We start from the raw sequence: 115,343 nt of genomic DNA, 5'->3' as shown, positions 1-115,343 counted from the left end.
GCAGTGGCCTTAGAGCTTTTTTTAACAAAAGGATACCAAGAAACAAGTTTGAGTGATATTATTAAATTATCTGGAGGATCTTATTCTAATATTTATGATGGTTTTAAAAGTAAAGAAGGGCTATTCTTTGAAATTTTAGATGACATATGTAAAAAACACTTTCATCTTATTTATTCCAAAACACAAGAAATTGAAAATGGCACTTTAAAAGAAATTTTAACTTCTTTTGGTTTAGCTTTTATAGAAATTTTCAATCAACCAGAAGCTGTAGCTTTTGGTAAAATTATCTATTCTCAAGTTTATGACAAAGATAGACACCTTGCCAATTGGATAGAAAATAATCAACAAAATTTTTCCTATAACATACTTATGGGTTTTTTCAAGCAACAAAATAATTCTTATATGAAAAAAAATGCAGAAAAACTTGCTGTTCTTTTTTGCACTATGTTAAAAGAACCTTATCATCATCTTAATGTTTTAATTAACGCTCCTTTGAAAAATAAAAAAGAACAAAAAGAACATGTTGAATTTGTTGTAAATGTTTTTCTAAATGGAATCAATAGCTCCAAAGCTTAAAAAATAATTTTATTAACCAAAATTAAGATATAATTAGCCAAAAATTTTTGTAATAAAAATTACAATTTTTAATTTAATTTTTCAAGGCAAAACCATGAAATTATTTCAAAAAAATACTATTTTAGCTTTAGGTGTTGTGCTTTTACTCACTGCTTGCAGCAAAGAAGAAGCACCAAAAATACAAATGCCGCCTCAACCTGTAACAACCATGAGTGCTAAATCTGAAGATTTACCACTTAGTTTTACTTACCCTGCTAAACTTGTCAGTGATTATGATGTCATTATAAAGCCTCAAGTTAGTGGCGTAATAGAAAATAAACTTTTTAAAGCTGGAGATAAAGTAAAAAAAGGACAAACATTATTTATTATAGAACAAGACAAATTTAAAGCTAGTGTTGATTCGGCTTACGGACAAGCTTTGATGGCTAAGGCAACTTTCGAAAATGCAAGCAAGGATTTTAATCGTTCTAAAGCTCTTTTTAGTAAAAGTGCAATCTCTCAAAAGGAATACGACTCTTCTCTTGCTACATTTAACAATTCAAAAGCTAGTCTAGCAAGTGCTAGAGCACAGCTTGCAAATGCAAGAATTGATCTAGATCATACCGAAATAAAAGCTCCTTTTGATGGTACTATAGGAGATGCTTTAGTTAATATAGGAGATTATGTAAGTGCTTCAACAACTGAACTAGTTAGAGTTACAAATTTAAATCCTATTTACGCAGATTTCTTTATTTCAGATACAGATAAACTAAATTTAGTCCGCAATACTCAAAATGGAAAATGGGATTTAGACAGCATTCATGCAAATTTAAATCTTAATGGAGAAACCGTTCAAGGCAAACTTTATTTTATTGATTCTGTTATAGATGCTAATAGTGGAACAGTAAAAGCCAAAGCTATATTTGACAACAACAACTCAACACTTTTACCAGGTGCTTTTGCAACAATTACTTCAGAAGGTTTTATACAAAAAAATGGCTTTAAAGTGCCTCAAATAGCTGTTAAACAAAATCAAAATGATGTTTATGTTCTTCTTGTTAAAAATGGAAAAGTAGAAAAATCTTCTGTACATATAAGCTACCAAAACAATGAATATGCCATTATTGACAAAGGATTACAAAATGGCGATAAAATCATTTTAGATAACTTTAAAAAAATTCAAGTTGGTAGCGAAGTTAAAGAAATTGGAGCACAATAATGTTTTCTAAATTTTTTATCGAAAGACCTGTTTTTGCTTCAGTTGTTGCAATTATCATTTCTTTAGCTGGAGCTATAGGTCTTACAAATTTACCTATAGAACAATATCCTTCTTTAACCCCTCCTACAGTTAAAGTAAGTGCAACTTACACAGGAGCTGATGCACAAACCATTGCTTCAACAGTTGCAAGTCCTATCGAAGATGCAATCAATGGCGCAGATAATATGATTTACATGGATTCAACTTCAAGTTCTTCAGGAACTATGAGTTTGACTGTTTATTTTGATATCGGTACAGATCCTGATCAAGCCACCATAGATGTTAATAATAGAATTTCAGCCGCAACTGCAAAAATGCCAGATGCAGTTAAAAAACTTGGAGTAACAGTTAGAAAAACTTCCTCAACAACACTTGCTGCAATTTCTATGTATTCAAGTGATGGCTCAATGAGTGCAGTAGATGTATATAACTATATCACTTTAAATGTTTTAGATGAGTTAAAAAGGGTTCCAGGAGTTGGAGATGCAAACGCTATAGGAAATCGTAATTATTCTTTAAGAATTTGGCTCAAGCCTGATTTATTAAATAAATTTGGAATCACAGCTACTGATGTAATTTCTGCGGTTAATGACCAAAATGCCCAATACGCAACTGGTAAAATTGGCGAAGAACCTGTAACCCAAAAATCCCCTTATGTTTATTCAATCACTATGCAAGGAAGACTACAAAATCCTAGTGAATTTGAAAACATTATTTTAAGAACAAATAATGATGGATCATTTTTAAGACTTAAAGATGTAGCTGATGTGGAAATAGGATCACAACAATACAGCTCACAAGGACGATTAAATGGCAATGATGCAGTTCCAATTATGATCAATCTTCAATCAGGGGCAAACGCATTGCATACAGCAGAACTTGTTCAAGCTAAAATGCAAGAACTTTCAAAAAATTTTCCAAAAGGTTTAACATATAAAATTCCTTACGATACAACAAAATTTGTAATAGAATCAATCAAAGAAGTTGTTAAAACTTTTGTTGAAGCTCTAATTTTAGTTATCATTGTTATGTATATGTTCTTAAAGAATTTCCGTGCAACACTTATTCCTATGATAGCTGTACCTGTTTCATTGTTAGGAACTTTTGCTGGACTTTATGTTTTAGGTTTTAGTATTAACTTGCTTACGCTTTTTGCTTTAATTTTAGCCATAGGGATCGTTGTAGATGATGCGATTATAGTTGTAGAAAATATTGATAGGATTTTACATGAAAATGAGCAAATAAGCGTAAAAGATGCTGCTATCCAAGCGATGCAAGAAGTTAGCTCTCCGGTTATTTCAATTGTTCTTGTGCTTTGTGCTGTTTTTGTACCAGTTTCTTTTATATCAGGTTTTGTTGGAGAAATTCAAAGACAATTTGCTCTTACCTTAGCTATATCTGTAACCATATCAGGTTTTGTTGCTCTTACCTTAACACCTTCTTTATGTGCACTCTTTTTGCGACGTAATGAAGGAGAGCCATTTAAATTTGTAAAGAAATTTAATGATTTTTTTGATTGGAGTACCTCTGTATTTAGCGCAGGAGTAGCATATATTCTAAAAAGAACCATTCGTTTTGTTTTAATTTTTTGTATTATGCTTGGGGCAATTTTTTATCTCTATAAAGCTGTACCAAGCTCTTTAGTTCCTGAAGAAGATCAAGGTTTGATGATTGGCATTATCAACCTTCCTTCGGCTTCAGCACTCCATAGAACAATCTCAGAAGTTGATCACATAAGCCAAGAAGTTTTAAAAACTAATGGAGTTAAAGATGCAATGGCTATGATAGGATTTGATCTTTTTACAAGTTCACTCAAAGAAAATGCCGCTGCAATGTTTATAGGCTTGAAAGATTGGAAAGATAGAAATGTGAGTGCTGATGAAATCGCCATGGAGCTTAATAAAAAATTTGCTTTTGATCGCAATGCTTCAAGTATATTTATAGGCCTACCTCCTATACCTGGATTAAGTATCACAGGCGGTTTTGAAATGTATGTTCAAAACAAAAGCGGAAAAAGCTATGATGAAATACAAAAAGATGTAAATAAACTTGTTGCTGTGGCCAACCAAAGAAAAGAGCTATCAAGAGTAAGAACAACCCTTGATACAACTTTCCCTCAATACAAGCTTATAATTGATAGAGATAAATTAAAACACTACAATCTTAACATGCAAGATGTTTTTAACACGATGAATGCAACTATAGGCACTTATTATGTTAATGATTTTTCTATGCTAGGTAAAAACTTCCAAGTAAATATCCGCGCAAAAGGTGATTTTAGAAATACACAAGATGCATTAAAAAATATTTTTGTAAGATCAAATGATGGAAAAATGATACCACTTGATTCTTTCTTAACTTTACAAAGAAGTTCAGGGCCTGATGATGTAAAACGATTCAACCTTTTCCCAGCGGCACAAGTTCAAGGTCAACCCGCACCAGGTTATACTTCAGGTCAAGCTATAGAAGCGATTGCTCAAGTAGCAAAAGAAACTTTAGGGGATGATTATTCCATAGCTTGGAGTGGATCAGCTTATCAAGAAGTTTCTAGTAAAGGAACAGCAAGTTATGCTTTTGCTTTAGGTATGATATTTGTCTTTTTAATTCTAGCTGCCCAATATGAAAGATGGCTTATACCTTTAGCAGTTGTAACAGCTGTACCTTTTGCGGTATTTGGATCATTTTTATTGGTATATTTAAGGGGATTTAGCAATGACATATATTTTCAAACAGGACTTTTGCTCTTGATTGGACTTTCAGCTAAAAATGCTATCTTAATCGTAGAATTTGCAATGGAAGAGCGCTTTAAAAAAGGCAAAGGAGTTTTTGAAGCAGCTGTTGCAGCAGCAAAACTTCGTTTTCGTCCTATCATAATGACTTCTTTGGCATTTACTTTTGGGGTCTTGCCAATGATTTTCGCAACAGGAGCAGGAAGTGCTTCAAGACACTCTTTAGGAACAGGGCTTATTGGTGGAATGATCGCAGCATCAACTTTAGCGATATTCTTTGTGCCTTTATTTTTCTATCTTTTAGAAAATTTTAATGAATGGCTAGATAAAAAAAGAGGTAAGGTTCATGAATAAAATAATTTCAATTAGTGCTATAGCAAGTTTTACTCTTTTGATTTCAGCTTGCTCTTTAAGTCCAAATTTAAATATTCCCGAAGCAAACTATAGCATTGATAATAAGCTTGGAGCCTTATCCTGGGAAAAAGAAAACAATAGCTCTATCACAAAAAATTGGTGGAAAGACTTTGATGATGAAAATTTAAATAAAGTGGTTGATTTAGCACTTAAAAATAATAATGATTTAAAACTTACCTTCATACACATGGAACAAGCTGCTGCTCAATTAGGTATAGATTTTAGCAGTTTGTTGCCAAAATTTGATGGTAGCGCAAGCGGTAGTCGTGCAAAAACAGCTATAAATGCTCCAAGCAATCGAACTGGGGAAGTAAGTTACGGTAATGATTTTAAAATGGGGCTTAATTTAAGCTATGAAATCGATCTTTGGGGAAAATATCGCGATACATATCGTGCCTCAAAATCAAGCTTTAAAGCAAGTGAGTATGATTATGAAGCTGCAAGACTTTCTGTTATTTCAAATACGGTTCAAACTTATTTTAATCTTGTAAATGCTTATGAAAATGAAAATGCTCTTAAAGAAGCCTATGAATCTGCAAAAGAAATTTATAGGATTAATGATGAAAAATTTCAAGTTGGCGCTGTAGGCGAATATGAACTTGCTCAAGCAAGAGCCAACTTAGAAAGTATGGCTTTGCAATATAATGAAGCAAAATTAAATAAAGAAAATTACCTTAAAGCTTTAAAAATTTTGACTTCAAATGATTTAAATGACATACTTTACAAAAATCAAAGCTATCAAGTTTTTAATCTTAAAGAATTTGACATTCCAACTGGAATTTCAAGCACCATCTTGCTTCAACGTCCAGATATTGGCTCTTCTTTAGAAAAATTAACTCAGCAAAACTATCTTGTTGGAGTAGCTCGCACGGCTTTCTTACCTAGCCTTTCTTTAACAGGATTATTGGGATTTGAAAGTGGGGATTTAGATACCTTGGTTAAAGGAGGTTCTAAGACTTGGAATATAGGTGGAAACTTTACTCTGCCTATTTTTCATTGGGGTGAAATTTACCAAAATGTAAATTTAGCCAAGCTTAATAAAGATGAAGCTTTTGTAAATTATCAAAATACTTTGATTACTGCTTTTGGAGAAATTCGCTATGCTTTAGTAGCTAGAAAAACTATACGCTTACAATACGATAATGCACAAGCAAGCGAACAATCTTACAAAAGAATCTATGAAATTGCTAAAGAACGCTATGATATAGGAGAAATGTCTTTGCAAGATTATTTAGAAGCACGTCAAAATTGGCTTAATGCTGCCGTTGCTTTTAATAATACTAAATATTCTTATGCCAATTCCATAGTAGATGTAATCAAAGCATTTGGTGGAGGATTTGAGCAAAGTGAAGATACGAGTAAAAATATAAAAGAAGAATCAAAAAATTTAGATATGTCTTTTAGAGAATAGTTTGTTCTATTCTCTAAATAAATTAAAAATCTTTGTCTAAATCTGCATCTGTAATTTCATAAGCCTTGTAAATAGCAGGCAATAATTTTCTTATAGCATAATCAAAATGATAAAATTGCTTATATACCTCTTCTGGATTTAAATTTTTAGCATTCTTAAAATCAAATACTTCAGTATTATTGATTTTGGCAATATTTTCATCAAAATAAGAGTAAAACTCTGCTCTTTGTTTAAACAAAGCATTTAAATTTTGAACAATTTTGGCTTTATCCATTTTATATCCTTTTTAAATAATTTAAAAACTTAATCCCATTTTTTATTTAAGAAATAAAAAATTTACTCCTATTTTAGCTAAAAATTGATAAAGTTATATCTTAAATATTTTAATATATAGGCCACTTATGAATTTATTTCAAAATTTAGCTTTAAAATACTCTCATACTATGATGGAAAAATCCCTCCAAAAAGGTTTCAATGTCGAACTTTTAAAACAACCCGAAGAAAAAATTCCAAAACAAGACAAAAGCTATATGCTTTATGCCCATGTACCTTTTTGCCATACTTTTTGTCCTTATTGTAGCTTTCATAAATATTATTATGATGAAAATTTAGCCAAAGTATATTTTCAAAATCTTAGAGAAGAAATTAAAATCATGAAAAATAAAGGTTTTGATTTTACCTCCATGTATGTGGGTGGTGGTACAACACTGATTGATGAAGAGGAATTATTAAAAACCTTAGAACTTTGTAAAAAGTTATTTAATATAAAAGAAATTTCATGCGAAAGCGATCCAAATCATATTGATCCAAATAAGCTTTCTATGTTTAAAGGTATAATTGATCGTTTAAGTTGCGGGATTCAAAGTTTTGATGATAAAACTTTGAAAAAAGTGGCAAGATATAATAAATTTGGTTCATCTAAAGAACTTCAAGAAAAAATTTCAAAAGCTTTAGGAATTTTACCTATTTTTAGTATAGATCTTATTTTCAATCTTCCAGGACAAAGCAAAAAACAACTTTTAAATGACTTAGAAATTGCTAAGAATTTAGCCCCGCAACAAATCACAACCTATCCTTTAATGAAATCAAATCTTACCAAAGATAATATCGCTAAAAGTCTAGGAGTGAGCATTAAAGATAATGAATTTACTTATTATCAAATCATACGCGAATTTTTTAAAGACTATACCCAAAACAATGGTTGGAGTTTTTCTTTAGAAAAAAACAAGCTTAATGACGAATATGTCAGTTCTCATCATGAATACCTAGGAGTGGGCAGCGGGGCTTTTAGCTTTTTAGATGGGGAGCTTTTAATCAATGCATTTAATCTAAATGATTATGCTAAATTTATACAAGAAAAACAAAATGCTAATATAGCCAAAGCTTGTTTTGATAAAAAAGAAATTATCAAATATGTCTTTTTAACTGAAATTTTTTCAGGGAAAATACAAATTGATAAATTTAATAAAACTCTAAATTGCAATCTCGAAAAAGAACTTTTCATAGAACTTTTAGGGCTTAAAACAAGTGGTGCCATCATAAAAGATCAAAATGCTTTAATCGCAACTGAATTTGGTCAATATCTTTTTGTAGTTTTAATGAAAGATTTTTACACAGGAATGGATCTTGTGCGTGCAGTATTTAGAGATGATAAGCGTCTTAAAAATAAAGATTATATCGATATCATGAAAGAAAATATTGATCCGCTTAACTCCGCTAGTATGGAATTTAAAGCGGAGGCAAACTAAAAGGGACGAACAACCATCATTAAAGCGATAATAATAAACATTATAGTTGGAAATTCATTATAAATTCTAAAATATTTTCCACTTTTAGTAGAAGTATCATTTGCTAAAGCTTTTAAACAATAATAATTATGTATATGGAAAATAATCAAAAGTGTAACACAGGTAAGTTTAACATGCATAAAACCCGCACCTACCATTAAAACTTCCTTATGAGCATGCAACATTAAACTTCCTGTGATTAAAGTCGCAATCATTGCAGGAGTTTGTATATAAAAATAAAGCTTTCTTTCTTGAATTTTTACAATCTCGACAAAACCTTTATTGTCTTTATGTTCAGCATGATACACAAAAAGACGAGGTAAATAAAAAAGACCCGCCATCCAAGAAACAAATGCCAAATAATGCACCCATTTAATCCAAAAATAATAATCATTAATCCATTCTGTCATCTTTTTTCCTTTTTTTAAATATTTCTTGTATTAAAATCAAAGCCACACTTATATTTATCATGACATCTGCAACATTAAAAATAGCAAAATTAAACCATTTATGCCAAAAAAACATATCCACTACACCTCCATGTATAAAACGATCTAATAAATTTGAAACGCCAGCACCAAGCATCATTCCAAAAGCTATGCTATGAGTTTTTAAAAGTGTTTTTTGCCAAAAAAGATAAATAAAAAGCACGACAATTAAAGCAAGATGTAAATATTTTAAATTATGTTCTAAAAAACTCAACATTGAAAAAGCTACGCCTGTATTTAGAGCATAAGTTAAATCTAAGTATTCACTCTGCCATCTAAGTCCTGCTAAAGTTAAGGATTTTACCCATTGATCAAGGGCAAAAACCAAAACAAAGGCGCCCCAAAAATAAAAAATAAATTTAAAAGTTTTAGCCATTTAAAGCTTTCTTAAAAAACTCCACAACATTTTTCATTTCTTTTTCTAAGAGCTTAATATCTTTGGCTTCTAGTAAAAGTCTTATCAAATTTTCTGTTCCAGAATAGCGAAATAAGGTATTGATATTTTTATTTTCTAAATCTTTTTTTAATTCTTTTAAACCTTTAATTTTATCTAAATCTTTTTTTTCTGCAATTTTAAGATTGGTTAAAAGCTGAGGATAAGGTTTGACTTGACCCAAAATAGAGCTTGCAGATTTTTTCTTAGAAAGCATTAAAGCACTAAATTGCAAAGCAGCTATCAAACCATCTCCAGTTTTTGCATAATCACTAAAAATAATATGCCCACTTTGCTCTCCACCAAAATTTCCACCATTGGCTTTTAATTTTTCAAGCACATATTTATCGCCCACATTACAAGTATCAAGTTCTATACCATGTTTATTTAAAAATTCTTTTAAAGCACCATTACTCATTATAGTGGCTACAACACTTGATTGTAATTTACCTTGTTCTTTAAGATAAAGTGCTAAAACCCCTAATAAACTATCTCCATTAGCCACTTCACCTTTTTCATCTACAACCACCAAACGATCTGCATCACCATCAAAAGCAAAGCCCACATCTGCACGCAAACGCTTTACCTCAGCAGCTAAATTTGCAGGATGTAAAGCTCCACAATTTTCATTGATATTAAGTCCATTAGGTTTATCGCTCATTACTATAACTTCAGCACCTAATTCCTTAAAAACAGTAGGTGCTACCTTATAAGCTGCCCCATGAGCCACATCTAAAACCACACGCAAAGACTTTAAAGTAAGATCTTTTGGAAAAGAATTTTTAATAGAAACAATATACCTTCCTATAACATCATCAATTCTTTTCGCTTGACCAATTTTCTCCATATCTACCTTAGAGGCTTGTATAAGCTTATCATCAAAATAAATTTCTTCTATTTTTTTCTCTATATCTTCACTGAGTTTGTTTCCATGAGCATCAAAAAATTTAATACCATTATCATAATAAGGATTGTGAGAAGCTGAAATCATAATCCCTGCATCACAACGCATATCTTCAGTTAAGAATGCAATCGCAGGAGTTGGCATAGGACCAATTTGTATAACATTATATCCTATAGAAGTAAGCCCTGAAACAATAGCATTTTCTATCATATAGCCGCTTCTTCTTGTATCTTTTCCTACTAAGATATTATTAGTAATACTTTTATCTTTAAAATAAATACCCGCAGCCATTGCTAAACGCATAGCCAAAAAACTATCTAAAAATTCACCCGCTTTTCCACGAACTCCATCAGTTCCAAAAAGTTTCATTGCAAACCTTTCTAGCAAAATTTAAAGACAATTATAACAAAGCTAAGATAAAGAAATTTAAACAAGCTCTAAAATTAGAGCTTGTTTGGAACCTTATAGTTCAGGTTTAGGAGTTTTTTCAGTAGAAATAGGAAGTTGTGGATAAACAATTGCTGGTTTTGTTCCTGTTAAAGATTTTAAGAAAGTTTCAATACTTTTTGCTTCTTTATCAGAAATTTTAATGCCAAGTTGCACACTACCCATTTCCTTAATAGCATCTTTTAAATTCCAAATCGCACCATTATGAAAATATGGAGCAGTTTCAGCAACATTTCTTAAAGTTGGAGTTTTTACCATGCCATTTGCATCACCTTTAAAATCACCTAAATTTGCAAATTTATATTTACCAGCAACTTCAAACGCTTGCATATTGCCACCTAAATTCACACCATTATGACAAGCTACACAACCTTTATCTATAAAAAGCTTTAAGCCTTTTTGTTCTTCTTTTGTTAAAGCTTTTTCATCGCCTTCTAAAAATTTATCAAAACGAGATGGAGTGATCAAAGTTCTTTCAAAATTTGCAATTGCATCAGCAATATTGTCAAAATTTACACCGCTTTTACCATAGATTTTTTTAAACTCACTCACATATTCAGGCAAAGATGAAATTTTTTCTACTGCAAGTTTAGCAGGAGTTGCCATTTCAGGATCAGCTTGGATTGGACCTTTAGCTTGATCGGCTAATGTTCCTGCACGACCATCCCAAAATTGAGTATTATTTAAAACTGCATTATAAACTGTTGGTGAATTTAAATGATGAGGATTTGCTGTCCATTTATGACCTATTGCAGTACTGATTCCATCTGTTCCACCAAGTCCTACATTATGACAGGTATTACAAGAAATGATACCACTTTTTGAAAGACGTGGTTCAAAATAGAGCTTTTTGCCAAGCTCTGCTTTTTCAAGAGTAAATTCACTAGCCTTTACTCCATTTTGTTTTAAAATTTCATCAACGCCTTTTTGATCTTTTGGTAAGGCAACAAGACCTGAATTTTTAGCTTCATCTATAAGACTTGCAGCATTTAAGCTTGAAAAAGCAACTAAGGATGCGATTAGCAATGATTTTACTTTCATTTATAAACTCCTATTAAAGATAAATTAAAATAAAATAATAATCATTTAGAGCTTAAATAAAAATAAATATTATTAAAAAATATTTACAATTAATTAATACTATTTTTATCTTAAAAATTATTTTTTGTTTATTTATTTTCATAAGATATAATTTTTAGTTATAAATCTTAAAATTTTAAGATGATTTGAAAAGGATATTATGGAAAATTTAATAATTTACGCTTTTATATATCTTTTAGGTTCAATCCCTTTTGGGCTAATCCTAGCTAAATTTTTTGCTAAAACTGATATCAAAAAAGAAGGTTCAAAAAGTATAGGAGCAACCAATGTTTTAAGAGTAGTAAAAGAAAAAAATCCCAAACTAGCAAAAAAACTTGCCATTGCTACAATAATTTTAGATTTTGCAAAAGCAGCTATTCCTTTACTAATCTTGAAATTTCTTCATTATGATCAAGCTTTGCTTTGGAGCGTCGCAGTTTTGGCTATTTTTGGACACTGTTTTTCAATTTACTTGTTATTTGAAGGAGGGAAAGGCATAGCAACAGGAGCAGGCGCTATGATAGTTTTACTTCCATTGGAAGTGCTTACAGCATTTATTGTGTGGGTAGTTATTGGAAAAATTTTTAAAATATCTTCGCTAGCTTCTTTAGCAGCGTTACTTGCTTTTGTTATAAGTTCTTTTATATTTAATTATGACTTAGAAATTCATACACATGCACCCGTTTTCATTATCGCTTTTATTATAGTATATAAACATCTACCTAATATTAAAAGATTGATTTTTAAAGAAGAATGCAAAGTCATATAAAAATAAAATTTCACTTTAAGTGTATCATTGGTATATTAGATTTCGAAAGAAGAAAAAAACAAAAAATTATTATCAAGCTTAAAGCTAAAGCAAATGAATTTTTAAATTATGCAGAGGTAATTACCAAAATTAAAACATGGTATAAAAAAGAAGAATTTTACACCCTTGAAGAGTCTTTAGACTTTGTAAGCTTAAATTTAAAAAAAGATTTTCCTAATTTAACCAATCTTAACATAAAAATTTTCAAACCCCATATAATAAAAAATGCTACAGTTGGGGTTAAATTGAAAAAAAAATATTAATTTTTTTTTAAAGATATCTAAACATTTACTTAAGCTATGATATAATTCTTTAAATTTTTCTTAATAAGGATAGAACAAATGAGAATTTTAGTTATAGAAGATGAGATTAGCCTAAATAAAACAATTATAGACAATCTTAATGAATTTGGTTATCAAACTGATTCTTCTGAAAATTTTAAAGATGGAGAATACTTTATCGGCATTAGACATTATGATTTAGTTTTAGCAAACTGGACTTTACCTGATGGAGATGGAGCGGAACTTGTTAACACTATTAAGCATAAATCTCCAAGAACTTCGGTTATGATTATGTCTTCAAAAACAGACAAAGAAACAGAAATCAAAGCTTTGAAAGCTGGAGCTGATGATTTTGTTAAAAAACCTTTAGATTTTGATATTCTACTCGCAAGAATTGAAGCAAGACTAAGACTTGGCGGAACCAATGTTATTAAAATTGAAGACTTGGTTATTGATCCAGATGAGGAAAAAATTACTTATAAAGGTCAAGATATAGAACTTAAAGGAAAACCTTTTGAAGTTTTAACGCACTTAGCAAGACATTCGGATCAAATTGTATCCAAAGAACAACTTTTAGATGCCATCTGGGAAGAACCTGAGCTAGTAACTCCAAATGTTATCGAAGTAGCTATCAATCAAATTCGTCAAAAAATGGATAAACCATTAAATATATCTACCATAGAAACAGTTCGTCGTAGAGGATACCGTTTCTGCTTCCCTAAAAAATCTTAACAATTTTGCACCTTCGGTGCAAAAAATTTATCTTTATTTCTATTTTTATATTTTATTTAAGTTTGGTTATTGTATAAACTAAAATTATTTTTTAAATTTTTGAAAGGTTATGATGTCTCTTTTAATTACAAAAGACTGCGTATGTTGTGATGCTTGCAGAGAAGAATGTCCTGATGAAGCTATTTATGAAAATAGTCCAATTTATGTAATAGACCCTGATCTTTGTTCAGAGTGCGTTAATGATTTTTCAGAGCCTGCCTGTATTGTTGCTTGCCCATATGAATGTATCATTCCTGATCCTGATAATGTAGAAACTATAGAAGAATTAAAACTCAAACATAGAGATAGAGAATTTTAATGGCAAAAAAAACAGCCGTTGTTGATCTTGGCTCAAACTCCATTAGAATGGTGATTTTTGAAAAAACTTCTAGATATGGTTTTTATACAACTTGCGAATACAAACGCAAAGTAAGACTTGGAGAAAATGCTTATAATAATGGCAAAATTCTCCAAGAAGAAGCCATGCAAAGAGCCGAAGATGCCTTAGCTTTTTTCAAACAATGCGCTTTAAAGCATAAGTGCAAAAAAATATTTATAGTAGGCACATCAGCCTTAAGAGATGCCCCAAATTCAAAAAATTTCATTAAAAGAATCAAAGATAATCTGTCTTTAAATATACGCTGTATAGATGGAAAAAGCGAAAGTTACTTAGGTGGTCTTGCAGCTCTAAATTTATTAAGTCCTTTTAAAGATGGAACCACTTTAGACATAGGTGGTGGTTCTAGTGAATTGTGTTTAATAAAAAATAATAGAATTATTTCTTGCATATCTCTTGATATTGGCACTGTTAGGCTAAAAGAATTGTTCTATGATACTGGAAAAATGGATTCTTTAGAAGAATTTATAAAACCAATTTTAGAACAAATTCCTAAAGAATTTTGCAATCAAAACCTTATTGCAATAGGTGGAAGCTTAAGAGCAATATCTAATTCCATCATGCAAAAAAATTCCTATCCACTGAAAAATTTACATGATTTTCGCTATATGCTAGATGAAGAAAAAGGGCATATTTTAAAAATTTTTAATTCAAACTTAGACTCTTTAATCAATTTTGGCATAAAAAAGGATCGTTTTGATACCATTAAAGAGGGTATATTTATTTTTTTAAAGATTGCGGAAAAAATAAAAGCCAAACAAGTTATCACGAGTGGGGTTGGAATCAGAGAAGGAGTTTATTTGCAAGATTTACTTCGTCCTAAAATCACTTTTCCACCAAATTTTAATCCTAGTTTAAAATGTTTACAAGATAAATTTTTACAATCAAAACAAAAAAATAAAACTCCACATTTTGCTCTGCAAATTTTTACAACCCTTAAAAATCTTCATAAACTTAACGATAACTATAAGCATACTTTACTAAATGCTGCTAAATTATGCCATATTGGAGAATATTTAAATTTCTATTTTGCTAATGAACACTCTGCTCATTTTGTACTAGGTGGATTAAATTATGGATTTTCACATAAAGAAAAAGCTTTAATTGCTAGCATTATTAAGCTTAATGGAAAAAAAGTTAACCCTTATAATCTTGAACCCTATAAACAACTTTTACCCAATATTCATACCATTTCATGGCTTAATTTTATTTTGTGCCTAGCTAAAACTTTAAGCACAAATGAAGATAAGATTGATTTTGCTTTTGCAAACAATACTCTTTATATATATCAAGAAAACAAAATTCTTAATTTACCCAAAGATGAGCTCAAAAAAATTGCAAAACCAGCTACCATAGCATTAGCAATCAATCAAAAAATTTAAGATTTTTTACCTTTTTGACGCTGCTCTATAAGATTTTGAATTCTTTTTTTATTCTCTTCAAAAAAAGAATCAAAATTTTTCTCTGTTTTTTCTGTATGTTTTATTATTTGTTCCTCTGGAATTTCAACACTTTCTAAAAGCACATTGGAATTACCTATTATCATTGTATAACGTTTATTAGCGTGATCAAAAATAACAAGTTGATTATTTTTATCTAAAAATCTTTGGAAAATCATAGTAAAATCTCTAGAAACATTGTTATTTTTATAAACCATAGTCTTTTTAAACCACCAAAGCACTATTAACAAAATAACTAAAACTAGCATTACTAAGATATAATTTGTATAATCATACCCTTCTAAACTTGTACTTTTTGGTTTAGGCATTAATTCTTGAGAATTATTCACAGTAGTTGTAGGTACAGATTCGATATTTGCTTTTCCTTGCTCTATAGCTCGTATCCTTACTCCAAATTTATCATTGATAGAGCTAAGTTCTAAATTAATATTTTGTTTGTTTTGTAGCATAATATAGGTATTATTATTTTTAGAACTAATACTAATTTTATCTACAAGTTGAGAGTTAAGTTCTTTTAATTCATCTTTAGAATACGTTAAATCACTAAAAGTTAAAAGAGTTAAATTTTTTTCTTTTTTTTGAGAAATCTTGCCATTATAGGCATTATCAAAAGAAAGCATTAAATCTACTCGATCATTTCTATCGTAGATATTAAAACTAATCAGCTCAACACTATATAAAGGTAAAATTAAAAAAAATAATACTAGCAATCTCATTTAAATTTCTTTTTTAAAGTATTGAAGCACAGTCTTAGAATCCAAAATTTCATTAATTCTTATAGCGAGATTTTTTTCATAAACCATAACCTCGCCTTTGCCAAAAATTCTTTTATTGATATAAAGCTCAACGCTTTCTCCAGCAGGCTTTTCAAGATCAATAACCGAACCTACTTCAAGTTTTAAAAGCTCCGCTACACTCATATTTGTAGTTCCAAGCTCGCTTACAAAATCTACTGTAATATCTAAGATATCTTCATAAGATTGTAAAAGCCCATGATGAATGTTAAACTCTATATCATCGCTCATTATTTGCAATATCCTATTCTAAAATAACAATTTTCAAATTTATAAGTTAAAGCTTCATCTAGAACTATTTCAGAAAAATCAACTTTTCCTAAATATTCCGGAATTCCGAGTTTATACTCGTCATCACCCTTGGCATCATTTAACAAATTTTTAGCATAACCTATAATCTGATTGGCACATTCTTTAGTTAAATCGCACCAGTCATCTTCTTTAAATTTTTCATCATTAATTAAAATTTCTGCAATTTTTTTTAAAAATTCTTTTGGAAAAAATAAATAAAAATTACATTCTCCTTCGCTTTTGCCCATGATAGGAATACTCGCTCCATAAAGTTCACCGCTTATATCTTGAGCTGCTTCAATGCGAAGTCTTAAGATATGCTCGCAAAAATGAGTGATGGAATACTCAAGAATCTTTAACATAACTACCACCTTTATAAAAAACTTAATTTAAAATTATAGTAAATATAAAATAAAAATATGTTTTAAAATTTTATTTTTTGAAAATTTCTTCAATATCTTTCATTATTATATCCAAATTTCCTTGTTTAAAACACTTTACTATGCTAGTTCCCACAATCACTCCGTCAGCAACTTTTCTCATTCTTTTTACATCTTGATTATTTTGAATGCCAAAGCCTACAAAAATAGGCAAATTTGTAAAAGATCTGATTTCTTTTACTTTATCTTGTAAGATTGCTTCTTCGACGCTTTTTGTACCTGTAATACCTATGCTTGCTAATAAATAAATAAAACCTTTAGCATGTTTTACTAACTTTTTAACCCTTTCTTTAGGGGTTGTAACGCTTACAAGTGTAATTAAAGCTATATTATATCTTTCACACTCTTTAATTAAATCATCACTTTCTTCAAAACTCAATTCAGGCACAATCAAAGCACAAATCCCTAAAGATTTTGCTTTTTTCACAAATTTTTCCAAGCCATAAGAAAAAATTAAATTATAATAAACCATAAAAACCAAAGCTTTTTTAGTTTTTATCCTAGCTAAAAGCTCAAAAACATTGTGAATATCTATACCTTGATCAAGAGCTATTTTTGCCGCATCTGCAATAATCTCACCATCGGCAATAGGATCACTATAAGCAACACCAAGTTCTAAAATATCAATAGGACTTTGATCTAATCTTTGCAAAAAAGCTTCACTTGTTTGAAGATTTGGATAACCCAAAACCGTATAAGCCACATTTGCATTTTCTTTATAAAATTTTCTAAAATCAACCATAAATCACCCCTTTTTTATAATCTCTAATCATTTGCATATCTTTATCTCCCCTGCCTGAAAGATTTACTACTATCACGCTTTTCTTTTTTAAAGTTGGACAAAGTTTTTCTAAAAATGCTACAGCATGAGAGCTTTCAATCGCTGCAATAATACCTTCTTCTTTACAAAGTAATTTTAAAGCCTGTATACATTCTTCATCACTTATAGCATGATATTGTGCTCTTTTGCTTTCAAATAAAAAAGCATGCAAAGGACCAATTCCTGGATAATCAAGCCCTGCAGAAACACTATGTACAGGCAAGATATTGCCTAAATCATCTTGTAAAACCTTGGTTTTCATACCGTGAATAATGCCTGTTTTTCCCTTATTTAAAGTCGCTGCATGATAAGACGTATCAATGCCAAGCCCCCCTGCTTCAATACCTATAAGTTTAACATTTTCATCTTTGATAAAATCATAAAAAATCCCAGCTGCATTGCTTCCACCTCCAACAGCTGCGATAATATAATCTACTTTTTTATTGAGTTTTTGAAGTTGCATTTTGCATTCTTTTCCTATAATACTTTGAAAATGCATTACCATTTTAGGATAAGGATAAGGACCTACCGCACTTCCAACCACATAAAAAATATTTTTAATATCTCCAACCCAAGCTTGAATAGCCGCAGTAGTAGCTTCTTTTAGAGTTTTAAGCCCACTTTGTACTGCATGAATTTTAGCACCCAAAAGCTCCATTTTATAAACATTTAAAGCCTGTCTTTGCACATCGGTTGCCCCCATATAAATTTCACATTCAAGTCCTAAAAGTGCTGCTGCAGTGGCTGTTGCAAGCCCGTGTTGACCTGCTCCTGTTTCTGCTATGATTTTTTTCTTTCCCATTTTTTTTGCTAAAAGGGCTTGAGCGATGGCATTATTGATTTTATGTGCTCCGGTATGATTTAAATCCTCGCGTTTTAAATAAATTTCATGCTGATATTTTTTGCTTAAATTTCTAGCAAAATAAAGTGGAGTAGGACGCCCTACATAAGTTTTTAAAAGCTCGTTTAATTCTTTTTTAAAGAGTTTATCTTTAGAAAATTTCAAAAAAGCACCTTCTAGCTCATTTAAAGCAAACATTGCACTTTCAGGCAAAAACTGCCCACCAAAATCCCCATAATACGCTTTTTTCATTTTTTCAACTCCTTTAAAATTTGTTTTATTTTGTTGATATCTTTTAAGCCTTTTTCATCTTCAAGTTTTGAATTAAGATCTAAAATTTTAGCTCCCGTTTGTACAGCCTTATGAACATTATCCAAACCTATGCCTCCAGCTAATGCAAAATCTTTAGTATAAGAACTTAATAAAGTCCAATCAAAACTTATTCCATTACCGCCCTTTAAAATTCCCTTAGCATCAAAAAGTACTAAATTAGCAAAAATTTCACTTTTTAAATCTAAACTATTTTCCACACTAATCACCTGCCAAACAAAAACATTTTGCACCTTTAAAATTTCAAATTCTTCTTTGGTAATAGTGCGATAAATTTGTATCCCATCAAGCTTAGCTTCTTTAATACATCTTAAAATTTGTTCCAAATTTTCATCTACAAAAACACCGACAACTTTTTTATCTTTTTCATGAAAAATTGCACTTAAATTTCTTGCTTGTTCTAAACTCACTCTTCTTGGACTTTTAGCAAAAATAAATCCAAAAAAATCAATATTTAAAAAAGCTAAATCTTTGGCATTTTTTTCATCTTTAATACCACAAATTTTAAGCTTTAGCATAAGCTTGATACTCCTTAAAATATTCTATAACCTTACCTGAATAAATGGCTTCTAAAATCATATCTTTAGCCACTAAAGGCGAACTTGCTTTATTGGCTGTATAAAGTGCAAACATAGCATTTAAAACTACCAAATCAAATTTTGCCCCTTGCATTCTACCGCTTAAAATATCTTTTAAATCTTTAGCGTTGTCATATGCACTAGATCCTATGATTTCACTATGAAAAGCTCTTTTAAAACCAAATTGTTCAGGACAGATAGAATACTCTAAAATTTCTCCTTCACAAAGCTCATAAATTTTACTTTCATCGCAAATACTAAGCTCATCCATACCATCATTTCCTCTTACCACTAAAGCTTTTTTGCGTCCTAAATTTTTTAAAACCTCTATCAAAAGCCTATGCACAGGTGCGTGATAATTTCCCATAAGTTGATATTTTAACTTTAAATTAGGGTGCAATAAAGGACCTAAAACATTAAAAACCGTTCTTACTCCAAGTCTTGATCTGATCTCTTTAAGTTCTCCTACTAAAGGATGAAAAAATGGAGCATGTAAAAAACTAAGCCCTTGATTATTTAGTTGTTTTAAAACTGATTCTAAAGTGTTTGGAGTAGTTATATTTAAAGCTTCTAACACATCTGTACTTCCGCTAGAACTTGAAATGGCACGATTTCCGTGTTTGGCTACTTTTACTCCTAAAGCTGCTAAAATAAAAGCACTAGTCGTAGAAACATTGATACTTTTAAAACCATCTCCACCTGTTCCACAAATATCAATCATCTCACTCTCATCACTAAAAGTTTGAGAATATCTTAAAATTTGTCTTACAAAAGCACTTAAAGATTTTTCATTTAAGGACTTTTCAGTGATTAAAATCAACAAAGCCACTACTTGTAAAATTTCATAATCTTTAGACATAATAATCTTACAAATTTGCTCAAAATCATCGCTTTGTAAAAAATGATTTTCACTCATTTTTTGCAAATAAAAACTTAAAGGATTTTCTTGTTTTTGTGGTTTTTTTATATCTTGTTTTAAAAAATTAGAAAAAAGTTGCAAGCCATATTCACTAAAATAGCTTTCAGGATGAAATTGCACACCATAATAAGGTAAATTTTTATGTCCCAAAGCCATAATCACACCCTTTTCATCAAGGGCTAAAATTTCAAGCTCATCACTAAGCTGTTTAACCTCTAAAGAATGATAACGCATTACACTAAAATTTGAAGGCAAATTAGAAAATAATTCATTTTCCCTGCACTGTTTTATCAAAGAATTTTTTGCATGCATAGGCTCTTGCATCTTAACCACTAAAGAATCAAAAGCTAAAGCTAAAGCTTGATGCCCTAAGCAAATGCCCAAAACAGGGATATTAAGCCTTGCTTTAAAAATTTCAAGACAAATCCCACTTTGACTTGGATGCTTTGGACCAGGACTTAAAATAATATGAGTAGGATTTAAATTTTTAATTTCACTCAGAGAAATTGCATCATTTCTTCTTACTAAAATTTCATCATTGCTGAGTTGCTCTAACATGCTTTTAACATTAAAAACAAAAGAATCATAATTATCAATTAAAAGTATCATTGATTTTCCTTTTTTAAATTTTCAAAAGCTACCAAAAGCGCCTTGCGTTTAGCACAAATTTCTGCATATTCTTTTTGACTCTCACTTTGCAAAACAATACCCGCCCCACTTGCCAAATAAGCCTTATCTTGAGTAAAAAAAGTGCAACGGATTAAAATCGCTAAAGTTATGTCTTCGTTAAAATTTAAAAATCCTACCGCACCACCATAAATTCCACGATCGCAATCTTCAAGCTCGCTAGTGATCTCTAAAGCTCTTATTTTAGGAGCTCCGCTTAAAGTTCCCGCTGGAAAAACTGCTTCAATCACATCAAAAATACTCGCATCTTCTTTCATATTGGCATACACTTCACTCACTATGTGCATTACAAATTTATTTTTAATAATAGAAAAAAGATTTTCCACTCTTGTTTGAGTGCCAAATTTAGAAGCATCATTTCTTGCTAAATCTACAAGCATCTTATGTTCACTAAGTTCTTTTTCATCACTTAAAAGATCTTTTTCTAAAGCTAAAAGATCACAGTTATTTTCCAAATTTCTAGTTCCAGCAATAGGGGCTAAATAAATCTCTCTTTTTTTAATTTTCAATAAAAACTCTGGAGAAGAACCCAAAACAACACCATATTTACTTGGAAAATAAAACATATAAGCGCTTGGATTTAAAGCACTTAAACTCTCATAATAATCAAAAGCATTTACTTGATGTTTGATACAAAGTTGCTTACTTAAGACCACTTGAAAAATATCTCCACTTAAAAGATATTCTTTGGCTTTTTCGCACATTTTTAAAAAATCATTTTTTTCATCTTCTAAAGAATTTAAAATTTCAAAATCATTTTTTTGTTTCTTTTTCATTGGTTCAATATCATCTTTTAAATATTCAAAATATTTTGAAGCACCAAATTTAAAAAACATCTTGCTATTTTTCTCATAAATCAAATAAGCCTTAGCATTGGCAAATAAAAATAAAGGAAAATCATAATTTTTCTTAGAAGAAAGTGGAATTTTTTCAAACAAAGATACAAAATTTGCACTAAAAACTCCAAAAAATCCAGCAAAGTCGCAAATTTTATTCTTGCTTAAAGCTTCATAATATTTTGCCTTAAACTCGCTAAAGGATAATTCATTAGCATCTAAATAATCACAATCAATCCCTATAATTACCTTGGTCAAATCCTCTGCAAAATAAGAATTTTCAAATTTTTCAAGGATTTGTCTATAATAAAAATTTACATTTTTAACAAACATAATAAACCTTTTTTTAAAAAAAATAAATTAAAATAATATTAAAGAAAAAATTTAGATAAAAAGAATTTTAGAAACGCCAAGAGCGAAGAGTGTGTGTAAGTTTTAAAATCAAAGAATTACTAAAAAAATCATTTTCACTCATCTTTTACCTTTCTTATAAAATATTTCAAAAATTAAGACTTTTATGAAAATTTTTAAAGTCTTAATTAATTTTAATCAATAAATATAAATTTTGCTTTAAATTTAAAATAAATATTATAAAATCTTTATATTTTATAATATTTTGAAACATTTTTACGATGCTTAAAGTTACCAAAAAAAATATTCTATTGTTATAAAAAACTAAGATAATACTTAGCTTAATAAGATAAAATTATTCCGTATTTGAAATATTTAGTATTTTTTAGGAAAAGCTATGGAAATCACAGATTTACCTTATCTAATCATAGGAATCATTTCAGGTATTGCTTCTGGACTTTTTGGCATTGGTGGAGGTATGATTATCGTTCCTTCTATGTTCGCACTTGGAGCAAGTGCTCACCATGCTATCGGAATTTCAGTATTGCAAATGATTTTTGCAGCAGTTTTTGGCTCTTATATTAATTATAAGAAAAAAAATCTAAATCTTAAAGATGGTATTATGATAGGTTTTGGAGGGCTCATAGGAGCAAGCTTTAGCGGAATGCTTTTAAAAGCTTTAAGTGATGTAGCTCTTACTAGCGTATTTTTGGCGGTAAGTTGTATATTTTTTATCAAATATGCTTTTGGAATTAAAGAAAACATTGTGCAAAATCAAAGAAGCGTTTGGGTAAAGAATGTCATTTTATTTATTGCTGGAGCTTTTACTGGTATTTTTGCTATTTCTTTGGGAATTGGTGGCGGACTTTTAATTGCTCCGATTTTAGCTTATTTTTTAGGCTATGATAGTAAAAAAGTTGTTTCCTTATCCTTGTTTTTTGTTATTTTTGCTTCAGTCTCTGGTATTATATCTTTTTCAAATTCTGGAGTTATAGACTCTGAAGTTATTCATAAAGGAATACTAGTAGGTATAGCTTCTATGGTTGGAGTTTTTATAGGAATTAAAATCATAGAAAAAATGCATATTTCAGCTCATAGAAAAATTTTACTTTGCGTATATGCCTTATCAATACTTGGAACCACCCACTCTTTGCTTAATAAGCTAAATTTTATAAATTTTTAACTTGGATTTATCCAAGTTCTTTTAATATTATTATGCTAAAATCTTAAATTTATTTAATGTTTAGGAAAGACTATGAACGATACCATAAAAATCATTGGCGCAAGAGAAAATAACCTAAAAAATATCCACCTTGAAATTCCCAAAAACAAACTCATTGTTTTTACAGGACTGAGCGGAAGTGGAAAATCAACCCTTGCTTTTGGAACTCTTTATGCTGAAGGACAACGCCGTTATATAGAAAGTTTAAGTGCTTACGCCAGACAATTTTTAGATAAGGTAGGCAAACCTGATGTCGATAAAATCGAAGGTTTAACTCCAGCCATTGCCATAGATCAAAAAACTACTTCTAAAAATCCACGCTCTACTGTAGGAACCATCACTGAAATTTATGATTATCTAAGACTTTTATACGCAAGAGTTGGCATTCAACATTGTCATCAATGTGGACAAAAAATTTCATCTATGAGTGTAAGTGATATAGTCAGTGAAATTTTAAAATTTCCAAAAGGTGCAAAAATCATCATCTACGCCCCACTCATACGAGAAAAAAAAGGAACTTATGCAGATTTGCTTGAAAATTTACGCAACAAAGGCTATGTAAGAGCTCAAATTGATGGAGTTTTGGTAAGACTTGATGAAGAAATTGAACTAGCCAAAACCAAAAAACACACCATTAAACTTGTCATAGATAGACTTGAAATTCAAGAAGATTTACTTTCTCGTCTTGCAAGCGATATAGAAAAAGGTTTACAGGAAAGCTTTGGAGAAATAGAAATAGAAGTTTTAAATCATGAGGAAATAAACCTTAATAAACACTATCATTTTAGCGAGCATTCAGCTTGTTTTGATTGTAAAATTTCCTTTGTTCCACTTGAGCCTTTAAGCTTTTCTTTTAATTCTCCAAAAGGAGCATGTGAAGCTTGCGATGGACTTGGAATTCGTTATACTTTAGATATGAAAAAAATCATCGATGAAAATTTAAGTCTCGAAAACGGTGCTGTTAAAATCATGTATGGTTTTAATAAAAGTTATTATTATAAATTCCTAATCGCCTTTTGCGAACAAAATGAAATTCCTATCAAAATACCTTTTATGCAATTAAACGAAGTACAAAAACGTCTTGTATTGTATGGTAATGCCAAAACTATAGAATTTCTTTGGAAAAGAAATCGCCTAAAACGCACTTTTGAAGGCGTGGTTAAAATGGCTTATGAAATGCTAAAAGATGAAAAAGATTTAGCCGAATATATGAGTGAAAAAATTTGTAAAGACTGCGGTGGGCATCGTTTAAAACCTGAAAGTTTAGCCGTGAAAGTAGCAAAAAAAAGCTTGGGTGAAATTTTAGATATGAGCATAGAAGATAGTACGGCCTTTTTTACAGATGAGAAAAATTTTTCTTATTTAAGCGAGCAACAAAAACTTATTTCTAAACCTATCCTAAAAGAAATCAACGAAAGATTGTTTTTCTTGTATGATGTGGGGCTAGGTTATCTTTCTTTAGGGCGCGATGCAAGAACGATTAGTGGGGGTGAAGCACAAAGAATCCGCATAGCTTCACAAATTGGCAGTGGTTTAAGCGGAGTGATGTATGTCTTAGATGAGCCTAGCATAGGACTTCATGAAAGAGATACTGCAAAACTGATTAAAACTTTAAGAAATTTACAACAAAAGGGCAATACCCTAATTGTCGTAGAGCATGATAAAATGACCATAGAAGAAGCAGATTTTATTGTAGATATTGGTCCAAAAGCAGGAAAATTTGGGGGTGAGGTTGTATTTAGTGGAACTTATAAAGAACTTTTAAAAAGCAAAAGCGAAACTGCACTTTATATGAATGGTAAAAAACAAATTTCACAACTTCAAAACAGAACACAGAAAGAATGGCTTGAGCTTAAAAATGTAAATATTAACAATATCCAAGATTTAAGCGTAAAATTTCCTTTGCAAAATTTAGTCGCTATAACAGGAGTTTCAGGTTCTGGAAAAAGCTCTTTGATACTTCAAACCCTACTTCCTTTTGCACAAGAGGAATTAAACCGTGCGAAAAAAGTTAAAAAACTTGGCGGAGTACAAATAGAAGGACTTGAAAAACTTGATAAAGTCATTTATCTTGATCAAAGCCCAATTGGGCGCACACCACGTTCAAATCCTGCCACCTATACAGGTGCTATGGATGAAATCAGAAATCTTTTTGCCGCCACTAAAGAAGCCAAAATGCGTGGTTATAAAGCCGGACGCTTTTCTTTTAATGTCAAGGGTGGAAGATGTGAGAAATGTAGCGGAGATGGAGAAATCAAAATAGAAATGCATTTTTTACCTGATGTTATGGTAGTTTGTGATACTTGCGGGGGCAAACGCTACAATGATGCCACGCTAGAAATTAAATATAAAGGCAAAAATATCAGTGAAATTTTAAATATGAGTGTTTTAGAAGCGAGTGAATTTTTTACAGCCGTTCCTAAAATCAAACAAAAATTAGATACTCTAGTAAAAGTGGGTTTAGATTATCTAACTCTAGGACAAAATGCCACCACCTTAAGTGGAGGTGAAGCACAAAGAATCAAACTTGCTAAAGAACTAAGCCGTAGCGATACAGGAAAAACGCTTTATATACTTGATGAACCTACAACAGGACTGCATTTTGAAGATGTCAATAAACTCATCTTAGTTTTACAACATTTGGTTGATCTTAAAAATTCTGTTTTTGTGATAGAACATAATTTAGATGTGATTAAAAATGCTGATTATATCATCGATATGGGGCCTGAAGGTGGAGTTAAAGGTGGAAAAGTTATAAGCACAGGAAGCGTGGAAAAAGTCGCTAAAGAACACAAAAAAACCTGTTCTTACACAGGATATTATCTAGACTTAGAGCTTAAAAATACACAAAAATCATAATTTTATGTTTGATTTTTTATATAATGATATTAGCTATTTGGGGCTTTTCATGGTGTGTTTTCTTTCAAGCACACTATTACCCTTAGCAAGTGAAGCCTTTGTTTTAGGCTTTATAAAACTTGATTTTACTCCGAATTTGGTACTTATCGTAGCCACTTTGGGTAATACCTTAGGAAGTTTAAGTACTTATGCTTTAGCGTATTTTGGAAAAGAAAAAATTTTAGAAAAATACTTTAGCAAATCCTTAAAAAAATTAGAAAATTTCAATGCTAATTTTGCTAAATTTGGAAGTATATTTGCTTTTTTTACTTTTTTACCTTTAGTAGGAGATCTTTTTGCCTTGGGACTTGGTTTTGCGAAATATTCTTTTTTAAAAACTATATTTTTTATCTTACTTGGAAAATTAAGTCGTTATGCTTTCATAATTTTCATAGCAAACTCCTTTTAAAAACCTCTCTTTTATAAGTTTTAAAAGCTTTGCATTGTCTACATTTTTTAGAATTTTAACACAATTTTTAGTGCTTAAATCCACCCCCATACTCATTTTTGGTTCTTTAAAACAACGCCAACTCATACCTCTTGCCAAAGAACTATCGCAAATAACATCAGCATAACACTCATCAAAATCTGCAATACTAGAATCTAATGCGTAAGCTATCGTTAAAGCATCATGTATCCAAGTTCCCTTTGTACCACGTGTTTTAGAGGCATAATCAATCCAAACACCTAAAGTTTCAACGATAAAATCACATAAAATATTCTTACCTTGCAACTCTTTTAAATCCTCGTGTGTTAATAAAGTCTGCATGGTTGCATTATAAGGTATGAGTGTAATTTTAGCTCTTGAATTTAGCACTATACTAGCCGCCTCAGGATCAAAACCAAAATTTGTATCTTTAGTGTAATAAGGCATATCAAAACTGCCGCCCATAATAAAAAGCTCTTTAAGATTTATATCAAAATCTTTAAAAATTTTCATAGTCATAGCGATATTTGTCAAAGGTCCTATCGCACAAATAGAAATTTCTTTAGGATTTTTACTCACCAACTCACCCATTTTAAAAATCGCATCAGGATTTATATTTTCTAAAATTTCAGGACTTTTTATATTTTCCCAAAGATATTCAAGTTTAAAATTTTTAACACTTTCATCAAGTCTTTGACGCCAAGCTTTACTTGGTTCTTTTAGGGCTTCATTCGCTCCCAAATAAACGGGGATATTTAAATTTAAACGTTTAAATAAATCCTTAGCCACACTATAGGCAACAAGGCTTGGAACATTACCGCAAACTGTGCTTAGCATTTCAAGTTTGATTTCTTTAGATGACAAAATCAAAGCAAGTGCTAAACCATCATCAGTATTTGCTCCTGCAATAGCATTGCCTATGTCCGTGTCTAAGATAAGTCTCATATCGCATCTTCTATTTTATTTAAATCTCTACCTCTAGTTTCTGGCGCAAAAAATGTAGTCACAAAACCTATACCTGCAGTTAATACAAAATATGTCGCGATAGGCCACCAAGCGCCATAATATGCAAGCAAAGCAGAAGCCACCATAGGCGCTGTTCCTCCTGAAAGAATAGAACCTAGCTCCTTAGCAAAAGCCATTTTTGTATAACGGTTTTTTACCCCAAAAAGCTCCACACCCCAAGCCGCTTGCACACCAAAAATCCCTAAAGATGCTAAAGACATACCTACAATAATAGTTAAAATCACAATAATTTCATTTTTACTATCTAAAAGCATAAAAGCAGGAAAAGCATAAATCATTAAAAGCAAACAAAACATTCTATAAGTAATACATCTTCCAAATTTATCACTTAAATAACCTGCCAAAGGAATAACTAAAAACCCTACCAATGAAGCTATCATCACTGCTGTAGTAGCTACTGATTTGTCTAAAAGTAAAATTTTAGTCACATAACCTACAATAAAACCTTGCGCAAGATAAGAAGGTCCATTTTCGTCTATTCTTAAGCCCACCATAGTCCAAAAAGCACGACTTCTTTGCCAAAAACTTCTTTCATCTTTTTTCATATGCTTTTCGTTATTAAGACGCAATTTCATCATTTCATTTTTTTGCTTTTCAAAAACAGGGGTTTCTTTGACATGAAAACGAATATATACAGCAAAAAGAGCGATTAAAATACTTCCCATAAAAGGAACTCTCCAGCCCCATTCTTTAAAACTTGCTTCATCCATTTGTACCATCAAAAGCCATACAAAAGACGCAAGCAAAGTTCCACTATTTGATCCTAAGGCAATCACAGAAGAAACAAGCCCTCTTCTCTTGCTAAGAGCATATTCTCCTAGCATAACTGTTCCACCTGAAAGTTCAGCTCCTGCGCCAAAACCCTGCATAAAACGTAATGCAACCAAACAAATAGGCGCCCAAACACCAATCACTGCATAACTTGGGATAAAACCTATCAGAGTAGTTGAAATTCCCATTAAAGCTATTGTAGCCATCATAACATTTTTTCTTCCGTGTTTATCACCTAAATGACCAAAAAACAAAGCCTCAATAGGTCTTGCAATAAAACCTATGCCATAAGTTACAAAACTAAGCAAAAGTGCAATTACTGGAGTTTGCTCAGGAAAAAATACTTCTGAAAAAATTGTTGCAGCTGCTAAACCATAAAGTGCAAAATCTGCATATTCCATAGCAGTTCCCAACCAGCAAGAAAAAACTGCTTTTTAAAAACTTTTCTACCTTCAGGTGTGTTAAAATTCTTATCTGCAATTCCATCAATTTGCTGATTTGTCATTACATTTTCCTTACATTATTCATATAAAATTTTTACTCTACTCGATATTATGACTAAAAATTGAAGTATTTTCGCTTAAATATCTTTAAATTTCGAGACATTTTAAGCAAAATTTTGAAATAATATAACCAAAAAATATATTTTATCAAAAGAAGAAATTATTATGAAAACTTTAACTATTATTGATACTTTTGGATTTTTTTTCAGACTTTACTACGCATTAAAAGGTTTTAAAAATTCACAAGGACAAGCTAGTGGAATGATTAGCGGTTTTGCAAATTTTATTTATAGCTTAAAAAATGAATATAAAAGTGATTATATTGTTTTTGCATTAGATTCCAAAGGAAAAACTTTTCGTAGCGAAATTGATCCAAACTATAAACAAAATCGCACTCCACCGCCACCTGAACTTCTAGAACAAATTCCAATTTGCATAAAGATGATAGAAAAAATGGGTTTCATAAGCGTTTCTAGGGAAGGTTATGAAGCCGATGATATCATTGCTTCTTTTGTAAAAACTTGTGAAAATAGAGATATTTTTGTACGTATTATCACTCAAGATAAAGATCTTTATCAACTCATAAAAGATGGTAAAACAAGCATTTACAGTCCTATTTCTAAAAACGACTATGATGAAGCAGCGTGTTTAGAAAAATACGGAGTAAAACCTAATCAAATCAGAGATTTTTTAGCTCTTTGTGGGGATAGTTCTGATAATATTCCAGGCGTTAAAGGTATAGGTGCAAAAGGAGCTAAAACCTTGCTTGATGAATTTGGCAGCATAGAAGGAATTTATGAAAATTTAACCCTAGTACGTAACGAAAGAAGTCGTAACTTGCTTTTAGAGGGTAAGGAAAATGCATTTTTAAGCAAAAAATTAGCTTCTTTGTATGACAATTTAGAAGTACAAAATCTCATAGAAAAAGCCACTTATCCTGATGAAGAACCTCTTTTAAAAATACTTGAAATTTTAGAACATTACGAACTTAATACTTTGCTTAAAAAACTGCGTCAAAATCCTGATAATAAAGATAAAAATTTAGGTTTTAAAGCCACTTTAGTACAAGATGAAAACAAACTTTTTGAAATTTTAAATACCCTTGATAAAGAAAGTATTATTGCTTTTGATACCGAAACCACAGGACTTGATACTAAAGAAGCAAAAATTGTTGGTTTTAGTTTTTGCATGAATGAAAATGAAGCCTTTTACGTGCCTTTAACTCATAATTATCTTGGAGTAGGTGAGCAAATCTCATTGCAAAGTGCCAAAAAAGCTATAGAAGTAATCTTTAATCATTTTGTTATAGGGCACAATCTCAAATATGATTTTAAAATCATTCAAAACAATTTTGACTTAAATTTACCTCAAAAATACGCAGATACAATGATTTTAGCATGGCTTAAAAATCCTTCTTTAAGAGTAAATATGGATGATTTAGCCTTAAGACTTTTTAATTACGAAACCTTGCATTTTGAAAGCCTTGTTAAAAAAGGAGAAAATTTTGCAAGTGTAGAACTTGAAAAAGCTTGTAAATACGCTGCAGAAGATGCTTATATCACTTTAAGATTTTATCTTTATTTTTTAAAAAATCTTGAAACTCCTTTATTAGAACTTGCTAAAAACTGTGAATTTGATTTCATTAAAATCATTATGATGATGGAAGAAAATGGCATAAAGCTTGATACAAATGCACTTGAAATCCTTATGAAAAAATTTGAAAATGAAATCAAAAATTTAAGTGAAGAAATTTATACTCTTTGCGAGGATAGATTTAATCTAAATTCACCTAAACAAATGGGTGATATACTTTTTGAAAAACTCAAACTCCCAAGCGGAAAAAAAGGAAAAACAGGATATTCTACCGATGAAAAAGTTTTAAATATACTTTTAGATAAACATCCTGTAATTGCTAAAATTTTAGATTATAGAGAACTTGCCAAGCTTTATTCCACTTATTGCGAACCTTTGTTAAAACTAGCGTTAAAAGATAAAAATTCACGCATTTATTCAAGTTTTTTACAAACTGGAACCGCTACAGGACGTCTTTCATCTAAGGATCCAAATTTGCAAAACATCCCTGCACACGGACAATATGCAAAAGATTATAAATCTTGCTTTGTAGCTAAAGATGAATTTAGTTTTATCTCTCTTGATTATTCTCAAATCGAACTTAGAATGCTTGCACATTTTAGCGAAGATGAAAAACTTTTAAATGCTTTTGCCAATGATGAAGATATACACGCAAGAACAGCAATAATGATTTTTGGTGAAAGCAATTATGAAACCAGAAGTGTTGCAAAAAGTATAAATTTTGGACTTATTTATGGTATGGGTTATAAAACCTTAAGTCAAAATTTAAAAATAGAAGCTAATTTAGCCAAATCTTACATAGAAAAATATTTTGAAAATTTTACTAGCATTAAGAAATATTTTGAAAAAGTTAAAAACGAAGCTAAACAAAATGGCTTTATCACTACTTTAAGCGGTCGCAAGCGTTATTTTGATTTTGAAAACGCAAAACCTATGCAAATTGCCATGTATGAAAGAGAAAGCATTAATTCAATCTTACAAGGCTCAGCGGCTGATGTAATCAAACTTGCAATGCTAGAAATCAATAAAGAATTAAATGAAGACAAAAAGCTTATTTTGCAAATTCACGATGAATTAATTTTTGAAGTAAAAGACGATTTGTGTGAAAATTTTGTAAAAAAAACTAGAGATATTATGGAAAATATAGTAAAATTAAAAGTAAAATTAAAAACAAGTTCAAGTATCGCCAAAAATTGGGGCGATTTAAAATAATCAAGGAGATAATTAATGGATCTTTCAACCATATTAGGAATGGTGCTTGCAGTTACTAGTATTTCGGTAGGAGATATACTAGAGGGAGGCAATCCTTTGCATGTTGTGCATCTTTCTTCCTTTCTCATAGTTATGCCAACAGCTGCATTTTGCGCAATGACTTCTACGCATAAAAAAATTGTAAAAGCAGCCTACAAAGAACTCAAAGTTGTTTTTAAAGGTTCTGGAGTAAATTTACCCGAAAGGATAGCCCAGTTAATAGAATTTGCTATTATTGCAAGACGAGATGGTCTTTTAGCGTTAGAATCAAGAACCAGTGAGATTGAAAATGAATTTTTAAAAAATGCTATGATGATGCTTGTAGATGGTAAAAGCTTTGAAGAAATTCACGAAAGCATGGAAATACAAACCGAACAACTTGAAGAGCATTATAAAGAATGCGCAGAATATTGGATAGTATTTGGAGAAACTTGCCCTACCATGGGGCTTGTTGGAGCGGTTTTTGGTCTTATTCTAGCTCTTAAATTGCTAGACAATCCTCAAGCAATGGCAGCGGGTATTTCAGGTGCTTTCACAGCTACAGTTACGGGAATTTTTGGCGCTTATGCACTTTTTGCTCCTTGGGGGAAAAAATTAAAAGCTAATGGAATGGATCTTGTAAAAGAGCAAATTGTTATTACTGAAGCTATAAAAGGAATTGCAGAAGGTGCTAATCCTAGAGATTTAGAAGCTAAACTTTTTAACTTCTTAAGTCACGATGATCCAAGAATTTCACAATTTGACAAAGGTTAAAAATGGCTAAAAAACATAAATGCCCAGAATGTCCAGCAGGTGAAAAATGGGCTGTGCCTTATGCAGACTTTCTAAGTTTGCTTTTGGCACTTTTTATTGCTCTTTGGGCAATTTCTAAAACAAACCCTGCTAAAGTAGAGGCTTTAAAAACTGAATTTGTTAAAATCTTTGATTACACCTCTACTCAAACAGTCAAAGAAGAAGCTAAAACCCAAGAAAAATATAAAGGCGCAGCAAAAGAAGAAAGCGATGAACTCAAATCGTTAAAACAAATGACTATGACACAGCAAGAAACTATCAAACGTCTTCAAGCAGCTCTAGATCAAAGCGATAATCAGGTTGCTCTTAACCTTCCATCTAAAGTTGAATTTGAAAGAGGTAGTGCTCAAATCGTTTCAGCTGATATACAAGATTATTTAAAACGTATGGCTGAGCTAACAACATATTTGCCACCTCAAGCAAAAATAGAAATTAGAGGCTATACAGACAATAGCGACTCTATTATAAGAAGTTATGAACTCGCCTACCAAAGAGCGGAAAATGTATTAAAATATTTTATAGAAGGTGGAGCAAATTTGAAAAATATTAGCATTAAAAGCTACGGGCTTAATAATCCCATCAATGGAAATCCACAAACTCTAGAAAATAATAGAGTAGAAATATATTTTAAAGTCGATACAGCAGATACAAGTACTCAAAAATCGGTTCTTGAGCTTATTAACAAAATAGGAACTAAAGCACCTTAAAAGTTTTAGTTTCCTTTTTTTACTTGACCAGCTAAACGACTCTTATTATTTGTATTATAAACAAATCCTAGCACCTCAGCTACAGCTTTAAACATTTCCCTAGGAATAAGATCATTAACATCACAAGCTTTATAAAGCTCTCTTGCTAAAGGAGGATTTTCATAAACTACAACATTATTTTCATAGGCTACTTGTTTTATGCGAAGAGCGAGAAAATCCACTCCTTTGGCAACAACCCTAGGGGCTTGTTCTTTACCTGTATCATAACGAATAGCTACGGCATAATGCGTTGGGTTTGTGATCACCACATCCGCACCTGCAACATCTTGAACCATACGACGACGCGCAGCTTCCATTTGAAGTCTACGAATTCTACCTTTAACCTGAGGATCTCCTTCCATTTGTTTATACTCATCTTTTATTTCTTGTTTGCTCATACGCAAACCTTTAAAATACTGAAAACGCACCAAAAAAACATCTAAAACAGCAATAATTAAAAAAGCAACTATAACAATAGCTGCTAAAACAATAGCTCTGTCTCTTAGCCAAGTAAGCTGTGCAACCATAGTATAAAGCTCAACTCTTGGAAGCTCTTGCATAAATTTAAGTAAAACTATAAAAGCTATAGTAAAAACAATACCCACTTTTAAAATAATTTTTATACTTTCAACAATTTTTTTCAATGAAAAAAGGTTTTTTAAACCTTTTAGAGGATTGATTTTTCCTAAATTTGGCATAATAGGTTTAGTTGTAAAAATAAAACCAAATTGCATAATATTTCCCAAAACCCCAGCAATCATAATACTTAAAACAATAGGTGCAAGAATAATTAAAACCTCAAAAATGCTTTTAATCATAATGGCTTGAATAATACGCAAATCAAATTCAACACCAATAAAACTTTGATAGTATCTATATAAATTTACAATTCTCTCGCCCATAAAACTCATCATAAATAAAGTTATAGTTACTCCAATTATCAAAGTTACAATAGCTGCCGCATCTTGAGACTTTGGAACATTACCTTCTTTACGCGCATCTTCTATCTTTTTGGACGTGGGTTCTTCTGTTTTTTCTTGATCTTCGCCTGCCATATTTTAGCCTAAATAAAAATTTTAATATGTGTGTAAAATTATAGTAGAAAATTTATGAATTTCAATTAAAGAATAAAAATGAAGAAAAAGCCTCGTAAAGAGGCTTTATACTAAGAAATTAAAGTTTAGCTTCGTTTTTGCCAAGATATTCAGCCACGCCTTTAGGGTTAGCTTTCATACCTTCATCGCCCTTATTCCATCCTGCAGGACAAACTTCACCATGCTCATTTGTAAAAAGCATAGTATCAACCATTCTTAACATTTCATCTATATTTCTACCTAGTGGTAAATCATTAACCACAGCATGGCGAACTGTTCCATCAGCATCAAGCAAGAACGAACCACGAAGGGCAACTGCTTCTGCATAAAGTACATCAAAATTTCTAGCAATCTGCTTAGTTAAATCAGCAACAAGTGGGAATTTAACCTGACCAATACCACCTTGATTTACTGGAGTATTTTTCCAAGCAAAATGTGAAAATTCATTATCTCCTGAAATTCCAATTACTTCAATACCGCGGTTTTTAAATTCTTGATATCTTTTGTCAAAAGCTATAATTTCTGAAGGACAAACAAAAGTAAAATCTTTTGGATAAAAGAATACTACCGCTCCTTTTGGACCTATGTTTTTATAAAGATTAAAATCTTGAACAATTTCATTGTTTCCTAATACCGCTGGAGCAGTAAAATCTAAAGCTTTTTTAGTAACTATCATATTTTCTCCTAAATAATAAATTTTATTGATAACGAAATTATATCGTTTAAATCTTTATTTTTTTTTAAATATCTAAGATAATATTAAAAATTTAAAAAAGTTATAATTATTATCAAATAAGGTAAATTTTTGATTATCAAAATTTACTTTATTTAAGAATTTTATGCTAAAATCTTTTAAATCTTAATATTAAATAAGGAGAAAAAATGGCTGTAAAAATTACAGATATATGTATTGCTTGTGGTTCTTGTATTGATGAGTGTCCAGTGAATGCTATCGTTGATGATACTAACAATCCAGAAGGTGAAGATAGATATTATGTCTATGCAAACAAATGCGTTGAATGCGTAGGACATAATGATCAACCAGCTTGTGCTAGTGCTTGCCCAACAGATGGATGTATAGTTTGGAGTGCTGTAGAATCAGGACAACCAAGTCGTGATAATATTGGTGCTGATATGAGAAGTGGGGACACTCCAGTTTTTGCATAATTTTAAAAAATTAAAAAGCTAGAGATTCCTAGCTTTTTCTTTTAATTTAACTTTCTTTAAACAAATTCAAGTATAATTTTAAGCTTTATTAAAATAAGGAGTTATTACAAAGATGGAAAAAACTTTATCTATAATTAAACCTGATGCTGTTAAAAAAGGTGTTATAGGAAAAATTTTAGATCGTTTTGAAAGCAATGGATTAAGAATCGCTGCAATGAAAAAAGTTCAACTTAGTAAAGAACAAGCTGAAAATTTTTATGCTGTTCATAAAGAAAGACCTTTTTTTAAAGACTTGGTTGAATTTATGATTAGCGGTCCTGTTGTTGTTTCTATACTAGAAGGAGAAGGTGCTGTATTGAAAAATAGAGATTTAATGGGAGCAACAAATCCTAAAGAAGCTAAAGCAGGAACAATTAGGGCTGATTTTGCTGAGAGTATTGACGCTAATGCTGTTCATGGAAGCGATAGCTTAGAAAATGCAAAAATAGAAATTGAATTTTTCTTTAAACCAAATGAAATTTGCTAAATGAAAATCCCTTTTTCTAAGATTAATACAAAGGAATATCCTTTTAAACTTAATCTTGAAAATATGATTTTTGAGGGAAATTTAGTAAAAATAAATCCTAAGCTTGTTAAAATAAATGCTATTATGCAAGGTTTTATCTATAGACCTTGTGATAGTTGTGGAACTGAGTTAGAACTTGAAATTAAAGAAAATTTAGAACTTTTTGCAAGTGATGGTATTTTTAAAGATGAAGCAAACGAATTGAGCAATACTATAGAATTTTTCGATGGACATATTGATTTAATAGAAGTTGCTATTAGCGAGCTTGAAGTTTATTTGAGTGATTATTTTTATTGCATAAATTGCAATAATTAATTAAATTTTATAAAGGAGAAAAAATGGCAGTACCAAAGAGAAGAGTGAGCAAAACTCGTGCAGCTAAACGCAGAACTCACTATAAAGTTAGTCTTCCTATGCCTATAAAAGACAAAGATGGAAGCTACAAAATGCCTCACCGTGCGAATCCAACAACTAAGGAATATTAAAATCAATGATTAACATTGCCATTGATGCAATGGGTGGTGATTTTGGAGAAAAACCCATTATAGAAGGCGTTTTAAAGGCACTAGAAGCAAAACCTTTTAACGCTATCTTAGTGGGAAATTCTAAAATTCTAAAACCTTTAATACCAAAAAAATTAGAACAATATATACAATACGAAGAAGCTAGTGAAATTTTTTCGATGAATGAAAATGCCACAGATGCTTTAAAAAATAAAGAAACAACCATATACAAAGCTATTAATTTATTAAAAGAAAAAAAAGTAGATGCTGTAGTTTCAGCGGGTCATAGTGGAGCAAGTATGTCTTTGGCTACCTTAAGGCTTGGAAGACTTAAAGGTATTTCAAGACCTGCTATTGCCACTTTAATGCCAAATATCGTTAACAAAACTTTACTTTTGGATGTTGGAGCTAATACAGATTGTAAAGCTGAAAATTTATTTCAATTTGCCATAATGGGTGAAGTTTATGCTAGAGAAATCATGCAAATTCAAAAACCACGCCTTGCTTTACTTTCTAATGGTGAAGAAGAATGCAAAGGTAATGAACTTACCAAAGAAAGTCATCAGCTTATGAAAAAAATTCCAAATTTTATAGGTAATGCTGAAGGTAGAGATATTTTCAATGGTGAAATAGATGTTTTAGTCTGCGATGGTTTTGATGGAAATGTTATCTTAAAGGCTTGTGAAGGTGTGGCAACAGCTATTTTTCAACTTCTAAAAAACGAAGTAAAGCAATCTTTTATTTCTAAAATAGGTGCTTTACTTATGAAGCCATCTTTTAAAAAATTAAAAAAACACACAGATTGGCAAGAATATGGCGGAGCACCCCTTCTTGGAGTTAATGGCTGCGTGATCATAAGTCATGGAAAAAGCGATTCTAGAGCTATTAAAAATGCAATTTTTCAAGCTATAAATTTTAGCCAATCTCATATCAATAAATTTATAGAAAATGAACTTGGGAAATACAATGCTTAAAGCCAGTCTTAAAAGTATAGCTTCTTATATTCCAGAAAAAATTTTAAGCAATGCTGATCTTGAAAAAATGGTAGATACCACCGATGAATGGATCACTAGACGCACAGGTATTAAAGAAAGGCGCATTGCTAGTGAAAATGAAAATACTAGCGATTTGGGCACAAAAGCTGCATTAAAAGCCATAGAAAGAGCAAATTTAAAACCTGAAGATATTGATGCGATTCTTGTAGCTACTTTAAGTCCTGATTATTTTACTATGCCTTCAACGGCTTGTAAAATTGCTTCAAATTTAGGACTTGTAAATATTAGCGCTTTTGATATTTCAGCAGCTTGTTCTGGTTTTATCTATTTGCTTGAACAAGCTAAAGCCTTAGTAGAAAGTGGTTTGAAAAAAAATGTTTTAATCATAGGAGCTGAAAAAACAAGTTCAATTATGGATTACAATGACAGAAGTATTTGCATACTCTTTGGAGACGGTGCAGGTGCTGGAGTTGTAAGTTTGGATAATGAAAATCATATCCTTGATGTACATACTGCAAGCAATGGTAATTATGGAGATCTTTTAATGACTCAAAGATCGCAAAAATCAAGCCTATGTCAAACACTTTCTATGCAAATGAAAGGCAATGAAGTTTTTAAAATAGCAGTAAACACGCTTAGTAATGATGTTGTAGAAATTTTAGCTAAAAATAACATTTTAGCACAAGAAATTGATCTTTTTATTCCTCATCAAGCTAATCTACGCATCATTAAAGCCGTCCAAGAAAAACTCAATCTAAGCGATGAAAAATGTGTGATCACTGTACAAAAATATGGCAATACTTCAGCTGCTTCTATACCTATGGCAATGAATGATGCCTATGAAGAAGGTCGACTTAAAAAAGGAAATCTGATCTTACTAGATGCTTTTGGCGGTGGTTTTACTTGGGGATCTGCGCTTTTAAAATTTGGAGGAGAGAATTTTTAATTCTCTCTTAGCTTTCCAAAAGCTTGAATTTCTACCAAATAACCCTCTGCTAAAGCACTTCCTACACAAGCTCTAACAGGTTTAGGATAATTTTTAATCCAAGCATCATAAATTTCATTCATTGCATCAAAATCTTGCATATTAGCTAACCAGATTTGAATTTGAATCAAATCTCCTTTGTTTGCGCCTATTTTTTCAAACAAAGCATCAAGTTCTGCAAGCGCTTCTTTAGTTTGTTTTTTAATATCTCCGCTAGGTTCAAAAGCCACTTGTCCTGCAGTCTTAAAATATTTATCAAAAACAATAATTTGCGACATTCTATCGCACTCATCAAAACGCTTTATCATGCATATTTTCCTTGAAATTCTTTCATAAATTCACACAAGGTTTTTACCTGATCCAAATTAAGCGCATTATAAATACTTGCACGAATTCCTCCTAAAATTCTATGTCCTTTAAGTCCTATCATTCCAGCTTCTTCGGCTTCCTTTACAAAAAGAGGCTCTAAATCTTTATTTTTAGCAATATTAAAACTCACATTCATTAAAGATCTATCCTTTTTATCTGCATGTCCTTTATAAAATCCATTACTTAAATCAATACATTCATAAAGCATAGTAGCTTTTTGAGAATTTTTCTCATGCACTTTATCAAGCCCACCTTGATTTAAAAGCCAATCCATTTCAAGATTAAACATATAAATGGCAAAGGTTGGAGGCGTGTTAAACAAGGACTGATTCTCAGCATGAGTCAAATAATTTAACATACTAGGAATTTGTTTATTTTTAGATCTTTCTAACATATCTTTACGGATAAAAATACAACTTAAACCCGAAATTCCAGCATTTTTTTGCACTCCGCCATAAAAAAGAGCAATATTTGAAAAATCTACTTTTCTAGAAAAAAAATCACTCGATGCATCCACAATCAAAGGAGTTTTAGTTTTAGGATAATTTTGATATTGAGTGCCGTAAATAGTATTGTTAGAACAAATATAAGCATAATCAGCATTATCGCTAAATTCCACTCTAGGAATATGATCGAAATTACTTTCCTCACTACTTGCTACGGTTTTAACATTGACACCTAAAATTTGTGCTTCTTTAATCGCTTTTTTTGTCCAAACTCCTGTATTTGCATATTCACAAACCCCATTTAAAGCTAAATTCATAGGAATCATAGCAAATTGCAAACTTGCTCCACCTTGTAAAAATAATACTTCATAATCATCATTTAACTCGTAAAGTTTTTTAGCTTTCTCTTGTGCTCCAAAATGCACTTCTTCAAATACTTTTGTGCGGTGAGAAATTTCCATTATAGAATAACCCCTACCCTGATAATCACAGAGTTCTTTTTGAGCTTGCTCTAAAATTTCTAAAGGTAAAGTCGATGGCCCTGCACTGAAATTGATTTTTCTCATAATCTATCCTTATAAAATTTTTGCTTCTTTTTGAGAAGTTTGAGAACTTAAAATAACGATATCATCACTCTTAAGATCTTCTAAATTTGCTATTTTACCATTTTTTCTGATACAAATAAACTTTTTGCTTTTATTAAAAAAATTCTCATGTTGCAAATAAGCATTTTGCAATTTATCTAATTTTAATTCATTATAACGCATTTGATTTGCCAATAGATGATTTAATTGCTTTTCTATATTATGGCTTTGTTTTATTTTTTCATCTATTATTTTTGGCAAAGAATTAAATTTGAAAAATTTGCTTAAATTTAAAAGCAAATTTTCATAATTTTGTATTTTATAATTCCAAAGTTGCATTAATTTTTCTTCCATTAAATCCAAACTTTGCTCTATATCCAACTTAGAATAAAACAAAGTATCTATAGCAGCTGAAGGCGTTGGAGCTCTAAAATCTGCAACAAAATCACTAATAACATAATCAATCTCATGTCCTATGGCTGAAATAATAGGAGTTTTTGCTTTAAAAATCTCTCTTGCTAAATTTTCATCATTAAAACAAAAAAGATCTTCCCTGCTTCCTCCACCACGTGCTATAATAAGAACATCTAAATCCATATCATCGGCTTTTTTTAAAGCTTGTATAAGAGAAAAAGGAGCATTATTTCCTTGAGTTAAAGCATCAAAAATATAAATTTTTGCCAAAAAATATTCTTTTTGATGAATAAGTTTTAACATATCTTGCAAAGCAGCAGAAGTTTTTGAAGTTATAATACCTACTTTTTTAGGAAATTTTGGCAAAGATTTTTTAAAGCGTGGATCAAAAAGTCCTTCTTTTTGCAAACGCTCTTTTAAAGCCAAAAACTGTGCTTCCAAATCCCCAAAACCTGCTTTTTTCATACTAGTAGCGATAAATTGATAACGACCGCTTTCAGGATATAAACTCACACTTCCACAAAGCTCTAAAAAATCCCCCACCGCTGGTTTAAACCCGACTTTTAAATTAGCTCCTTTAAACATAGCACAAGCAATGCTTGATCTTTCATCTTTTAAATCAAAATACCAATGCCCTGAACCATGCAAAGTAATTTTTGAAATTTCTCCACTTAAAACTATATCATCAAAATGTGTTTCTAATAAAGCCTTTGCTTTAAGATTTAATTCTGTTGGTGTCATAGTTTTTTTGCTATAAACATTGAACTCACGCCAAAGCTAAAACTTTTATAATCAAGCATTTCAAAACCAGCATTTTTAAGTTCTAAGATGAATTCTTTCTTACTTAAAAATCCTTCAATAGAGTTTGGCAAATACTCATAAGCACTTTTATTTTTACTGATTATCCCACCTATACTTGGTAAAATATTTTTAAGATAAAAATCTCTACAAGCTGCTATAAATCCACCCTTTTCTCTTTTTGTAAATTCCAAAACTACCAAAATACCATCTTTTTGAAGTACTCTAGCAAATTCGCTTAAGGCTTTTTGTCTTTCTACAACATTGCGAATGCCATAACTAATACTTAAAATATCTAAACTTTGACTTTCTAAAGGTAAATTTTGCGCCCCTGCTTTTATAAATTCGACATTTGGAAATTTTTCTTTTGCAACATTTAGCATGCCACTACTTGGATCAATACCTTTAATATTTAAAATATTTTTTTCCATTTTTAAAGCACTCTCTTGCCAAATCTCTATCATATCCCCTGTGCCACAGGCAATATCAGCGATTTTTAAATCTTTTTTTAAATACAAACTCATCACTCTTTGACAAGCTTTTTTGCGCCACGCTACATCAGCTCCAAAGCTTAAAATTCTATTCGCCTTATCATAAGTAGGTGCAATTTGATTAAACATTTCTATAATTTTTTCTTGTTTTTGCATTTTTATCCTTTGTAAATTTTCAAATTTTTACTTGATTTTTTAAGCAATTTGCAAAATTTATTTTTATTATTGATTATTTTGGAAAAAATATTTTTATCCCTATCTTTGGAATATTTTTCATAAAGTTTGTTTAAATTTTTTATCTCTAAAAAATGATAAAAATATTCTAAAAATATTGCCAATTCAAAAAAACTATTTTCAAAAAGCTCTAAATCAAAATTTTTTAGTATATTTTTTCTAAATAAAATAATTTTTTTTCTAAGTTCTAACGCAACAAGTTGTTTAAAAAACCTATCTTTGCAATCGCCTTCATAAAAAGAATTTTCCTTTATGAAAAAATCAAAATCATTAAACAAATCTTGGATTTTTTCATCGCTTAAAAATAGCAATAAATCTTGATTTGAATTTTCACTTGCTAAAATATCTTGAGTTTTTTTCGTTATATCTTTAAACTTTAAAGCCAAAATATTACTCAAATTTTTATCTAAAATAGTATTCATACTTGATAAAACTATATACAAGCTTCTTGAATAAAATAAAAATTCGCATAAACTTTGCTTATCTTTTCTCTCTAAAGATAAAGTCCAATAAAATTTTAATTTTTTAAATAAATAAAATAAAAAAATTCTAAATCCATCATAAGCATTAATATAATTTGGAAAATCCAAGCTAAAATTCTGATTTTTTTCTATAATTTTAAAACATTTCTCTATATCAAAATTTTGATATTCAAAACCATATAAAACGATATGTTTAGAATTTAAATCATGATGTAATTCTTTTTGAATTTTAAAATCTTTAGGAATTTTAAATTCATTGGAACTATCCAAAGTTGGAAAAAATATTTTTAAAATACAAATTTTAGGCTCTTCATAAATATCAATATAACTTTTTAAAGAGCAAAATTTAAATTCGAAGCGTTCTTTTTTAATGCTCTTTCCTATAATCTTTTTTCGAGCTTTTTCAAATTTTTTTTTAGAAATTTTCTCTTCTTGATTCTGTTCTAAAATTGAATTATTAAATTTTGTAATTTTATAAAATTCATTGCAAAAACTTTGAAATTTAACACTATGATTTGAAGTTATTTGAGTATAAAAAGTTTCAAATTTAGAATTTCGAAAAGGTATATTATCTTTTTTTAAATTCTCTAAAAGAGTGCAATCAGATAGTAAAAAGTTTTTTTGAATTTCATAAACCATTAAAATAACCCTTAAAATATATGGGTTATTTTAACCTTATTTTGCTTAATGACACTTTTTGCAATTATCAACATAAGCACAAACAGACAGATGATTGACGAGATTGCCTATCTTTTTTTCTAAATGCTCTTGATATTCATAAAGCTTAGCATCTTTAAAACTTAAATCCTCTATACCACCACATTTGGTGCAAACAACATGAATATGTTCTTCTTCATAGATATCGTAACAAGTTTTTTGATTTAAAACATTGATTTCAACAACTAAACCTTGTTCTTGTAAAGTATTAAGATTTTTATAAACCGTCGCTAAAGAGATTGAAGGGTATTCTTTTTTAATTTCTGTATATAATTCATCAATATTAGGATGCTCATGTCTTTTTAAAATTTTTAAAACACATAGTCTTTGCGGAGTAGCTTTTAACTCATGTTTTTTAAGCATTTGTAGTAATTCCATTTTATTTATTCCTTGCTTTTTTAAGTAAAAATAATAATAAAATTTTTATTAAAAGAAGTTTATATTAAATAATATTTTTTATTATTTAATGATAAAATTTTAAAACTTTCGTCAACAAACTATTGACATCTTTTTCTAGATTTTTTTCCACCTCACTTGTTTTTCCATGTTCAATAAATTTGTCTTCATATTCAAAGCTAACAACTTTTACATGCAAATCATATTTTTGTAAAAAATTATTAATTAAACTTTCTATACCGCCAATTTTAACATTTTCACTAAAAATAAACCAAATTTTACTTTTTTTAGCAAGCTCACACAAAAGCTCTTCATCTAAAGGTTTAGCAAAAATTAAATCAATCAAATTAGCATTATTATTCATTTCTTGCAAGGCTCTTAAGACTTGCCACGCTTTTGCCACACCTTGTCCATAACCTAAAAAAGCAATTTCACTATTATTTTTTACAAGCCATTGTGCCTTACCAAGTTTTATCTCACAAGGATTAAATTCTTTATCCAAAATAAAACTCCCTCTAGGATAACGCAAAGCAATAGGTCCTTGATGTAAATAAGCATACTCCATTATATTTTGCATCATTTGTTCATCTCTTGGGGCTAAAAGAGTGAAATTTGGCAAAGGAGCTAAAAAACTAAGATCAAAAACACCTTGATGCGTCTCCCCATCTTCGCCTACTATCCCTGCCCTATCCATAGCAAAAACCACATTTAAATTCATAATCGCACAATCATGGATCACTTGATCATAAGCACGCTGTAAAAAGGTGCTATATATTGCAATAAAAGGTTTAAATCCTTCTTTTGCCATAGCGGCCATAGAAGTTACTGCATGCTGTTCTGCAATAGCCACATCCCAAAAACGATTTGGATATTTTTCTATAAGCTTATCAAGACCTGTTCCACTTGGCATAGCCGCCGTAACCCCAACAATATTTTCATATTTTGAGGCTAAATCAAGCAAATTCTTAGAAAAAATTTCAGTAGCAGATTTTTTAGTATCACTTTTTTTAACACTCTCTCCACTATCTATATCAAAGGCTCCCACCCCGTGCCATTTAGCATGTTTTCCTTCAGCTAAAGCATAGCCTTTACCCTTTATGGTTTGAGCATGTATCACACAAGGCTTTTGCATAGCTTTTGCTTGTTTTAATGCAGAAATAATTTCACCTAAATTATGTCCATCAATAGGCCCTATATATTCAAGCCCTAATTCTTCAAACAAAAGCCCAGGGGTAATAAGTTTAAAACTCTCTTCAAAACGCTTGGCCATATAAGTAGCACTATCAGGCAATATATCCAACATTTTAGCAATACGCTTTTTAAAACTTTGATAAAACTGCGTTGCCATAGCCTGAGAAAGATACTTTGAAATTGCTCCAATTGGTTTTGAAATACTCATTTCATTATCATTTAAAAGTATTACGCAAGGAAATTTAGAATCACCCAATTCATTTAAAGCCTCATAGGCCATACCCGCACTTAAAGCACCATCTCCAATCAAAGCAACAGGAATACGCTTTTCACCCTTTAAAGCAATAGCCTTACAAGCACCTACTGCCAAAGAAATAGAGGTACTAGAATGCCCTGCTACAAAATAATCTCCCTCGCTAGGTTTTGTATAACCACTTAAACCATTGATTTGTCTTAAAGTATCAAATATTTCTTCTTTTCCGCTTAAAAGCTTGTGTGTATAAGACTGATGCGACACATCAAAAATAAAAGGATCTTTTTTTGCATCAAAAACCAAATGCATTGCTATACTAAGTTCTACAGCACCCAAATTTGAACTTAAATGCCCACCATTTTTACTCACAACTTGTATGATTTTTTCACGCATAGATGCTGCTAAATTTTCTAATTCTTTTAAACTTAGCTTTTCTAACTCTTCTTGAGTATGGGCAAATTTTTTACTCATTATTCACCATTTTTTTAATTTTAGTTAGACGAGAGTTAAGATTGGATTCTATATTGCCTGCGTCACTTATAATAACAACACTTCCTTTGCTAATTGCATCATCAAGACTTATTTTAATATGAGCATTCTGATCAAATTGCTCTTTTAAATACTCATAATCCTCTGCATTAACCTTAAGCTCAATTGCACTAGCACCCTTAAGCTCACCGATTAAATCTTTAGCCAAAGCATAAGCTATCTTACTTGAATTTAGTTCAAGTTCTTTTAAGATTACTTCTTTAGCGATATCTATAGCAGTATCTGCTAATTCTTTCTCATTTTTTTCTATGAAATTTTCAAGATTTTCGCAAGCATTATCAAGTTTGGCTATACTTTTTAAATACTTATCTTTAAAATCACTCAATTCCTTTTGAAATTCTTCTTTTGCTTTCTCATAACCCTCTTTGGTAAATTTTTCTTTAGCATTTTCAAGTTCTGAATTTAAGCGGTTATTAAATTCATTCTCTTGGCTTTCTATTTGCATTTGAAGTTTAATAATATTGCTTGACATTTCATCTGTTTTTTTAAGTAAATCTTCAACAAAGCTTGGTTGAAATGTTGGAATTTGAGTTTCCATAACAGCTTGTGTAGAGGCAATGACTTGATTTTCTTCGACTGGTTTTTCGTCATTTAAAGATATATTAGTATTTTCTTCATCTGGAGTTTGAGTATGTTTTTTTTCACCTGTATGATTATCAAATTCTGAAATAACTTTAAAACGATATCCTTCAACAACATGCTGATCAGAAGCCCCACCAGAAATTACATTGCTACGATTAACCATCTCTCACCTACTCTATCATTTCATCCGCATCGCCTGTTTGAACAAGACCTTGTTCTGCAAGTTTTTGCACCACTTCAACAACCTTTCTTTGTGCATCTTCAACATCTTTAACACGCACAGCACCCAAAAAACCCATTTCTTCAAGAAAAGCTTCGCTTGCACGCGTAGACATATTGGCTAAGAATTTTTGCTTTAACTCTTCACTTGCACCTTTTAAACCTATCATTAAATCACGCTTATCGGCTACTTTTAAAATTTCTCTTATAGCCTGAGTGCTAAGTTTTTGTATATCATCGAAAGTAAACATAAGCTCTTTAATAGTCTCTGCTAAGCGTTCATCACTTTGTTCAATATAAGTAATGGTTGATTTGCTTGCTTTTTGACCCAAACGATTAAGCACTTCTGCTACTGCTCTTGGGCCGCCCACTTCAACCTTATAAGAGGTAAGACTTTCAAGCTTGCTTTCTAGCACTGCAGAAACTCTTTTAATAATACTTGGAGAAATATCACCAAGATTTGCCATTCTTATAACCACCTCAGCCCTTAATTCATCGCTAAAATACTCTAAAGTTTCTGCCGCATGAATAGAATCCATGTGTGCCAAAATAAGAGCGATGGTTTGTGGGTGCTCTTTGGTAATAAAGTCTGCAAGTTGCTGTGGTTTAATTTGCGCCAAATAAGCAAAATTTTGATTATTCTCCATACTTTTAGTGAGTTTTTCAAGAATTTTATTTGCAATCTCTGGTCCAAAAGTACGAAAAAGTATTTCTTTAGCATATTCCAAACCACCACTTTTAATATATTGATTTGATTGAAGCAGAGTGTAAAATTCTTCTAAAACTGCAGTAGCTACAGATCTATCAACATTTTTAGCCATAGCAATATAACGTGAAATTTCTGTGATTACATCAATTTCCATATGTGAAAACACAGAAGTGGTTGCATCTTCGCCAAGTTGTATAAGAAATATCGCTACCTTCTCAGGCATCGATAAATCATCATAGACCATTTTTTGTTCTTCACTTAGCTTTATCATCACATATCCTTTTCGCCAAATTCGCTATCATTTTGAATTAAGTTTTGCAAAAGTGCTGCAATTTCCTCACCTTTATCACTTACCAAACCACGCAATTTTTCAAGCAAAACCTCATACTGGATAGAATCTTCATTGAAGTTATCCCCAAAACCAAGTTGTTCTTCAACTTTTTTCCTTGCTGCATTAAATTTCTCTAAAGCATCTTCAGCATCATCTAAAACAGCATTTGGACCTTGCTGCATTTCCTCTTGTGCTGCGACATCTTCAAGCATTTTTTGAGTAAATGGAGCAATAACTTTTTTGTAAAAAATAAAAAGTAAAATCGCTGCAATAAAGTATTTAACCGGCGGAATAAATGGCTCAACAAAACGATTGTAAAAAGTTTTAACTTTACTCTCAACTCTAATCGACTCACGATGAAATGGTAAATTTTGCACCACAACACTATCACCTCTAGTAGCGCTAAAATTAATAGTATTTTTAACTATACTCTCAACACTTGCAAGCTCTTCTTTAGTCAATGGGACATATTCGCTTTTCACATCCCCATTTTCATCAACCACATCTTGATATTTTCCATCTATAGTAACAGCTGCTGAAGTGCGTAAAACTGTTGCAAATTGTTTTTTGGTATTTGTGATAGTTTTAGAAAGTTCATTATTTGTAGTAACTTGATTTTTTTTATAAGTGTCAATTTGACCCTTATTGTCAAGTCCTTCAACAGGACCTATATTAGAAACAGCACCTGGAACACCCTGAATTTCTGGATCTTTTCTACCTGTTCTTTCCTCGTTTAAAGTTTGCTCACTACGTACTATAGGATTTGGATCATAAATTTCACTTTGAGATTCTTGCTTGGAAAAATCAAAATCTATATTTACACTCACTTTTACTTTATCCATGCCACCTGCAAAAGGAGCTAAATTTTCTATAATCTTATCTTCTAAAGCTTTTTCTTGATCACTTTTAAATTTAATTTGCGCACGAACCAAGTCATCTTCATATGCTTCTTGCTCATCTAAAGGCACACCACTTTGATCACTAATCTTAACATTTTCTTTAGTAAGTTTTGGAACTGCCGCTGAAACAATATTTTTTATACCATCAATTTGTTTTCTAGTAAGCTTTAAGCCTTCGCGAACATTAACAACAACTGAAGCTGTAGGCGGAATTTGCCTTTCAGTAAAAACACTATCTTTAGGAAATGCTATGTGTACAACAGCGCTACGAATAGGTTCTAAAGTCTCAATAGTTCTTGCAAGTTCGCCTTCTATGGCTCTTTGGTATTTTACCTTTTGCTCTTCATTTGTAGCTCCAAAAGCTTGAGTATCAAAAGCTTCAAAACCCACGCGACTATCTTTTATAAGACCTTCGCTTGCAATAAACATTCTTTGACGATAAACCTGATCTTGTGGAACTAAAATTTTATTTTCACTTTCTAATTTATAGGGAATATTATTTTGTTCAAGTTTAGCTACAATTGCAGCAGAAGAACTTGGGCTTACATTTTCAACTAAAACTGCATATCCATTATTTGCATTACTACCACTTCCACGAAATAAAGCTAAAAAAACCAAAAACCCAACCACAACTATAATAGATGCAGCAATCACTATACGCTGCTTGCGAGTTAAATTTTGATAAAGTTGCCCAATTTGATGAAGCATATTTTTAAAATCCATTAATTCTCATCCCTTAGTTTAGCGAATTTTACATATTTTTATTTGATTTATCTATCTTAAAATCTTATCAAATTCTGTAAAAAATTTTTCATTTTCATAAGATGTTCCTATAGTAATGCGTATAGCATTTAAACCATAGCTTTTTAAATTTCTTATTATTATACCCTTTTTAAGCAATTTTTCAGACAAATCTGTACTATTTTTTTCATCAAAAAAATAAGTGATGAAATTTGTATAACTATCGATAATTTTGATATTATGTTTTTTAGCAAATTCTTTATAAAGCTCCATTTGAGAAAAATTATTCTCTAAAGTTTTTTCAGTAAATTCATCATCATCCATTGCTGCAACTGCTGCTTTTAAAGCAAGATTGCTCACATTAAAAGGAGCACGAAGCTTGTAAAATGCACTAATAATATTAGCATTAGCTATGCCATAACCAATGCGTAAGCCTCCTAATCCATAAAGTTTAGAAAAAGTTCCCAAATAAAGCACATTGTCAAATTCTTTAATCAATTCACAAGGTTCTAAATGTTTTTTGCTATCTTTAAAACTTGCAAATTCATTATAAGCTGCATCAATCACAACTAAACAATCCTCATTTACACCTTTAATAAACTCGGTCGCCTCACTTGCATCCAAACACTCGCCTAAAGGATTGTTTGGTAAGCATAAAAAAATAAGTTTAATTTCATCTTTGTGCGTTTCATAAAGTTTTTTAAACTCATCTAAATTATGAGTAATACTTTGAGTTTTATAACACTTTGCACCACATTGTTTGGCATAAATTTCATACATAGCAAAAGTAACTCCAGCTTGCAAAAAAGCATTTTTAGAATTTAACTTAGAATGTATAGCAAATTCAATCACTTGATCACTGCCTGCACCGATAATGATATTTTCATTTTGAACTTTGTATTTTTGAGCCAATGTGCTTTTAAGTTCTATCATACTATCATCAGGGTAAAGATGGGCTTTGTTTGCATTTTGTCTTAAACATTCTATAGCTTTTGGTGGCGTGCCAAAAGGATTTTCATTGCTTGCTAATTTTATCACTTCTTTAACGCCATATTCTTTAGCAATAACTTCTATATCTTTGCCGGGTTCATAATTGCTTAAATTATTTAAAAATTCATTAAATTTCATCTTTTTCTCCTGATAAATAAGATCCAAGCCAAACAATCTCTTGTATATCTTTTAAGGCTTTTTTTACATTTTCATCATCAATATGCCCTTCAAAATCTATATAAAAACTGTGTAAAAATTCTTTTGATTTTACAGGGCGAGATTCAAGCTTAGTAAGATTGATATTTTCTTTTTTAAACTGCTCTAATAAAAAGCTAAGTCCTCCAGGTTTATGTGCTGTGTGTGCTAAAATAGAAGTTTTACAATTTGGCATTTTAGGATTTTTAATATCGCTTAAAATTAAAAATCTTGTTTTATTGGCTGCATTATCTTCTATTTTATCAAAAAGTACAGGCACATTATAAAGCTTAGCCGCTATTCTAGAACAAATTGCTGCCGCATATTTATCTTGCGAAGCTAGGTAAGCTGCATTAGCTGTAGATTTTGAAGGAACAAATTCTATAGCACTAAGTTCATGACTTTCTAAAAATTTACGACATTGATTATAACCTTGCGGATGCGAATAAATGCGTTTGATTTCTTTTAAATTTTCATTAATTCCTACAAAAGAATGATGAATATCCATATAAATTTCGCCAAAAATTTTAAGCTCATTATACTTACCTAGACAATCTAAAGTAATGCCCACTGCACCTTCGGTATTATTTTCTATAGGTACAACACCATATTTTGCTTCTTTGTTGCTTAACTCTTTAAAAACATCTTCGATATTAGCCAAGGCTATATAACGACTCATCGCACCAAAACGACTTCTTGCTGCTTGATGTGTATAAGTTCCTTCAGGCCCTAAATAAGCTATAGTTTGAGGCATTTCTAAATTTCTTGAAACTGCAAAAATTTCTTGATAAATTGCCTCTATGGCATTTTGATCTAAAAGTCCTAAATTTGCATTTTTTAAACGATTGATAATGGCTCTTTCACGCTCAGGACGATAAATACTTCCCCCACTACTTTGCTTAAGCTCACCTATACTTTTAACATAAGTCATTCTTTCATTTAAAAGATCTAAAATTTTATCATCAACCGCATCGATTTTATTTCTAAATTCTTCTAAATTTGGCATTTTAGATCCTTTAAAAACTCAAAAACACTAGGATAAACTCCATCAAGCAAATCCGTATCAAGCCCTTTTGTGTCGCTTATCTTGCCGCTTAAAACTAGCAAGGTTTTCATGCCAAGTTCTTTTGCCTTAAGCAAGTCACCCCTAAAATCATCACTAATGATTTTAATATCTTCAAAATCGATTTTTGAATTTTGTCTTCTTATTAAATTTAAAGCTTCTTTATAAAAAGCAATGCTAGGCTTACCCACAACCTCGTATTCAAAATCAATAGCATTTTTAAGCATAGCCATAATGCTACCTACACCAGGATAAGGCCTACCATCTTTTTTATAAATACTAGTTTCGTGCATAGCTATAAATCTAACTTCTCTTCTAGCCAATTCTATCATAGTGGCAAAATCTTTAAATTTAAAATCATCATAACTAGCCACAAGCACAGCACTAGGATTTACAAAATCGAGCTCAAAACCAAGATTTTCAAGACTTTTTACAAACTCATCTGCACCAAAAGCCGCAACTTTACAAGGTCTTAAAAGGTGTTTTAAAACGCTGAAAGGATCAATATAAGCATTTTCTTTTATAACCAATCCTTTTTGCTGTAATTTTTCTAAAAAATCAAGTTTTTTTGTATTGTTAGTGATGATAAGATAAGGAAGATTTTTTGCATTTAAAAAATCGATCAGTTCTTTAGCACCATGGATTAAAGATTTATCATGATCAGAAATTAAAGTCCCTTGAACATCTAAAAAAAACATTTTAAGCCTTTAAAAATTTCTCTTCTAAAGCGATTTGATCTTCAAAATTTTCTCTTTGACGGATCAATCTTACCTGTCCTTCTTCAAGGGCTAATTCGCAAACTTTATTACGAGTATTGTAATTACTACTCATGCTAAAACCATAAGCTCCAGTATTTTTAATAACCATTATATCATCACTTTGAGTGCTAGGCAAAGACCTTGCTTTAGCAAAAAAGTCCCCACTCTCACAAATTCCACCTACAACATCACATAAACTCTCTTCGCCTTGATTATAAGGTAAGATTATTTCATGATAAGCCTCGTATAAACTTGGGCGTATAAGATCATTCATCGCTCCATCTACTACAACAAAACGCTTGGTTTTATTTTGTTTTTCATAAAGCACTGAACAAACAAATTCTCCACTTTTAGCAACTAGATACCTTCCAGGCTCCATTCCTATAGTTAAATCAAGCCCATGAAGTTGTGCTAATATACCTTGTGCATAATCATAAAGATCAGGTTCGCACTCATTTTTTTCATAAGCCACACCCAAACCACCGCCTATATCAAAAAATTTAAGATCGATTTGCAAGGCTTTTAACTCTCTTACAAGTTTTGCAACAATGGCTGCTGCTTCATGAATGGGAGAAATATCTAAAAGTTGCGAACCTATATGAAAATGCACTCCAACAGGCTCTAAAAAAGATGAATTTTTTGCATAAAGATACATTTTTCTTGCTATATCAATTTCAACACCAAATTTATTTTCATTTAATCCTGTAGAAATATAAGGATGAGTTTTTGCATCAACATTTGGATTAACACGAATACTGATTCTTGCCTTTAGATTAAGTTCCTTAGCCACACTTTCTAAAAGCATCATTTCAGCTTCGCTTTCAAGGTTAATATATAAAATATCATATTCTAAAGCTTGTCTTAACTCTTCTTTGGTTTTTCCTACTCCACTAAAAATAATCTTATAAGCTTTTGCTCCTGCTTTTAAGGCACGCTTTACCTCGCCTATACTTACACAATCAAATCCACTATCTAAATTTGCAAGCATTTGCAACAAACTTAAATTTGAATTGGCTTTTACAGCGTAAAAAATTTGAGATTTTCTTGCCTTAAAAGCCTCTTTGAGATTTAAAAAACGCTCTTTTATGAAATCAAAATTGTAAATATAAAAAGGAGTATTAAATTCTTGCTTTAATTGTTTATAATCCATATTTAACCTTTAATTTTTATAATTTTACTACACAAAGCTTAATTTATCGATGCTTATAATACATATAAGCACTTAAACAACCCAAAATTATAATAGGCACTACAATGCCAATTTCACTTGCAATCACACTATTTTCGCTTAATCTAGTAAGCAAAAACAAGACTCCCCAAATCATCAAAGTCACTACAAAAGCTATAAAAGTTACAAAAGCAAGATTAAAAAATCTTGCTATTACAGGAAAAAAATAATACATAATAAGCATTAAAAATGGTGCAAAAAAAGGAGTAAAAACAAATTTATAAAGATTGATTTTAAGAGTATCTGTATTGACATTTTGCGCCTTAAAAAGCTCAAAACTTTCAAGTGCGTCAGATATTGAATAATCACTATTACTAGCAACCCCTTCTATAATCTTTGGTTTAAAACCCTCAAGTGATTTAAGCTCGGAGAAATCTTGTATCTTTAAACCATCATTAGCAAGTTCATAATTTTTAGGTAATAATGTAATATTACCATCTCGCAAAATCCAGCTTTCACCTTCAAAATGGGCATTTTTAGCACTTACAAAAGAGCTTAAATTTAAATCATTAATATTAAAAATTTTTATATTTTGAGCACTATTTTGTCCATTGTTTATCTTTGAAATATAAACAAAATTATTGTTAAATTTCAAAAACACTTCTCCACTTTGATTCATAATAGTGCCATTTTTCAAAATATTTCTCTTATAATCATTTGCATAAGCAAAAGAAGTAAAATTCAATCCTATATAAATACAACAAAAAAATAAAGCCCATAAAAAAGGAAATAAAATAACATAATTTCTACTCAGTCCTAACGCATAAAGACTTACAAATTCATTTGCTCTGATCATAGAAATCAAAGAAACTACCAAAGCAAAAATCAAAGAAATGGGTAATACATAAGGCACTGCCGAAAAAGATAAAAACATAACATAAAGCAAATCAAGATTTGCGGCTTTTGGTAGATCTTTAAAATTTAAGAGCAAATCAATACCGCAATAAAAACCAAGTAAAGAAAAAAATATAATAAAAAAATTTTTTAAATAAATCCCTGAAATAAAACGAAAAAATATCCACATCTTAAGCCTTTAGGCTGTATTTGGATGATATAGCAGACAAATCATCATTTTCAATAAGCTCAAGCAAAGCTTTTTTTGCATGCTCTAAAACTTTGCTTAAAGTTATTTCTTCTTCGGATTTAAATTTACCTAAAACATGGGAAATCACATTTTCACCCTTTCCCACTCCTATACGCACTCTTTCATAGTCATTTCCACATAAAGTATCTATGCTTTTAAGCCCATTATGTCCACCACTTGAACCGCCTTTTTTAAAGCGCAAGGCTCCTAAATTTATATCTATATCATCATGGATAACTATCATTCTTTCGCATTTATAAAAATCATTCACTGCTTTTACGCTAAGTCCTGAATTATTCATATAAGTACTAGGTTTAAGAAGAAGTAAAGAAGAACCTATTTTAAAAAGCTCTCCTTTAAATTTAGAGTTTGTAAGATTTGTAAAATTGCTTTCTTTTAAAAGTAAGTCAATTAGCATAAAACCGACATTATGACGGGTATTTTCATACTCTACGCCTATATTGCCAAGCCCTACGACTAAAATCATCTAGCTTTTTCTACACCTACAACCGCTACTCTATCAGCATCAATCATAGTTACTCCCGCAGGAACTACAATATCACGAACAAGTAAAGCATCACCCACATCAAGTTTACTTACATCAAGTTCGAAGAAATTTGGTAAATTTTCAGCTGCACATTTTACTTTTAATCTTCTTTTTGATTGAATTAAAACACCTTTATTTTTAAGACCTATAGCTGTTCCTGTGATTTTAACTGGAACCATGTATTTAGAAATCACACCTTTTTGCGCAACTTTTAAATCCACATGTTTAAGTTCTGCAGTTACAGGATCTTTTTGATAATCCACAACTACAACGCTTAAAGTTTGAGAACCTACTTTTACATCAAAAATTAAAGTAGTTTTTTTACGAACTTCCTTAATAAACTCATTTACTTTAAAAGCGGCATTGATGTTTTCTAATCCTTTTCCATAGATGTTTGCAATTAGATAACCATCTCTTTTTAAAGCTTTAGCAGCTTTTCTACCGATACTCTCTCTAACGATACCTTCTAACATCTTTTATCCTTTCTTAAAAAATGAGCTTTGATTATATCTAATTTTGGCTTATGGAAAAGTAAATTTATAGCTTCTTTTAATTTCTTTAAGATATAATTTGTTTTACAAATATTATGTTAATTTAAGGCTTCATGTGAATGAAAAATTCAATATCAATATAGCTTGGTTTTTAACAATCTTAGGCGGGATTATAGAATGTTTTTGGGTCAGTGGACTTAAGTATTCTACAGAAATTTGGCACTATATTTTAACAGCCATTGGGGTTTGTATTTCTTTTACTTGCTTTTTAAAAGCTTGTGAAAGACTTGAAGTAAGTATTACTTATAGTGTTTTTGTAGGCATTGGCACTATTGGGGTGGTTTTAAATGAAATGTTTATTTTTAACGAGGCTGTTTCTATAATTAAACTTGTGCTTATAGTGATTTTACTTTTAAGCATTATAGCCCTTAAATGGATAAGCAAGGAAGCTTAAATATGGAATGGTTTTATTTGTTTTTAGCTACTGCTTGTGAAATTTTTGGCGTGGTGATCATGAAAGAACTTGTAAGCACTAAAAATAAGCTTTACCTTTTGGCTTTGATAGTGTGTTTTGGATTTTCTTTTACTTTTTTAAGTTTAAGTATGCAAAATATCGCTATGAGTGTTGCTTATGCCATATGGACAGGAGCTGGAACTGCTGGTGGGGTAATGATAGGAGTACTTTTTTATAAAGAAAGTAAAAGTTTTTTAAAACTTTTTTTAATCACTGTGATTATTGCTTGTACAGTAGGTTTAAAATTTCTTTCTTAAGGATTTTTTGTGCAAATTTATGTGAGTGGAATACATACTGATGTAGGAAAAACACATTTTAGTGCAGCTTTTTGTGCGAATTTTAACTATGATTATTTTAAACTCATTCAAGCAGGAACTCCAACAGATAGTGAGTTTATTGCAAAATTTAGCCCAAAAACAAAGATTTTTAAAGAAGGTATTTTTTTGCAAACTCCAGCTTCTCCTCATCTTGGAAAAATCAAAGAAAAGCTTGATTATAAAGCCTTAGATATCATTTTACCAAAAAGCAAAAACCTACTTATTGAGCTTGCGGGTGGGCTTTTTTCTCCTATGGATGAAAATTACACTATGATTGATTTTGTGAATATTTTCAAACACCCTACGATTTTGGTAGCAAAATACTATCTTGGAAGCATTAATCATATCTTGCTTAGCATTGAAGCTTTAAAGCAAAGAAATATCAATCTTTTAGCCCTTGTAATGATGGGTAAAAAAGATATCTTACAAGATGATTTTATAAAAAATTATGCAAAAATTCCTATAATCAATCTTGATTTTTTTGATGAAAATAGCATTTTAAATAAAGATTTTAAAGAGCAAATGCAAGAAATTTTACAACTTAAAATTCCTTAAAAATCTGCTCTAAACTCTCTAGTACATAAACGATTTGTTCTTTTGTGATGATGTAAGGAGGCATAAAATAAATCGTATTTGCTAAAGGTCTTAAAAGCAAACCTTTTTCTAAGGCTTTTTGAAATACAAAAAGTCCTACGCGTTTATACTTGGTGCTTAAAATATCAAAAGCACTGATCATCCCGCAAGTTCTAAAATTACCCAAAAAGTCAAATTTTTCAAGTCTTGAAAATTCTTTTTTGATAAACTCGCTTAAAATTTGATTTTTTACTAAAATATTTTCATCCTCAAAGATATCTAAAACCGCATTTGCTGCCGCGCAAGCTAAGGTATTTCCCGTATAGCTATGAGAATGTAAAAAAGCCTTTTGGCTTTCATAAGTATCATAAAAAGCATTATAAATTTCATCTCTTGTAAGCACTACAGAAAGTGGCATAAATCCACCCGTTATCCCTTTTGAAAGGCAGATAAAATCGGGGCTTTGTTTGCATTGATGTAAGGCAAACAAAGTTCCTGTGCGTCCAAAGCCCACTGCAATTTCATCAAAAATCACTTGCACTCCAAATTTATGGCAAAGCTTTATGGCCTCATCAATAAACCTTGCTTCATACATATGCATATTTCCTGCACATTGTACCAAGGGTTCAAGTATAAAAGCACAAATTTCACTTGCATTTTTTTCTAAAATATCTTTTAAAATTTCAAGCTCTTTAGTGTAGTCTTTGCCTTGTGGCACAGGCGTGCTTAAACACTCTAAAAGCAAGGCTTTGTAAGTATCTTTATAAAGCGCTACATCGCCCACACTTAAGGCTCCTAAGGTTTCACCATGATAAGAATTGCTTAAAGATAAAAATTTACTTTTTTTCACTCCCTTATTTAAATGATAATGAAAACTCATTTTAAGTGCTACTTCAATAGCACTTGATCCATTATCTGCATAAAAACATTTGTTAAAATTCCTGCCTACTTTTTCGCAAAGTCTTGCAGAAAGCTTGATAATGGGCTCATGTGTAAAACCTGCTAAAATCACATGCTCAAGCTCATCAACTTGTTTTTTGATGGCATTTGCGATTTTTTCATTACAATGACCAAAAAGATTTACCCACCAAGAACTCACACAATCCATATAAGCCTTATCATCAAAATCATAAAGCCACACGCCTTTTGCTTTTTTTATAGGGATTAAAGGTAGGGTTTCGTGATCTTTCATTTGTGTGCAAGGGTGCCAAATGTGTTTTAAATCGAGATTTTTTAAGATTTGATTTTGCATTATAACTTCTTTTTTAAAAATATTTTGGCAAAATAATACTTTAAATTTTTAAATTTACAGGAAAAAAATGAAGCTTGAAAAAATTTTGCAAGATCTAGAGCAAAATCACAATCTAAGAACTCTAACACCTTTAAAACATGAAAATAAATTTGTTTATAAGCAAGATCGCAAACTTTTAAATTTAGCAGGAAATGATTATCTTTATTTGGCGTCTTCTAAAGAGTTAAAAGCTGAGTTTTTAAACACCCTAAAAGAGCAAGATTTGTTTTTTTCAAGTTCGAGTTCAAGAAGTTTGAGTGGAAATTTTGAAATTTATGAAGAATTAGAAAGTTTTTTAAAGGCTAAATTTAAAGATAAGGAAATTTTGCATTTTAATAGTGGCTATCATTTAAATATCTCTTGTATAGCAGCACTTTCTAGCGTTTCTAAGACGCTTTTTTTAGCCGATAAATTTATTCATGCAAGTATGATTGATGGCTTAAGACTTGGCGGGGTTGATTTTTTTCGTTTTCATCATAAAGACATGAATCATTTAGAAAGTTTGATCCAAAAACATTATGAAAATTATGAAAATATCATCGTTTTAAGCGAAGCTTTGTTTAGTATGGATGGAGATTTTAGCGATTTTAAAACTTTGTGTGAGCTTAAAAAGCGTTATGATAAAATCAAGCTTTATATAGATGAAGCACACAGCGTGGGTTGTTTTGATGAAGAGGGTTTGGGGCTTGTTAAAAAACTAGCCTTAGAAAATGAAGTGGATTTTTTGGTTTTTACCTTTGGAAAAGCCCTTGCTTCCATGGGTGCTTGTATGATATGCGAGGAAAAATATAAAAAATTTTTCATCAACAAAGCTAAAGCTTTTATTTATTCTACAGCTTTGCCACCTATTAATGTAGCTTGGACGCAATTTATTTTTAAAAAAATGCCTTATTTTAAGAAAGAAAGAGAAAAATTAGAGCTTTTAAGCACTTTTTTTAAAAGTAAATTGCAAGAAAAAAATCACACTATTTTGGGCGATGCTTATATTATTTGCTTGCTTTTAGGTGAAAATAAAAAAGCCTTAGAAATTTCACAAAAACTTCAAAAAGCTGGATTTTTTGCTCCCGCGATCAAAGAACCTACCGTGCCAAAAAATACAGCAAGAATTCGTTTTTCTTTACACGCGGGACTTAATATAGAAGAACTTGAAAGGATAATAGAGCTTTTATGAAATATGAATTTTTATGCAAAAATCCTGATTCAAAAAAACTTATAGTGGCATTTGGAGGGTTTGCTTCACATCCTAGTCATTTTTCGCATTTAAAAAGCGATAAAAATGTGATTTTATTTTATGATTATGAAAATTTTGATTTAAATTTTAATTTCAAAGCTTTTGATGAACTTTTTTTAATCGCTTTTTCTATGGGAGTTTGTGTGGCAAATAGACTTTTAAAAGAGCTTAATTTTAAACAAAAAATAGCCATAAATGGCACAAATTTAGGCATAGATAAATCAAAAGGAATTCATCCTACAATTTTTAAAAAAACCCTGCAAAATTTTAAATTAGAACACTTTAAAGAGGCTTTATTTAAAGAACGCAAAAGCTTAGCCAAAGATTTTATTTTTAAAGATGAAAAAGCTTTGAAAATAGAGCTTGAAAAACTTTTTGACTTTGCTTTAGTAAAACAAGAAGAAAATTTGCTTTGGGATAAGGTTTATTCAAGTAAAAAAGATGAAATTTTTCCACCAAATGCTTTAAAAAATGCTTTTTCAAAACTTATTTTTTTAAATGAACCGCATTTTGCTTTTTTTCATTTTAAAACTTGGGATGAGCTTTGAATTTTTTAAAAGCAAAAGATTATGAAAAACATGCAAAAGTGCAAGATTTTATGGGTTTAAAACTTTGTGAAATTTTAAAAGATTTAAAAATTTCACATTTTGAAAAAGTATTTGAATTTGGTTGTGGCAGGGGTGAATTGAGCAAAAAACTTCAAAATTTTATTACTTTTGATGAGTATTTAAAAAACGATATTTTAGATTTTAAAGAAAATTCTAGTATTTTAATTTTTGATATGAACGAAATTGCAAAACAGGATTTAAGTAAAGAGAAATTTGATCTTATTGTTTCAAATGCAACTTTGCAATGGCTTGATTTAAAACGCATTATACCAAGTCTTAGAGATATGCTAAATCAAAATGGGATTTTACTTCTTTCTACTTTTGCAGAGCAAAATTTAAAAGAAATCAAGCAAAGCACGGGTTTTGGTTTAAATTATTTTAGCTTAAATGAATTAGAGCAAATTTTTAAAGTCTATTTTAATGAAGTAAAAATTACTCAAGAACTCATAAAATTAAGCTTTGATAATGCTTTAGATGTTTTTAGACATTTAAAATTAAGCGGAGTAAATTCTTTAGGATTTTATCCTTTAAATAAAGGTTTTTTAAAAGAATTTGAAGAAAAATTTCAAAACAAACTCACTTATCATCCTGTATTTATTTTATGCAAAAATGATATAAAATGAATTTTTTGTGTTATAATCCAAAAATTAAATTTTTACACAAGGAAAACTAAATGAAAAAGTTTGTAGTATTTTTTGGGATTTTGCTTTTTGTTTCGTGTTTAAATGCGCAAAATTTAAGTATTTTTGTAGCTTCTTCAGCTTCAAAGGCGATGAGTGAAGTTAAAGATGAGTTTTTGAAAACACATCCAGAAGATAAAATAGAATTGGTTTTTGGTGCTTCTGGAAAATATTATGAGCTTTTAAAACAAGGAAGAGAATTTGATCTCTTTTTTTCAGCGGATACTAAATATGCTAAGGCTATTTATGATGATAAAAATGCTTTAATAAAACCAAAAGTTTATGTTTTGGGAGTTTTGGCTTTGTATAGCTTGGATGAAAATTTACTCCAAGGAGGCGTTGAAAATTTAAAAGAAAAGGCAAACAAAATCACGCATCTAAGCATAGCCAATCCTAAAGTAGCTCCTTATGGAGTAGCAGCTAAAGAAGTGCTTGAAAATTTGGGTTTAAATGAGCTTCTTAAGGATAAAATCGTTTTAGGCGAAAATATCTCAGTGCCTGTTTTACATGTAGATAGCAAAAATTCAGATATAGCTATAGTGGCTTATTCTTTAGTTTCTTCTATCAATCATCCTAAGGGCAAGGCTGTTATAATTGATGCAAAGTATTTTAGCCCTTTAGAGCAAAGTTATGTCATCACAAAATACGCTAAGGATAAAAAATTAGCCTTTGAATTTAACGAATTTATTGGCTCTTCAAAAGCAAAAGAAATTTTTAAAAAATACGGATTTAGCACACCATGAACCTTATAAAAGGACAAATTTGTGAGCTTTTAAATCAAGAGGATATAGTTATTGTTAAAATACTTTCTAAAGAAGTGATTTTTAGTGTTTTAATGCTTGAATTAAAATCTTTAGAAAATTTAAAAATTGGTGTGAGTGTAGAACTTCTTTTTAAAGAGCATGAGCTTTGTTTTAGCGCAAGCAAAACTCTTTTAAGTGTTGAAAATTCTTTTTTAGCTAAAATTACAAAAATTAAAAAAGGCAAACTTTTATATCAGGTATTTTTTGATTTTAAAGGTAATGAACTTTCTAGTATTATCACCAAAGAAAAAGCTTTAGAACTTGAAATTTGTGAAAATCAAGAATGGCTTTGTTTTGTAAAAGCAAATGATATTGTATTAAGGAGTCATAGTGCTTGATCCAGCTTTTTTACAAACCCTTTATCTTACTTTTAAACTTGCTTTTATCACGACTTTTATCCTTTTTTTTATCGGTGTTTTTTTAGCTTATTTGTTAAGTTTTGTGCGTTTTCCTTTTAAAACAATCCTTCAAAGCTTTATTTCCTTGCCTTTGATTTTACCTCCTAGTGTTTTGGGATTTTATTTGCTTGTAACTTTTTCGGCTAATAGTTTTTTAGGGCAAGTTTTAAAAGAATATTTTAATCTTTCTTTGGTTTTTAGTTTTGAAGGTCTTGTTTTTGCTTCTTTGATTTTTTCTTTGCCTTTTATGGTAAATCCTTTGCAAAGTGCCTTTTCATCGATCAATCCAAATTTGCTCGATGCTTCTTATAGTTTAGGTAAAAGTAAAATTTATACTCTTTTTAGAGTGATTTTACCTAATTCTAAAGCAGGAATTTTTAGTGCTTGTGCGATGAGTTTTGCCCATACTGTGGGTGAATTTGGAGTCGTGATGATGATAGGAGGACATAAACAAGGTGAAACTTTAGTGGCTAGTATAGCTATTTATGATGAACTTGAAATCTTAAACTATAGCTTAGCCCATCAATATGCTTTTATATTGTTTATTTTTTCTTTTTTAGTACTTTTTAGTCTTTATTTTATCAATAAAAAAATGAGTTTTCAATGATAAGAATTGATATCAATCATCCTATGAATACCGCTAAAGGAAGACTGGATTTAAATTTTAAAAAAGATATAGAATCAGGAAAAATTACTGCACTTTTTGGCGAAAGTGGAGCAGGAAAAACCACTCTTTTAAAAATCATAGCGGGACTTATAAAGCCTAAATTGGGGCGTATAGAAGTAGATAATGAACTTTGGTTTGATTCTTCAAAAAATTTTAGTTTAGCTTTACAAAAAAGAAAAATTGGTTTTGTTTTTCAAGATTATGCGCTTTTTCCAAATATGAATATAAAAGAAAACATCGCCTATGCCGCTAGTTCTAAAGCAAAGGTTAGCGAGCTTTTAGCCTTAATGAAGCTTGAAAATTTAGCTAAAATTTATCCTAAACATTTAAGTGGGGGGCAGGCACAAAGAGTAGCTTTAGCAAGAGCTTTAGCAAGAGAACCAAAAATCTTGCTTTTAGATGAACCTTTGAGTGCTTTGGATTTTAAAATGCGTGCCAATTTACAAGATGAATTAACCAAGATTTTAGAGTATTTTAAAATAAGTACTTTATTGGTAAGTCATGATCTAGCTGAAATTTATAAGTTAAGTCATAGAATTTTAGAGCTTAAAAACGGAAAAATTATTAAAGATTTTCCTAAAAATGAATTTTTTACTCATTCAAATATCAGCGCAAAATTACGCTTAAGTGCAACTTTGCTAGAAATTAAAAAAAGTGATATTTTAGTGGTTTTAACCTTGCTTTTAAATCAAGATATTATTAAAATCACTCTTAGTGAAGAGGAATTTCTAAAAGCTTATCAAGATGTAAAAATCGGCGATACGCTTTTGCTATCCATAAAAGCCTTTAACCCTATCATCGTAGGAAAACTTGATAAATAAGAGCAAAAATTTAATTTTTTAATGAGTACTTTAAGTGTACGCAAATCATACAATTAAGTATTTTTGCATTTTACGAAATACTCACTAGCCATCATTTTTAACTTTTTTTACAAGTTCATCTAAATATTTTTCTAAAATTTTTTCTCTTTTATATAAATCTTCAAATTTATCAATATCTAAATTTAGCGCGAAAGCCTTATATTTATTTTCATCTTTTAAATACACAAAACCTACAATCCAAGCAATTTTTTGCTCATCATTAAAACCTGTTTTTCCAAAAAGCTCTAAATTTTCCATATTTTTTAAATAAATCATTTCCTTAACACTATTCATTGCTTCTTGAGAAAAAGGTAAGCTATTTTGTGAAAGTCTAAAAAGCAAAATTGCTTGTTCTTTAGCGCTTATTTTTAGTGAGTTGTCAAGCCAAAAAGTATCGATCTTGGAAATTTTAGCATTACCGTAATGAAGCTTGTTTAAATATTCTTGCATAGTTTTGATACCAATTCTTCTTGCCACTTCTTTAAAAGCAAGAACATTAGAATATTTTATAGCTGAACTTAAATTCATATCTTGCGCCCAAGAAGATAAAAATACTTTTTCACCTCTATAGTGATAAAAAATTTCTTTTTTAGTTTTTATCACACCACTATCAAGTGCAATTAGAGCATTAAAAATTTTAAAAGTGGAAGCGGGAGAGAAAGTCTCCATAGCCCTTGAAAAGTCGTTACTCGCCCAAGTTTTTCCATCATAAAAAACAAAAGTGCCGCTTGTATTATACTCTTTAAACCAATTATTTAATATCTTATCTTGCCCAAACACTAAATTTAAGAAAAGTAAAAATAAAGTTATTTTTTTCATAAAATATCTTTCTATTTAAATAATTTTAAACAAAATACTTTTTAAAGCTTTATTTTCTTTAAATATCCTTTAACATGAACTGAAATTTTCTAAAATTGTAACCATTAAAGCAATCCATCGATTAAATATAACTTACTTTATCATTCATTTACTATTTATGAAAAATTATATGCTAGTTTTTTGCTTATTATTTTATAGCTAAAAATTGAGGTATGCAAAATGAGAAAAAGTATGATTAGTTTTTTGGAAAAAAAGGCCAAAAATGAAAAAATAACCATGGTAAGTGCGTATGATTATCATAGTGCAAGAATTTTAGACAATAGCGATATAGATATTATATTGGTTGGAGATTCATTAGCCATGACGGTACTTGGTATGCAAGATACTTTAAGTGTTACTATGGATGAAATGTTGATTTTTACCAAAGCTGTTTCTCGCGGAGCTAAAAAGTCTTTCGTACTTGCTGATATGCCTTTTATGTCTTATCAAAGTTCAGATCGTGACGCTATCTTAAATGCCTCAAGATTTATCAAAGAAAGCCACGCAAATGGGGTAAAAGTGGAAGGGGGTATAGAAATCGCAAGTAAGATTAAATTGATTTCCCAATCAGGAATACCCGTCGTTGCTCACCTAGGACTAACCCCACAAGCTGTAAATATGCTAGGTGGCTATAGGGTTCAAGGTAAAGATTTACAATCAGCCCAAAAAATTATAGATGATGCAAAAGCTGTGCAAGATGCGGGTGCTTGTATGTTGGTTTTAGAATGTGTGCCTGTAAAACTAGCACAAAAAATAAGCTCTATTTTAGAAATTCCAACAATCGGCATAGGTTCAGGCAAATACTGCGATGGACAAGTTTTAGTTTATCACGATCTTTTGGGTTTAAATAAAGATTTTAAAGCAAAATTTGTAAAGCATTTTGATAAAATTGATCCTCAAGTAGGAGTTGAAAAATATAGAGATGAAGTTAAAAGCGGTATTTTTCCTTCCCAAGAGCACAGCTTTGATTATTTAGATGATGAATTATTAGATAAATTATACTAAGGATACAAATATGCAAGTCATTACTTCTGTCAAAGAAGCAAAACAAATTGTAAAAGATTGGAAATCACATCAACTTAGTATAGGCTATGTTCCAACCATGGGTTTTTTACACGATGGACATTTAAGTTTAGTCAAACATGCCAAAACACAAGATAAGGTTATAGTAAGTATCTTTGTAAATCCTATGCAATTTGGGCCTAATGAAGATTTTTCTAGTTATCCAAGAGATTTAGAACGCGACATTAAAATGTGTCAAGATAATGGCGTTGATATGGTTTTTATCCCCGATGCAACTCAAATGTATCTTAAGAATTTTAGCACCTATGTAGATATGAATACGATCACTGATAAACTTTGCGGGGCTAAAAGACCGGGGCATTTTAGAGGCGTTTGCACGGTTTTAACTAAATTTTTTAATATCCTAAACCCTGATATAGTCTATATGGGGCAAAAAGACGCGCAGCAATGCGTAGTCGTTAGGCATATGGTTGATGATTTAAATTTTGATTTAAAAATTCAAATTTGTCCTATCATTAGAGAAGAAGATGGCTTAGCTAAAAGCTCTAGAAATGTATATCTTAGCAAAGAAGAAAGAAAAGCGTCACTAGCTATATCTCAAAGCATTTTTTTGGCTGAAAAATTAGTCCGAGAGGGAGAAAAAAATACTTCTAAGATCATCCAAGCTATGAAAGATATTTTAGAAAAAGAAAAACTAATCAAAATCGATTATATAGAATTAGTCGATTTTAACACCATGGAAAATATCGAAAATATCACTGATAATGTTTTAGGAGCGGTGGCTGCTTTTGTTGGAAAAACAAGACTCATTGATAATTTTTTAGTACAAGGATTAAAATGAATATCACTTTACTCAAATCAAAAATACATCGCGCAAGCGTAACAGAAGCTAGGCTTGATTATATAGGAAGTATAAGTATAGATGAAAAATTATTGCAAGCGAGTGGAATTTTAGAATACGAAAAAGTCCAAGTAGTCAATGTCAATAATGGCGCTAGATTTGAAACCTATACCATAGCCACGCAAGAAGAAGGAGTTGTATGCTTAAATGGTGCTGCGGCTCGTCTTGCAGAAGTGGGAGATAAGGTGATCATCATGTCTTATGCTGATTTTAATGAAGAAGAAGCAAAAACATTTAAACCAAAAGTTGTTTTTGTGGATGAAAATAACACTGCTACAAAAATAACAAATTATGAAAAACACGGAGCTATTTTCTAACATCTAGCTATTTTTGTAATTTTTTCTATCTTAGATAAATTCATTTATCTAAGATAGAAAAAAATGATTTTTATATCTTTTAATCCATTATTTTTGCTTATCTTAACTTCTAGTTTTTATAAACCACATCTTTTTTCATTAAAAATTTTTTTAAATTTTGTCCCTCTTTGATAACCTTGTTTTCCCTTATAAGTTCAAAACCATTTTTTAAGAAAAAATCTTTAGCACTTAAGGATGCGAAAGTGTAAATTTCATTATGCAAATAAGTTTTTAAAATAAAATCAAGTAAATTTTGTGCTAAACCTTGTCTAATAAAATCAGGATGAGTAAAAAGCAAATCAAGCAATTTCTGCTCTTGTTTAACACTTATAAAACTTGCGATTTTTCCTCTTTTTTCATAGACAAAGATCTCATCATATTTAAATTTTTCTTCCCATTGTTGTCTATCAATTTTAATCCAAGCACAAATTTGATCTTTTGTATAATCCTTAGCACAAAGTGTTTTTACGCTTTGCTCAAAAAGCGACAAACAAGCATTTAAATCTTTAATATCAGCTTTTCTTAGCAAGAACTTTTCTTAATGCCAAGCTGGCTAGGGCTAAACCAAAAGATGCAGTCACACCCATAAAAGATCCAAGATCTTTACAATGCGCTTCCTCATCTGAAAATACCACATCAAAATTTCCCTTAAAGCCTGATTTTCTAAGCTCATAACGAAATTTTTTCGCTAAAGCATCGCCGTGAGTTTTAAAAATACTTGTAGTTTTAATGCGTGTTGGATCAAGCTTTCTAGCTCCACCTGTTGAGGAGATAAAAATTTGTTTTTTAAAATCTATAAGATGAGCCAAAGCTACTTTTGCAGGAATATCATCAATGGCATCTATGATAAGATCAAACTCGCTTAAATCAAAATTTTTTAAAAAATTTTCATCGATTTTACTGACTATACCTTTAACCTTATAAATTCTTTCAAATACTTTAGCCTTTTCTTCGCCTATATTTTCGCTATGAATTTGGCGATTTTGATTAGTGATTTCAAATTTATCCGCATCGATTAAAGTAAGGTTTTTAAAACCACTACGATAAAGCGCATCAACGCAAATTCCACCCACTCCACCAAGTCCGCAAACCAAAACTTTTGTTTGTGAAATTTTTTGAAATTTTTCTTCTCCAACTAGCCATTTTATACGTGTAAATCTATCATTCATCATTTGCCTTTAACCATTTTTTAACTTTTTTCATTCTTTCATAAGCTGTAAGATCCAGCATTATAGGTGTTATTGTAGCGTAGCCTTTTTTAAGTAAGGCAATATCGCTATTTTTCTCATCTTCAAAGTCTAAATTCGCCGCTGCAAGCCAATAGTACTCTACTCCTCTCGGATTGACATTTGAATGGGCTTCAAAATTATAAACCCTTTTGCCTGCTTTACAAATTTTAATGCCTTTGATTTTTGATTTTGCAGGAAAATTGATATTTAAAAATTCTTTTTTTTCCAAAGGAAAACCTTTATCAAAAATATTTTGAATGATTTTTTTGGTAATTTGTAAAGCATTTTTATAGTCTAGTTCTTTTTCGCTTTTTTTATAAAATTGAGAAAGAGCGATAGCAGGAATTCCTTGTAAAACCGCCTCCATAGCTCCTGCGCAAGTTCCTGAGTAGGTAATATCCTCGCCTACATTAGCACCTTTATTAATCCCACTTATTACAAGATCAGGCAAACGCTTTTTGTATAAAGCATGCAAAGCAAGATAAACACAATCTGCTGGAGTGCCATCATCAAGTTTGTAAAATCTTTTTCCCACTTTAACAAAACGCAAAGGTTTGGTTAGGGTTATAGAGTGCGAACAAGCTGATTTTTCACTAGCAGGAGCTACTATGGTGATCTTGGCTTTAAATTCTTTTGTTAACATCTTAATGAGTTTTTTAAGTCCTTCGCTTTCATAACCATCGTCATTAGTGATAAGAATTTCTTTCATTGTCTTCCTTGCAAAAGATAAAAATCTGGATTTTAACATATTTTTTTAAAGCTTCATAGTATAAAAATTTAATTTTTAAATTATATAAATTTCGTATTATTTTTAATTATTTTTTTATTTTATATCGATTAACATTATTTAAACTATAAAAATATAAAGTTAGTAAGGATGGTTTAAATATGTTTGATTTTTTCAAACCTAAGGCAAAAGCTATTAAATTTCCTCTTTAGGAAATTTTACCTAGATATTACAAAATGAGAACTTGGAGTTTAAGTGGGGTTTTTATAGGATATATGGGATATTATCTTGTGCGAAATAATATCACTCTTTCAACTCCATTTATACAAAATCAACTTAATCTCAGTAAATCAGACATCGGAACAATCACAGGCTCAATGCTTATAGCTTACGGGATTAGCAAGGGTGCAATGAGCGTTATAAGCGACAAAGCTGATCCTAAAAAATCATGGCTTTAGGTCTTATTTTATGTGCTCTTGTAAATGTTTTACTTGGTTTTTCAAATTCTTTTTACGCTTATGTAGGTTTTGTTATCGCGCTTGGGGTTTTTCAAGGTATGGGGGTAGGTCCTTCTTTTATCACTCTTGCAAACTGGTATCCTAAAAAAGAGCGGGGAATTTACACGGCCGTTTGGAATATCTCACATAATATAGGAGGCGGGATAGTTGCTCCTATAGTTTCGCTTTCAGGTTTTGCTTTGGCAGCATTATTGGGTGTGAGTATGGCAAATTTTAACGAAACATATTGGCACATGAATCATTTTTATACTCCTGCTGCTTGTGCAGTTATCATTAGTCTTTATGCGCTTTATGCAGTTAAAGGAAATCCTAAAAATGAAGGTTTGGTTGATATTACTGAAATCAATGAAATGCGAGGGATTAAAACAGAAGAAATCAAAGCTATAGAAACTCCAAATTTAAGCAGTTTTGAAATTTTTTATCATTATGTACTTAAAAACAAAAATGCTTGGTATGTGGCTTGGATGGATACTTTTGTTTATATGGTGCGTTTTGGGCTTATTTCTTGGCTTCCTATTTACTTGCTAGAAACAAAAGGCTTTAATAAAGAACAAATAGGTATTGCCTTTTGGCTTTTTGAATGGGCTGCTATACCTTCTACTTTACTTGCAGGATATATTTCAGATAAAATTTTTAAAGGCTATAGAATGCCTCCTGCTATAGGCGCCATGGTGATTATTTTCTTTATGATTATTGGATATTTTACTTCAAATAATCTTTATATGGTTATTTTCTTTGCAGCTATGGCGGGATGTTTAGTCTATATACCACAATTTTTAGCAAGTGTGCAAACTATGGAAGTCGTTCCTGCTTTTGCAGTAGGATCTTGCGTAGGACTTCGTGGCTTTATGAGTTATGTAGTCGGCGCTTCACTTGGAACAAAAGCTATAGGCTGGGCTGTGGATTACTATGGTAGTTGGAATGCTGGTCTTATCATGCTCCTTAGTGCTTGTATTCTTTGTATACTTTGTTCTACTTTATGTCATTTTAGCGCTAAAAAGAAGTATCAATAACAATTTTAACTTTTGCTTGCAAAAATACCAAGCAAAAGTTAGATTTTAATAATATTTTTGTTACATTATAACTATTTATTAACATATAATTTCTAAAATCTCACCTTCAATCAATAAAAATTTATCATAAAAGGAAATACTATGAAAAAAATTATTACTTTATTTGGTGCATGTGCCTTAGCTTTTAGTATGGCAAATGCAGATGTAAATCTTTATGGACCAGGTGGCCCACACACGGCCTTAAAAGATATAGCAAACAAATATAGCGAAAAAACAGGCGTTAAAGTAAATGTAAATTTTGGCCCTCAAGCGACTTGGTTTGAAAAGGCTAAAAAAGATGCAGATATTTTATTTGGCGCTTCGGATCAATCGGCTTTAGCTATAGCAAGTGATTTTGGAAAAGATTTTAATGTGAGTAAAATCAAGCCTTTGTATTTTAGAGAAGCTATCATACTTACTCAAAAAGGCAATCCTTTAAAAATCAAAGGTTTAAAAGATTTGGCTAATAAAAAAGTAAGAATCGTTGTACCTGAAGGTGCTGGAAAGAGCAATACTTCTGGAACGGGAGTTTGGGAAGATATGATAGGTAGAACTCAAGATATAAAAACCATACAAAATTTTAGAAACAATATCGTAGCTTTTGTTCCAAATAGTGGAAGTGCAAGAAAGCTTTTCGCACAAAATCAAGCCGATGCTTGGATCACTTGGATTGACTGGTCAAAAAGCAATCCTGACATAGGAACTGCCGTAGCTATAGAAAAAGATTTGGTTGTTTATAGAACTTTTAATGTGGTAGCTAAAGAAGGTGCGAGCAAAGAAACACAAGATTTTATTGCTTATTTAAGTTCTAAGGAAGCTAAAGAAATTTTTAAAAAATACGGCTGGAGAGAATAAACCTTCATACACGCTTTTTAGCGTGTATTCTTGCATAACTTCTTTTAATTAAGCCAAAATAAGATAAAATGTTTAAAATATTGATAAGGAAATTTTTTGAAAACCTTTTTAGTTTGTGCTTTAGAACCTTCAGCAAATTTGCATTTAAAAGAAGTTTTAAAAGCCTATAAAAAAGACTTTGGAGAATTTGAACTTCATGGGATTTATGATGAGAGTTTATGTAAAGAATTTGATTTAAATTCTAAGCCACTTTATAGTTCACATGAGTTTAGTGCTATGGGTTTTATAGAGGTTTTACCTTTGATTTTTAAGTCAAAAAAAGATATTATTTTAACTTGCAAATATAAAGGTAAAGTATGGATTATAAAAAAGCATTTTATTTAAAATTAGAGGATTGTTATTTAGGTGCGAAAATTAAAAACTCGCAAAATCAAGCTAAAAATGGTTTTACAAATTTACTTGTTATAAAAGAAAAATATTTTCAAAAAATCAAAGACTATTTAGACACACAAAATCTTTATACAGATACTTATAATAAACTTTATAATTTTTTTAGCACCTATTTAAACGAAACAGGAACGCCGTTTTTTTACGATACACCTATGTATAAAAATATCTATGCAAGGGTATATTCAAATTCAAAAGACACAAGTCTTTTTTATAAAACACAAAATTTATACTATGTAAAATCAGATACTATTTATAATCCTTTAAGCTTGCAAAGTGAAGATAAAAAATACACTTTAAATTTTCTTACCGATGAGTATGAGCAAAATGCTGATAATAATAAAAGTAAAATCAATTTTTATTTGCAAAATATACAAGATGATAATATAAACATAAAAGTGATAAATTCTAAAAATAATGATGGCGCAAATGTATTTAAACAAAACTCAAGTGAATTTAGCGATGTTTTTTTAAAGACTTTAAAAAATGCACAAATAAACATAAAAGAAGAAGAGCTAAAAAAACTTTTTAAAACTTATAAAAAACAAAATGAAGTAGATTTTTTTATCCATAAAAATGCGAAAGAATTTTTAAAAGAACAATTTGATTTGTGGTTGTTTTCCTATGTGAATGATAGCATTACTGATTGGACTAAAGAAAAGATAGATGAGATCAACGATCTAAAACAAATCGCTTTTGCTATCATTGATATGATAGCTGACTTTGAAAATGAGTTAAAAGCTATATGGTTAAAGCCAAAATTTGCTAAAAATGCTCACTATGTATTTAGCTTAGATACTATTAAATCACACTCAAATAACGCTGATGAAATTTTAAACTCCATATATAAAGATATAAATTTTAATGAGCAAATCGCAGAATGGAAAGAATTAAATTTCATAAATGATGAGTTTGATATAAAGGCTATAAATGATGAAAAATACAAATTCTTACCGCTTGATACAAAGTATTTAAGCGAGGAAAACTATTATAAACTTTTGCAAAGTTTTGAAAATTTAGATGAAATTTTAAATGGAGAGCTTGTAAAAGCAGATAATTTTCAAGCACTTAATTCTCTAATGCCAAAATACCAAGGCAAAATAGATCTGATCTATATAGATCCACCTTATAATACAGGTAATGATGGCTTTGTCTATACCGATAAATTTAACCATAGCTCATGGCTTGCTATGATGAAGAATCGCCTAGATCTAGCAAAAGAATTTCTAAAAAATAGCGGAAGTATTTTTATAAGTATTGATGATAACGAACAAGCAAGGCTTAAGATTCTATGTGATGAGGTGTTTGGGGAAGAAAATTTTGTGGCGAATGTTATTTGGAGAAAACGAGCGGGTGGCGGTAATGATTCCAATCATATAGCAGTTGAACAAGAGTATATAAATATATATGCAAAAAATATAGAACATCTTAAAACATATGGAATTGCAAGAACAAATATTTCTCAGTATAAAAAGGATGAAAAAGGGTATTATCTTGAAAAACCACTAAATGATACTTCTTTGCAAGATAGTCCTGGATTGCATTATGATATTAAATTGCCTAGCGGAAAAATACTAAAAGGCAGTGAACATCAGTGGAAAGTGTCAGAAAATACCTTTTATTCAAGACTTGAAAGAGATGAAATTATTTTTAAAAATAATGATAAAGTGTATTACAAACACTATATTGATATAGCTTCTAATCTTAAGCCATCTTCTATTTGGTACGATTTTGTATTAAATGCTGATGCTACAAATGAAATTAAATTAAATTTCGAAAATAAAATTTTTGATACACCAAAACCTGAAAAGCTTCTAAAAAGGATTTGTGATATAGGTAGCAATCAAAATTCACTTGTTTTAGACTTTTTTGTAGGAAGTGGTACCACGATAGCTACTGCACATAAACTAAAACGCAAATGGCTTGGAGTGGAAATGGGAGAGCATTTTTACAAAGTCATCATTCCTAGAATGAAAAAAGTTTTAAATGGCTTTGTTTGTGGTATAAGTAAAGAAGTAGAATTTAAAGGTGGTGGTGCTTTTAGATACTATGAGCTTGAAAGCTATGAAGAAAGTTTAGAAAATTGTGAATATATATTAAGTAGTGATAATGCGCTCATAGATTATAGAAAATCCCGCAAACTCATCAAAGGGCTCAAAAAAGGTGAAAACATCTACCTTGATATGAGTAAATATGATAAAAACTTTGACATTTTTGTAACGATGTCTAATCTTTTGGGACTTAAAATCAAAAATATTTTTATAGATGATAATGGCATAAAATCTTGCAGATTTGAAAATGGTGATACTGTAAATTTAGAAAATATTGATTTAATCAAATATCCAAAACTAAGAAATCTAATATGGTGGGAGAAATAAAATGTATACTTTTTATGAAAATCAGATACAAGAGGCATTAGATAGAGCTTTTCCGGCTTATGTAAATAATTTAAGATATAGAAATGAAATTCTGCAAAAAGATTGTTACATAAGAGGTGTCTTGGGGGAGATTTTTATTAGAGATATTTTAAAAAATTATGGCTTTATAACAACATCAAATGAAAATAACGAAGATAAGGAAGATAATACTGATAGAGATTTATTAATTTATGGATTAAATACTATATCATCGCAAATTCGATTTCAAAAAGCAATAAAAATAGAAATCAAGACTTCTTTAATTCCAAATGATAAGTTTAACTATATCGATAATGGAGATGTTAAAATTTATAAGAAGACAAATATCGAGGATGATATATATTGGGATTTTGGAATTCAAATTTATTTTAAACAATATAAACCAGAGTGGGAAGAGAATGTACAAAATATTTATCAAAACAATGCATGCAACAATACAGATAACAAGCTATTAGATTTGTATAAGAAGTTACAATTTGAAATATTTTGGATTTCAAAACAAGAAGCTATTAATGCTAATTTTTTGCAAGAATATAAAACTTGGTGTTATGCGAATAAAACATTTTGGAAGTGTCCGATTAGAAAATGTAATCCAAATTTCTACGAACTTATTATTTGTTTGCTTGATAATATTATAAACGCCCAATATCAAGAAATTTTAATGTTAAAAAATTATATTCTAAGTAATAATACAAAATAACATCATCCTTTGCACTACTTGCAAGATAGGTGGTTACAAGAATTTTCAGTATGTAAAAAATTCTTACATGCTGCAAATGATAATAAACAATTAAAGCTTTAAAGGAAAAATAATGGCTAAAGCAAAACAAAACACAAGAAAACATTTATTGTTAAATAAATTTATCCATGATAAATCACTAGTGCAAAAGCTTGATGAAAGTTATGATTTTAGTAATTTTTCTCAAGCTATAAATTTACAATTTTATCAGCAAGAAAGTGTTAAAAATGCTTTAGCTATACTCTCTTTTTATATGAAAGATGAGTTAAATTCACATCAATACAATCAAGAACGCAGAAATCTTTTAGCATTTTATCAAGATGAAAGTGAGAATTTAAAACTACAAAAAGAACATATCGCAAGAGCTTCATTTTGGATGGCTACAGGAAGTGGTAAAACTATAGTTATGATCAAACTTATAGCTTTGATACATGAATTTATTAAAAATAATCAATTACCTAAAAAGCCTATCATGCTTTTAGCGCCAAATGATAAGATTTTAAATCAATTCAAAGCAAATATAGCTAAATACAACAATCATCACAGCAATTTTATCAAAATAAAAGATTTAAAAGATTTTGAAAGCATAGAAAAAGAAGCTAGTTTGTTAAATGAAGCGGTGGTGTATTTTGCAAGAAGTGATTTACTTGAGAGTGAAGAAAATGTAGGCAAAGATAAAAAAGCAAAAAGATTAAACTATAAAAATTATCTTAATAAAGGTGGTTGGTATATATTGTTAGATGAAGCTCATAGAGGCGATAGTAAAACATCACTAAGAAAAAACTATTATCATGAGCTTGCTAGAGGTTTTATCAAAGAAGATGAATTTCCAAAAGGCTTTGTTTTTAATTTTTCAGCTACCTTTGAAGATGAAATAGACTTTATAACTTGTGCTTATAATTATAATCTTCAAAAATTCAATCAAGAAGGATATGGTAAAAATATAGCAGTTTTAAATGAGAATTTAGATTTTAAAAGTGAAAATAACGAAGAAGTAAAAATTAAAACGATTTTAGAAAGTTTTATAATATTCAATGCTATTGTAAAATCAAAAGAAGAATTGTTTTTAAAAAGATCAGACTTTAAATATCATAATCCTTTAATCATAGCAGTTTCTGATAAAGTAAATACTCAAGATGCGGGTATAAAAGCATATTTTAAGGCAGTGTATAATGTATTAAAAAATAAAGTAGATATAGGTAATATAGCTTTAGAGCTTTATAAAAAACTTCAAAATCAAAATTTGCATTTTGGTATAAATACGCTAAGCAATGATTTTTTGAAATATATAAAAAATGCAAATAACGATGAACTTAGAGAAAATATTTTTTATGCAAACGCAAATGCAAATTTAGAATGTTATAGTATTAAAGGAAATGATAAAGAATTAGCTTTTAAGAGTAAAAATTCAAACAAACCCTTTATGCTTTTAAATATTTCAAATGCAAAAGAATGGGAAAAAGATTTTTTACTTGAGCTTGGGGTAGAAAGCATAAGCGATATATCACAAAGTCATTTTGAAAATATCAATAGCTCACAATCTTCTATCAATATAATGCTAGGAAGTAAGGTTTTTTCAGAAGGTTGGGATAGTAATCGTGTAAATTTAATTTCTTTTATCAATATAGGAAGCATTAATGCTAAAAAATATGTTTTGCAAACTATAGGAAGAGGTGTTAGAATAGAACCTTTCTTAAATATAAGAAAGAGGTTAAATACTTTAAAAGAGATGTTTAAAATTGATGAGCGATGTGTAAATTTAGCATGTGGTTTAGAAACTCTTTTTGTAATGGCAAGTGATAATGAAGCCATAAAAGCTATTATAGAGGGTATAGAATGCGAATTTATGGAAAGTAGGCATTTAAAAGGATTTAAAGAAACAAAATTGTCGTTTAATTTACCTGTGCCAAAATACAAAAACGAAGCAAAACTAAAAAACATTTATAAAATTTCAGAAAAAGAAGCAAAATCTTTAGACAAATTTATAAAATCTTATGATGAGGATGTTTTGATTTTAGAACAGTGTTTGTATAAAAATTTTAAATATTCTACATTAGAAGAATTTTATAAATTTAGCGATGGTAAAGAAAGTAAAATACAATTATCAGGAGATAGAGTAGAGTTTAATGAAAAAACAACCTTAAAAACAATCAATAGTGTGTTAAATTCTAATGCCAAAGTTTTGGATAAATTTGTAAAGTTAGAAGAAGAAATAACACACCATAGAAATATACAAGCAAAGTTAGATTTTGAAACCGTTCAAAAAATTAATAAGACTATAAAAGATGTTTTAAATGCAAAAAGCGAATATGAATTAAAAGCAGATTTTGAAAATAAAAAAATAAATTTAGATGAGCTAATGCAAGGTATAAAAGAAAGTCAAAAAAGCAAGGAGGTGCAAAACTATATAATTAGTGCAAAACTTAGCAAGCATTATTATAGCCCTTTAATCATTTACAATAAAAATGATAAAGAAAATAAGATTAATTTTGCCATTTCTAATAAAAGTGAAAAAGAATTTTTAGAAGATTTAGAAAGTAATTTAAAATCATCTTTTTTTGAACAATATGAATGGTATTTTTCTAAATTGGTAGAAAATCAAGATGAAATTTATATCCCTTATTTTGATGAAGAACAACAAAAAGAAAGAAAATTTTATCCTGATTTTATATTTTGGTTAAAAAACAAACAAAGTGGAGATTTTTCTATATATTTTATAGATCCAAAAGGTTTAAAAATAGAAGATAATCCTAGGTTTAAATTAAAAGGCTTTAAAGCAATATTTGAAAATAAAAATTTAACTTATGAAGATAAAAATATAAAAGTAAATTTATTTTTTTATAATAAAAATATCAATAACACTTCAGAAGAAATAAAAGATTTTGTTAGATCAAATATAGAGGATATTTTCAGATGAAAACCTTTTTAGTTTGTGCTTTAGAGCCTTCAGCAAATTTGCATTTAAAAGAAGTTTTAAAAGCTTATAAAAATGAGTATAAAGAATTTGATTTAGTAGGAATTTATGATGAGAGTTTGTGTAAAGAATTTAGTCTAAATTCCAAGCCACTTTATAGCTCACATGAGTTTAGTGCTATGGGTTTTATAGAGGTTTTGCCACTCATTTTAAAAGCCAAAAAAGCTATAAAAGAGCTAGTAAATTTAAGCCTTACTCAAAAGGTTGATGCGATTTTATGTATAGATTCTCCTGCTTTTAACATACCTTTTGCAAAAGCTTTAAAAAAAGCAGGTAGTAAAATTCCACGCATTTATTATATCTTGCCTCAAGTTTGGGCGTGGAAAAAAGGTCGCATACCTATCATAGAAAGTCATTTTGATATTTTAGCTTCTATTTTGCCCTTTGATAGTGAATTTTTTAGTAAAAGCACTTATGTAGGCCATCCACTTTTAGATGAGATAAAAGAATTTAAAAATCAAGAAGACATTAACAATATACTTTCAAAAAAAGATGATGAAAAAACTATAGCCTTTTTACCAGGTTCAAGGCGTAGTGAAATTAGGCGTTTGATGCCTATTTTTAAAGAACTCTCGCAAAAATTTAAGGGTGAAAAAATTCTTTGTATCCCCCCGTTTAATCTTGAAAAATTAGAAATTTATGGTGATATTAGTGAATTTAAAATAGAAAGTAACACTCCAAAAGTGCTTAAAAAAGCTGATTTTGCCTTTATTTGTAGTGGAACGGCTACTTTAGAAGCAGCTTTAGTGGGAACTCCTTTTGTTCTTACTTACAAAGCAAAGGCTATTGATATTTTTATCGCAAAACTTTTTGTAAAATTAAAACACATAGGACTTGCAAATATTTTTTGTGATTTTGCTAAAAAAGAAGCTTTAAATCCTGAATTTTTACAAGATAAAGTCAATGTTTTAAATTTATATGAAGCTTATAATAAATATGATTATAAGGCATTTTTTGCTAAAGTTGATTTTTTAAAAGAATATTTACAATTTGGAAGTGCTAAAAATTTAGCAAAAATCCTAAGCGAAATATAAAAGGATAAATCATGCAAAAAGAACCAATGAGTCAATTTGGCTATGATAAATTAGCCGCAGAATTAAAAGATTTAAAAGACAATCAACGCCCTGCCGTTGTAATAGAAATCGATACAGCAAGGAGTCATGGGGATTTGAAAGAAAATGCGGAATACCATGCTGCAAGAGAAAAACAAGCTTTGATAGAAAGTCGTATTGCAGAGCTTAGTGACTTGCTAGCAAGAGCTCAAGTGATCGATCCTTCAAGCTATGAACATGATAGTGTGAAATTTGGTTCAAGTGTTGTGATCATGGATTTGGATACAGAAAAAGAAAGTAAATATACTCTAGTAGGAATTTGCGAAGGAGATTTAGATAAGGGTTATATTTCCATCGCATCTCCAATAGCAAAAGCTATGCTTGGGAAAAAAGAAGGAGATGATTTTAAAGTGCGTTTGCCAAAAGGTGAGAGTGAATTTGAAATCCTTTCTATAAATTATGAGCCTTTGAAATTTTAAGGATAAAAAATTTTACTACAAAATGGAGCGATTTTAATCGCGGATGCTCATGAAAATGAACAAAGAAAGGGATTTTGGGAATTTTTACAAGCCTTAAAAAAAGGTAAAATTTCCACCCCTCAACTCATACTTATGGGTGATATTTTCGATTTACTTATAGGCGAAATCTCTGCTACACATGAATTTGCTAAACCTTACATAGAACTTTTAGAAGAATTGGCCTTAAAAATTGAAATTATCTACTTAGAAGGCAATCATGATTTTAATCTTTCTTGTTTTTTTAAAAGGGTAAAAATTTTTAACTTACAAGAGCAGCCCATAAAGCTTAATTTGCATACAAGTAAAGGTAATAATCTTGTTTTAAATAATGCTTTTATAAAATTAGCCCACGGAGATATTTTTTTACCACCTCTTTTACAATTTACTCTTAAAACATTAAGAAATCATTATTTGCTTGTATTTTTGAATTTTTTAAATATTATTACTCGTAATTTTATTTCAAATAAAATTCTTCAAAATCAAAACAAAAAAAACCTTTTTTATCAAATAAAAGATTTTGAAAATTTAGCGAAAAAAAGATATGAAAAATATGAAAATTTAGGATTTTGGGTATGTGAAGGACACTATCATCAAAATCATCAAATCAACAAAGAAAACATTAAATATCTTAACTTAGCTAGTTTTGCATATGAGAGAAGTTTTTTTGTAGTAGAATATCAGCAAGAAATCAAATTTCGAGAACAGAAATTGAGGGGTCAAAATGTTTGATGAAAATATCGTGAAAACGGGTTCAAATGAAATGGAGCTTGTCGATTTCCGTATCTTTAAGCAAGGGCACGATAAAGTCTATGAAGGAATTTATGGTGTAAATGTTTCTAAGGTAAGGGAGATTATAAAAATCCCAAGCCTTACAGAACTTCCAGGTGTACCTGATTACATCGAAGGAATCTTTGATCTTCGTGGAGTGGTTATACCTGTAGTCAATCTTGCCAAATGGATGCAAATCACTGAGCCAGAAAGCACTATGCTAAAACCTAGAGTTATTATTACTGAATTTAGCAATATTCTTATTGGTTTTATAGTTCACGAAGCAAAAAGAATTCGTAGAATAAACTGGAAAGATATAGAACCAGCAACTTTTTCTACAGGATCAGGTGCTTTAGATAAAGGTAAAATTACAGGTGTAACACGCATTGAAAATGATGAAGTGTTGCTAATTTTAGATCTTGAAAGTGTTGTTGAAGATTTAGGAATTTACGCTCCAAAAACAGATATAGATTTTGGAAAAATAGAAAAATTTACTGGAACAGCACTTATACTTGATGACAGCATGACTGCTAGAAAACGCGTCAAAGAAATGATGCAACAGATGGGCTTTCAAGTTGTTGAAGCTAAGGACGGCGTAGAGGGCATAAACAAATTAGAAGAATTAAGCCAAATTTATGGTGAAAGTTTAAACGATACTTTAAAAATTATAGTAAGCGATGTCGAAATGCCACAAATGGATGGTTTCCACTTTGCTGCACGCATTAAAGAAGATCCAAGATTTAAAGATATTCCTATAGTCTTTAACTCATCTTTATCAAATGAATTTATGAATGAGAAAGGTGTTCAAGAAGCTGGTGGAGAAGGCTATCTTGTCAAATTTAACGCTAGCGATTTCTTCAATGAAATTGCAAAGGTTATTAAAAAACATCAATCTCAAGAACAGGGGTAAAATATGGAAGATATGCAAGAAATACTTGAAGACTTTTTGGTTGAAGCTTTTGAGCTTGTTGAGCAAATCGACCATGATTTAGTAGAGCTTGAATCAAATCCAGAAGATTTAGAATTATTAAATAGAATTTTCCGTGTTGCACATACGGTTAAAGGATCATCAAGCTTCTTAAATTTTGATGTTTTAACAAAGTTAACTCACCACATGGAGGATGTTTTAAACAAAGCAAGACATGGCGAGTTAAAAATAACTCCAGATATCATGGATGTGGTTTTAGAGTCTATTGATAGAATGAAAACTTTACTTAATTCCATTCGTGATAATGGCAACGATACTGCTATTGGTATGGATATAGAACCAATTTGCGCAAGATTAACAGCTATTTCAGAGGGAGAGTCTCCTGTTGTGGCAACAGATTCAAATGAAAAATCTATTCCACAAGCAGAACTAGAAGCACCAAAACAAGAAATAGCTACTCCAGAACCTGAAGTAGATGTTAATCAATTAAGTGATTCTGAAGTTGAAGCTGAAATAGAAAGACTTTTAAAAGTTAGAAAAGCTGAAGATCAAGCTCGTCGCGCACAAAAGAAACAAACAACAAATGCGGCACCTAAACCGACTAACAATACAGCAAATAAACCTACGGAAAGTGGAGAGAAAAAAGTTCCTGCTTCAGGTAGTAATGCTAGCAGTATGGATCAAACCATACGCGTGGAGGTAAAAAGATTAGATCACTTAATGAATCTAATTGGAGAGCTTGTTTTAGGCAAAAACCGTTTGCTTAAAATTTACGATGATGTTGAAGAGCGTTATGAAGGAGAAAAATTCCTTGAAGAACTTAATCAGGTTGTAAGTCAATTAAGTATTATTACAACTGATGTTCAGCTTGCTGTGATGAAAACAAGAATGCAACCTATAGCAAAAGTTTTCAATAAATTCCCAAGAGTTGTTCGTGATTTAAGTCGTGAATTAGGAAAGCAAATAGAACTTGAAATTACAGGTGAAGAAACTGAACTTGATAAATCTATCGTAGAGGAAATTGGCGATCCTATCATGCATATGATTAGAAATTCATGTGATCATGGTGTTGAGGATCCAGCAACTCGTGCAGCGAATGGAAAACCTGAAAAAGGTATAGTACAACTTAAAGCTTATAATGAAGGCAATCACATCGTTGTAGAAATTACAGATGACGGTAAAGGACTTGATCCAAATGGCTTAAAAGCAAAAGCTATAGAGAAAAATTTGATTACCGAAAGAGAAGCAGATCAAATGACAGACAAAGAAGCTTTTGCTTTGATTTTCAAGCCTGGTTTTTCAACTGCAGCTAAAGTAACAAATGTTTCAGGTCGTGGTGTAGGAATGGATGTTGTTAAAACCAACATCGAAAAACTTAATGGGGTAATTGAAATTGATAGTGAGTTAGGCAAAGGAAGTTCATTTAAACTTAAAATTCCTCTTACCTTGGCAATCATTCAATCTTTACTTGTAGGAACTCAAGAGGAATTCTATGCAATTCCACTTGCAAGCGTTCTTGAAACAGTTAGAGTGCCAATTGATGATATCTATACTATCGAAGGTAAAAATGTATTACGCTTAAGAGATGAAGTGCTTTCTCTTGTGAGACTTTCAGATGTATTTGGAGTTAAACAAGTCCTTGAAAGCGGTGATCAAACTTATGTCGTTGTTATAGGGGTAGCAGAAAGCAAGCTTGGTATTATAGTAGATACTCTTGTAGGACAAGAAGAAATAGTTATTAAATCTATGGGTGATTATTTACAAAATATCCAAGGTATAGCAGGAGCTACAATCCGTGGTGATGGTAGAGTGACATTAATCATTGATGTAGGTGCTATGATGGATATGGCCAAAGAAATTAAAGTTGATATTAAAGCGCAATTAGAATCAAGTGCCAAAAAACCTAAAGAACAACCAAGTGACTATAAAGTCTTAATTGTAGATGATTCTAAAATGGATAGAACTTTAATGCAAAAAGCTTTAGAACCGCTAGGAGTTAGTTTAATCGAAGCAACAAATGGTGTTGAAGCATTGAATATTATAAAATCTGGCGAACATGATATTGATGCAATGCTTATAGATATCGAAATGCCAAGAATGGATGGATACACCTTAGCTGGTGAAATTAGAAAGTATTCTAAATATCGCAACTTACCATTGATAGCAGTTACTTCAAGAACAAGTAAAACTGACCGTTTAAGAGGTGTTGAAGTGGGTATGACTGAATATATCACTAAACCTTATTCTCCAGAATACTTGGAAAATGTGGTTAGAAAAAATTTGAAACTAGGATAAGAATATGAGTAATGAAAAATTAGAGCAAATTTTGCAAAAACAGCAAACTCAGATGGCTGGTCCTGATGTCGATCAAAGAGAAGATGATATCATCCAACTTGTTGGCTTTGTAGTTGGAGATGAGGAATATGCGATTCCAATTCTTAATATACAAGAAATCATCAAACCTATAGAATATACTAGAGTTCCTAGTGTACCTGATTATGTTCTAGGGGTTTTTAATATGCGTGGTAATGTTATGCCGCTCATTGATCTAGCTCAACGCTTTCATTTAGGAAGTTCTAAAATGACACCTCAAACAAGATATATTGTTTTAAGAGGTGAGACAAATGGAACTGGAGTTGGAGGAAATGCTGGTTTTGTTATAGATAGATTAACTGAAGCAATTAAAATTCACAGAAACAGAATCGATCCACCACCTGAAACTTTAGTTAAAGACAAAGGTATGATTTATGGTATAGGAAAAAGAGATGAAAATATCTTAACTATACTCAAAGTAGAAGCTTTGCTTAAGCGCGAATTTTAATGATTAAACTTTGTGTTTTTGACTTTGATGCTACTTTAATGGATGGTGAAACCATCGATATTTTAGCTACAGCGCATGGCAAGGGTAATCAAACAAGCGAAATTACCCGCCATGCTATGACTGGAGAACTTGATTTTTTCGAAAGTCTTCAAAAACGAGTAAGCTTTTTAAAAGGTATGTCTTATAAAAAAGTTTTAGAATTAAGTAGCACACTTCCACTAATGCGTGGAGCACATGAACTTATCCAATATTTAAAATCTAAAAATATACAAATTGTTATTTTTAGCGGTGGTTTTCATGAAGGCATAAATCCTGCTATGCAAAAACTTGGAATTAACCTCGGTTTTGCAAATTATCTGCATCATAAAAATGACATTTTAACAGGGCTAGTTGGTGGGGAAATGATGTTTTCAAATTCAAAAGGCTTAATGCTACAACGATTAAAAAGCTTTTTAAATTTGAAAACAGATGAAGTGATGTGTGTTGGCGATGGGGCAAATGATTTGGCAATGTTTAACGAAAGTGGATTAAAGATTGCATTTTGTGCTAAAGAAATTTTACGTTCTCAAGCTGATATTTGCATAGATATAAAAGACTTAAAAGAAATAATAAAGGTAATATAATGAAAAATTTTTCTCTTTGGTGTGATTTTATAGAAAATAGTTTTTTAGATAATGAATTTTTAAATTTATTATCACATGGAATTAATGGCGCTACTTCAAATCCTGCTATTTTTAAAAATGCTATTTTAAATTCTCCAATTTATAAAGATAAAATTCTTAAATTAAAAGAAAAAAAAACAAAAGATATTTATGAAGAATTAGCAATTTCTGATATTCAAAAAGCAGCTGATAAATTAGCTCCTCTTTTTTATCAAAAAAATGATGGATTTATAAGTATTGAAATAGATCCAAGACTTCATGATAACACAACTCTTAGTTTAGGTGAAGCTAAAAGACTTTATAGTGCTATTGGCAAAGAAAATATAATGATTAAAATTCCAGCTACAAAAGCTTCTTATGAAGTAATGTATGAACTTATGAAAAATGGTATTAGCGTCAATGCTACCTTAATTTTTTCTCTTGAACAAAGTCAAAAATGTTTTGAAGCTTTAAATGCAGGTTTAGTCGAATTTAGAAAAAACAATATAGCCTTAAAAGAACAAAACACTAGAACACCACAAGCTGTTATAAGTATTTTTGTAAGTCGTTTTGATAGACTTTTAAATCCTAAGGCTAAGGAGCAAAATCGTATTGGAATTTTAAATGCAAATTTAGCTTATAACAATATCTACTCAAAAAATGAACCTAATATTCGTGCCTTGTTTGCAAGCACCGGAGTTAAAGGAGATGATCTGCCAAAAGACTATTATATCAAAGAACTTCTTTTTGAGAATTCTGTTAATACTGCTCCTCTTGATGCAATAGAGGCATTTAAAGGAAAAATGCATTTTAAAAAACCTTTAATGAATTTTGAAATTTATACAGAACTTAATCAAATCATTTCTCAAAGTGAACGAGAAAAAGCTTGCAATGATTTATTAAGTGATGGCCTAGAGCAATTTTGTATTGCTTTTGAAGATATTTTAAAAGCTCTTTAATTAACGTATTTTTATCATTTTATTCTTTGAAAGTTTTAATATTTTTGATGGGATATTTTCGAAAAATTTCTCATCAAGTATTATATCGGCAACACTTCTAGCCCATTCTTCATCAAATTCTTTTCCATGCTTGTTTGCCGAAGATGAATAAAAATAGCCATTTTTACTTAAAAAATTCGCATGTTTACACTCTTTCACAATACGAATGGCCTGATTATTGGGATAAATAAAAGTTGTTTTTTTAGAACGACGTACTAAATTTTTAAAAGATTTTGGAATTCTTGCTAAACTTTTTAACTCGCAAAATTTCGCAGAAGTGATTAAGCAAGGCTGATTTTTATCTCTACCTTTTAAAGCATTAATCTCTTCTAAATTTTTACTTAAAAATCCTACCGTAGTATCTGTTTGAGCTAAATAAATCAAGATTTAAGCCACTCTTGCAAACTCTTTACATCTAGGCAAGATTTACTCTGTATAGCTTTAATCGATTTTGCACCTGCTAAAGCTGATCGTAAATTTGTAAAATAAGGTATTTTAAAACGAATAATATTTTCACGAATTTTTTTCGTATCGCCTTTAAAACTGTGACTATCGCTTGTATTGATAACTAAGTGAATTTCTCCATTTTTCAATTTATCTTCAACATTGGGGCGTCCTTCTGAAATTTTATGTACAAGTTCGCACTCAAAACCACTTTCTAAAATTTCCTTGCAAGTTCCCCCTGTTGCCATAAGCTTAAAGCCAAGCTTTACATATTCTACAGCGATTTTTTTGGTATATTTTTTATCCTTATCTTTTAAGGAGATAAATACCACGCCTTGCTCTGGAAGATGATTAAACGATGCAATTTGACTTTTCGCATAAGAATTTGCAAAATCCTTGCTTATACCCATAACTTCACCCGTTGAACGCATTTCAGGACCTAATTCTAAATCACTTCCACTAAGTTTTGCAAATGGAAATACTGCTTCTTTCACGCTCATATATTTTGGAGTTTTAGGGCGTAAAATTTTAGTATCAAAATTAACCACTTTAAAAGTATCATAAAATTTTAAAGCTTCTTTTAAATTTCCTTGCCACATCACACGCGTTGCCACTTTTGCTAAAGGAATACCCGTAGCTTTACTAACAAAAGGTATGGTACGACTAGCTCTAGGATTTACCTCTATCATATAAAGCTCATTATTATGTAAAGCAAATTGTATATTTAAAAGTCCTACAACTCCCAAATTTAAAGCAATATCTGCGGTTTTTTGTGCAATAAATTCTTGCATTTTTTCATCGATATTGCAAGGCGGCAAAGAACAAGCACTGTCACCCGAATGAATTCCTGCTTCTTCTATGTGCTCCATAATTCCTGCAACATAAACATCTTTGCCATCACAAATCGCATCAACATCAATTTCTGTAGCATTGTCTAAAAACTGATCGATCAAAACAGGGCTTTTATCGCTTACATCCACAGCTTCTTGCATATAGAGTCTAAGTTCAGCCTCATCATTTACCACACGCATCGCACGCCCACCTAAAACATAACTTGGTCTTACAAGCACAGGATACCCTATATCACTAGCCTTAAGAACCGCTTCTTCTACGCTTGTTGCAGTAGAATTTTTTGGCTGATTGATACCTAGCTTTGTAATAAATTCGGCAAATTTCTTTCTATCTTCTGCCATATCAATTACTCTTGCGCTAGTACCTATAATCTTAGCTCCAAAAGCACTTAAACGCTTAGCAAATTTCAAAGGAGTTTGTCCACCAAAATGCACAATCACTCCATCAGGTTTTTCACGCTCAATCACCGCTCTTAAATGTTCGAAATCAATAGGCTCGAAATACAAAATATCACTTGTATCATAGTCAGTCGAAACGGTTTCAGGATTACAATTATACATAATAGTTTTAATACCCATATCTTTAAGCGCAAAAGAAGCATGTACGCAAGCATAGTCAAATTCTATACCTTGTCCTATACGGTTTGGCCCCCCACCTATAATCATCACTTTTTTTTCTTTTTTATCCTTAGCATCGTTTTTACTTTGAGTGAGTTCGCTTACATTGATACTTGAATAAAGATAAGGAGTTAAGGCTTCAAATTCACCCGCACAAGTATCCACTTCACTAAATTCTGCGATGATTTTTTGCTTCATTCTTACATAATAAATATCATTTTGGCTTAATTCTAAATTATCTTTCAAATTTACAAGCAAGGCTATCATTTTATCTGAAAAGCCCATAGTTTTTGCTTTTCTCAAAAGAGCCTTATTGTTTAAAATATCCATATCAATTTGTTCTTCAAAATCTACAATTTCTTTAATCTGTGTTAAAAACCAAGGATCTATTTTACAAAGCTCATAAAGTTCTTCTACGCTAAAACCTTCCCTAAAAGCTTGAGCAACATAAAGTAAACGCTTTTCATTGGCATTGCGAATTTTAAAAACAAGATCATTTCTATCTTCAAATTTTACCCTATCAAAACCACTTAAAGAACGCTCAAGCGAACAAAGTGCTTTTTGTATACTTTCTTTAAAAGTGCGTCCTATAGCCATTACCTCACCCACACTTTTCATAGCTGTACCTAAAGTTGTATTTGCTCCTGGAAATTTTTCAAAGGTAAAGCGAGGAATTTTTGTTACAATATAATCAATCACAGGCTCGAAAGATGCAGGAGTTCCTGTAATATCATTTTTAATCTCATCTAAGCTAAAACCTACTGCCAAAAGTGTCGCAACCTTTGCTATAGGATAACCCGTTGCCTTAGAAGCTAAAGCACTTGATCTTGAAACTCTTGGATTCATTTCTATAACTATCATTCTTCCATTTTTTGGGTTGATAGCAAATTGCACATTACTTCCGCCTGTATCTACACCAATTTCACGCAAAATAGCAAAAGAAGCATTACGCATAACTTGATATTCTTTATCTGTCAAAGTTAATGCTGGAGCTATTGTAATACTATCTCCTGTATGAACTCCCATAGGATCGATATTTTCTATGCTACAAACTATGATACAATTATCCGCTCTATCGCGTATAACTTCCATTTCATATTCTTTCCAACCTAACAAACTTTCTTCAATCAAAATTTCATGAATAGGTGATAAAGCTAAAGCAGTATTGGTAAGTTCTTTAAATTCGTCCATATTGTAAACCACACCACTTCCAGCACCCCCTAAAGTATAAGAAGCACGGATCATCAAAGGAAAGCCGATTTCATCTACGGCTTTTAAAGCTTCGTCATAATTATACGCATACATCGATTTTGGCAAATCCATGCCAATTTTTTTCATACATTCTTTAAAAACCTGACGATCTTCGCCTTTTTTAATCGCCTCAGGATTTGCGCCTAAAAATTTCACATCTCCTAAAAGTCCGCTTTCATAAACTTCCATAGCAACATTTAACGCTACTTGTCCACCCATAGTTGGCAAAATTGCATCAATTTTTTCTTTTTTAATAATACTTAAAATACTTTCTTTTGTTATGGGTTCTATATAAGTCGCATCTGCAAATTCGGGATCTGTCATGATGGTTGCAGGATTTGAGTTGATTAATACTACACGATATCCTAATTCTTTTAAAGTCTTTGCGGCTTGAGTTCCAGAATAATCAAATTCACAAGCTTGTCCTATCACAATAGGACCACTTCCTATAAGTAAAATGCTTTTAATATCTGTTCGTTTTGGCATAAATTTTCCTAAGAGCATAAATTTGGGCTGATTATAACAAAAATTAGTTTTATAAACTTTGAAATTATCGATATAATTTTAAAAAATAAACACTCTGCTTTTAATCTAGGAAATAATACATAAAGAAATTTAAGATTTTTTATAAAATTCTCATTCAATTATAAACATTTATTTGATAATTTAACAAAATTTTTAGCATTAAACAAAGTTATAATAATTAGCAAAAATATAGAAAATTTTTAAAAAGTCTAATCCTTGACTTATAAATTATCAACTACATATAAATAAGCAGGAATACTAATCTTAACATAAGGCTTTACTTCTACACTTTGATACATATCTTCATCATTAACTCTATTCACAATACCGACAGGTATATCTGAAAAGAAAATATTATCAAGTCCACTTGTTAAAATTTCATCTCCGGTATTAATTTTTGCCCATTTTGGAATAAATTTAACCACAATCCTGCCATCTTCACCCTGGATTAAACCTGGAGCTTTGGATTTTCCTATATAAACAGAAAAAACACACTGATCATCACCTTGTAAAAGAGCCATTGCTCTACCATTTTTATTAATAGCTATACCTGCAGTATATCCTTGATATATCAAACCACGGTTTTTACCAACGGGAATTTTGCTCCAATCTAACCATAATTTTTTATAATCATTCAATTGAACATAAGAAATAACTCTAGTTAAAGAAACTTGAGGTAAATATTTTGTAGAATTTTGATCCTCTAAAATACGATTTAATTGATTTGCAAAACTAGTTACCTTTACAGCAATATCTTCTAATTCTTTATTTCTAGCTTTTAGTTGCTGAATTTGATTTGCTTGATTAAAGTGTTCTGAAATTTTTTCTCCCAAATAATCTTTAATATTATAAAAATTACCTATAACAAAATCATTAACACGGAGAACATTTTGCTTAATAAGTCCTCCATAATAAAAAGATATAAAAACCAAAAAGGCTAAGACAAGAACATAAAAAATCTTATTCTTCATTGGTTAATTGTTGCAATAATGAAATTTCCTCTAAAGCTTTACCTGTTCCTTTTGCTACAGCTAAAAGCGGTTCATCTGCGATATAAACTGGCAAACGTACAATTTCACTTAAGTATTTATCAAGACCACGAATCAATGCTCCGCCACCTGTTAAAACTACACCATTTTCTACTATATCACTTGCTAAATCAGGCGGCATCATTTCAAGAACCATTTTTAAAGCATCAGCAATTTCTTTTAAATACTCACGCATCGCTTCTCTTACATCTTCGCTTGTAAGTTCAATACGACTTAAAAGTCCACTTACTTGATCGCGTCCTTTTACCACCATAGAAAGCTCTTTTGGAAGTTGTATTGCTGAACCTATAGTGATTTTAATCTCTTCGCCTGTTCTTTCACCTATGATAAGATTGTATTTTTCTTTTACATAATTAACTATACTCATATCAAGCTTATCTCCAGCCGTACGAATAGACTTTGAAATCACAAGTCCACCCAAAGAAATCACTCCAATCTCAGTAGTTCCACCCCCTATATCTACTACCAAATTTCCTTTAGGCTCTTGTATAGGTAAACTTGCACCAATAGCTGCTGCCATAGGCTCTTCAATCAAAAATACCTCTCTTGCACCTGCACTTAAAGCACTTTCTCTTACCGCTTTTCTTTCTACTTGAGTTAAACCATAAGGAACAGAAATGATAATTCTAGGGCGTAAAAAACTTTTTCTACGGTGTGTTTTTTCTATAAAATAGCGGATCATTTTTTCAGTCATATCAAAATCTGCAATCACGCCATCTTTCATAGGACGAATAGCTTCGATATTGCCTGGAGTTTTTCCCACCATATCTTTAGCTTCTTTACCTACGGCTAAAATTTTTGCTTTGGAACCATACCTTTCTCTTTCAACTGCCACAACAGAAGGCTCATTTATCACTATACCCTTATCTTTTACCAAAACTAGCGTATTAGCTGTTCCTAAATCAATCCCCATATCACTAGAAAAAAATCCTATAAGTTGATCTAATATCATTTCTATCCTTTTTAACTTATTTTTCTTTTTATTAATAATGCCTTTGCATTGTCTTTAACAACTTCTTTGGTTATTACAATATCATAGTCTTTATACTCTGGTAACTCAAACATTAAATCTACCATCATTTCTTCTATAATACTTCTAAGCCCCCTAGCCCCTGTTTTTCTCTCCAATGCAAGTTGTGCGATAGCTCTTAGAGCATCTTCTTCAAATTTTAAATTCACTCCATCAATAGCAAAAAGCTTTTGATATTGCTTAATAATGGCATTTTTAGGCTCAGTTAAAATTCTTACCATATCTTCTTCATTAAGCTCATTTAAAGATGCAATCACATGCAAACGACCTATAAGCTCAGGAATCAAACCAAAATGCACCAAATCATCAGGTTCAATTTTCTCAAGTAAAGCTTTATTTTCTTCTTTTGCATCATCAAAAAAGCCCACAACTTTATCGCCAAGTTTTCTTTTTAAGATAGTTTCCAAACCATCAAAAGCTCCACCACAAACAAATAAAATATTTGAAGTGTCAATTTGTATAAACTCTTGATTTGGATGTTTTCTTCCCCCTTTTGGTGGAATATTTACCAAACTTCCTTCGATAATCTTAAGTAAAGCTTGTTGCACACCCTCTCCACTTACATCACGAGTAATAGAACGATTTTCACTCATTCTAGCAATTTTATCAATCTCATCAATAAAAACTATACCTTTTTGAGCTCTTTGCACATCTCCATCTGCAGCTTGTAAAAGACGTGTTAAAATATTTTCCACATCCTCACCTACATATCCTGCTTCAGTTAAAGAAGTTGCATCACAAATTGCTATAGGTACATCTAAAAATTTAGCTAAAGTTTGCGCCAATAAAGTTTTTCCACTTCCTGTTGGCCCAACAAGTAAAATATTTGACTTAAAAAGCTCTGTATCATCATCTTGAAGTTCAGCTTTAAAAAGTCTTTTATAATGATTGTATACTCCAACACTAAAAACTTTTTTAGCTCTATCTTGTCCTATGACATAACGATCTAAATAAGCTTTTAATTCTTTTGGAGTGATATCTTTAAATTCTGTATTATGACTTTGTTTAGGTTCTTTAAATTCTTTTTCTTCTCCATAAATAATACTATAAGCACCTTCAACGCAATATTCACAAATAAAAGCATCATCATTTTCATTTGCTAAAATTCTTCTTTGTGGATTCTCCACTTCATTGCAAAAACTACATTTTCTAGGCATTATTTTTACCCCTATAGACAGGAATTCCGCGCTTTGTTTCTAATATAAAATGACACATTTTTTTAACATTTTCACTTTCTTGATTTTCAAGCAAATTTTTAGCATTTTCTTTTAAGTCTCCTTGTCTAAATAAAGTTTTAAAAGCTCTGCTAAGTCTATCTACTTCATCTTTATCAAAACGACGACGAATACCTACTAAATTTAAACTTCTAATACTTGCACGATTTCCTTCTGCTAAACAAAACGGTACTATATCCTGAGAAAGTGCACTTGCTCCTGCTATCATACAACCCTCACCTACTTTGACAAATTGATGAATAGGTGTAAGCCCGCCTACAACTGTAAAATCTCCAAGCTCTACATGTCCTGCTAAAGTTGCATTATTAGCTAAAATAATATTATTACCTAAAAGACAATCATGAGCAATATGACAATAAGCCATAATAAAAGCATTATCGCCTATACGAGTAAAACCATCTCCTTTAGCTGTACCTGAATTTATCGTTGCAAATTCTCTAATAGTTGCATTTTTTCCTATAACAACACCGCTTTTTTGCTCTTCTTTATAAGATATGTCCTGAGGAATATCGCCTACTATAGCATAAGAAAATACACGAGAATGATCACCTATAGTTGTATCTGAAAGAATTCGAGCACCTTGTTTGATGACAACATCATTACCTATTTTAGCATCTTTGCTTACATAGGCATAAGCTTCTATTACAACATCGTCACCAAGTTGTGCACCCTCTTCAATCACCGCACTTGGATGAATTTTTTTCATTATTTATCCACTATCATAGCTTTAAGCTCGGCCTCTGCAACTAAATTTCCATCTACAAAAGCTTGCCCTTTAAAAATCCACATATTACCACGATTTTTAACCACGCTCATTTCATAATCAAGCCTATCTCCAGGACGCACAGGATTTCTAAATTTTGCTCCATCTATGCCTGTGAAATAAACTACTTTACTTTTTGGATCCACTTTATCTTCCATACTTTCAAAAGCTAAAACTCCACCTGTTTGAGCCATACCTTCTAAAATCAAAACTCCAGGATAAATAGGATGCCCTGGAAAATGTCCCATAAAAACATGGTCACTTATACTGATGTTTTTATATCCTCGAACCACTTCTTTAACTTTTAATTCTGTAATTTTATCTACTAGTAAAAAAGGATAACGGTGTGGTAAGATTTCTTGAATTTGCATTACATCTATCATTATTAAATTAACCTTGAAAACAATTAAAAATTTTATTATATAAAAAAATCATTAAAAATTACATTAACAAAAAAGTTTTTCTTAATAAATTTCTTAAATTTTTACAAGCACCTCTTGATTATCATGATAAATTTCACTTTTTGCTATCACTTCATATCTTGAAGGTAAAATATTTTCAAGGATGATAATAGGGCTAAGATTATAAGTTCCAAACAATTTATTGCGCCATTTAATTTCTGCTTGCACACTCAAAGGTCTTTTTAAAAAATCTTCAAAATTTTTCCATTTGTTTTTAAAAAATGCATTAAATCGCCAAAATTCCACAAAAACCATTTCATCTTTAGTGCTTCTATAAAAGCCTTCTTTTAAATTTTGTTTTAAATTTTCCTCATCTAAAGAAAATCTTATATAAGCGTTTTTAAAATGCGAATAAAATAAAATATGAGATTTAACAGGTTTTTTATCTAATTTTATCAAAGCACTTAAAAGACGATAATTTAGAAATTTCTCTCTTAAAATTTCAAATTTTACATCCTTTTTTTCCAATAAAACTACCTTTTTATAAAAAGCTATTCTTGCTTCTATACTTGCAGGTAAAATTTGTTTATTTACAGGAGACATTAATTCATCAATGAAATTCTTATCTTGTTTTTGTTTTTTAAGCCCATAAATGCAGCCGCAATAGTTTTGATGATAAAGCATTTCTTTTTTTGCTAAAGCAAATTGTCTTTGAGTGCCACCATTTTTACGAAAATCAGGAGCTAAAAACTCCACCCCATAAGGCTCACATTCTTTTTGTAAAGCATTTTTTAACTGTTCTAAATCTTTTTTAGGGCTGGTTAAAAGCGTAGTAGTAAGCTTTTTTTCTCCTATTTTAGCAGCAAATTTAACACTAGATCCCATTCTTACATCAAAGCAAATTTCACACCTTGCACCTTTTTCAGGCTCATCTTCATAACCACGCACAGCATTAAGCCATTTTTCATACTCATACTCGCCCTTATATAACTTAATGCCAAGTTTATCACAAGACCTTTTTACATCTAAAAATCTTAGTTCATATTCGCTTAAAGGATGGATATTTGGATCATAAAAATATCCTATGATTTTTTCATCAGGATAAGTCTTTCTAAGTTCTTCAATAAAATAATGACTATCCACGCTACAACAAATATGTACTAGCATTAAAGACTTTCAAGCACTTTTAAAGCATGATCTTTTACACGAACATTACTATAAATTTGAGCAATCTTACCTGTTTCATCGATAACAAAAGTAGAACGAATAAGACCTTCGTATTCTTTTCCGTAATTTTTCTTAAGCCCCCAAGCTCCATAAGCTTTAGCAACTTCTTTTTCACTATCGCTAAGTAAAATATGTTTTAAATCAAATTTAGAGATAAATTTTTCATGACTTGCCACGCTATCAGGACTGATACCAATAATCACCGCATTTTTACCACCAAATTTATCATAATTTAAACTAAAATCACAAGCCTCTGTAGTGCAACCTAGAGTATTATCTTTTGGATAAAAATACAAAATCACCTTTTTGCCAATAAAATCTTTTAATGCTATTTTTACCCCATCTTGATTTAAAAGCTCAAACTGAGGTGCTTTATCTCCTATGTTTAAACTCATTTACTTGCCTTTGCTTTGATAGCTTCAACGCTTTCTCCGCCAAAGCCTATGTCATAATTTTCTACATCTTCTAAAACCACCACAACTCTTTCTTTACTTTTATTATATTTCGTGCTTAAAAGTTTGGTAATATCAGCTATAAGCTCCGCTTTTTGTTCCTTGCTTAAAGACGGCTTTGCTAATTTAATATTTACCAATGGCATAATTTCTCCTTTTTTAACGATAATTTTTCATAATTATTTCAAAAAATACCTAATATTTTTTTAACAAAAAACCTTAATTTAATAAAAGCTTATTGTTAGTATATTTTTGATAAAATCCCGATTTATTCTTAAAATAATATTTTTTAAGAAATAAACAACTATAAAAGGTAAAAAAATGATCTCAGCAGATAAAATTTGGATGGATGGAAAATTAGTTGATTTTAAAGATGCAACTTTGCACTTTTTAACCCATTCTTTGCATTATGGCAATGCTGTTTTTGAAGGAACTAGAGCCTATAAAACAGATAAAGGCTTAGCAATTTTCAGACTTGAAGATCACACCAAAAGACTTTTAGAGTCTGCAAAAATTACTCTTTTAAATTGTCCTTTTTCTCAAAAAGAGCTTGAAAATGCACAAATTGAACTCTTAAAAGCAAACAATTTTAAAAGCAATGTCTATATCCGCCCTTTGATTTTCTTAGGCGATGGAGTTATGGGACTTTATCATATAAAAGCTCCTGTAAGAGTTGGGATTGCAGCTTGGGAATGGGGTGCTTACCTTGGAGAAGAAGGTTTAGAAAAAGGTATAAAAGTAAAAATTTCGTCTTTTGCAAGAAATAGTGTTAAATCATGCATGGGAAAAGCTAAAGCAAGTGCGAATTATCTTAACTCTCAAATTGCAAAATTTGAAGCTATTGAAGCAGGCTATGAAGAAGCTTTGATGCTTGATGAAGAAGGTTTTATCGCAGAAGGAACAGGAGAATGTTTCTTTATTGTAAAAGATGGGGTTTTAATCACACCTCCAAATGATTTTTCTTTAAAAAGCATTACTCAAGATACAGTGCTTAAAATCGCTCATGATCTTGGTATTACTGTGCTTCGCCAAAGAATTTCAAGAGATGAAGTTTATACTGCTGATGAAGCATTTTTTACCGGAACAGCCGCTGAAATCACACCTATTAACAATATCGATGCAAGAATAATAGGAAATGGTTTAAGAGGATCTGTAACTAAAAAACTTCAAGATGCTTATTTTGATGTAGTTTATGGACGCAATGAAAAATACGCATCTATGCTAACTTATATTTAAAAAAGGAAATAAATGCCAGCTGATTTGAATGATTATTTCAATAAAAAAAATGGAAATTCTAACAATAACGGAAACAACAACCGTCAAAATTTCAATTTCAAAGCACCAGAATTTAATTTTAAAGGTTTTGGGAAATTCTCTCCATTTGTTTATGGGGTGATTATTATTATCTTATTTTTAATCGTTGCAAAACCTTTTATGGTGATAAATTCTGGGGAAATGGGGATTAAATCAACAACAGGTAAATATGACCCAAATCCATTAGAACCAGGACTTCACTTTTTCTTACCTTTTGTACAAAAAATAACCATAATCGATACTAGAGTAAGACAAATCAACTATGCTTCTATAGAGGGAAGTAATGAAAATTTATCTTCAGGTTCAGGTGTTATTAATAAAAATAGTATTTCTGTACTTGATTCTCGTGGATTGCCTGTATCTATTGATGTTACAGTGCAATACCGTTTAAATCCTTTGCAAGTTCCTCAAACCATAGCTACTTGGAGCTTAAATTGGGAAAATAAAATTATCGATCCAGTTGTTCGTGATGTAGTGCGAAGTGTTGTAGGAAAATATACAGCCGAAGAACTTCCTACTAATCGTAACACAATAGCCGCTCAAATAGAAGAAGGTATAAGAAAAACCATAGAAGCCCAACCAAACGAACCTGTAGAACTTCGCGCTGTACAACTTAGAGAAATTATTTTACCTTCAAAAGTAAAAGAACAAATCGAACGCGTGCAAATTGCAAAACAAGAGGCTGAAAGAACTAAATATGAAGTAGAAAGAGCTAATCAAGAAGCCTTAAAAAAAGCTGCTTTAGCTGAAGGGGAAGCAAATGCAACCATAATCAGCGCCAAAGGTAAAGCTATGGCTGTTAAAATAGAAGCAGATGCACAAGCTTATTCTAACAAAGAAATCGCAAACAGCCTAAACACCCCTTTGCTAAATTTAAAACAAATTGAAACTCAAAAAGAATTTAATGAAGCCTTAAAAGTTAATCAAGATGCTAAAATTTTCTTAACTCCAGGTGGAGCAGTGCCAAACATTTGGGTTGATACCAAAGATGCTAAAAAGCAAAGTGCTGCCAACATGAACTAAAAGGATACGCAAGTGGAGAAACTAAGAGAAATCGTGCTTTTTTACACTACTCATTTATATTTAGTAGATTATATGCTGATTTTATTAGTTTTTTTTCTCTTCACTTGTGTTTTACTTCTTTGTGTATTTTTACGCCATAGGCCTATAGCGGCACTTTTTATTATCGCATTTGACATTATTATTTGTTTTTTAGTTTATATCTATGGGTATAAACTAATAGACAATGAAGTAAGAACTCGAAAAACCGCTATTACAGATCAAAAAATGATACAAAGCTCAAATGATTTAATTGTTGATTTTAACATTACAAATAATTCAAAAAATAATTTTAAAGAATGTAAAATTACAGCTAAAATTTTTGCAGATAAAATACCTAATGATAATATCATAGAAGAATATAAAAAGAAATTTATCCCTTTTAGACAAAAAAGTAGAGAAATTAAAGATCTAAAGAAAAACGCAACCCAAGTTCAAAGAATTGCTTTTGAAAATTTTAACTATGAAAATAACTATACCATACGCTTAGTTTCGGAGTGTTTTTAATGCATTTTACGATTTTTCATATTATAGCTTTTATCATTTTACTTATTTGCTTTGCCTTGATTTGTATTTTAATCTTTCTAAAAGTCAAACAGAAAGAAATGGCTTTGATTTCTTATACCATAGCTACTATTTTTACCGCACTTTTGATATATTCTATTTTTCTGACAATCAATCAATTCACCACTCAAGCCGATCTTAGCAAACTAACCTACACAAGAGATCTAAGACATGAAAGCGTTATAGTAAGTGGAAAAGTTCAAAATCTTACTAAATTTGAAATCAGAAAATGCTATTTGATACTTAGTATATTAAACCAAAAACAAGTAGGAGGAGAAATTTTCAATGATAAAAATGTCCGTAACGCTAAAATGCAAAATACAAGTGTTTCTTATACTATAGAAATCATAGACACACTCCCAGGTAATACCTATAAAGAATTTAGAGCCAGTGTTCCTTTTCCTCCAAGTTTTAATAATCCTGAATTTTATCACACCTTAAAATGTATTTGATTCAAGAAATCAACTAGTAAAAATTCTAAAATACATTAATTATTCACACAACAAAACAATAATTCCGCTATAAATTATATAAATATTAATAATAATTTAAGTTTTATTAATATAATATTTATTAATATGCAAGATAAGGAGTCAATCAACCTTTAAATCTAAAAGCACTTTGCTAAATGAGAGTTAAAAATGGGAGGGAAAATAAAGCTATAAAAAGCTTATACCTTAAAACTCAACGAGATCGAAATGGGCTCAGAAGTATTAATCTGAGCTCAAAACAAACTTTTTTTTATAATTGAAGTTTTATCTTTTCTAAAAAACAATAAGTAAAATATAATTAACTCAAATTTATTATATCAATAAAGAATAATATTAAAGCACTAAAAATAAGTAATCTTAGTAAAAATTATACAATTAAGTAATAATTAAATTGCATAGTATTAAAATACATTTACATCAAATTTATATTAAGGAATAGTAATGAAAAAGATTTTCATTTCTTTTGTTGTCCTAGCGACATGTTTATGGGCAAAAAATATTGCCTATACTGATGAAGTTGTATCGCTTTATCTTAACAAAGATGATACTAAAGTTATAGGAAGACTTTTACCTACAAATCCTTTTGAAGTCTTAAAGTCTGAGAACAATAAGGTTTTACTAAAAATCGATGGTTATGTAAATCCTAAAGCACCTTCTGTGATTTATTTCAATGACTCTCAAAGAATTATTGTTGCAGCTTTTTCCAAAAACACAAAATTAAATTTCTCTCAAAGAGTAGCTGGAAAAGATGGAAAATGGGATAAAGTAAGCCTTGAAATTTGGGCAGATAAAAAAGAATTTGCCAAAGACAATAAAGAAATGCTAAATCGTGCCAAAGAGCTTTTTGTAAATAACTGCGGAATTTGCCACGCTATCCACAAAGAAAAAGAATTTACAGCTAACGCTTGGCCTGCAATTTTCCGTTCTATGGCTGATAGAACAGGTATTGATAAAAAAGACAGATGGCTAGTTATAGAATACTTACAAAAAAACGCAAAAGATTTTAAAACAAAATAAGGAGAAAAGCATGCTAGATAGAAGAAAATTTTTAAAAATTGGAGCAAGCTTAAGTGCTTTACCTCTCATTCCAAGCTTAAGTGCAGGAAAAACCGTAGAAGCTTCAAAAGTTAGCCTCGGACTTGTAAAAAATGGAGAAGTGATCACCGCAGCACACTGGGGGATTTTAAAACTCACTATAAAAGATGGCAAAATAGTAAAAAGCGAACCTTGGGAAAAAGTTACAAAAATGGATAATCCTTTACAGCACTACACTGCTGATATGGTTTATAAATCTCGTGTGAAATACCCTTATGTGCGTAAATCCTACCTTGAAAATCCTGACAATCCTAAACCTGAACTTCGTGGTAAAGATGAGTTTGTTCGCGTAAGTTATGATGAAGCGATCAAACTTATCGCCAAAGAACTTAAAAAAACAAGAGATAGCAAAGGTGCAAGTGCAATTTTTGGTGGAAGTTATGGCTGGAAATCAAGTGGAAATATGCAAAACTCACGCATCTTGCTTCATAGATTTTTAAATGTAACAGGTGGATTTGTAGGAGCTACAGGGGACTATTCTACAGGAGCTTCTCAAGTGATTATGCCTTATGTTGTAGGATCGATTGAAGTTTATGAGCAACAAACCTCATGGGAAAATATCTTAAGCGATTCTAAATATGTTGTGATTTGGGGTGCTGATCCGCTTTCTACTTTACGCATAGCTTGGACTTCAAACGAACAAAGAGGGTTGGCGTATTTTGAAAAACTTAAAAACAGTAAAATCAAAGTGATTTGTATAGATCCTGTAAAAACCACTACAGCGAAATTTTTAAATGCCAAATGGATAGCTCCACGCCCAAATACCGATGTGGCTTTAATGATGGGTATGGCAAGCCATTTAATCGCTAAGAAAAAAGTCAATTACGAGTTTTTAGACACTTACACCACTGGCTTTGATAAATTTAAAGACTATTTAGAAGGCAAAGAAGATGGAGTTAAAAAAGATACCAAATGGGCAAGTAAAATTTGTGGTATCGATGAAAAAACTATCAAAAATTTAGCTGAAACTTTTTATGATAATCCTACTATGATTATGAGTGGTTGGGGTATGCAAAGAGCACATCATGGAGAACAGCCTCACTGGATGCTAGTTACTCTTTGTGCGATGTTAGGACAAATCGGCACAAAAGGAGGTGGTTTTGGACTAAGCTACCATTATAGCAATGGCGGTGTTCCAACTTGCAAAGGCGGAGTGATCGGTGGTATGACAGCAGGTAGCTTAGGAATTTGGAAAAATGGTAAATTTAAAGGCTTAAGCAAAGCAGAAGCTTCAAGCGAAGGTGCAGAATGGCTTCAAAATGCAGCGAGTTATTCTTTCCCTGTAGCAAGAATCGCTGATGCTTTACTTCATCCTGGAAAAACCATAGATCATAATGGTGCTAAAATCACTTATCCTGATATTGATTTTATCTACTGGGTAGGTGGAAATCCTTTAGTGCATCATCAAGATACCAACACTAATGTAAAAGCATGGAGAAAACCACGCACCGTTGTGGTAAATGAAATTTACTGGACTCCAACAGCTAAAATGGCAGATATTATCATGCCTGTAACTTCATCTTACGAAAGAGATGATATTACCATGACAGGAGATTATTCAAATATGCATATAGCTCCTATGAAACAAGCCGTTGAGCCTGTGGGTGAGAGCAAAGATGATTATGTAATTTTCTCTGATATTTGCAAAATTTATGGAAAAGATGTCTTTAATGCCTACACAGAAAATGGCAAAAAAGCTAAAGATTTCATCAAAGAATACTACAATAGCGCCCTAAAACAAACTCAAAGTTTTGGTGAAGCTTTTGCTACTCCTATGCCAAGTTTTGAAGAATTTTGGGCTAAAAATGAACCAATCACTTTTGAACCAACAGCTGAAAGTTTAGAATGGACTCGTTTTTCAGAATTTATAGAAGATCCTATCTTAAATGCTCTGGGTACAGATTCAGGACTCATTGAAATTTACTCAGAAACGATTAAAAATTATAATTATGATGATTGCAAAGCCCACCCTACTTGGTTTGAGCCTATTGAATGGCTTGGAAATGCAAGCAAAGAAGCACCTTTCCACTTACTTACAAATCACCCAAGAGATCGCTTGCACTCTCAACTTTGCCACACAAGCTTAAGAGATACTTATGCAATAAAAGATAGAGAGCCAATTTTAATCAATTCTAAAGATGCAAAAAAACTTGGTATAAAAAATGGCGATGTAGTGCGTGTGTTTAATAAACGCGGTGAAGTTTTAGCAGGGGCAGTTGTAAGTGATGAAATCATGCAAGGGGTTGTAAGACTTTGCGAAGGTGCTTGGTATGATCCTAATGAAAACGGACTTTGCAAATGTGGAAATGCAAATGTTTTAACCATGGATATACCAACTTCAAAACTTGCCAATGGCAATATCTCTCACACAGGGCTCGTAAACATAGAAAAATTTAAAGGTGAATTACCAAAACTTACTGCCTTTAGCGCCCCAAAAGGTGCGAACTAAATTTAAGAAAGCCGCAAGGCTTTCTATTGCCCAAGCAAATTTAAACTTAAAGCCATTATTGCCATTCCTACTATAAGTCCATATAAACTATCATGAGCCTTATCATAAGTTTTTGCAGCGGGCAAAAGCTCATCAAGAGATATAAAAACCATAATTCCTGCAATCACAGCAAAACTTATAGCCAAAGTAAGATCGCCTATAAAAGGCAATAAAATCAAAGCTCCAACAAAAGCACCCAAAGGCTCTGCAAAACCCGAAAGAGCTGAATAAATAAAAGCTTTTTTCTTATCTCCTGTAGCATGATAAATCGGCAAACTCACAGCCAAACCTTCTGGGATATTGTGTATAGCCACAGCTATAGCTATAGCAATTCCTAAAGTAAGATTATCAAGACTTGAAATAAAAGTAGCAAAACCTTCTGGGAAATTATGTATAGCAATAGCCAAAGCTGTAAAAATCCCTGTACGTTTTAAAGCTTTAGTATTGATCTGATGCAACTTTTCTCCAGGATGAAATTTCGGAGGATTTTGTCCTTTTTGGGGCAAGGGACAAATTTTTAACTCGCTTAAATCCTCTTTAGGCTCGTGAGGATTGACATCTTCGGGGATTAATTTATCAATCAATAAAGATATTAAAATTCCACCAAAAAAACAAGCTAATCCCAAAAGCTCAGCCCAATGCGAATCATAGTGATTTTTAAAATCTTTAAGTGCAGTAGGTAAAATTTCCATGAAAGAAATGTATATCATTACTCCAGCTGAAAAACCAAGCCCCAAAGAAAGCACTCTTAAATCATCTTTTCTGGAAAAAAAGGCTATTATAGAACCTATAGCCGTAGAAAAACCTGCAAAAAGAGTCAATAGCATTGCGATAAAAATTTGTTCAAATGTAAATTGCATTAATATTCTTAAATAAATAATATTTTAAAACTCTTTATATTTATAAAAAGTTAATACTTGATAAAAATATACAAAATAATTAAAAATTTTTGATTTTTTATGTAAAAAAGTTCATTTTTTATACACTTTTTCTCTTATTTTTTGCTAGAATAATATTTTTATTTCATTTTCAATATAAATATAGGAGTTATAATGCAATCAATAAATTCAGGCAAATCCGTTGGAATTTCAGCCAAGCTTACGCTATGGGTTGGAATTTTAGTTGTATTAATTTTAGCAATCACAAGTGCTATTAGTTACTTTGATTCGAGAAACAATACATATGAATTGCTAAAAGACACTCAGTTAAAAACTATGCAAGATGTGGATGCTTTCTTTAAAAGCTATGCTATGTCAAAAAGAAATGGTATTCAAATACTAGCCAATGAGCTAACAAATCGTCCTGATATGAGCAATGAAGAGCTAATCAATCTTATCAAAGTAATTAAAAAAGTTAATGACTACGATCTAGTTTATGTAGGATTTGATAATACAGGAAAAAATTATCAATCTGATGATCAAATTTTAGATCTATCAAAAGGTTATGATACTAAAAATCGTCCTTGGTATAAAGCTGCCAAAGAAGCAAAAAAGCTTATAGTAACAGAACCTTATAAATCCGCCGCTAGCGGAGAGGTTGGTTTAACTTACGCTGCTCCATTTTATGATAGAAATGGAAATTTTAGAGGTGTTGTAGGTGGAGATTATGATCTAGCAAATTTTTCAACCAATGTTTTAACTGTAGGAAAATCAGACAATACCTTTACTGAAGTACTTGATTCAGAAGGAACAATACTTTTTAATGATGAAGTTGCTAAAATACTAACAAAAACAGAATTAAGTATCAATATCGCCAATGCAATCAAAGCAAATCCTGCTCTTATTGATCCAAGAAACCAAGATACTTTATTTACCGCTAAAGATCACCAAGGCGTAGATTATGCGATTATGTGTAATTCTGCTTTTAATCCTTTATTTAGAATTTGTACAATAACAGAAAACAAAGTTTATACCGAAGCTGTTAATTCTATTTTAATGAAACAAGTTATAGTTGGTATTATAGCTATAATCATAGCTTTAATCTTGATTAGATTTTTAATCAGCAGAAGTCTCTCCCCACTTGCAGCTATCCAAACAGGTTTAACTTCATTCTTTGATTTTATCAACTATAAAACAAAAAATGTTTCTACTATAGAAGTAAAAAGCAATGATGAATTTGGACAAATCTCAAATGCTATCAATGAAAACATTCTTGCTACTAAAAGAGGCTTAGAACAAGACAATCAAGCCGTTAAAGAATCAGTTCAAACCGTATCAGTTGTAGAAGGTGGTAATTTAACAGCAAGAATTACTGCTAATCCAAGAAACCCACAGCTTATTGAACTTAAAAATGTTCTAAATAAACTTCTTGATGTTTTACAAGCTAGAGTAGGTTCTGATATGAATGCTATTCATAAAATTTTTGAAGAATACAAAAGCTTAGACTTTAGAAATAAATTAGAAAATGCTAGCGGTAGTGTAGAATTAACTACTAATGCTTTAGGTGATGAAATAGTTAAAATGCTAAAACAAAGTTCAGACTTTGCTAATGCTTTAGCTAATGAAAGTGGAAAATTACAAACTGCTGTTCAAAGCTTAACCACTTCTTCAAATTCTCAAGCTCAATCTTTAGAAGAAACTGCAGCAGCTTTAGAAGAGATCACTTCTTCTATGCAAAATGTTTCAGTTAAAACTAGTGATGTTATCACTCAATCTGAAGAGATTAAAAATGTTACAGGTATTATAGGTGATATTGCAGATCAAATCAATCTTTTAGCTTTAAATGCAGCTATTGAAGCAGCTCGTGCTGGAGAACATGGTAGAGGCTTTGCAGTGGTAGCTGATGAAGTTAGAAAACTAGCTGAAAGAACTCAAAAGTCTTTATCTGAAATTGAAGCTAATACTAATTTACTTGTTCAATCTATCAATGATATGGCAGAAAGTATTAAAGAACAAACTGCAGGTATCACTCAAATCAATGATAGCGTAGCTCAAATTGATCAAACTACTAAAGATAATGTTGAAATTGCTAATGAATCAGCTATTATTTCTAGTACAGTAAGTGATATAGCTAATAATATCTTAGAAGATGTTAAGAAGAAGAGGTTTTAATTAGTCATTCAAGCCCAAAAAAGGGCTTGAATTTTAAAAAATTTATGCTATGATTTTATATATTTTATCAAGGAAAATATATGAATTTATGGGATAAAAAGGCCAAAACTTACGCAAGATATCAAAACACTTTAAACACCATACAAAAGCAAACTTTTGAATATTTACAAAATTTAAATATTTCTTTTCAAAATAAAAGCATTATAGATATAGGATGTGGAACTGGGGTTTGGACTTTACACTTAGCTAAAGAAGCTAAAGAAATTTTAGCCCTAGATAGTGCAAATACTATGCTTGAAATTTTACAAGAAGATGCTAAAAAACTAAATCTTAACAATATAAAATGCGAAAATTTGAGCTTTGAAACTTGGATGCAAAACAATCCTAATGTTAAATTTGATCTTGCATTTTTAAGTATGTCTCCTGCTTTACAAAATGAAAAAGATTATACAAATTTCTTAAATCTAGCCAAAATAAAAATTTATCTTGGTTGGGCTGATTATAGAAAAAGTGATTTTTTAGATCCGATTTTTAAATATTTTAATACTGAATTTAAAGGTTTTTATAAAAAAGATTTAGAAAATTATTTACTAGAAAAAAATATATTTTTTCATAAGATTGTTTTTGATGAAACACGCAAAGTCCAAAGAACAAAAGAAGAGGCTATAGAAAATGCTCTATGGCATTTAAGCATGAACAAAATCACAACTTCTAAAGAAGCTGTAAGTTCTTTTGTTGAAAATGATATTATTGAAACTATAGAATCTAAAATAAAACTTTTAATTATAAATAACTTATAAAAATATTAAGCTGATATTTATTACAATTTCACTCATTATTTCAAAGGAGTTTTTAATGGTTAAAAATTTAATCATCAAATTTGGACGCTTGATTCTTGATGCAATTGCAGCGATAAGTTTTGTTGTAGCTTTGCTTTATTCTCTTTTTATGATGTTTAGCATTGGATTTTTAGCTGGTTTATTATCGCTGATAGTCAGTTTTATTGCTTTATTTTTAAGTTTTTTTGTAATCTATCTTGTTATAGATATCAGAGATGCTCTTGTAAATAAAGCTTAAATTTTCCACCTTTAAGGTGGGAAATCAATGTTTTAATTGAAATTTTAAAATTTCTCCAGCCATATAAGGCACGACTTGATTGTATTTATCTTCATAAACATTTGGCACTTGCCATTCTTTTTCTTCTAAAGTTAAAATTTTATCTTCTTTAAATTTTAAATCATAAATTTTACAAGTATTATCGCTTAAAAATTTTTGCAAATTTTCTTCTGAGCTATTTTGCTTAAATAATTCAGCTAAAACAGGTAAAATCACTGGGGCGCTAAATACACCTGCGGCACAACCGCAACACTCTTTAGTATCTTTTGGATGAGGTGCACTATCACTTCCAAACATAACTTTTTCATAACCACTAAAAGCAAGTTCGCAAAGGGCTTCTTTATCTTCGTAACGCTTGGCTATAGGCTTACAAAAAAGATGAGGATTCATTTTACCTCCGATAACATCATCTAAAGTGATGATTAAATGATGTAAAGTGATTGTCGCGTATAAATTTTCATAATCTTTTAAAAGTTCACATAAAGTTTTAGTGGTAATATGCTCCATAACAATCTTAAGTCGTGGAAAATGTTTGGCTAATTTTTCATAAATTTTAGCAAAATTACTTTCCCTGTCCATTACAAAATCATTGGTTTCACCATGCACTAGCAAAGGAATATTTAAATCACTCATAGCCTCTAAAGTAGGTTTTAAATACTCTATATCAAAACTTGAAACTCCACCATTTGAATTTGTTGTAATTCCTGCTGGATAAAGCTTAATGCCAAAAATTTCATCTTTAGCACTGTAAAGAAATTTCTCATCATAATTTTCAAAAAAAAGTGTCATTAAAGGAGTGAAATTTTCATCTTTACAAGCCTTAAGGATACGCATTTTATAAGCTTTTAGATCTTCTAAATTGCAAAGCGGAGGGATTAAATTTGGCATAATCACAGCTGCACAAAAATCTCTTGCACTCAAAGGTGCAATAAGTTCTAACATTTGATTATCTCTTAAATGCAAATGCATATCTAAAGGATTTTTAAGTTTCATTTTTATCTCCTATATTTAGCTGATAAAATCCATTTTTAAGACGCTTAAAAAGTTTTTTTTCTTCTAAAAACTTAAAAGTAGCGATGATGGTAGGTTTACTTTGATGTAATTTTTCTTCAAGATCACTGATTTTAATCATAATAAAACCATTTTCATCGGCATTTTCACATAAAAATTTTAACAATTCAAAACGCTTTTTTCCCAAAATTTCTTGTATTAATTTTTCAAATTTCATAAGTAAATGCTATATAAAATAAAACTCCAAACAAAAAGAGCTAAAAGCACACTAAAAAACACTGCCGTACTCGCACAATCTTTAGCAATTTTTGCCTTTTCATGCCATTCATTTGTAATCAAATCAACACAAGCTTCAATAGCCGAATTTAAAGCCTCTATAATTAAAATAAGCATTAAAACACTTACCAATAATAAATGCTCCAAAAAACTAACTTTTAAGAAAAAACTAAAAACTATCGCAGGGATAATAATACAAAGTTCAATTCTAAACGCCATTTCATTTTTAAATAAAGCAAAAATCCCTTCTAAAGCATATCTTGCATTATTTAAAAAATGATATTTAGGCTTCATGGATTTGCCTTAAGTTTAGGATTTAATAAATCATATTCTGGCTCATAAACACTTGTTTTTACATCAAAATATCCTAAAAGAGTACTAAAAAGATTATCTTGAGAAAGTTTTAAACCTTTATGCTCTTTAGCTAAATTCATTAATTTTTCATCATTGCTCCAAAAAATAGCAGGAATACGGGTTTGATAACTTGGCGCTATAGCATAAGGCATACCATGAAGATAAATATCATTTTCACCCAAACTTTCACCATGATCTGAAAGATAAAACAAAGAACTTTCATAGCTTTTTTGCTCTTTTAATAGTTTTATAATCTCACTTAAAAGATAATCTGTATAAAGTAAAGTATTGTCATAAGTGTTGATTAAAGCCTCGTTATCACATTTTGAAAGCTCATTAGTATCACAAGTTGGAGTGAATTTTTTAAATTCACTTGGATAGCGTTTATAATAAGTTGGCCCATGAGAACCTTGCAAATGAAGAACTATTATATTTTGATCACTTAAATGATTTAATTTTTCTTTAAAAGGAGCGAGCAAATTTTCATCCAAATCACTAGAAAGCTTTTGCTTATAAGCTAATCTATCACAAACCCCTTTACAACCACCAGAATTATTATCAAACCATGCAGTATCTACACCTGTTTTATAAAGCACATCCATCGCATTTTCTTGAAATTCTGAACTTGAATAATTTTCACGCTTAGAAATAGAAAACATACAAGGTAAACTTACCGCTGTTGCTGTTCCACATGATGAAAAATTATCAAAAAACACTACATTATCTTTTTTGGTATAAAAATTGGTATCATTTTTAGCATATCCACCCAAAGAGTAATTTGCCGCTCTAGCGGTTTCACCCACTACCAAAACCAAAAGTTTTTTAGTGTGATTGTTTTCTCTATAAGCATCATTAGCTATAGTTTTAAATTCTGGCTTAGCTTTTACAAAACGAACATAATAGCGATATACGGCATAAATTTGATAAAAAGGGGTATTATACATTCTTATTTCATTATAGTTTCTAAAAAAAGGCAAGAAAGTTTTACTTAAAGGGATTAAAACCGCACAAACAACAATCAAACCTGATATTATATTGATAATTTTAATTTTTAGATGGGATTTAAAACTACCATAATAATCAATTTTTACTTTAACAACATAAAAAACCAACAATAAAGCCAAAACAACAAATAAGATTAATTTTAAATTTAACAAATCTTTTACTTCTTTGATATCTGTTTGAACAACATTTTGTATCATATCAGAATCTATAAGCACCCCATAAAAACTAATAAAGTAAACACTTAAAAAAGATGATATTATAAACAATATAGAAAAAAATTTAGTAAAAAACTTTATAAAAAGCAAAGAGCAAATCACGTGAACAAGGGCAAAATAGGCCACAATAAAAACAAAAGTTATAAACCAGTTTTGTGTATTTTTTTCATACACAAAATAAAATAAATTAAAATTCAACAATACAATCATCAAAGAATTAAAAAAAGTAAACTGAAGCCAAGTTAATCTAAGCATATAAATCCCACCTCCAAATTTAAGCTTTTAATTTTATTGAATTTTTTTAAATGGATTGTAGTTTTAAATCTTTTTATGTTATGATTTACACTTTTAATGAAAATTTTAAGGAAAATAATGAAACTACTTTCATGGAATGTCAATGGCTTAAGAGCTATTTGTGATAAAAATGCACTTGATTGGATAGCACAAGAACAAATTGATTTTATAGGTTTTCAAGAAATCAAAGCACATGAAGATAAATTTCCTAAAAAAATTTATGAATATCCTTTTAAACACATGTATTTTAATTCTGCTAAAAGAGCGGGGTATTCTGGGGTAATGAGTCTTTGTAATTTTAATAGCGAAGTAAAAAAATGCGAATTTTTTGATGATGAAGAAGGTAGGGTTTTAGAACACCGCTTTAAAAATATTGCACTTTTTAATATCTATTTTCCAAATGGTCAAAAAGATGAAGAGCGTTTAAATTTTAAGATGAAATTTTATGCAGATTTTTTAGTGTATTTGGATAAGCTTTTAAAGGATGGATTTGAAATTATCATTTGCGGTGATGTCAATACTGCTCATAAAGAAATCGATCTTACTCATCCAAAAGCCAATGCCAACACTTCAGGTTTTTTACCTATAGAAAGAGCTTGGATTGATGATTTGCTAAAGCTTGGTTTTATAGATACTTTTAGAGAAATTAATGGTGAAATCAAAGAAAAATACTCGTGGTGGAGCTATAGAATGAAAGCAAGAGAAAGAAATGTAGGCTGGAGGATTGATTATTTTTTCATTTCAAAGGGTTTAAAAGATAAACTTAAAAACGCTTTCATAAGAGATGATATTTTTGGCTCTGATCACGCACCTGTAGGTATAGAAATAGATATTTAATATCCCAAAAATGGGATATTATTTTTTAACGAATTTTTTTGCTTTTTCCCAAAGTCTTACACCGAGCTTTTTAGCTTTTTTGGAATTTAAATCTTTGTATTTTTCACTAGCAATTTTTTCTAATTCAAAAATTTCTTGTTTAAAACGATTTAATTTTCTTTGAGTAAGTTTGTTAAAATCATTAATCTTTGGATTTTTCTTAATATCATTTAAAACTAATATTAGTTGCTCTCTGCTTTCACCTGCAAGACGTCTAAATTTAGCAAAAAGATTATCAAGTTCATGTTCTAGCAAATTCTCAACTATACTCTTACAAGGATCATTTTGTAATTGAATCTCTTTTTTTAAAAGAGCAATAAAATCATCTTCTATACCTATTAGTTCTTTGCTTTTTAAACTAACATCTTCTTCAAAATTTGCATAAGTTAATGAAGCTTTAAATTTTTCCATTGCCAAAACAATACCATCCCTTGTGCCTTTAATCACGCCTAAACAAAGATCTTTTGCATAAGCCATAGATTCATTAGCTATTTCAAAAGCGGTATTTAAAATAATACTTGAAATTTTTAAAATTCTTTCTTTTTCAAAATGAGCTTCACAAATGGCATTATATACGAGATTTTTAGCTATTTCACTACTTGTAAGTTCTATATCTTCAGCCTTTTCTAATGTAGTTAAAAAAGCACTTTCAGCGGTTTCTTTTAAAATTCCAAGCATTTCTATATCAAATAAAATAGCATCATTTAAACCACCACTAAATTCATCACAAAAAGAACATTCTTGTAAAATATTCTCGAATTCAAAAAAATTATCGCTGATTTGATTTTTAATTAAATTCTTTTGATTTTCAATCTGTTTGTTTAATAATTCAGCTTCGCTAATATACTCATAAAGTGAATTTTGAGCATCTACAATACTCGCCTTAACCAAAGCTTTGATAACCTTTGTAACATTTTCATCATCAAAAAAATCAAGTTTTTTCAAAATAGTTAAAAATTCAACCAAAAGAGAATTTAAAACTTTTTTTGTTTCATGAGGATTATGTGAAATTTGCTTATATACAAGATTAAAACTCAAGTCTTCAAGTAAATCACTTGCTTCATCTTTACCGAGATTTGATAAAGAATTTTCAAAAATAATTAAAGTATTTTTCATTTTTCCTTCTTTCTTAAAGTACAAATTTTGCTTTAGCTTTTAATTTATCAAATATATCCAAACGATCTTTTTTGCTATCAACATAAACATTTAATAAATAACTTTGATATTTTCCACTCGCACTTGAATTCGAATGTTCAAATTTATATTCTCTTTGGCCTAAAATTTCTTCAAAAATTTCACTTGCCTTAACATGCACCTCAAAAATCACCTTATAATCCCAAAAAGTAGGATAATTGATCTGAGGTTCTTTTTTAAGATCGCACAAATTTACCACTTTTACCTCCTTCTTTGCTTTCAAGCACTATATCCGTAATTCTCATTGATTTATCTATAGCCTTGATCATATCATATATAGTTAAAAGTCCTATACTAACTCCACTTAAAGCTTCCATTTCAACACCTGTTTTACCTTCACACTTAACTGTTACAATAAGCTTAAATGCACATTCTTTAACAAATTCCACAATATTAGTTTCAACTTTAGAAAGCATCAAAGGATGGCACATAGGAATAATTTCACTTGTTTTTTTAGCCCCCATTATAGCCGCAATAATAGCTGTTTGAAGAACAGGACCTTTTTTTGCGGTATTGTTTTTAATTACATCAAAAGCTTCTTGACTCATATATATTATACCACTAGCTGTGGCTATTCTTAAAGTAATATTTTTATCGCTTACATCTACCATTTTAGGATGATTTTTTTCATCTAAATGACTTAATTTCATAAATTCACCTTTTAAAAAATTATAAAAATTATAGCAAAACCAAACAAATTTAAGATAAAATAAGCTTTGTATTTTTATTTAAGGAGAAAACAATGGCTTATGAAGATGAAGAAGATTTAAATTACGATGATTATGAAAATGAAGATGAAGATGAAGATGAAGAATATACACAAAATCACCATAAAAATTATAATTATGATGATGATGATTATGAATACGATGATGATAACAATGATGATGATTTTTATGAGATGGAGATTAAGAATGAACAAAACCCTTAACCAAAAAGATATAAAAGTTTTAGGACTTTCATCATTAGGTGGAACTTTAGAATTTTATGATTTTATTATTTTTGTATTTTTTGCAAATTATATTTCAACAAACTTTTTTCCAAAAGATTTAAGTAGTTTTTGGCAAATGTTTAATACTTATGGAATATTTGCAGCTGGATATTTAGCGCGTCCCTTAGGGGGTGTGATACTGGCACATTTTGGAGATAAATTTGGACGTAAAAGAATGTTTATGATTAGTATTTTATTAATGGTTATTCCAACTTTTACTCTAGCTTTTATTCCAAATTATGAAAGCATAGGCTTTCTTTGCATTGTACTTTTAGTTTTTATACGCATTTGTCAAGGTATAGCTATAGGTGGGGAACTTCCTGGAGCTTGGGTTTTTGTATACGAACACGCACCACAAGGTCAAAAAAGAACTTATTTGGGAATTTTAACCGCTTCGGTTGTAGGTGGAATTTTATTAGGTAGTTTAGTTTTTTTAATTATGAATAAAATTTATACCCAAGAAGAACTTCATGAATGGGCTTGGAGAATTCCATTCTTTTTAGGTGGAATTTTTGGGATTATTTCTGCTTATTTGAGAAAATTTTTAAGAGAAACTCCTGTTTTTGAACAAATGAAAAAAGACAAGGCTTTAGAAAAATTTCCTTTAAAAGAAGTGTTTAAAAAAGCTAAAATGGGAATTGTTCTTTCTATGATGATTACTTGGGTTTTGACAGGTTGTATTGTTGTAATGATTTTGCTTATGCCTAGTTATATGGCAAAAATACTTCAAATTAATACTTCTATACAAACCTATCTTCAAATAGGTGGAATTTTGCTTATTTGCCTAGGGTGTATTATAAGTGGAATTTTAGCGGATAAAATAGGCGTTATTAAATCTTGTGTATTTTTTAGTGTTTTTTTTGGAATTGCGAGCTTGCTTTATTTTAATACTTTATATAGACAAAATGCTGATTTTAACCTAGTAGCTTGCTTATATTTACTTGTATGTTTTTTTAGCGGGGTGATGAATTTTTGCCCTTTAATAATGAGTGAAGTATTTGATGCAAAAATTAAATTTTCAGGACTTTCTTTTTCATATAATATTGCTTATGCTATAGCTGGAGGTTTAACTCCGCAACTTGCTTTTTTCTTGCATAGTTTTGCCTTAAATAATTTAAGTAATTTTTGGCGTTTTTCTTTGGGAGTTTATGTTTTCTTTTTGGCTATTGTAGCTTTGCTATGTGCATTTATTTTTTCTTATCTTAATAATACCCAACGCACATACTCTCAGTGATTTTAATACGCTTTTCAAAAGGAGCTGGGCTAAAAAAATGGCATTTTTCTATATAAATATGCTGATGATAATTTAGCCCTAAAAAATCATAAAATTTTTTTAGATTAACAAATTTAATCCCGCAAATCTCCTTAAGCTCTAAAAGTTTATAAATAGAAGAATTATTTTTTTCCACTAAATGAGAAGGGGCTAATCCAGTAAAAGAACAAAAAGCACTTGCCAATACAAAACCATTTAAACCACTACATTGCCTTAAAGCTTGCTGATGTTTTTCTAAAATGCAATTTCTATGCAAAAATATAATTCTTGTTCCTTGATATCTACCTATTTCTACATTTTTCCAAAATTTATAAGCATTTTTTGAAATTCCAGCAAAACGATGAAATTCAGTATTTAAAATATAGTGATCTAAAAATTCATTAGGAGGTAAGATTAAACTTTTCATCACTACAATTTAGAGCCTTAAAAAGGCTCTTTAATCTTCTTTGTTTAAATTTTCCTTAGCTTTGTTAGGAAGCTTAGATAAAAGATTGTTTAAATCAAAATTAATTCCTTGAGTTTTTGCCTCTTTAAGTAAAGCAACTGCAGCTTTTGCGTTAAATGGAGAAGAGCCATCATGCGGAGCAAAAAGATGATCTGTTATTGCTAAAGCATAAGCGGATTTTTTCACTTTTTCGCGAGCAGCATGAGGAGTGCGAACAAAACATATACTTTCAATCAAAACATCATCAAAATTCCAACGATGTAACAAAAATCCCAAGAAAGAAATATGATCTACGCCTAAAAATTCATTCTCCGCTAAAGCAAGATTTTCATTTTTATTTAAAAAAGCTAAAAAATCCTTATCCTTATGATTTTGTATAAGAAAATTTGAAAAAATAACAATACCAAGCCTTAAAAGCATTGCACAAGGAACTAAAAGATGAGAAAGTTTTTTATCTTCATCATTAAGCCAATTTGCGATAAAAGTTGCCTCTTCATTGCACGTTTTTAAAAAATTTTGAGTATTTAAACCATAAGGTGAAACGTCTATTTTAAAATTATCTCTAATGGAGTCAGCCATAACTATATTGATGATATTACCAACACCTAATAAAGTAATCACTTGATTTATGGTTGTAATTTCTCTTGTAAAACCATAATAAGGAGAATTTGCTAATTGCAAAAGCTTAGCCGTCATCAACGGATCGCTTGAAATGATTTCAGCAACTTTCATAGTTTCTATATTTGAATTAGCCTCGCTCACATATTTTCTTAACTTACTTACAGTATCAGGTAAAGGTGGCAATACTTCAACGCTTTTTAATAAAAGCTCATTCATATCTCCAATCATATTTAATTTATCCTTAATTAATATTATTATAATTTGCAATTATATCTAAATTTTAATTTACTTATTGCATTTTTTATAACTTAAGGTGTAATAAAAATTACAAATAAATGCCGAATTTATGGTGTCTTGATTTAGTTAACTAGTAATTAAAAAATAGTTTTAATGGAGTTAAATTGATGTTTTTTTAATTTTAAAAATAAAAGCTCAACAAAAAAGAAGAAGTAAAAAAGTTTTAGAAGCTCTATATCTTCAATAAAATGAACTTGAAGAAAAATTAAAAAAAATAAACATCAAGCCAAAATTAATTATAGGCTTTGTGTCAATCAACTTAATCTAGCGATCATAGGAAATAAGATTCAAAATT

General features: G+C 30.4%; 119 protein-coding genes and 3 pseudogenes (1 of these 122 cut by a window edge). 62 read left to right on the top strand and 60 right to left on the bottom strand.

Translation table 11 applies throughout. The annotated features are described in order from the left end of the window. The 4 genes from cmeR to cmeC all read left to right on the top strand — a co-directional run. Positions 1-576, top strand: the 3' portion of a protein-coding gene (gene cmeR, locus FBE96_RS01790) for a multidrug efflux system transcriptional regulator CmeR (protein ID WP_002843095.1). Its footprint begins 57 nt before the window's first position; the window shows 576 of its 633 coding nt (coding positions 58-633); the start codon falls outside the window, past its left edge; its stop codon occupies positions 574-576. 94 nt (positions 577-670) lie between these two features. Further along, positions 671-1,774, top strand: coding sequence for a multidrug efflux RND transporter periplasmic adaptor subunit CmeA (gene cmeA, locus FBE96_RS01785; protein ID WP_002858646.1), 1,104 nt, complete (start codon positions 671-673; stop codon positions 1,772-1,774). Further along, complete coding sequence (gene cmeB, locus FBE96_RS01780) at positions 1,774-4,896, top strand: multidrug efflux RND transporter permease subunit CmeB (protein ID WP_002872052.1); 3,123 nt, start codon at positions 1,774-1,776, stop codon at positions 4,894-4,896. The genes cmeA and cmeB overlap by 1 nt, the downstream gene beginning before the upstream one ends. Beyond that, on the top strand, positions 4,889-6,367 hold the full coding sequence (cmeC, locus tag FBE96_RS01775; RefSeq protein WP_002899262.1) for a multidrug efflux transporter outer membrane subunit CmeC: 1,479 nt from the start codon (positions 4,889-4,891) through the stop codon (positions 6,365-6,367). The genes cmeB and cmeC overlap by 8 nt, the downstream gene beginning before the upstream one ends. 22 nt (positions 6,368-6,389) lie before the next feature. On the opposite strand, the gene cmeU is transcribed toward cmeC, so the two are convergent. Then, positions 6,390-6,641, bottom strand: coding sequence for a CmeU family protein (gene cmeU, locus FBE96_RS01770; RefSeq protein WP_002857293.1), 252 nt, complete (start codon positions 6,639-6,641; stop codon positions 6,390-6,392). 127 nt (positions 6,642-6,768) lie between these two features. Here cmeU and FBE96_RS01765 point away from each other — a divergent pair, with 127 nt between their 5' ends. Next, positions 6,769-8,115, top strand: coding sequence for a coproporphyrinogen III oxidase family protein (locus FBE96_RS01765; RefSeq protein ID WP_032585969.1), 1,347 nt, complete (start codon positions 6,769-6,771; stop codon positions 8,113-8,115). Here the strand turns inward: FBE96_RS01765 and hemJ are convergent. The 4 genes from hemJ to FBE96_RS01745 form a co-directional block, all read right to left on the bottom strand. Continuing rightward, positions 8,112-8,564 carry a protoporphyrinogen oxidase HemJ gene (gene hemJ / locus FBE96_RS01760; RefSeq protein WP_002894543.1) on the bottom strand — a complete coding sequence of 151 codons (453 nt, stop codon included), beginning with the start codon at positions 8,562-8,564 and terminating at the stop codon, positions 8,112-8,114. The two genes, FBE96_RS01765 and hemJ, sit on opposite strands and share 4 nt — an antisense overlap. After that, positions 8,548-9,018 carry a signal peptidase II gene (gene lspA / locus FBE96_RS01755; RefSeq protein ID WP_002857354.1) on the bottom strand — a complete coding sequence of 157 codons (471 nt, stop codon included), beginning with the start codon at positions 9,016-9,018 and terminating at the stop codon, positions 8,548-8,550. Before lspA ends, hemJ begins: the two co-directional genes overlap by 17 nt. After that, positions 9,011-10,348 carry a phosphoglucosamine mutase gene (gene glmM, locus FBE96_RS01750; RefSeq protein ID WP_002857318.1) on the bottom strand — a complete coding sequence of 446 codons (1,338 nt, stop codon included), beginning with the start codon at positions 10,346-10,348 and terminating at the stop codon, positions 9,011-9,013. The genes lspA and glmM overlap by 8 nt, the downstream gene beginning before the upstream one ends. A 93-nt stretch (positions 10,349-10,441) precedes the next feature. Next, the gene (locus FBE96_RS01745; RefSeq protein ID WP_002857587.1) at positions 10,442-11,467 is read right to left on the bottom strand and encodes a cytochrome-c peroxidase; all 1,026 of its coding nucleotides are present in this window, start codon (positions 11,465-11,467) and stop codon (positions 10,442-10,444) included. Positions 11,468-11,666: 199 nt separating this feature from the next. Here FBE96_RS01745 and plsY point away from each other — a divergent pair, with 199 nt between their 5' ends. The 5 genes from plsY (at position 11,667) to FBE96_RS01720 (ending at position 15,145) form a co-directional block, all read left to right on the top strand. After that, positions 11,667-12,275: a glycerol-3-phosphate 1-O-acyltransferase PlsY gene (gene plsY / locus FBE96_RS01740; RefSeq protein WP_002860289.1), complete on the top strand. Its 609-nt coding sequence runs from the start codon at positions 11,667-11,669 to the stop codon at positions 12,273-12,275. Next, positions 12,260-12,577 (top strand): dihydroneopterin aldolase, encoded by a 318-nt coding sequence (locus tag FBE96_RS01735; protein WP_002854273.1) that lies wholly within the window; start codon positions 12,260-12,262, stop codon positions 12,575-12,577. Before plsY ends, FBE96_RS01735 begins: the two co-directional genes overlap by 16 nt. Positions 12,578-12,655: 78 nt before the next feature. Beyond that, a complete protein-coding gene (gene hsrA, locus FBE96_RS01730; RefSeq protein WP_002857553.1) occupies positions 12,656-13,327 on the top strand; it encodes a homeostatic response regulator transcription factor HsrA in 672 nt (223 codons plus the stop codon). Positions 13,328-13,439: 112 nt separating this feature from the next. Next, positions 13,440-13,685, top strand: coding sequence for a YfhL family 4Fe-4S dicluster ferredoxin (locus FBE96_RS01725; RefSeq protein WP_002854647.1), 246 nt, complete (start codon positions 13,440-13,442; stop codon positions 13,683-13,685). Next, positions 13,685-15,145, top strand: coding sequence for a Ppx/GppA phosphatase family protein (locus tag FBE96_RS01720; RefSeq protein ID WP_002866641.1), 1,461 nt, complete (start codon positions 13,685-13,687; stop codon positions 15,143-15,145). Before FBE96_RS01725 ends, FBE96_RS01720 begins: the two co-directional genes overlap by 1 nt. On the opposite strand, the gene FBE96_RS01715 is transcribed toward FBE96_RS01720, so the two are convergent. From FBE96_RS01715 to FBE96_RS01675, 9 genes are all read right to left on the bottom strand, one after another. Then, positions 15,142-15,939 carry a hypothetical protein gene (locus FBE96_RS01715; protein WP_002905628.1) on the bottom strand — a complete coding sequence of 266 codons (798 nt, stop codon included), beginning with the start codon at positions 15,937-15,939 and terminating at the stop codon, positions 15,142-15,144. The two genes, FBE96_RS01720 and FBE96_RS01715, sit on opposite strands and share 4 nt — an antisense overlap. Continuing rightward, positions 15,940-16,248 carry a flagellar motor switch protein FliN gene (gene fliN / locus FBE96_RS01710; protein WP_002824739.1) on the bottom strand — a complete coding sequence of 103 codons (309 nt, stop codon included), beginning with the start codon at positions 16,246-16,248 and terminating at the stop codon, positions 15,940-15,942. After that, complete coding sequence (locus FBE96_RS01705) at positions 16,248-16,670, bottom strand: chemotaxis protein CheX (RefSeq protein ID WP_002854524.1); 423 nt, start codon at positions 16,668-16,670, stop codon at positions 16,248-16,250. The genes fliN and FBE96_RS01705 overlap by 1 nt, the downstream gene beginning before the upstream one ends. A 70-nt stretch (positions 16,671-16,740) precedes the next feature. Then, positions 16,741-17,490 (bottom strand): tryptophan synthase subunit alpha, encoded by a 750-nt coding sequence (trpA, locus tag FBE96_RS01700; RefSeq protein WP_002860292.1) that lies wholly within the window; start codon positions 17,488-17,490, stop codon positions 16,741-16,743. Beyond that, positions 17,483-18,661 (bottom strand): tryptophan synthase subunit beta, encoded by a 1,179-nt coding sequence (trpB, locus tag FBE96_RS01695; RefSeq protein ID WP_002905631.1) that lies wholly within the window; start codon positions 18,659-18,661, stop codon positions 17,483-17,485. The genes trpA and trpB overlap by 8 nt, the downstream gene beginning before the upstream one ends. Continuing rightward, entirely contained in the window at positions 18,658-19,257 is a 600-nt protein-coding gene (locus tag FBE96_RS01690; protein ID WP_002905633.1) for an N-(5'-phosphoribosyl)anthranilate isomerase, read from the bottom strand. The genes trpB and FBE96_RS01690 overlap by 4 nt, the downstream gene beginning before the upstream one ends. Next, a complete protein-coding gene (trpD, locus tag FBE96_RS01685; RefSeq protein ID WP_002858662.1) occupies positions 19,244-20,845 on the bottom strand; it encodes an anthranilate phosphoribosyltransferase in 1,602 nt (533 codons plus the stop codon). Before trpD ends, FBE96_RS01690 begins: the two co-directional genes overlap by 14 nt. Beyond that, on the bottom strand, positions 20,842-22,092 hold the full coding sequence (locus FBE96_RS01680) for an anthranilate synthase component I family protein (protein ID WP_002873374.1): 1,251 nt from the start codon (positions 22,090-22,092) through the stop codon (positions 20,842-20,844). The genes trpD and FBE96_RS01680 overlap by 4 nt, the downstream gene beginning before the upstream one ends. 202 nt (positions 22,093-22,294) lie before the next feature. Further along, on the bottom strand, positions 22,295-22,384 hold the full coding sequence (locus FBE96_RS01675) for a hypothetical protein (protein WP_042635777.1): 90 nt from the start codon (positions 22,382-22,384) through the stop codon (positions 22,295-22,297). 123 nt (positions 22,385-22,507) lie between these two features. Here FBE96_RS01675 and FBE96_RS01670 point away from each other — a divergent pair, with 123 nt between their 5' ends. From FBE96_RS01670 to FBE96_RS01660, 3 genes are all read left to right on the top strand, one after another. Further along, positions 22,508-23,293: a TSUP family transporter gene (locus FBE96_RS01670; protein ID WP_002858695.1), complete on the top strand. Its 786-nt coding sequence runs from the start codon at positions 22,508-22,510 to the stop codon at positions 23,291-23,293. 72 nt (positions 23,294-23,365) lie between these two features. Further along, entirely contained in the window at positions 23,366-26,191 is a 2,826-nt protein-coding gene (gene uvrA, locus FBE96_RS01665; protein ID WP_002905638.1) for an excinuclease ABC subunit UvrA, read from the top strand. A gap of 4 nt (positions 26,192-26,195) precedes the next feature. Continuing rightward, positions 26,196-26,639, top strand: a complete 444-nt coding sequence (locus FBE96_RS01660; RefSeq protein ID WP_002868165.1) for a YqaA family protein — start codon at positions 26,196-26,198, stop codon at positions 26,637-26,639. Here the strand turns inward: FBE96_RS01660 and FBE96_RS01655 are convergent. Together FBE96_RS01655 and FBE96_RS01650 are read right to left on the bottom strand one after the other, a co-directional pair. Next, positions 26,595-27,602 carry a nucleoside hydrolase gene (locus FBE96_RS01655; protein WP_002860301.1) on the bottom strand — a complete coding sequence of 336 codons (1,008 nt, stop codon included), beginning with the start codon at positions 27,600-27,602 and terminating at the stop codon, positions 26,595-26,597. The two genes, FBE96_RS01660 and FBE96_RS01655, sit on opposite strands and share 45 nt — an antisense overlap. Beyond that, positions 27,599-28,959: pseudogene (locus tag FBE96_RS01650) on the bottom strand (MFS transporter). The gene FBE96_RS01655 and the pseudogene FBE96_RS01650 overlap by 4 nt, the downstream one beginning before the upstream one ends. 163 nt (positions 28,960-29,122) lie before the next feature. On the opposite strand from FBE96_RS01650, the gene polA reads away from it, so the two are divergent. From polA to motB, 3 genes are read left to right on the top strand one after another with little or no spacing between them, the layout of a single operon-like run. Continuing rightward, positions 29,123-31,762, top strand: coding sequence for a DNA polymerase I (gene polA / locus FBE96_RS01645; protein WP_002905640.1), 2,640 nt, complete (start codon positions 29,123-29,125; stop codon positions 31,760-31,762). Positions 31,763-31,777: 15 nt separating this feature from the next. Continuing rightward, complete coding sequence (gene motA, locus FBE96_RS01640; protein ID WP_002858693.1) at positions 31,778-32,554, top strand: flagellar motor stator protein MotA; 777 nt, start codon at positions 31,778-31,780, stop codon at positions 32,552-32,554. Positions 32,555-32,556: 2 nt separating this feature from the next. Next, positions 32,557-33,300 carry a flagellar motor protein MotB gene (gene motB / locus FBE96_RS01635; RefSeq protein WP_002868168.1) on the top strand — a complete coding sequence of 248 codons (744 nt, stop codon included), beginning with the start codon at positions 32,557-32,559 and terminating at the stop codon, positions 33,298-33,300. Between the two features lie 5 nt (positions 33,301-33,305). Here motB and flhB read toward each other — a convergent pair whose 3' ends face one another. Together flhB and FBE96_RS01625 are read right to left on the bottom strand one after the other, a co-directional pair. Beyond that, the gene (flhB, locus tag FBE96_RS01630; RefSeq protein ID WP_002858726.1) at positions 33,306-34,394 is read right to left on the bottom strand and encodes a flagellar biosynthesis protein FlhB; all 1,089 of its coding nucleotides are present in this window, start codon (positions 34,392-34,394) and stop codon (positions 33,306-33,308) included. 118 nt (positions 34,395-34,512) lie between these two features. Next, on the bottom strand, positions 34,513-35,109 hold the full coding sequence (locus tag FBE96_RS01625) for a peroxiredoxin (RefSeq protein WP_002854219.1): 597 nt from the start codon (positions 35,107-35,109) through the stop codon (positions 34,513-34,515). Between the two features lie 206 nt (positions 35,110-35,315). Here FBE96_RS01625 and FBE96_RS01620 point away from each other — a divergent pair, with 206 nt between their 5' ends. The 6 genes from FBE96_RS01620 to FBE96_RS01595 all read left to right on the top strand — a co-directional run bounded on the left by FBE96_RS01620 (position 35,316) and on the right by FBE96_RS01595 (position 38,609). Further along, positions 35,316-35,600, top strand: a complete 285-nt coding sequence (locus tag FBE96_RS01620; protein ID WP_002858671.1) for a 4Fe-4S dicluster domain-containing protein — start codon at positions 35,316-35,318, stop codon at positions 35,598-35,600. A gap of 112 nt (positions 35,601-35,712) precedes the next feature. Then, complete coding sequence (gene ndk / locus FBE96_RS01615) at positions 35,713-36,126, top strand: nucleoside-diphosphate kinase (protein ID WP_002858685.1); 414 nt, start codon at positions 35,713-35,715, stop codon at positions 36,124-36,126. Beyond that, positions 36,127-36,480 (top strand): hypothetical protein, encoded by a 354-nt coding sequence (locus tag FBE96_RS01610; RefSeq protein WP_002859434.1) that lies wholly within the window; start codon positions 36,127-36,129, stop codon positions 36,478-36,480. It begins immediately after the preceding gene. A 23-nt stretch (positions 36,481-36,503) separates the two neighbouring features. Further along, positions 36,504-36,650, top strand: a complete 147-nt coding sequence (rpmF, locus tag FBE96_RS01605; RefSeq protein ID WP_002858674.1) for a 50S ribosomal protein L32 — start codon at positions 36,504-36,506, stop codon at positions 36,648-36,650. A gap of 5 nt (positions 36,651-36,655) precedes the next feature. Next, the gene (plsX, locus tag FBE96_RS01600) at positions 36,656-37,642 is read left to right on the top strand and encodes a phosphate acyltransferase PlsX (RefSeq protein ID WP_002872047.1); all 987 of its coding nucleotides are present in this window, start codon (positions 36,656-36,658) and stop codon (positions 37,640-37,642) included. Then, positions 37,635-38,609, top strand: a complete 975-nt coding sequence (locus FBE96_RS01595; RefSeq protein ID WP_002858639.1) for a beta-ketoacyl-ACP synthase III — start codon at positions 37,635-37,637, stop codon at positions 38,607-38,609. Before plsX ends, FBE96_RS01595 begins: the two co-directional genes overlap by 8 nt. On the opposite strand, the gene FBE96_RS01590 is transcribed toward FBE96_RS01595, so the two are convergent. From FBE96_RS01590 to FBE96_RS01510, 17 genes are all read right to left on the bottom strand, one after another. Further along, entirely contained in the window at positions 38,606-38,956 is a 351-nt protein-coding gene (locus FBE96_RS01590; protein WP_002854323.1) for a RidA family protein, read from the bottom strand. The genes FBE96_RS01595 and FBE96_RS01590 overlap by 4 nt on opposite strands. Then, on the bottom strand, positions 38,953-40,029 hold the full coding sequence (serC, locus tag FBE96_RS01585) for a phosphoserine transaminase (RefSeq protein WP_002858670.1): 1,077 nt from the start codon (positions 40,027-40,029) through the stop codon (positions 38,953-38,955). The genes FBE96_RS01590 and serC overlap by 4 nt, the downstream gene beginning before the upstream one ends. 9 nt (positions 40,030-40,038) lie before the next feature. Continuing rightward, positions 40,039-41,202, bottom strand: a complete 1,164-nt coding sequence (gene xseA / locus FBE96_RS01580) for an exodeoxyribonuclease VII large subunit (protein ID WP_002851089.1) — start codon at positions 41,200-41,202, stop codon at positions 40,039-40,041. Further along, entirely contained in the window at positions 41,199-41,906 is a 708-nt protein-coding gene (ubiE, locus tag FBE96_RS01575; protein ID WP_002858648.1) for a bifunctional demethylmenaquinone methyltransferase/2-methoxy-6-polyprenyl-1,4-benzoquinol methylase UbiE, read from the bottom strand. Before ubiE ends, xseA begins: the two co-directional genes overlap by 4 nt. A 2-nt stretch (positions 41,907-41,908) precedes the next feature. Continuing rightward, positions 41,909-43,105, bottom strand: a complete 1,197-nt coding sequence (locus tag FBE96_RS01570) for a hypothetical protein (protein WP_002872046.1) — start codon at positions 43,103-43,105, stop codon at positions 41,909-41,911. A 45-nt stretch (positions 43,106-43,150) separates the two neighbouring features. Continuing rightward, the gene (gene perR / locus FBE96_RS01565) at positions 43,151-43,561 is read right to left on the bottom strand and encodes a peroxide-responsive transcriptional repressor PerR (RefSeq protein WP_002872045.1); all 411 of its coding nucleotides are present in this window, start codon (positions 43,559-43,561) and stop codon (positions 43,151-43,153) included. A gap of 85 nt (positions 43,562-43,646) precedes the next feature. Then, positions 43,647-45,494, bottom strand: a complete 1,848-nt coding sequence (dxs, locus tag FBE96_RS01560; RefSeq protein ID WP_002858717.1) for a 1-deoxy-D-xylulose-5-phosphate synthase — start codon at positions 45,492-45,494, stop codon at positions 43,647-43,649. Next, positions 45,487-46,317: a flagellar assembly protein FliH gene (gene fliH, locus FBE96_RS01555; protein WP_002858748.1), complete on the bottom strand. Its 831-nt coding sequence runs from the start codon at positions 46,315-46,317 to the stop codon at positions 45,487-45,489. Before fliH ends, dxs begins: the two co-directional genes overlap by 8 nt. Positions 46,318-46,324: 7 nt before the next feature. After that, positions 46,325-47,353, bottom strand: coding sequence for a flagellar motor switch protein FliG (gene fliG, locus FBE96_RS01550; protein ID WP_002854670.1), 1,029 nt, complete (start codon positions 47,351-47,353; stop codon positions 46,325-46,327). Then, on the bottom strand, positions 47,353-49,035 hold the full coding sequence (gene fliF, locus FBE96_RS01545) for a flagellar basal-body MS-ring/collar protein FliF (protein WP_002859425.1): 1,683 nt from the start codon (positions 49,033-49,035) through the stop codon (positions 47,353-47,355). Before fliF ends, fliG begins: the two co-directional genes overlap by 1 nt. Before the next feature lie 51 nt (positions 49,036-49,086). Then, the gene (gene hisC / locus FBE96_RS01540; protein ID WP_002858650.1) at positions 49,087-50,181 is read right to left on the bottom strand and encodes a histidinol-phosphate transaminase; all 1,095 of its coding nucleotides are present in this window, start codon (positions 50,179-50,181) and stop codon (positions 49,087-49,089) included. Further along, positions 50,171-51,244, bottom strand: coding sequence for a prephenate dehydratase (gene pheA / locus FBE96_RS01535; protein ID WP_002858741.1), 1,074 nt, complete (start codon positions 51,242-51,244; stop codon positions 50,171-50,173). The genes hisC and pheA overlap by 11 nt, the downstream gene beginning before the upstream one ends. After that, the gene (locus FBE96_RS01530; RefSeq protein ID WP_002858702.1) at positions 51,232-51,999 is read right to left on the bottom strand and encodes an HAD-IIA family hydrolase; all 768 of its coding nucleotides are present in this window, start codon (positions 51,997-51,999) and stop codon (positions 51,232-51,234) included. The genes pheA and FBE96_RS01530 overlap by 13 nt, the downstream gene beginning before the upstream one ends. 1 nt (position 52,000) lies before the next feature. Then, positions 52,001-53,209 (bottom strand): diaminopimelate decarboxylase, encoded by a 1,209-nt coding sequence (gene lysA / locus FBE96_RS01525; RefSeq protein WP_002858733.1) that lies wholly within the window; start codon positions 53,207-53,209, stop codon positions 52,001-52,003. Positions 53,210-53,252: 43 nt separating this feature from the next. Then, entirely contained in the window at positions 53,253-54,311 is a 1,059-nt protein-coding gene (locus FBE96_RS01520; protein WP_002875401.1) for an LptF/LptG family permease, read from the bottom strand. Between the two features lies 1 nt (position 54,312). Continuing rightward, positions 54,313-54,858 carry an aminoacyl-tRNA hydrolase gene (pth, locus tag FBE96_RS01515; RefSeq protein WP_002858659.1) on the bottom strand — a complete coding sequence of 182 codons (546 nt, stop codon included), beginning with the start codon at positions 54,856-54,858 and terminating at the stop codon, positions 54,313-54,315. Beyond that, entirely contained in the window at positions 54,855-55,391 is a 537-nt protein-coding gene (locus FBE96_RS01510; protein WP_002791314.1) for a 50S ribosomal protein L25/general stress protein Ctc, read from the bottom strand. Before FBE96_RS01510 ends, pth begins: the two co-directional genes overlap by 4 nt. A 133-nt stretch (positions 55,392-55,524) precedes the next feature. On the opposite strand from FBE96_RS01510, the gene FBE96_RS01505 reads away from it, so the two are divergent. Genes FBE96_RS01505 through bioD form a run of 3 tightly spaced genes read left to right on the top strand, consistent with a single transcriptional unit; the run spans position 55,525 to position 56,795 of the window. Then, complete coding sequence (locus FBE96_RS01505; RefSeq protein ID WP_002906395.1) at positions 55,525-55,863, top strand: multidrug efflux SMR transporter; 339 nt, start codon at positions 55,525-55,527, stop codon at positions 55,861-55,863. Positions 55,864-55,865: 2 nt separating this feature from the next. Next, complete coding sequence (locus FBE96_RS01500) at positions 55,866-56,180, top strand: multidrug efflux SMR transporter (RefSeq protein ID WP_002857436.1); 315 nt, start codon at positions 55,866-55,868, stop codon at positions 56,178-56,180. A 9-nt stretch (positions 56,181-56,189) separates the two neighbouring features. Continuing rightward, positions 56,190-56,795: an ATP-dependent dethiobiotin synthetase BioD gene (gene bioD / locus FBE96_RS01495; RefSeq protein WP_002816248.1), complete on the top strand. Its 606-nt coding sequence runs from the start codon at positions 56,190-56,192 to the stop codon at positions 56,793-56,795. Here bioD and FBE96_RS01490 read toward each other — a convergent pair. Further along, complete coding sequence (locus tag FBE96_RS01490; RefSeq protein ID WP_002816247.1) at positions 56,782-58,065, bottom strand: adenosylmethionine--8-amino-7-oxononanoate transaminase; 1,284 nt, start codon at positions 58,063-58,065, stop codon at positions 56,782-56,784. The genes bioD and FBE96_RS01490 overlap by 14 nt on opposite strands. A 67-nt stretch (positions 58,066-58,132) precedes the next feature. Between FBE96_RS01490 and FBE96_RS01485 the strand changes: the two genes are divergently transcribed. From FBE96_RS01485 to FBE96_RS01455, 7 genes are read left to right on the top strand one after another with little or no spacing between them, the layout of a single operon-like run. Further along, positions 58,133-59,275 carry a pyridoxal phosphate-dependent aminotransferase family protein gene (locus FBE96_RS01485; RefSeq protein ID WP_145599588.1) on the top strand — a complete coding sequence of 381 codons (1,143 nt, stop codon included), beginning with the start codon at positions 58,133-58,135 and terminating at the stop codon, positions 59,273-59,275. Next, positions 59,272-59,883, top strand: a complete 612-nt coding sequence (locus tag FBE96_RS01480) for a pimeloyl-ACP methyl esterase BioG family protein (RefSeq protein WP_002872038.1) — start codon at positions 59,272-59,274, stop codon at positions 59,881-59,883. Before FBE96_RS01485 ends, FBE96_RS01480 begins: the two co-directional genes overlap by 4 nt. Then, positions 59,880-60,566 (top strand): malonyl-ACP O-methyltransferase BioC, encoded by a 687-nt coding sequence (bioC, locus tag FBE96_RS01475; RefSeq protein WP_002872037.1) that lies wholly within the window; start codon positions 59,880-59,882, stop codon positions 60,564-60,566. Before FBE96_RS01480 ends, bioC begins: the two co-directional genes overlap by 4 nt. Before the next feature lie 50 nt (positions 60,567-60,616). Then, the gene (gene modA / locus FBE96_RS01470) at positions 60,617-61,366 is read left to right on the top strand and encodes a molybdate ABC transporter substrate-binding protein (protein ID WP_002857589.1); all 750 of its coding nucleotides are present in this window, start codon (positions 60,617-60,619) and stop codon (positions 61,364-61,366) included. Next, positions 61,363-61,764 (top strand): molybdenum-pterin-binding protein, encoded by a 402-nt coding sequence (locus FBE96_RS01465; protein WP_002857328.1) that lies wholly within the window; start codon positions 61,363-61,365, stop codon positions 61,762-61,764. The genes modA and FBE96_RS01465 overlap by 4 nt, the downstream gene beginning before the upstream one ends. Next, positions 61,757-62,431, top strand: a complete 675-nt coding sequence (modB, locus tag FBE96_RS01460; RefSeq protein WP_002857391.1) for a molybdate ABC transporter permease subunit — start codon at positions 61,757-61,759, stop codon at positions 62,429-62,431. Before FBE96_RS01465 ends, modB begins: the two co-directional genes overlap by 8 nt. Continuing rightward, entirely contained in the window at positions 62,428-63,312 is an 885-nt protein-coding gene (locus tag FBE96_RS01455; RefSeq protein WP_002816233.1) for a sulfate/molybdate ABC transporter ATP-binding protein, read from the top strand. The genes modB and FBE96_RS01455 overlap by 4 nt, the downstream gene beginning before the upstream one ends. An 84-nt stretch (positions 63,313-63,396) precedes the next feature. On the opposite strand, the gene FBE96_RS01450 is transcribed toward FBE96_RS01455, so the two are convergent. Further along, a complete protein-coding gene (locus tag FBE96_RS01450; protein ID WP_002783228.1) occupies positions 63,397-64,170 on the bottom strand; it encodes an OXA-61 family class D beta-lactamase OXA-193 in 774 nt (257 codons plus the stop codon). A gap of 219 nt (positions 64,171-64,389) precedes the next feature. Here FBE96_RS01450 and panB point away from each other — a divergent pair, with 219 nt between their 5' ends. Genes panB through panD form a run of 3 tightly spaced genes read left to right on the top strand, consistent with a single transcriptional unit; the run spans position 64,390 to position 66,450 of the window. Continuing rightward, complete coding sequence (gene panB / locus FBE96_RS01445; protein WP_002783229.1) at positions 64,390-65,214, top strand: 3-methyl-2-oxobutanoate hydroxymethyltransferase; 825 nt, start codon at positions 64,390-64,392, stop codon at positions 65,212-65,214. A 10-nt stretch (positions 65,215-65,224) separates the two neighbouring features. Beyond that, positions 65,225-66,073 (top strand): pantoate--beta-alanine ligase, encoded by an 849-nt coding sequence (gene panC, locus FBE96_RS01440; protein WP_002778123.1) that lies wholly within the window; start codon positions 65,225-65,227, stop codon positions 66,071-66,073. Further along, positions 66,070-66,450: an aspartate 1-decarboxylase gene (panD, locus tag FBE96_RS01435; protein WP_002857482.1), complete on the top strand. Its 381-nt coding sequence runs from the start codon at positions 66,070-66,072 to the stop codon at positions 66,448-66,450. The genes panC and panD overlap by 4 nt, the downstream gene beginning before the upstream one ends. Positions 66,451-66,559: 109 nt before the next feature. On the opposite strand, the gene FBE96_RS01430 is transcribed toward panD, so the two are convergent. From FBE96_RS01430 to surE, 3 genes are read right to left on the bottom strand one after another with little or no spacing between them, the layout of a single operon-like run. Next, on the bottom strand, positions 66,560-67,018 hold the full coding sequence (locus FBE96_RS01430) for a GNAT family N-acetyltransferase (RefSeq protein WP_002906402.1): 459 nt from the start codon (positions 67,016-67,018) through the stop codon (positions 66,560-66,562). Continuing rightward, positions 67,002-67,661, bottom strand: coding sequence for a tRNA cyclic N6-threonylcarbamoyladenosine(37) synthase TcdA (locus FBE96_RS01425; protein WP_002860322.1), 660 nt, complete (start codon positions 67,659-67,661; stop codon positions 67,002-67,004). The genes FBE96_RS01430 and FBE96_RS01425 overlap by 17 nt, the downstream gene beginning before the upstream one ends. Continuing rightward, positions 67,651-68,427, bottom strand: coding sequence for a 5'/3'-nucleotidase SurE (surE, locus tag FBE96_RS01420; RefSeq protein ID WP_002854555.1), 777 nt, complete (start codon positions 68,425-68,427; stop codon positions 67,651-67,653). Before surE ends, FBE96_RS01425 begins: the two co-directional genes overlap by 11 nt. A 254-nt stretch (positions 68,428-68,681) precedes the next feature. Between surE and FBE96_RS08550 the strand changes: the two genes are divergently transcribed. The 15 genes and pseudogenes from FBE96_RS08550 (at position 68,682) to FBE96_RS01350 (ending at position 85,134) form a co-directional block, all read left to right on the top strand. Then, positions 68,682-68,903: a glycerol-3-phosphate transporter gene (locus FBE96_RS08550; RefSeq protein WP_002857419.1), complete on the top strand. Its 222-nt coding sequence runs from the start codon at positions 68,682-68,684 to the stop codon at positions 68,901-68,903. Then, on the top strand, positions 68,894-69,976 hold the full coding sequence (locus FBE96_RS01415; RefSeq protein ID WP_002906404.1) for an MFS transporter: 1,083 nt from the start codon (positions 68,894-68,896) through the stop codon (positions 69,974-69,976). Before FBE96_RS08550 ends, FBE96_RS01415 begins: the two co-directional genes overlap by 10 nt. 141 nt (positions 69,977-70,117) lie before the next feature. Beyond that, positions 70,118-70,870, top strand: coding sequence for an AcfC family glycoprotein adhesin PEB3 (gene peb3 / locus FBE96_RS01410; protein WP_002868180.1), 753 nt, complete (start codon positions 70,118-70,120; stop codon positions 70,868-70,870). Between the two features lie 96 nt (positions 70,871-70,966). After that, a pseudogene (locus FBE96_RS01405) lies at positions 70,967-71,191 on the top strand (lipid-A-disaccharide synthase); the annotation flags it as partial. A gap of 35 nt (positions 71,192-71,226) precedes the next feature. Next, positions 71,227-73,695, top strand: coding sequence for a DNA methyltransferase (locus tag FBE96_RS01400; RefSeq protein ID WP_002868182.1), 2,469 nt, complete (start codon positions 71,227-71,229; stop codon positions 73,693-73,695). Between the two features lies 1 nt (position 73,696). Then, the gene (locus FBE96_RS01395) at positions 73,697-74,434 is read left to right on the top strand and encodes a hypothetical protein (protein ID WP_002868183.1); all 738 of its coding nucleotides are present in this window, start codon (positions 73,697-73,699) and stop codon (positions 74,432-74,434) included. Positions 74,435-74,546: 112 nt separating this feature from the next. Further along, a complete protein-coding gene (locus FBE96_RS01390) occupies positions 74,547-77,390 on the top strand; it encodes a DEAD/DEAH box helicase family protein (RefSeq protein ID WP_002851717.1) in 2,844 nt (947 codons plus the stop codon). Further along, positions 77,387-78,481, top strand: a complete 1,095-nt coding sequence (lpxB, locus tag FBE96_RS01385) for a lipid-A-disaccharide synthase (RefSeq protein WP_002851712.1) — start codon at positions 77,387-77,389, stop codon at positions 78,479-78,481. Before FBE96_RS01390 ends, lpxB begins: the two co-directional genes overlap by 4 nt. A gap of 11 nt (positions 78,482-78,492) precedes the next feature. Beyond that, positions 78,493-78,978: a transcription elongation factor GreA gene (gene greA, locus FBE96_RS01380; protein WP_002851733.1), complete on the top strand. Its 486-nt coding sequence runs from the start codon at positions 78,493-78,495 to the stop codon at positions 78,976-78,978. 9 nt (positions 78,979-78,987) lie between these two features. Further along, on the top strand, positions 78,988-79,746 hold the full coding sequence (locus FBE96_RS01375) for a UDP-2,3-diacylglucosamine diphosphatase (RefSeq protein WP_323808422.1): 759 nt from the start codon (positions 78,988-78,990) through the stop codon (positions 79,744-79,746). After that, complete coding sequence (locus FBE96_RS01370; RefSeq protein WP_002851778.1) at positions 79,739-80,695, top strand: chemotaxis protein; 957 nt, start codon at positions 79,739-79,741, stop codon at positions 80,693-80,695. The genes FBE96_RS01375 and FBE96_RS01370 overlap by 8 nt, the downstream gene beginning before the upstream one ends. Positions 80,696-80,698: 3 nt before the next feature. Beyond that, the gene (locus tag FBE96_RS01365; RefSeq protein WP_002851649.1) at positions 80,699-83,008 is read left to right on the top strand and encodes a chemotaxis protein CheW; all 2,310 of its coding nucleotides are present in this window, start codon (positions 80,699-80,701) and stop codon (positions 83,006-83,008) included. A 4-nt stretch (positions 83,009-83,012) separates the two neighbouring features. Then, positions 83,013-83,534 (top strand): chemotaxis protein CheW, encoded by a 522-nt coding sequence (locus FBE96_RS01360; RefSeq protein WP_002826355.1) that lies wholly within the window; start codon positions 83,013-83,015, stop codon positions 83,532-83,534. Next, complete coding sequence (gene serB, locus FBE96_RS01355) at positions 83,534-84,157, top strand: phosphoserine phosphatase SerB (protein WP_002851598.1); 624 nt, start codon at positions 83,534-83,536, stop codon at positions 84,155-84,157. Before FBE96_RS01360 ends, serB begins: the two co-directional genes overlap by 1 nt. After that, positions 84,157-85,134 (top strand): transaldolase, encoded by a 978-nt coding sequence (locus FBE96_RS01350; protein ID WP_002851728.1) that lies wholly within the window; start codon positions 84,157-84,159, stop codon positions 85,132-85,134. The genes serB and FBE96_RS01350 overlap by 1 nt, the downstream gene beginning before the upstream one ends. Here the strand turns inward: FBE96_RS01350 and FBE96_RS01345 are convergent, their stop codons facing one another. The 10 genes from FBE96_RS01345 to FBE96_RS01300 form a co-directional block, all read right to left on the bottom strand. Then, positions 85,135-85,557, bottom strand: coding sequence for a hypothetical protein (locus FBE96_RS01345; protein WP_002851686.1), 423 nt, complete (start codon positions 85,555-85,557; stop codon positions 85,135-85,137). After that, positions 85,554-88,823 (bottom strand): carbamoyl-phosphate synthase large subunit, encoded by a 3,270-nt coding sequence (gene carB, locus FBE96_RS01340; RefSeq protein ID WP_002905804.1) that lies wholly within the window; start codon positions 88,821-88,823, stop codon positions 85,554-85,556. The genes FBE96_RS01345 and carB overlap by 4 nt, the downstream gene beginning before the upstream one ends. A gap of 260 nt (positions 88,824-89,083) precedes the next feature. After that, positions 89,084-89,833 (bottom strand): rod shape-determining protein MreC, encoded by a 750-nt coding sequence (gene mreC / locus FBE96_RS01335; protein WP_002864583.1) that lies wholly within the window; start codon positions 89,831-89,833, stop codon positions 89,084-89,086. Further along, positions 89,823-90,863 (bottom strand): rod shape-determining protein, encoded by a 1,041-nt coding sequence (locus tag FBE96_RS01330; RefSeq protein ID WP_002851700.1) that lies wholly within the window; start codon positions 90,861-90,863, stop codon positions 89,823-89,825. Before FBE96_RS01330 ends, mreC begins: the two co-directional genes overlap by 11 nt. Before the next feature lie 11 nt (positions 90,864-90,874). Next, complete coding sequence (clpX, locus tag FBE96_RS01325; RefSeq protein WP_002864582.1) at positions 90,875-92,098, bottom strand: ATP-dependent Clp protease ATP-binding subunit ClpX; 1,224 nt, start codon at positions 92,096-92,098, stop codon at positions 90,875-90,877. Further along, on the bottom strand, positions 92,091-92,882 hold the full coding sequence (gene lpxA / locus FBE96_RS01320; RefSeq protein WP_002854387.1) for an acyl-ACP--UDP-N-acetylglucosamine O-acyltransferase: 792 nt from the start codon (positions 92,880-92,882) through the stop codon (positions 92,091-92,093). Before lpxA ends, clpX begins: the two co-directional genes overlap by 8 nt. Then, complete coding sequence (fabZ, locus tag FBE96_RS01315) at positions 92,882-93,322, bottom strand: 3-hydroxyacyl-ACP dehydratase FabZ (protein WP_002851782.1); 441 nt, start codon at positions 93,320-93,322, stop codon at positions 92,882-92,884. The genes lpxA and fabZ overlap by 1 nt, the downstream gene beginning before the upstream one ends. A 93-nt stretch (positions 93,323-93,415) precedes the next feature. Next, a complete protein-coding gene (locus FBE96_RS01310) occupies positions 93,416-94,507 on the bottom strand; it encodes an epoxyqueuosine reductase QueH (RefSeq protein WP_002854485.1) in 1,092 nt (363 codons plus the stop codon). Continuing rightward, positions 94,507-94,962, bottom strand: a complete 456-nt coding sequence (bcp, locus tag FBE96_RS01305; RefSeq protein WP_002905805.1) for a thioredoxin-dependent thiol peroxidase — start codon at positions 94,960-94,962, stop codon at positions 94,507-94,509. The genes FBE96_RS01310 and bcp overlap by 1 nt, the downstream gene beginning before the upstream one ends. Continuing rightward, the gene (locus FBE96_RS01300; protein WP_002860331.1) at positions 94,959-95,165 is read right to left on the bottom strand and encodes a 4-oxalocrotonate tautomerase family protein; all 207 of its coding nucleotides are present in this window, start codon (positions 95,163-95,165) and stop codon (positions 94,959-94,961) included. The genes bcp and FBE96_RS01300 overlap by 4 nt, the downstream gene beginning before the upstream one ends. A 175-nt stretch (positions 95,166-95,340) precedes the next feature. On the opposite strand from FBE96_RS01300, the gene ilvE reads away from it, so the two are divergent. From ilvE to FBE96_RS01270, 6 genes are all read left to right on the top strand, one after another. After that, entirely contained in the window at positions 95,341-96,255 is a 915-nt protein-coding gene (gene ilvE, locus FBE96_RS01295) for a branched-chain-amino-acid transaminase (RefSeq protein WP_002851928.1), read from the top strand. A 12-nt stretch (positions 96,256-96,267) separates the two neighbouring features. Continuing rightward, entirely contained in the window at positions 96,268-97,356 is a 1,089-nt protein-coding gene (locus tag FBE96_RS01290) for a prohibitin family protein (protein WP_002854522.1), read from the top strand. 12 nt (positions 97,357-97,368) lie between these two features. Continuing rightward, on the top strand, positions 97,369-97,899 hold the full coding sequence (locus tag FBE96_RS01285) for a DUF2393 domain-containing protein (protein WP_002851753.1): 531 nt from the start codon (positions 97,369-97,371) through the stop codon (positions 97,897-97,899). Further along, positions 97,899-98,408, top strand: a complete 510-nt coding sequence (locus tag FBE96_RS01280; protein WP_002872028.1) for a DUF2393 family protein — start codon at positions 97,899-97,901, stop codon at positions 98,406-98,408. The genes FBE96_RS01285 and FBE96_RS01280 overlap by 1 nt, the downstream gene beginning before the upstream one ends. 480 nt (positions 98,409-98,888) lie before the next feature. Further along, a complete protein-coding gene (locus tag FBE96_RS01275; protein WP_002854648.1) occupies positions 98,889-99,464 on the top strand; it encodes a cytochrome c3 family protein in 576 nt (191 codons plus the stop codon). Positions 99,465-99,474: 10 nt separating this feature from the next. Continuing rightward, complete coding sequence (locus FBE96_RS01270; protein ID WP_002871921.1) at positions 99,475-101,991, top strand: molybdopterin guanine dinucleotide-containing S/N-oxide reductase; 2,517 nt, start codon at positions 99,475-99,477, stop codon at positions 101,989-101,991. A 23-nt stretch (positions 101,992-102,014) separates the two neighbouring features. On the opposite strand, the gene zupT is transcribed toward FBE96_RS01270, so the two are convergent. After that, positions 102,015-102,890, bottom strand: a complete 876-nt coding sequence (zupT, locus tag FBE96_RS01265; protein WP_002871922.1) for a zinc transporter ZupT — start codon at positions 102,888-102,890, stop codon at positions 102,015-102,017. A 192-nt stretch (positions 102,891-103,082) separates the two neighbouring features. Between zupT and FBE96_RS01260 the strand changes: the two genes are divergently transcribed. From FBE96_RS01260 to FBE96_RS01250, 3 genes and pseudogenes are all read left to right on the top strand, one after another. Continuing rightward, complete coding sequence (locus tag FBE96_RS01260; RefSeq protein ID WP_052777310.1) at positions 103,083-105,080, top strand: methyl-accepting chemotaxis protein; 1,998 nt, start codon at positions 103,083-103,085, stop codon at positions 105,078-105,080. Between the two features lie 80 nt (positions 105,081-105,160). After that, positions 105,161-105,880, top strand: a complete 720-nt coding sequence (locus FBE96_RS01255; protein WP_002857630.1) for a class I SAM-dependent methyltransferase — start codon at positions 105,161-105,163, stop codon at positions 105,878-105,880. A gap of 55 nt (positions 105,881-105,935) precedes the next feature. Beyond that, positions 105,936-106,150, top strand: a pseudogene (locus tag FBE96_RS01250) (hypothetical protein). 31 nt (positions 106,151-106,181) lie between these two features. On the opposite strand, the gene pyrC reads toward FBE96_RS01250, so the two are convergent. From pyrC to eptC, 4 genes are read right to left on the bottom strand one after another with little or no spacing between them, the layout of a single operon-like run. Beyond that, complete coding sequence (pyrC, locus tag FBE96_RS01245; RefSeq protein WP_002872176.1) at positions 106,182-107,189, bottom strand: dihydroorotase; 1,008 nt, start codon at positions 107,187-107,189, stop codon at positions 106,182-106,184. After that, positions 107,179-107,424 (bottom strand): replication/maintenance protein RepL, encoded by a 246-nt coding sequence (locus tag FBE96_RS01240; protein WP_002872175.1) that lies wholly within the window; start codon positions 107,422-107,424, stop codon positions 107,179-107,181. Before FBE96_RS01240 ends, pyrC begins: the two co-directional genes overlap by 11 nt. After that, positions 107,421-107,777 carry a diacylglycerol kinase gene (locus tag FBE96_RS01235; protein ID WP_002859416.1) on the bottom strand — a complete coding sequence of 119 codons (357 nt, stop codon included), beginning with the start codon at positions 107,775-107,777 and terminating at the stop codon, positions 107,421-107,423. Before FBE96_RS01235 ends, FBE96_RS01240 begins: the two co-directional genes overlap by 4 nt. Beyond that, a complete protein-coding gene (gene eptC / locus FBE96_RS01230; RefSeq protein ID WP_002872174.1) occupies positions 107,774-109,312 on the bottom strand; it encodes a lipid A/FlgG phosphoethanolamine transferase EptC in 1,539 nt (512 codons plus the stop codon). The genes FBE96_RS01235 and eptC overlap by 4 nt, the downstream gene beginning before the upstream one ends. Positions 109,313-109,429: 117 nt before the next feature. Here eptC and FBE96_RS01225 point away from each other — a divergent pair, with 117 nt between their 5' ends. After that, complete coding sequence (locus FBE96_RS01225) at positions 109,430-110,188, top strand: exodeoxyribonuclease III (protein ID WP_002867799.1); 759 nt, start codon at positions 109,430-109,432, stop codon at positions 110,186-110,188. Between the two features lie 18 nt (positions 110,189-110,206). On the opposite strand, the gene FBE96_RS01220 is transcribed toward FBE96_RS01225, so the two are convergent. From FBE96_RS01220 to moaC, 3 genes are read right to left on the bottom strand one after another with little or no spacing between them, the layout of a single operon-like run. Beyond that, entirely contained in the window at positions 110,207-111,367 is a 1,161-nt protein-coding gene (locus tag FBE96_RS01220) for a hypothetical protein (RefSeq protein WP_072223288.1), read from the bottom strand. Further along, positions 111,357-111,620 carry a DUF493 family protein gene (locus FBE96_RS01215; protein WP_002872172.1) on the bottom strand — a complete coding sequence of 88 codons (264 nt, stop codon included), beginning with the start codon at positions 111,618-111,620 and terminating at the stop codon, positions 111,357-111,359. The genes FBE96_RS01220 and FBE96_RS01215 overlap by 11 nt, the downstream gene beginning before the upstream one ends. Beyond that, positions 111,598-112,071, bottom strand: a complete 474-nt coding sequence (moaC, locus tag FBE96_RS01210; protein ID WP_002872171.1) for a cyclic pyranopterin monophosphate synthase MoaC — start codon at positions 112,069-112,071, stop codon at positions 111,598-111,600. The genes FBE96_RS01215 and moaC overlap by 23 nt, the downstream gene beginning before the upstream one ends. A 92-nt stretch (positions 112,072-112,163) precedes the next feature. Here moaC and FBE96_RS01205 point away from each other — a divergent pair, with 92 nt between their 5' ends. Together FBE96_RS01205 and FBE96_RS01200 are read left to right on the top strand one after the other, a co-directional pair. Continuing rightward, complete coding sequence (locus FBE96_RS01205) at positions 112,164-112,352, top strand: highly acidic protein (RefSeq protein WP_002906321.1); 189 nt, start codon at positions 112,164-112,166, stop codon at positions 112,350-112,352. Beyond that, on the top strand, positions 112,336-113,646 hold the full coding sequence (locus tag FBE96_RS01200) for an MFS transporter (protein ID WP_019260335.1): 1,311 nt from the start codon (positions 112,336-112,338) through the stop codon (positions 113,644-113,646). Before FBE96_RS01205 ends, FBE96_RS01200 begins: the two co-directional genes overlap by 17 nt. Here the strand turns inward: FBE96_RS01200 and cheQ are convergent. Together cheQ and cheP are read right to left on the bottom strand one after the other, a co-directional pair. After that, positions 113,615-114,094, bottom strand: coding sequence for a cheVAW transcriptional regulator CheQ (gene cheQ, locus FBE96_RS01195; protein ID WP_079263800.1), 480 nt, complete (start codon positions 114,092-114,094; stop codon positions 113,615-113,617). The genes FBE96_RS01200 and cheQ overlap by 32 nt on opposite strands. Before the next feature lie 27 nt (positions 114,095-114,121). Next, positions 114,122-114,979 (bottom strand): cheVAW transcriptional regulator CheP, encoded by an 858-nt coding sequence (gene cheP / locus FBE96_RS01190; protein WP_002851703.1) that lies wholly within the window; start codon positions 114,977-114,979, stop codon positions 114,122-114,124. Positions 114,980-115,343: the final 364 nt, after the last annotated feature.

Source organism: Campylobacter sp. CFSAN093241, from assembly GCF_012889595.1.
Taxonomy (GTDB): Bacteria; Campylobacterota; Campylobacteria; order Campylobacterales; family Campylobacteraceae; genus Campylobacter_D; species Campylobacter_D jejuni.
This window is presented reverse-complemented; position numbering and strand designations above follow the sequence as displayed.

What these genes read in the sequence shown, in the direction of transcription:
- FBE96_RS01570 (WP_002872046.1), bottom strand. Translation starts at nt 43,105, where the DNA reads ATGGTTTATGAAATTCAAAAAAACTTTTTACTATCTGATTGCACTCTT.
- uvrA (WP_002905638.1), top strand. Translation starts at nt 23,366, where the DNA reads ATGAACGATACCATAAAAATCATTGGCGCAAGAGAAAATAACCTAAAA.
- FBE96_RS01735 (WP_002854273.1), top strand. Translation starts at nt 12,260, where the DNA reads ATGCAAAGTCATATAAAAATAAAATTTCACTTTAAGTGTATCATTGGT.
- cmeB (WP_002872052.1), top strand. Translation starts at nt 1,774, where the DNA reads ATGTTTTCTAAATTTTTTATCGAAAGACCTGTTTTTGCTTCAGTTGTT.
- FBE96_RS01680 (WP_002873374.1), bottom strand. Translation starts at nt 22,092, where the DNA reads ATGTTTGTTAAAAATGTAAATTTTTATTATAGACAAATCCTTGAAAAA.
- FBE96_RS01240 (WP_002872175.1), bottom strand. Translation starts at nt 107,424, where the DNA reads ATGAAATTTGAAAAATTAATACAAGAAATTTTGGGAAAAAAGCGTTTT.
- FBE96_RS01255 (WP_002857630.1), top strand. Translation starts at nt 105,161, where the DNA reads ATGAATTTATGGGATAAAAAGGCCAAAACTTACGCAAGATATCAAAAC.
- panB (WP_002783229.1), top strand. Translation starts at nt 64,390, where the DNA reads ATGAGAAAAAGTATGATTAGTTTTTTGGAAAAAAAGGCCAAAAATGAA.
- mreC (WP_002864583.1), bottom strand. Translation starts at nt 89,833, where the DNA reads ATGAAGAATAAGATTTTTTATGTTCTTGTCTTAGCCTTTTTGGTTTTT.
- FBE96_RS01745 (WP_002857587.1), bottom strand. Translation starts at nt 11,467, where the DNA reads ATGAAAGTAAAATCATTGCTAATCGCATCCTTAGTTGCTTTTTCAAGC.
- serC (WP_002858670.1), bottom strand. Translation starts at nt 40,029, where the DNA reads ATGAGAAAAATCAATTTCAGTGCAGGGCCATCGACTTTACCTTTAGAA.
- polA (WP_002905640.1), top strand. Translation starts at nt 29,123, where the DNA reads ATGAAAACTTTAACTATTATTGATACTTTTGGATTTTTTTTCAGACTT.
- FBE96_RS01235 (WP_002859416.1), bottom strand. Translation starts at nt 107,777, where the DNA reads ATGAAGCCTAAATATCATTTTTTAAATAATGCAAGATATGCTTTAGAA.
- FBE96_RS01300 (WP_002860331.1), bottom strand. Translation starts at nt 95,165, where the DNA reads ATGCCATTGGTAAATATTAAATTAGCAAAGCCGTCTTTAAGCAAGGAA.
- FBE96_RS01675 (WP_042635777.1), bottom strand. Translation starts at nt 22,384, where the DNA reads ATGTTTCAAAATATTATAAAATATAAAGATTTTATAATATTTATTTTA.
- FBE96_RS01480 (WP_002872038.1), top strand. Translation starts at nt 59,272, where the DNA reads ATGAAATATGAATTTTTATGCAAAAATCCTGATTCAAAAAAACTTATA.
- FBE96_RS01690 (WP_002905633.1), bottom strand. Translation starts at nt 19,257, where the DNA reads ATGCTAAAGCTTAAAATTTGTGGTATTAAAGATGAAAAAAATGCCAAA.
- glmM (WP_002857318.1), bottom strand. Translation starts at nt 10,348, where the DNA reads ATGAAACTTTTTGGAACTGATGGAGTTCGTGGAAAAGCGGGTGAATTT.
- FBE96_RS01350 (WP_002851728.1), top strand. Translation starts at nt 84,157, where the DNA reads ATGAAAAATTTTTCTCTTTGGTGTGATTTTATAGAAAATAGTTTTTTA.
- cmeU (WP_002857293.1), bottom strand. Translation starts at nt 6,641, where the DNA reads ATGGATAAAGCCAAAATTGTTCAAAATTTAAATGCTTTGTTTAAACAA.
- FBE96_RS01270 (WP_002871921.1), top strand. Translation starts at nt 99,475, where the DNA reads ATGCTAGATAGAAGAAAATTTTTAAAAATTGGAGCAAGCTTAAGTGCT.
- clpX (WP_002864582.1), bottom strand. Translation starts at nt 92,098, where the DNA reads ATGCCTAGAAAATGTAGTTTTTGCAATGAAGTGGAGAATCCACAAAGA.
- peb3 (WP_002868180.1), top strand. Translation starts at nt 70,118, where the DNA reads ATGAAAAAAATTATTACTTTATTTGGTGCATGTGCCTTAGCTTTTAGT.
- panC (WP_002778123.1), top strand. Translation starts at nt 65,225, where the DNA reads ATGCAAGTCATTACTTCTGTCAAAGAAGCAAAACAAATTGTAAAAGAT.
- FBE96_RS01520 (WP_002875401.1), bottom strand. Translation starts at nt 54,311, where the DNA reads ATGTGGATATTTTTTCGTTTTATTTCAGGGATTTATTTAAAAAATTTT.
- FBE96_RS01415 (WP_002906404.1), top strand. Translation starts at nt 68,894, where the DNA reads ATGGCTTTAGGTCTTATTTTATGTGCTCTTGTAAATGTTTTACTTGGT.
- trpB (WP_002905631.1), bottom strand. Translation starts at nt 18,661, where the DNA reads ATGAAAAAAGCGTATTATGGGGATTTTGGTGGGCAGTTTTTGCCTGAA.
- surE (WP_002854555.1), bottom strand. Translation starts at nt 68,427, where the DNA reads ATGAAAGAAATTCTTATCACTAATGACGATGGTTATGAAAGCGAAGGA.
- cheP (WP_002851703.1), bottom strand. Translation starts at nt 114,979, where the DNA reads ATGATTGGAGATATGAATGAGCTTTTATTAAAAAGCGTTGAAGTATTG.
- FBE96_RS01200 (WP_019260335.1), top strand. Translation starts at nt 112,336, where the DNA reads ATGAACAAAACCCTTAACCAAAAAGATATAAAAGTTTTAGGACTTTCA.
- hsrA (WP_002857553.1), top strand. Translation starts at nt 12,656, where the DNA reads ATGAGAATTTTAGTTATAGAAGATGAGATTAGCCTAAATAAAACAATT.
- carB (WP_002905804.1), bottom strand. Translation starts at nt 88,823, where the DNA reads ATGCCAAAACGAACAGATATTAAAAGCATTTTACTTATAGGAAGTGGT.
- FBE96_RS01530 (WP_002858702.1), bottom strand. Translation starts at nt 51,999, where the DNA reads ATGTTTTTTTTAGATGTTCAAGGGACTTTAATTTCTGATCATGATAAA.
- FBE96_RS01310 (WP_002854485.1), bottom strand. Translation starts at nt 94,507, where the DNA reads ATGCTAGTACATATTTGTTGTAGCGTGGATAGTCATTATTTTATTGAA.
- lpxA (WP_002854387.1), bottom strand. Translation starts at nt 92,882, where the DNA reads ATGAAAAAAATTCATCCAAGTGCGGTGATTGAAGAGGGTGCACAACTT.
- bcp (WP_002905805.1), bottom strand. Translation starts at nt 94,962, where the DNA reads ATGAGTTTAAACATAGGAGATAAAGCACCTCAGTTTGAGCTTTTAAAT.
- perR (WP_002872045.1), bottom strand. Translation starts at nt 43,561, where the DNA reads ATGGAATTACTACAAATGCTTAAAAAACATGAGTTAAAAGCTACTCCG.
- FBE96_RS01400 (WP_002868182.1), top strand. Translation starts at nt 71,227, where the DNA reads ATGGATTATAAAAAAGCATTTTATTTAAAATTAGAGGATTGTTATTTA.
- FBE96_RS01290 (WP_002854522.1), top strand. Translation starts at nt 96,268, where the DNA reads ATGCCAGCTGATTTGAATGATTATTTCAATAAAAAAAATGGAAATTCT.
- FBE96_RS01260 (WP_052777310.1), top strand. Translation starts at nt 103,083, where the DNA reads ATGCAATCAATAAATTCAGGCAAATCCGTTGGAATTTCAGCCAAGCTT.
- FBE96_RS01330 (WP_002851700.1), bottom strand. Translation starts at nt 90,863, where the DNA reads ATGATATTAGATCAACTTATAGGATTTTTTTCTAGTGATATGGGGATT.
- lspA (WP_002857354.1), bottom strand. Translation starts at nt 9,018, where the DNA reads ATGGCTAAAACTTTTAAATTTATTTTTTATTTTTGGGGCGCCTTTGTT.
- FBE96_RS01720 (WP_002866641.1), top strand. Translation starts at nt 13,685, where the DNA reads ATGGCAAAAAAAACAGCCGTTGTTGATCTTGGCTCAAACTCCATTAGA.
- FBE96_RS01590 (WP_002854323.1), bottom strand. Translation starts at nt 38,956, where the DNA reads ATGATAAAGCGTTTTGATGAGTGCGATAGAATGTCGCAAATTATTGTT.
- FBE96_RS01765 (WP_032585969.1), top strand. Translation starts at nt 6,769, where the DNA reads ATGAATTTATTTCAAAATTTAGCTTTAAAATACTCTCATACTATGATG.
- motA (WP_002858693.1), top strand. Translation starts at nt 31,778, where the DNA reads ATGGATCTTTCAACCATATTAGGAATGGTGCTTGCAGTTACTAGTATT.
- FBE96_RS01610 (WP_002859434.1), top strand. Translation starts at nt 36,127, where the DNA reads ATGAAAATCCCTTTTTCTAAGATTAATACAAAGGAATATCCTTTTAAA.
- panD (WP_002857482.1), top strand. Translation starts at nt 66,070, where the DNA reads ATGAATATCACTTTACTCAAATCAAAAATACATCGCGCAAGCGTAACA.
- moaC (WP_002872171.1), bottom strand. Translation starts at nt 112,071, where the DNA reads ATGAAATTAAGTCATTTAGATGAAAAAAATCATCCTAAAATGGTAGAT.
- FBE96_RS01280 (WP_002872028.1), top strand. Translation starts at nt 97,899, where the DNA reads ATGCATTTTACGATTTTTCATATTATAGCTTTTATCATTTTACTTATT.
- FBE96_RS01510 (WP_002791314.1), bottom strand. Translation starts at nt 55,391, where the DNA reads ATGTTAGAAGGTATCGTTAGAGAGAGTATCGGTAGAAAAGCTGCTAAA.
- fabZ (WP_002851782.1), bottom strand. Translation starts at nt 93,322, where the DNA reads ATGATAGATGTAATGCAAATTCAAGAAATCTTACCACACCGTTATCCT.
- lpxB (WP_002851712.1), top strand. Translation starts at nt 77,387, where the DNA reads ATGAAAACCTTTTTAGTTTGTGCTTTAGAGCCTTCAGCAAATTTGCAT.
- fliH (WP_002858748.1), bottom strand. Translation starts at nt 46,317, where the DNA reads ATGGTTAATCGTAGCAATGTAATTTCTGGTGGGGCTTCTGATCAGCAT.
- FBE96_RS01670 (WP_002858695.1), top strand. Translation starts at nt 22,508, where the DNA reads ATGGAAATCACAGATTTACCTTATCTAATCATAGGAATCATTTCAGGT.
- FBE96_RS01725 (WP_002854647.1), top strand. Translation starts at nt 13,440, where the DNA reads ATGTCTCTTTTAATTACAAAAGACTGCGTATGTTGTGATGCTTGCAGA.
- FBE96_RS01225 (WP_002867799.1), top strand. Translation starts at nt 109,430, where the DNA reads ATGAAACTACTTTCATGGAATGTCAATGGCTTAAGAGCTATTTGTGAT.
- FBE96_RS01595 (WP_002858639.1), top strand. Translation starts at nt 37,635, where the DNA reads ATGCTTAAAGCCAGTCTTAAAAGTATAGCTTCTTATATTCCAGAAAAA.
- ilvE (WP_002851928.1), top strand. Translation starts at nt 95,341, where the DNA reads ATGATCTCAGCAGATAAAATTTGGATGGATGGAAAATTAGTTGATTTT.
- xseA (WP_002851089.1), bottom strand. Translation starts at nt 41,202, where the DNA reads ATGACACCAACAGAATTAAATCTTAAAGCAAAGGCTTTATTAGAAACA.
- pyrC (WP_002872176.1), bottom strand. Translation starts at nt 107,189, where the DNA reads ATGAAACTTAAAAATCCTTTAGATATGCATTTGCATTTAAGAGATAAT.
- FBE96_RS01205 (WP_002906321.1), top strand. Translation starts at nt 112,164, where the DNA reads ATGGCTTATGAAGATGAAGAAGATTTAAATTACGATGATTATGAAAAT.
- rpmF (WP_002858674.1), top strand. Translation starts at nt 36,504, where the DNA reads ATGGCAGTACCAAAGAGAAGAGTGAGCAAAACTCGTGCAGCTAAACGC.
- motB (WP_002868168.1), top strand. Translation starts at nt 32,557, where the DNA reads ATGGCTAAAAAACATAAATGCCCAGAATGTCCAGCAGGTGAAAAATGG.
- FBE96_RS01275 (WP_002854648.1), top strand. Translation starts at nt 98,889, where the DNA reads ATGAAAAAGATTTTCATTTCTTTTGTTGTCCTAGCGACATGTTTATGG.
- FBE96_RS01620 (WP_002858671.1), top strand. Translation starts at nt 35,316, where the DNA reads ATGGCTGTAAAAATTACAGATATATGTATTGCTTGTGGTTCTTGTATT.
- ubiE (WP_002858648.1), bottom strand. Translation starts at nt 41,906, where the DNA reads ATGCAAAAACAAGAAAAAATTATAGAAATGTTTAATCAAATTGCACCT.
- FBE96_RS01425 (WP_002860322.1), bottom strand. Translation starts at nt 67,661, where the DNA reads ATGATGAATGATAGATTTACACGTATAAAATGGCTAGTTGGAGAAGAA.
- trpD (WP_002858662.1), bottom strand. Translation starts at nt 20,845, where the DNA reads ATGATACTTTTAATTGATAATTATGATTCTTTTGTTTTTAATGTTAAA.
- zupT (WP_002871922.1), bottom strand. Translation starts at nt 102,890, where the DNA reads ATGCAATTTACATTTGAACAAATTTTTATCGCAATGCTATTGACTCTT.
- fliN (WP_002824739.1), bottom strand. Translation starts at nt 16,248, where the DNA reads ATGAGCGATGATATAGAGTTTAACATTCATCATGGGCTTTTACAATCT.
- hisC (WP_002858650.1), bottom strand. Translation starts at nt 50,181, where the DNA reads ATGAAATTTAATGAATTTTTAAATAATTTAAGCAATTATGAACCCGGC.
- serB (WP_002851598.1), top strand. Translation starts at nt 83,534, where the DNA reads ATGATTAAACTTTGTGTTTTTGACTTTGATGCTACTTTAATGGATGGT.
- greA (WP_002851733.1), top strand. Translation starts at nt 78,493, where the DNA reads ATGCAAAAAGAACCAATGAGTCAATTTGGCTATGATAAATTAGCCGCA.
- FBE96_RS01500 (WP_002857436.1), top strand. Translation starts at nt 55,866, where the DNA reads ATGGAATGGTTTTATTTGTTTTTAGCTACTGCTTGTGAAATTTTTGGC.
- FBE96_RS01705 (WP_002854524.1), bottom strand. Translation starts at nt 16,670, where the DNA reads ATGTTAAAGATTCTTGAGTATTCCATCACTCATTTTTGCGAGCATATC.
- FBE96_RS01455 (WP_002816233.1), top strand. Translation starts at nt 62,428, where the DNA reads ATGATAAGAATTGATATCAATCATCCTATGAATACCGCTAAAGGAAGA.
- ndk (WP_002858685.1), top strand. Translation starts at nt 35,713, where the DNA reads ATGGAAAAAACTTTATCTATAATTAAACCTGATGCTGTTAAAAAAGGT.
- fliG (WP_002854670.1), bottom strand. Translation starts at nt 47,353, where the DNA reads ATGATAAAGCTAAGTGAAGAACAAAAAATGGTCTATGATGATTTATCG.
- eptC (WP_002872174.1), bottom strand. Translation starts at nt 109,312, where the DNA reads ATGCTTAGATTAACTTGGCTTCAGTTTACTTTTTTTAATTCTTTGATG.
- FBE96_RS01390 (WP_002851717.1), top strand. Translation starts at nt 74,547, where the DNA reads ATGGCTAAAGCAAAACAAAACACAAGAAAACATTTATTGTTAAATAAA.
- FBE96_RS01365 (WP_002851649.1), top strand. Translation starts at nt 80,699, where the DNA reads ATGGAAGATATGCAAGAAATACTTGAAGACTTTTTGGTTGAAGCTTTT.
- FBE96_RS01450 (WP_002783228.1), bottom strand. Translation starts at nt 64,170, where the DNA reads ATGAAAAAAATAACTTTATTTTTACTTTTCTTAAATTTAGTGTTTGGG.
- plsY (WP_002860289.1), top strand. Translation starts at nt 11,667, where the DNA reads ATGGAAAATTTAATAATTTACGCTTTTATATATCTTTTAGGTTCAATC.
- FBE96_RS01655 (WP_002860301.1), bottom strand. Translation starts at nt 27,602, where the DNA reads ATGAGACTTATCTTAGACACGGACATAGGCAATGCTATTGCAGGAGCA.
- FBE96_RS01465 (WP_002857328.1), top strand. Translation starts at nt 61,363, where the DNA reads ATGAACCTTATAAAAGGACAAATTTGTGAGCTTTTAAATCAAGAGGAT.
- FBE96_RS01395 (WP_002868183.1), top strand. Translation starts at nt 73,697, where the DNA reads ATGTATACTTTTTATGAAAATCAGATACAAGAGGCATTAGATAGAGCT.
- pheA (WP_002858741.1), bottom strand. Translation starts at nt 51,244, where the DNA reads ATGCCAAATTTAGAAGAATTTAGAAATAAAATCGATGCGGTTGATGAT.
- FBE96_RS01625 (WP_002854219.1), bottom strand. Translation starts at nt 35,109, where the DNA reads ATGATAGTTACTAAAAAAGCTTTAGATTTTACTGCTCCAGCGGTATTA.
- plsX (WP_002872047.1), top strand. Translation starts at nt 36,656, where the DNA reads ATGATTAACATTGCCATTGATGCAATGGGTGGTGATTTTGGAGAAAAA.
- cmeA (WP_002858646.1), top strand. Translation starts at nt 671, where the DNA reads ATGAAATTATTTCAAAAAAATACTATTTTAGCTTTAGGTGTTGTGCTT.
- FBE96_RS01485 (WP_145599588.1), top strand. Translation starts at nt 58,133, where the DNA reads ATGAAGCTTGAAAAAATTTTGCAAGATCTAGAGCAAAATCACAATCTA.
- hemJ (WP_002894543.1), bottom strand. Translation starts at nt 8,564, where the DNA reads ATGACAGAATGGATTAATGATTATTATTTTTGGATTAAATGGGTGCAT.
- FBE96_RS08550 (WP_002857419.1), top strand. Translation starts at nt 68,682, where the DNA reads ATGAGAACTTGGAGTTTAAGTGGGGTTTTTATAGGATATATGGGATAT.
- FBE96_RS01715 (WP_002905628.1), bottom strand. Translation starts at nt 15,939, where the DNA reads ATGAGATTGCTAGTATTATTTTTTTTAATTTTACCTTTATATAGTGTT.
- fliF (WP_002859425.1), bottom strand. Translation starts at nt 49,035, where the DNA reads ATGGATTTTAAAAATATGCTTCATCAAATTGGGCAACTTTATCAAAAT.
- FBE96_RS01360 (WP_002826355.1), top strand. Translation starts at nt 83,013, where the DNA reads ATGAGTAATGAAAAATTAGAGCAAATTTTGCAAAAACAGCAAACTCAG.
- FBE96_RS01370 (WP_002851778.1), top strand. Translation starts at nt 79,739, where the DNA reads ATGTTTGATGAAAATATCGTGAAAACGGGTTCAAATGAAATGGAGCTT.
- lysA (WP_002858733.1), bottom strand. Translation starts at nt 53,209, where the DNA reads ATGGATTATAAACAATTAAAGCAAGAATTTAATACTCCTTTTTATATT.
- trpA (WP_002860292.1), bottom strand. Translation starts at nt 17,490, where the DNA reads ATGGTTGATTTTAGAAAATTTTATAAAGAAAATGCAAATGTGGCTTAT.
- cmeC (WP_002899262.1), top strand. Translation starts at nt 4,889, where the DNA reads ATGAATAAAATAATTTCAATTAGTGCTATAGCAAGTTTTACTCTTTTG.
- pth (WP_002858659.1), bottom strand. Translation starts at nt 54,858, where the DNA reads ATGATTTTAGTCGTAGGGCTTGGCAATATAGGCGTAGAGTATGAAAAT.
- FBE96_RS01660 (WP_002868165.1), top strand. Translation starts at nt 26,196, where the DNA reads ATGTTTGATTTTTTATATAATGATATTAGCTATTTGGGGCTTTTCATG.
- FBE96_RS01490 (WP_002816247.1), bottom strand. Translation starts at nt 58,065, where the DNA reads ATGCAAAATCAAATCTTAAAAAATCTCGATTTAAAACACATTTGGCAC.
- modA (WP_002857589.1), top strand. Translation starts at nt 60,617, where the DNA reads ATGAAAAAGTTTGTAGTATTTTTTGGGATTTTGCTTTTTGTTTCGTGT.
- dxs (WP_002858717.1), bottom strand. Translation starts at nt 45,494, where the DNA reads ATGAGTAAAAAATTTGCCCATACTCAAGAAGAGTTAGAAAAGCTAAGT.
- flhB (WP_002858726.1), bottom strand. Translation starts at nt 34,394, where the DNA reads ATGGCAGGCGAAGATCAAGAAAAAACAGAAGAACCCACGTCCAAAAAG.